95 protein-coding genes and 1 pseudogene (1 of these 96 cut by a window edge) are annotated in these 115343 nt (G+C 61.0%); 55 read left to right on the top strand and 41 right to left on the bottom strand.

Features of this window, described 5'->3' with window-relative positions:
• On the bottom strand, positions 1-451 hold the 5' portion of the coding sequence (locus tag BUE09_RS16375) for a sulfite exporter TauE/SafE family protein (RefSeq protein WP_073302438.1). It extends 332 nt beyond the left edge of the window; 451 of the gene's 783 nt are visible here — the first part of the coding sequence; the start codon lies at positions 449-451; the stop codon falls past the left edge of the window.
• A gap of 204 nt (positions 452-655) precedes the next feature.
• On the opposite strand from BUE09_RS16375, the gene BUE09_RS16380 reads away from it, so the two are divergent.
• Entirely contained in the window at positions 656-1666 is a 1011-nt protein-coding gene (locus BUE09_RS16380) for a ribonuclease Z (protein WP_073302440.1), read from the top strand.
• Between the two features lie 162 nt (positions 1667-1828).
• The gene (locus tag BUE09_RS16385) at positions 1829-3904 is read left to right on the top strand and encodes a TonB-dependent receptor (RefSeq protein WP_073302662.1); all 2076 of its coding nucleotides are present in this window, start codon (positions 1829-1831) and stop codon (positions 3902-3904) included.
• A gap of 168 nt (positions 3905-4072) precedes the next feature.
• Here the strand turns inward: BUE09_RS16385 and BUE09_RS16390 are convergent, their stop codons facing one another.
• Positions 4073-4417, bottom strand: a complete 345-nt coding sequence (locus BUE09_RS16390) for a hypothetical protein (RefSeq protein WP_417801219.1) — start codon at positions 4415-4417, stop codon at positions 4073-4075.
• 37 nt (positions 4418-4454) lie between these two features.
• On the opposite strand from BUE09_RS16390, the gene BUE09_RS16395 reads away from it, so the two are divergent.
• Both BUE09_RS16395 and BUE09_RS16400 read left to right on the top strand, forming a co-directional pair.
• Positions 4455-5021 (top strand): 2-hydroxychromene-2-carboxylate isomerase, encoded by a 567-nt coding sequence (locus BUE09_RS16395; protein WP_231975536.1) that lies wholly within the window; start codon positions 4455-4457, stop codon positions 5019-5021.
• A gap of 243 nt (positions 5022-5264) precedes the next feature.
• Entirely contained in the window at positions 5265-5744 is a 480-nt protein-coding gene (locus BUE09_RS16400; protein WP_073302445.1) for a VOC family protein, read from the top strand.
• Positions 5745-5933: 189 nt separating this feature from the next.
• On the opposite strand, the gene rarD is transcribed toward BUE09_RS16400, so the two are convergent.
• From rarD to fadD2, 6 genes are all read right to left on the bottom strand, one after another.
• Complete coding sequence (rarD, locus tag BUE09_RS16405; RefSeq protein WP_073302447.1) at positions 5934-6827, bottom strand: EamA family transporter RarD; 894 nt, start codon at positions 6825-6827, stop codon at positions 5934-5936.
• 60 nt (positions 6828-6887) lie between these two features.
• Positions 6888-11297 (bottom strand): ATP-dependent RNA helicase HrpA, encoded by a 4410-nt coding sequence (gene hrpA, locus BUE09_RS16410; RefSeq protein WP_073302449.1) that lies wholly within the window; start codon positions 11295-11297, stop codon positions 6888-6890.
• 116 nt (positions 11298-11413) lie between these two features.
• Positions 11414-13018: a M28 family metallopeptidase gene (locus tag BUE09_RS16415; protein ID WP_073302451.1), complete on the bottom strand. Its 1605-nt coding sequence runs from the start codon at positions 13016-13018 to the stop codon at positions 11414-11416.
• 374 nt (positions 13019-13392) lie between these two features.
• The gene (locus BUE09_RS16420; protein ID WP_073302453.1) at positions 13393-15078 is read right to left on the bottom strand and encodes a methyl-accepting chemotaxis protein; all 1686 of its coding nucleotides are present in this window, start codon (positions 15076-15078) and stop codon (positions 13393-13395) included.
• A 251-nt stretch (positions 15079-15329) separates the two neighbouring features.
• Positions 15330-17018: a long-chain-fatty-acid--CoA ligase FadD1 gene (gene fadD1, locus BUE09_RS16425; RefSeq protein WP_073302455.1), complete on the bottom strand. Its 1689-nt coding sequence runs from the start codon at positions 17016-17018 to the stop codon at positions 15330-15332.
• A gap of 211 nt (positions 17019-17229) precedes the next feature.
• Positions 17230-18918, bottom strand: coding sequence for a long-chain-fatty-acid--CoA ligase FadD2 (fadD2, locus tag BUE09_RS16430; protein ID WP_073302457.1), 1689 nt, complete (start codon positions 18916-18918; stop codon positions 17230-17232).
• A gap of 272 nt (positions 18919-19190) precedes the next feature.
• On the opposite strand from fadD2, the gene BUE09_RS16435 reads away from it, so the two are divergent.
• Complete coding sequence (locus BUE09_RS16435; protein ID WP_073302459.1) at positions 19191-19661, top strand: MaoC family dehydratase; 471 nt, start codon at positions 19191-19193, stop codon at positions 19659-19661.
• Positions 19662-19976: 315 nt separating this feature from the next.
• On the opposite strand, the gene ccoM is transcribed toward BUE09_RS16435, so the two are convergent.
• From ccoM to BUE09_RS16445, 4 genes are all read right to left on the bottom strand, one after another.
• Positions 19977-20087 carry a cytochrome c oxidase subunit CcoM gene (gene ccoM / locus BUE09_RS20795; protein ID WP_019341141.1) on the bottom strand — a complete coding sequence of 37 codons (111 nt, stop codon included), beginning with the start codon at positions 20085-20087 and terminating at the stop codon, positions 19977-19979.
• 223 nt (positions 20088-20310) lie between these two features.
• A complete protein-coding gene (locus BUE09_RS20425) occupies positions 20311-20472 on the bottom strand; it encodes a hypothetical protein (RefSeq protein ID WP_167369793.1) in 162 nt (53 codons plus the stop codon).
• Positions 20469-21074 carry an alpha-ketoglutarate-dependent dioxygenase AlkB family protein gene (locus BUE09_RS16440; protein ID WP_073302461.1) on the bottom strand — a complete coding sequence of 202 codons (606 nt, stop codon included), beginning with the start codon at positions 21072-21074 and terminating at the stop codon, positions 20469-20471. The genes BUE09_RS20425 and BUE09_RS16440 overlap by 4 nt, the downstream gene beginning before the upstream one ends.
• A gap of 7 nt (positions 21075-21081) precedes the next feature.
• A complete protein-coding gene (locus tag BUE09_RS16445) occupies positions 21082-21381 on the bottom strand; it encodes an aspartate-semialdehyde dehydrogenase (RefSeq protein WP_073302464.1) in 300 nt (99 codons plus the stop codon).
• 233 nt (positions 21382-21614) lie between these two features.
• Here BUE09_RS16445 and rapA point away from each other — a divergent pair, with 233 nt between their 5' ends.
• A complete protein-coding gene (gene rapA / locus BUE09_RS16450; protein WP_073302466.1) occupies positions 21615-24464 on the top strand; it encodes an RNA polymerase-associated protein RapA in 2850 nt (949 codons plus the stop codon).
• 216 nt (positions 24465-24680) lie between these two features.
• Here the strand turns inward: rapA and BUE09_RS16455 are convergent, their stop codons facing one another.
• Complete coding sequence (locus BUE09_RS16455; RefSeq protein ID WP_073302468.1) at positions 24681-29105, bottom strand: DEAD/DEAH box helicase; 4425 nt, start codon at positions 29103-29105, stop codon at positions 24681-24683.
• A 133-nt stretch (positions 29106-29238) separates the two neighbouring features.
• On the opposite strand from BUE09_RS16455, the gene BUE09_RS16460 reads away from it, so the two are divergent.
• The 6 genes from BUE09_RS16460 (at position 29239) to BUE09_RS16485 (ending at position 37112) form a co-directional block, all read left to right on the top strand.
• The gene (locus BUE09_RS16460) at positions 29239-29550 is read left to right on the top strand and encodes a hypothetical protein (RefSeq protein ID WP_073302470.1); all 312 of its coding nucleotides are present in this window, start codon (positions 29239-29241) and stop codon (positions 29548-29550) included.
• A gap of 24 nt (positions 29551-29574) precedes the next feature.
• Positions 29575-30270, top strand: a complete 696-nt coding sequence (locus BUE09_RS16465; RefSeq protein ID WP_073302472.1) for an SDR family oxidoreductase — start codon at positions 29575-29577, stop codon at positions 30268-30270.
• Between the two features lie 223 nt (positions 30271-30493).
• Positions 30494-31789 (top strand): ergothioneine biosynthesis protein EgtB, encoded by a 1296-nt coding sequence (gene egtB / locus BUE09_RS16470; RefSeq protein ID WP_073302474.1) that lies wholly within the window; start codon positions 30494-30496, stop codon positions 31787-31789.
• Between the two features lie 3 nt (positions 31790-31792).
• Complete coding sequence (egtD, locus tag BUE09_RS16475) at positions 31793-32758, top strand: L-histidine N(alpha)-methyltransferase (protein ID WP_073302476.1); 966 nt, start codon at positions 31793-31795, stop codon at positions 32756-32758.
• A complete protein-coding gene (locus BUE09_RS16480) occupies positions 32755-34506 on the top strand; it encodes a S8/S53 family peptidase (protein WP_073302478.1) in 1752 nt (583 codons plus the stop codon). The genes egtD and BUE09_RS16480 overlap by 4 nt, the downstream gene beginning before the upstream one ends.
• Before the next feature lie 494 nt (positions 34507-35000).
• Positions 35001-37112, top strand: coding sequence for a glycoside hydrolase family 5 protein (locus tag BUE09_RS16485; RefSeq protein WP_073302480.1), 2112 nt, complete (start codon positions 35001-35003; stop codon positions 37110-37112).
• 43 nt (positions 37113-37155) lie between these two features.
• Here the strand turns inward: BUE09_RS16485 and BUE09_RS16490 are convergent, their stop codons facing one another.
• A complete protein-coding gene (locus BUE09_RS16490) occupies positions 37156-37536 on the bottom strand; it encodes a transcriptional regulator (RefSeq protein WP_073302482.1) in 381 nt (126 codons plus the stop codon).
• Between the two features lie 155 nt (positions 37537-37691).
• Here BUE09_RS16490 and BUE09_RS16495 point away from each other — a divergent pair, with 155 nt between their 5' ends.
• Positions 37692-37988 carry a hypothetical protein gene (locus BUE09_RS16495; RefSeq protein ID WP_073302484.1) on the top strand — a complete coding sequence of 99 codons (297 nt, stop codon included), beginning with the start codon at positions 37692-37694 and terminating at the stop codon, positions 37986-37988.
• A gap of 46 nt (positions 37989-38034) precedes the next feature.
• Here the strand turns inward: BUE09_RS16495 and BUE09_RS16500 are convergent, their stop codons facing one another.
• Complete coding sequence (locus tag BUE09_RS16500; RefSeq protein WP_073302664.1) at positions 38035-39375, bottom strand: DEAD/DEAH box helicase; 1341 nt, start codon at positions 39373-39375, stop codon at positions 38035-38037.
• Positions 39376-39557: 182 nt separating this feature from the next.
• The gene (locus BUE09_RS16505) at positions 39558-39878 is read right to left on the bottom strand and encodes a 3-phosphoglycerate kinase (RefSeq protein ID WP_073302486.1); all 321 of its coding nucleotides are present in this window, start codon (positions 39876-39878) and stop codon (positions 39558-39560) included.
• A 67-nt stretch (positions 39879-39945) separates the two neighbouring features.
• Here BUE09_RS16505 and BUE09_RS16510 point away from each other — a divergent pair, with 67 nt between their 5' ends.
• The 3 genes from BUE09_RS16510 to BUE09_RS16520 all read left to right on the top strand — a co-directional run bounded on the left by BUE09_RS16510 (position 39946) and on the right by BUE09_RS16520 (position 41977).
• Positions 39946-40878, top strand: a complete 933-nt coding sequence (locus BUE09_RS16510) for a LysR family transcriptional regulator (RefSeq protein ID WP_073302488.1) — start codon at positions 39946-39948, stop codon at positions 40876-40878.
• Positions 40879-40942: 64 nt separating this feature from the next.
• Positions 40943-41494 carry a peptidylprolyl isomerase gene (locus tag BUE09_RS16515; RefSeq protein WP_073302490.1) on the top strand — a complete coding sequence of 184 codons (552 nt, stop codon included), beginning with the start codon at positions 40943-40945 and terminating at the stop codon, positions 41492-41494.
• A 69-nt stretch (positions 41495-41563) separates the two neighbouring features.
• The gene (locus BUE09_RS16520; RefSeq protein WP_073302492.1) at positions 41564-41977 is read left to right on the top strand and encodes a DUF6306 domain-containing protein; all 414 of its coding nucleotides are present in this window, start codon (positions 41564-41566) and stop codon (positions 41975-41977) included.
• Positions 41978-42005: 28 nt separating this feature from the next.
• On the opposite strand, the gene BUE09_RS16525 is transcribed toward BUE09_RS16520, so the two are convergent.
• From BUE09_RS16525 to BUE09_RS16570, 9 genes are all read right to left on the bottom strand, one after another.
• Positions 42006-42908 (bottom strand): CHAD domain-containing protein, encoded by a 903-nt coding sequence (locus BUE09_RS16525; protein WP_073302494.1) that lies wholly within the window; start codon positions 42906-42908, stop codon positions 42006-42008.
• Positions 42909-42963: 55 nt separating this feature from the next.
• The gene (locus BUE09_RS16530; RefSeq protein ID WP_073302666.1) at positions 42964-44229 is read right to left on the bottom strand and encodes an Hsp70 family protein; all 1266 of its coding nucleotides are present in this window, start codon (positions 44227-44229) and stop codon (positions 42964-42966) included.
• A 128-nt stretch (positions 44230-44357) separates the two neighbouring features.
• Positions 44358-45704: a spinster family MFS transporter gene (locus BUE09_RS16535; RefSeq protein ID WP_073302496.1), complete on the bottom strand. Its 1347-nt coding sequence runs from the start codon at positions 45702-45704 to the stop codon at positions 44358-44360.
• A gap of 125 nt (positions 45705-45829) precedes the next feature.
• Positions 45830-46612 (bottom strand): hydroxypyruvate isomerase family protein, encoded by a 783-nt coding sequence (locus tag BUE09_RS16540; protein ID WP_073302498.1) that lies wholly within the window; start codon positions 46610-46612, stop codon positions 45830-45832.
• The gene (locus BUE09_RS16545; protein WP_073302500.1) at positions 46609-47496 is read right to left on the bottom strand and encodes an NAD(P)-dependent oxidoreductase; all 888 of its coding nucleotides are present in this window, start codon (positions 47494-47496) and stop codon (positions 46609-46611) included. The genes BUE09_RS16540 and BUE09_RS16545 overlap by 4 nt, the downstream gene beginning before the upstream one ends.
• A gap of 67 nt (positions 47497-47563) precedes the next feature.
• Positions 47564-47887 carry a protealysin inhibitor emfourin gene (locus tag BUE09_RS16550; protein ID WP_073302502.1) on the bottom strand — a complete coding sequence of 108 codons (324 nt, stop codon included), beginning with the start codon at positions 47885-47887 and terminating at the stop codon, positions 47564-47566.
• A gap of 21 nt (positions 47888-47908) precedes the next feature.
• Positions 47909-48967, bottom strand: coding sequence for a M4 family metallopeptidase (locus BUE09_RS16555; RefSeq protein ID WP_073302504.1), 1059 nt, complete (start codon positions 48965-48967; stop codon positions 47909-47911).
• A gap of 171 nt (positions 48968-49138) precedes the next feature.
• Positions 49139-49471 carry a hypothetical protein gene (locus BUE09_RS16560; protein WP_073302506.1) on the bottom strand — a complete coding sequence of 111 codons (333 nt, stop codon included), beginning with the start codon at positions 49469-49471 and terminating at the stop codon, positions 49139-49141.
• 492 nt (positions 49472-49963) lie between these two features.
• Entirely contained in the window at positions 49964-50290 is a 327-nt protein-coding gene (locus tag BUE09_RS16570; protein WP_073302510.1) for a hypothetical protein, read from the bottom strand.
• Between the two features lie 317 nt (positions 50291-50607).
• On the opposite strand from BUE09_RS16570, the gene BUE09_RS16575 reads away from it, so the two are divergent.
• From BUE09_RS16575 to phnE, 4 genes are all read left to right on the top strand, one after another.
• Positions 50608-51459, top strand: coding sequence for a putative selenate ABC transporter substrate-binding protein (locus BUE09_RS16575; RefSeq protein ID WP_073302512.1), 852 nt, complete (start codon positions 50608-50610; stop codon positions 51457-51459).
• Positions 51460-51536: 77 nt separating this feature from the next.
• The gene (locus tag BUE09_RS16580) at positions 51537-52385 is read left to right on the top strand and encodes a phosphonate ABC transporter ATP-binding protein (RefSeq protein WP_073302514.1); all 849 of its coding nucleotides are present in this window, start codon (positions 51537-51539) and stop codon (positions 52383-52385) included.
• A complete protein-coding gene (locus tag BUE09_RS16585) occupies positions 52379-53212 on the top strand; it encodes a PhnE/PtxC family ABC transporter permease (protein WP_073302516.1) in 834 nt (277 codons plus the stop codon). Before BUE09_RS16580 ends, BUE09_RS16585 begins: the two co-directional genes overlap by 7 nt.
• On the top strand, positions 53209-53976 hold the full coding sequence (gene phnE / locus BUE09_RS16590) for a phosphonate ABC transporter, permease protein PhnE (protein ID WP_073302518.1): 768 nt from the start codon (positions 53209-53211) through the stop codon (positions 53974-53976). Before BUE09_RS16585 ends, phnE begins: the two co-directional genes overlap by 4 nt.
• Before the next feature lie 13 nt (positions 53977-53989).
• Here phnE and BUE09_RS16595 read toward each other — a convergent pair whose 3' ends face one another.
• Positions 53990-54307: a DUF2288 domain-containing protein gene (locus BUE09_RS16595; protein ID WP_073302520.1), complete on the bottom strand. Its 318-nt coding sequence runs from the start codon at positions 54305-54307 to the stop codon at positions 53990-53992.
• A gap of 200 nt (positions 54308-54507) precedes the next feature.
• Here BUE09_RS16595 and BUE09_RS16600 point away from each other — a divergent pair, with 200 nt between their 5' ends.
• The 6 genes from BUE09_RS16600 (at position 54508) to BUE09_RS16625 (ending at position 61279) form a co-directional block, all read left to right on the top strand.
• Positions 54508-55626 (top strand): branched-chain amino acid ABC transporter substrate-binding protein, encoded by a 1119-nt coding sequence (locus BUE09_RS16600; RefSeq protein ID WP_073302522.1) that lies wholly within the window; start codon positions 54508-54510, stop codon positions 55624-55626.
• Between the two features lie 411 nt (positions 55627-56037).
• Positions 56038-56961 carry a high-affinity branched-chain amino acid ABC transporter permease LivH gene (livH, locus tag BUE09_RS16605; RefSeq protein WP_073302524.1) on the top strand — a complete coding sequence of 308 codons (924 nt, stop codon included), beginning with the start codon at positions 56038-56040 and terminating at the stop codon, positions 56959-56961.
• Positions 56958-58214: a high-affinity branched-chain amino acid ABC transporter permease LivM gene (locus tag BUE09_RS16610; RefSeq protein WP_073302526.1), complete on the top strand. Its 1257-nt coding sequence runs from the start codon at positions 56958-56960 to the stop codon at positions 58212-58214. The genes livH and BUE09_RS16610 overlap by 4 nt, the downstream gene beginning before the upstream one ends.
• Positions 58211-58978 carry a high-affinity branched-chain amino acid ABC transporter ATP-binding protein LivG gene (gene livG, locus BUE09_RS16615; RefSeq protein WP_073302528.1) on the top strand — a complete coding sequence of 256 codons (768 nt, stop codon included), beginning with the start codon at positions 58211-58213 and terminating at the stop codon, positions 58976-58978. The genes BUE09_RS16610 and livG overlap by 4 nt, the downstream gene beginning before the upstream one ends.
• A gap of 2 nt (positions 58979-58980) precedes the next feature.
• Positions 58981-59682 carry an ABC transporter ATP-binding protein gene (locus tag BUE09_RS16620; protein ID WP_073302530.1) on the top strand — a complete coding sequence of 234 codons (702 nt, stop codon included), beginning with the start codon at positions 58981-58983 and terminating at the stop codon, positions 59680-59682.
• Positions 59683-59923: 241 nt separating this feature from the next.
• On the top strand, positions 59924-61279 hold the full coding sequence (locus tag BUE09_RS16625) for an 8-oxoguanine deaminase (RefSeq protein WP_073302532.1): 1356 nt from the start codon (positions 59924-59926) through the stop codon (positions 61277-61279).
• 184 nt (positions 61280-61463) lie between these two features.
• Here the strand turns inward: BUE09_RS16625 and BUE09_RS16630 are convergent, their stop codons facing one another.
• Positions 61464-61988, bottom strand: coding sequence for a nucleoside 2-deoxyribosyltransferase (locus BUE09_RS16630; protein ID WP_073302534.1), 525 nt, complete (start codon positions 61986-61988; stop codon positions 61464-61466).
• A 169-nt stretch (positions 61989-62157) separates the two neighbouring features.
• Positions 62158-62381 (bottom strand): annotated as a pseudogene (locus BUE09_RS16635) (calcium:proton antiporter); the annotation flags it as partial.
• 423 nt (positions 62382-62804) lie between these two features.
• On the opposite strand from BUE09_RS16635, the gene xdhA reads away from it, so the two are divergent.
• From xdhA to guaD, 4 genes are all read left to right on the top strand, one after another.
• Positions 62805-64244: a xanthine dehydrogenase small subunit gene (xdhA, locus tag BUE09_RS16640; protein WP_073302536.1), complete on the top strand. Its 1440-nt coding sequence runs from the start codon at positions 62805-62807 to the stop codon at positions 64242-64244.
• The gene (gene xdhB / locus BUE09_RS16645; protein ID WP_073302538.1) at positions 64237-66627 is read left to right on the top strand and encodes a xanthine dehydrogenase molybdopterin binding subunit; all 2391 of its coding nucleotides are present in this window, start codon (positions 64237-64239) and stop codon (positions 66625-66627) included. The genes xdhA and xdhB overlap by 8 nt, the downstream gene beginning before the upstream one ends.
• A gap of 187 nt (positions 66628-66814) precedes the next feature.
• The gene (gene xdhC, locus BUE09_RS16650) at positions 66815-67663 is read left to right on the top strand and encodes a xanthine dehydrogenase accessory protein XdhC (protein WP_073302540.1); all 849 of its coding nucleotides are present in this window, start codon (positions 66815-66817) and stop codon (positions 67661-67663) included.
• Positions 67664-67841: 178 nt separating this feature from the next.
• Positions 67842-69146: a guanine deaminase gene (guaD, locus tag BUE09_RS16655; protein ID WP_073302542.1), complete on the top strand. Its 1305-nt coding sequence runs from the start codon at positions 67842-67844 to the stop codon at positions 69144-69146.
• Positions 69147-69552: 406 nt separating this feature from the next.
• Here the strand turns inward: guaD and BUE09_RS16660 are convergent, their stop codons facing one another.
• Entirely contained in the window at positions 69553-70308 is a 756-nt protein-coding gene (locus tag BUE09_RS16660; RefSeq protein WP_073302544.1) for a GntR family transcriptional regulator, read from the bottom strand.
• A gap of 370 nt (positions 70309-70678) precedes the next feature.
• Here BUE09_RS16660 and BUE09_RS16665 point away from each other — a divergent pair, with 370 nt between their 5' ends.
• Both BUE09_RS16665 and BUE09_RS16670 read left to right on the top strand, forming a co-directional pair.
• Entirely contained in the window at positions 70679-72025 is a 1347-nt protein-coding gene (locus BUE09_RS16665) for an NCS2 family permease (protein WP_073302546.1), read from the top strand.
• Positions 72026-72185: 160 nt separating this feature from the next.
• Complete coding sequence (locus BUE09_RS16670) at positions 72186-72812, top strand: LysE family translocator (RefSeq protein ID WP_073302548.1); 627 nt, start codon at positions 72186-72188, stop codon at positions 72810-72812.
• A 593-nt stretch (positions 72813-73405) separates the two neighbouring features.
• Here the strand turns inward: BUE09_RS16670 and uraH are convergent.
• Entirely contained in the window at positions 73406-73759 is a 354-nt protein-coding gene (gene uraH, locus BUE09_RS16675; protein ID WP_073302668.1) for a hydroxyisourate hydrolase, read from the bottom strand.
• 357 nt (positions 73760-74116) lie between these two features.
• On the opposite strand from uraH, the gene puuE reads away from it, so the two are divergent.
• The 9 genes from puuE (at position 74117) to BUE09_RS16720 (ending at position 84843) form a co-directional block, all read left to right on the top strand.
• Positions 74117-75046: an allantoinase PuuE gene (gene puuE, locus BUE09_RS16680; protein ID WP_073302550.1), complete on the top strand. Its 930-nt coding sequence runs from the start codon at positions 74117-74119 to the stop codon at positions 75044-75046.
• Positions 75046-75561 carry a 2-oxo-4-hydroxy-4-carboxy-5-ureidoimidazoline decarboxylase gene (uraD, locus tag BUE09_RS16685; protein WP_073302552.1) on the top strand — a complete coding sequence of 172 codons (516 nt, stop codon included), beginning with the start codon at positions 75046-75048 and terminating at the stop codon, positions 75559-75561. The genes puuE and uraD overlap by 1 nt, the downstream gene beginning before the upstream one ends.
• 38 nt (positions 75562-75599) lie before the next feature.
• Complete coding sequence (alc, locus tag BUE09_RS16690; RefSeq protein WP_073302554.1) at positions 75600-76595, top strand: allantoicase; 996 nt, start codon at positions 75600-75602, stop codon at positions 76593-76595.
• A 248-nt stretch (positions 76596-76843) separates the two neighbouring features.
• Positions 76844-77368 carry an ureidoglycolate lyase gene (locus BUE09_RS16695; RefSeq protein WP_073302556.1) on the top strand — a complete coding sequence of 175 codons (525 nt, stop codon included), beginning with the start codon at positions 76844-76846 and terminating at the stop codon, positions 77366-77368.
• 137 nt (positions 77369-77505) lie between these two features.
• Positions 77506-78759, top strand: a complete 1254-nt coding sequence (locus tag BUE09_RS16700; RefSeq protein WP_073302558.1) for a urate hydroxylase PuuD — start codon at positions 77506-77508, stop codon at positions 78757-78759.
• 206 nt (positions 78760-78965) lie between these two features.
• Positions 78966-80312, top strand: coding sequence for a nucleobase:cation symporter-2 family protein (locus tag BUE09_RS16705; protein WP_073302560.1), 1347 nt, complete (start codon positions 78966-78968; stop codon positions 80310-80312).
• Positions 80313-80680: 368 nt separating this feature from the next.
• A complete protein-coding gene (locus tag BUE09_RS16710) occupies positions 80681-82231 on the top strand; it encodes a cation:proton antiporter family protein (RefSeq protein ID WP_073302562.1) in 1551 nt (516 codons plus the stop codon).
• A gap of 213 nt (positions 82232-82444) precedes the next feature.
• Positions 82445-83944, top strand: a complete 1500-nt coding sequence (locus tag BUE09_RS16715; protein ID WP_073302564.1) for a uracil-xanthine permease family protein — start codon at positions 82445-82447, stop codon at positions 83942-83944.
• A gap of 77 nt (positions 83945-84021) precedes the next feature.
• Positions 84022-84843: an outer membrane protein OmpK gene (locus BUE09_RS16720; RefSeq protein WP_073302566.1), complete on the top strand. Its 822-nt coding sequence runs from the start codon at positions 84022-84024 to the stop codon at positions 84841-84843.
• 216 nt (positions 84844-85059) lie between these two features.
• Here BUE09_RS16720 and BUE09_RS16725 read toward each other — a convergent pair whose 3' ends face one another.
• Positions 85060-86991, bottom strand: a complete 1932-nt coding sequence (locus BUE09_RS16725; protein WP_073302568.1) for a methyl-accepting chemotaxis protein — start codon at positions 86989-86991, stop codon at positions 85060-85062.
• A 342-nt stretch (positions 86992-87333) separates the two neighbouring features.
• Between BUE09_RS16725 and BUE09_RS16730 the strand changes: the two genes are divergently transcribed.
• The 4 genes from BUE09_RS16730 to BUE09_RS16745 all read left to right on the top strand — a co-directional run bounded on the left by BUE09_RS16730 (position 87334) and on the right by BUE09_RS16745 (position 92484).
• Positions 87334-87966 (top strand): TetR/AcrR family transcriptional regulator, encoded by a 633-nt coding sequence (locus BUE09_RS16730; protein WP_073302570.1) that lies wholly within the window; start codon positions 87334-87336, stop codon positions 87964-87966.
• A gap of 193 nt (positions 87967-88159) precedes the next feature.
• Positions 88160-90220 (top strand): putative bifunctional diguanylate cyclase/phosphodiesterase, encoded by a 2061-nt coding sequence (locus BUE09_RS16735; RefSeq protein WP_073302572.1) that lies wholly within the window; start codon positions 88160-88162, stop codon positions 90218-90220.
• A 61-nt stretch (positions 90221-90281) separates the two neighbouring features.
• On the top strand, positions 90282-90965 hold the full coding sequence (locus tag BUE09_RS16740; RefSeq protein WP_073302574.1) for a spermidine synthase: 684 nt from the start codon (positions 90282-90284) through the stop codon (positions 90963-90965).
• Positions 90966-91098: 133 nt separating this feature from the next.
• A complete protein-coding gene (locus tag BUE09_RS16745) occupies positions 91099-92484 on the top strand; it encodes a sensor domain-containing protein (RefSeq protein WP_073302576.1) in 1386 nt (461 codons plus the stop codon).
• A gap of 35 nt (positions 92485-92519) precedes the next feature.
• Here BUE09_RS16745 and BUE09_RS16750 read toward each other — a convergent pair whose 3' ends face one another.
• Positions 92520-93365 carry a GIDE domain-containing protein gene (locus tag BUE09_RS16750; RefSeq protein ID WP_073302670.1) on the bottom strand — a complete coding sequence of 282 codons (846 nt, stop codon included), beginning with the start codon at positions 93363-93365 and terminating at the stop codon, positions 92520-92522.
• A 39-nt stretch (positions 93366-93404) separates the two neighbouring features.
• The gene (locus BUE09_RS16755; protein WP_073302578.1) at positions 93405-93977 is read right to left on the bottom strand and encodes a LemA family protein; all 573 of its coding nucleotides are present in this window, start codon (positions 93975-93977) and stop codon (positions 93405-93407) included.
• 192 nt (positions 93978-94169) lie between these two features.
• Here BUE09_RS16755 and BUE09_RS16760 point away from each other — a divergent pair, with 192 nt between their 5' ends.
• The 7 genes from BUE09_RS16760 (at position 94170) to BUE09_RS16790 (ending at position 105580) form a co-directional block, all read left to right on the top strand.
• Entirely contained in the window at positions 94170-95513 is a 1344-nt protein-coding gene (locus BUE09_RS16760; RefSeq protein ID WP_073302580.1) for an imelysin family protein, read from the top strand.
• Positions 95514-95681: 168 nt separating this feature from the next.
• A complete protein-coding gene (locus tag BUE09_RS16765) occupies positions 95682-97097 on the top strand; it encodes a di-heme oxidoreductase family protein (protein WP_073302582.1) in 1416 nt (471 codons plus the stop codon).
• Positions 97098-97138: 41 nt separating this feature from the next.
• A complete protein-coding gene (locus tag BUE09_RS16770) occupies positions 97139-98212 on the top strand; it encodes an imelysin family protein (protein WP_073302584.1) in 1074 nt (357 codons plus the stop codon).
• A 2-nt stretch (positions 98213-98214) separates the two neighbouring features.
• Positions 98215-99309, top strand: coding sequence for a DUF1513 domain-containing protein (locus BUE09_RS16775; RefSeq protein WP_073302586.1), 1095 nt, complete (start codon positions 98215-98217; stop codon positions 99307-99309).
• Between the two features lie 114 nt (positions 99310-99423).
• Complete coding sequence (locus BUE09_RS16780) at positions 99424-101049, top strand: methyl-accepting chemotaxis protein (RefSeq protein ID WP_073302588.1); 1626 nt, start codon at positions 99424-99426, stop codon at positions 101047-101049.
• A 295-nt stretch (positions 101050-101344) separates the two neighbouring features.
• Positions 101345-102487 (top strand): efflux RND transporter periplasmic adaptor subunit, encoded by a 1143-nt coding sequence (locus BUE09_RS16785; protein ID WP_073302591.1) that lies wholly within the window; start codon positions 101345-101347, stop codon positions 102485-102487.
• A 27-nt stretch (positions 102488-102514) separates the two neighbouring features.
• The gene (locus BUE09_RS16790; protein WP_073302593.1) at positions 102515-105580 is read left to right on the top strand and encodes a multidrug efflux RND transporter permease subunit; all 3066 of its coding nucleotides are present in this window, start codon (positions 102515-102517) and stop codon (positions 105578-105580) included.
• A gap of 43 nt (positions 105581-105623) precedes the next feature.
• Here BUE09_RS16790 and BUE09_RS16795 read toward each other — a convergent pair whose 3' ends face one another.
• The 5 genes from BUE09_RS16795 to BUE09_RS16815 form a co-directional block, all read right to left on the bottom strand.
• Positions 105624-105854 carry a hypothetical protein gene (locus BUE09_RS16795; RefSeq protein WP_073302595.1) on the bottom strand — a complete coding sequence of 77 codons (231 nt, stop codon included), beginning with the start codon at positions 105852-105854 and terminating at the stop codon, positions 105624-105626.
• Between the two features lie 210 nt (positions 105855-106064).
• Complete coding sequence (gene groL / locus BUE09_RS16800) at positions 106065-107714, bottom strand: chaperonin GroEL (RefSeq protein ID WP_073302597.1); 1650 nt, start codon at positions 107712-107714, stop codon at positions 106065-106067.
• Between the two features lie 57 nt (positions 107715-107771).
• Positions 107772-108065 carry a co-chaperone GroES gene (locus tag BUE09_RS16805; RefSeq protein ID WP_019340746.1) on the bottom strand — a complete coding sequence of 98 codons (294 nt, stop codon included), beginning with the start codon at positions 108063-108065 and terminating at the stop codon, positions 107772-107774.
• Between the two features lie 250 nt (positions 108066-108315).
• Complete coding sequence (locus BUE09_RS16810; protein ID WP_073302599.1) at positions 108316-108780, bottom strand: FxsA family protein; 465 nt, start codon at positions 108778-108780, stop codon at positions 108316-108318.
• A 123-nt stretch (positions 108781-108903) separates the two neighbouring features.
• The gene (locus tag BUE09_RS16815) at positions 108904-109608 is read right to left on the bottom strand and encodes a HugZ family pyridoxamine 5'-phosphate oxidase (protein WP_073302601.1); all 705 of its coding nucleotides are present in this window, start codon (positions 109606-109608) and stop codon (positions 108904-108906) included.
• A 101-nt stretch (positions 109609-109709) separates the two neighbouring features.
• Between BUE09_RS16815 and BUE09_RS16820 the strand changes: the two genes are divergently transcribed.
• Positions 109710-110468: an SDR family oxidoreductase gene (locus BUE09_RS16820; protein ID WP_073302602.1), complete on the top strand. Its 759-nt coding sequence runs from the start codon at positions 109710-109712 to the stop codon at positions 110466-110468.
• Positions 110469-110523: 55 nt separating this feature from the next.
• Here the strand turns inward: BUE09_RS16820 and BUE09_RS16825 are convergent, their stop codons facing one another.
• Entirely contained in the window at positions 110524-111540 is a 1017-nt protein-coding gene (locus BUE09_RS16825; RefSeq protein ID WP_073302673.1) for a DUF481 domain-containing protein, read from the bottom strand.
• Positions 111541-111669: 129 nt separating this feature from the next.
• On the opposite strand from BUE09_RS16825, the gene BUE09_RS16830 reads away from it, so the two are divergent.
• Positions 111670-112041: an MGMT family protein gene (locus BUE09_RS16830; protein WP_073302604.1), complete on the top strand. Its 372-nt coding sequence runs from the start codon at positions 111670-111672 to the stop codon at positions 112039-112041.
• A 36-nt stretch (positions 112042-112077) separates the two neighbouring features.
• Complete coding sequence (locus tag BUE09_RS16835; protein ID WP_073302606.1) at positions 112078-113778, top strand: AmpG family muropeptide MFS transporter; 1701 nt, start codon at positions 112078-112080, stop codon at positions 113776-113778.
• An 80-nt stretch (positions 113779-113858) separates the two neighbouring features.
• Here BUE09_RS16835 and BUE09_RS16840 read toward each other — a convergent pair whose 3' ends face one another.
• Both BUE09_RS16840 and BUE09_RS16845 read right to left on the bottom strand, forming a co-directional pair.
• Entirely contained in the window at positions 113859-114683 is an 825-nt protein-coding gene (locus BUE09_RS16840) for a mechanosensitive ion channel family protein (RefSeq protein WP_073302616.1), read from the bottom strand.
• Positions 114684-114770: 87 nt separating this feature from the next.
• Complete coding sequence (locus BUE09_RS16845) at positions 114771-115250, bottom strand: YajQ family cyclic di-GMP-binding protein (RefSeq protein WP_073302618.1); 480 nt, start codon at positions 115248-115250, stop codon at positions 114771-114773.
• Positions 115251-115343 lie beyond the last annotated feature (93 nt).

Raw genomic sequence — 115343 nt, forward strand, 5'->3', positions numbered from 1 at the left:
CGGTCAACGCATTCAGGCCACGCGGTGACAAGCGCGGCGTTGGTCCGGACAGGCGAGCTGCGAATGCCAGCAGACGCTTCTTGAACAGCACTGCCAATGCGGTGAACACCAGGACGATGCCCAGCGATTGCTTGATGACCGCGTTGAGCGCGTCCTGATCGCCATGCAAGCCCTTCAGCACCCAGAGCATCAGCGCCGCCGCCGGCAGGCTTCCCAACGATAGCCAACCAGTAATGCGCCAGTCGATGTTGCGATTCTTCTGGTGGACCCAGACACCGCCTGCTTTGGTGATCGCCGCATAGAGCAGATCGGTGCCGACAGCCGCAGCCGGGCTGACGCCGAACCACAGCAGGATCGGCGTCATCAACGATCCGCCACCGACGCCCGTCATGCCGACGACGAAGCCGACCAGCAAGCCGGCAATCACAAAGCCAAGAACACCAAACTCCATCATTCAATCCCAAAGTGGGCCGGTCAGGCCGTGACGATGGCGGCCAGCATAAAGGTATTGTTTAGCGATTCTTAATATAAGTTTGTGCTTTCTTAGTAGCTGAAAAGCATAAGCAAGCAGACGACGGCGGCTCAGACGCCTGTGAACTTATCCGCGGCGATCGGACTTGCCATACTGACGTCACGAAAACCAAGGAGCCAACGCGTGGACCTACTATTTCTCGGCACCTCTTCCGGCGCTCCGACCCGGGCGCGCAACGTCAGCGGTCTGGGTTTGCTTGAGGACAGCGGAAAGGGTTGGTACCTGATCGACTGCGGCGAAGCCACCCAGCACCAGCTGCTGCGTACGCCACTGACGCTGCACGGTCTGCGAGCGATCTTCATTACCCACGTTCACGGCGACCACTGCTACGGATTACCCGGCCTGCTCGCCAGTGCCGGCATGGCAGGTCGTCAGGAGCCGCTGGATATCATCGCGCCGACGGCGATTGAAGGGTGGGTCCGCGCGACGCTCGAGATGAGCCAAAGCTGGCTGCCCTATGAATTGAATTTTCACCCCACTGAATCCCTCAAGGAATGGCACAGCCGCCTGCTGCGCGTCGAAGCCACTCGCCTTTCCCACCGCGTCCCAAGCTGGGCTTATACCTTCACCGAAACCCGCCCCGACCCGCGCTTGAATGTCGAGAAGCTCGACCACGATGGCGTACCCCGTGGACCTCTCTGGGGCGAGCTGATGCGCGGCCACAACGTCGAGCACGCAGGCCGTTTCCTGCGCAGCGAGGACTATCTACTGTTTACCCGTTCACCGCAGCGCATTGTCATCGGCGGCGATAACGATTGCCCCGAGCTGCTGCGCGACGCCTGCCAGAATGCGCAACTGTTGGTGCACGAAGCGACTTACACCCAAGCTGTCGCGGATGCTGGCAAGGCCAATTTCGGCCACAGCACCGCCGCCACGGTCGCCGCGTTCGCGGAATCGATTCAGATGCCGAATCTCGTACTGATGCACTTCAGCGCCCGCTACCAGAGCGCACCCAACCGAGGTCAGTCGATTGAGGATATTCGAGCAGAGGCGGGCCAACACTACAGCGGGCAACTCATACTGGCCGAGGACCTGATGCGGCTCAGGTTGAACAAGACGGGACAGGTGGAGCGAGTGGAACGCCACGTCCGATACGACGCGCGAGCCTCGAAGACAAACCAGCCAGACGGCTGATCACGTCTACGGAGCTAAAACCGGCTCACTCCCACCAATCGATAATAATAATTCTTATCATTTACAGTTAGCTTACATAACTCTATTGTCCATCTCCCTTTTTCGACTGGAGACGACATCGTGGCAACAACCGCAACCCGTCTAGTTCCACTTCTAACCGCTCTGGCAGCTCCCGCCGTTTACGCTCAGCCCGCGACACCGTTTGAGCTTCCGGCGACCGCGGTAACCAGCACCCGCGAGGAGGCAAGTTACAAACCGGCGGAGAGCAAGACCGCGCTGAAGATAGACGCGCCACTGCGCGACGTACCGCAATCGATCAACGTAGTGCCCCAAAGCGTGCTCCGTGATCAGGGCGCCGATTCGCTGGAGGACGCGTTGAAGAATGTCCCGGGCATCGGCTTGAGTAACGGCGACGGGCAGCGTGATCAGGTCACCATTCGCGGCTTCAACGCGATTGGCGACCAGTACATCGATGGCATCCGGGATGACGCGCTGTACTACCGGGACATGTCGAACATCGAGCGCGTGGAGGTGATAAAGGGGCCAGCGGCGGTGCTCTATGGTCGCGGTTCTTCAGGCGGCCTGATCAACAGCGTGACCAAAAAGCCGACATTTGCGCCAGAGCAGGAAGTGGGCGTCAGCTTCGACAGCGAAGGAAAGCGCCGCACCCAATTTGATGCTGGCTGGGCCGATCAGGAGCATAAAGACAAAGCCTTTCGCGTGACGGGGGCGCTGGAAGACAGCGAAACCTTCCGAGAAGACGGGTTTCTCGAGCGCAAGGCCATCGCACCGTCTGCCTACTTCCGGCTCTCGGATGATCTGGAAATCAATCTGGGTGCGTCGTATCTGTACGATGAGCGTCTGATCGACTTTGGGATTCCGTCTATCAACGGCCGCCCTGTCGATGTCGACCGCGACAAACGCTTCGGTTCTGCCGACGCGGATCAGGATTACACTCGTAGCGAAATGTTCTCGCTCACGGCGGGCATCGATTACCGCATCAACGACGTCTTTACCCTGAGCAATACCAGCCGCTACTACCATTACGATCTGGACCGCAACAACACGCTGGCGCACACCGATGCCAACCGTTTCGTCACCGCGCCCGACGGCACATTGCTGGTCAAGCTCAAGCGCGGCAATGTTCAGCGCAAAGAGGATGGCTGGTTCAACCAGACCGAGCTCAAGCAGAACGCGGTAATTGCCGGCATGAATCATCAATTGCTCTATGGCGTGGAGTTCGGCCGCCAGGAGAAGGACCAACAGTTCTATAACCAGGACGATGTCGCGCGGGTGCCGGTCTACGGCGATACCCTGCAGCCGGTGCCGTTCCAGGCCAACCGGAAGACCGGCGATGGGCTCAATACCCAGGAAACTACAGGTCTCTACATCCAGGATCTAATCGAACTGTCGCCACACTGGAAGGCCTTGCTAGGCGTGCGTTACGACGAATTCGACCAGGCCTACCGGGATGATCTCAAGGACAAGGCGGAACTGGAGCGCACCGATTACACGCTCAGCCCGCGCGCCGGTCTTGTCTGGCAGCCGGATGACAAGCAGTCCTACTACCTCTCGGTCAGCCAGTCCTATCAGCCTTCCGGTGAAATGTTTCAGGTCAGCGCGGCCAGCGCCGAACTGGAGCCGGAGGAAACCACCAACTATGAGATCGGCGCCAAATGGAACCTGCTGCAGGACCGGCTCACCCTGACCGCCGCGGTGTTCCGCCTGGAGCGCACCCAGATCAAGACGACCGACCCGGTCAATCCAGCCAAGCTGGTGCTGGCTGGCGAGCAGCGCACCGATGGTTTCGAGACCACCTTCATGGGGCAGGTCTCGGACAACTGGCAGCTGTATGGCGGCTACGCCTTTCTGGATGCGGAGATCACCAAGTCGAACAGCAAGACCAACGGTGTCGAAAACGAAGGGCAGGTGCCGACGCTGACACCGCGTCACAGCGCCAATCTGTGGGCGGTGCGCTCACTGACGCCTGAATGGCGCGTCGGCATGGGCGCCAACTACGTCGGCAGCCGATACACGTCGCTGGATAACGACACCGAGATGCCAGGCTATACCAAGGTCGATGCAGCGCTGTTCTATCAGCAACCGAAGTGGGATGGGGCACTGCGCCTGTTCAACGTCTTCGACAAGGAGTACTACGCTTCGGCCCACGGCTCGGTCGACCTGATCACCTCCGGCGCGCCGCGGACACTTGAGCTAAGCGCCAACTACCGGTTCTAATTAGAAACCGGCAAGCACAACGAAAGATACGAGGCGCTTACAAGAGCGCTTCGTCGTTCTGACTTGCCCGCCCACAGCGTCGTTGCGTGCCCATTATTCATAGCGATTGCTCGGTTGCGGTAACTCCCGTTGCTCCGAGGGGGATCAGCGGATCGACGCTCCGCTCTGCTATTTCTGGGATAGCTGTTCGCCCGGCGCCAACGCCGAATGGAGCATAGCCCTGCTCGCCGCGAGCACGTTGCGCTGCGTATCTTCGCTCACCAACATACGTGCCACCACCAACGCCCCGACACACTGTGCAATCAGCGCCCAGGCCAAATCGTTGTCGCCGAGCGCCTGAGCCCAGGCACCCTGAAGCGCGCAAAGCCAATGCTCGGCTTCCTCCCGCACTTGAGGGGCGGCGCGAGCAATCTCAGCGCCCAGCGCAGGAATCGCACAGCCAGCTTCCGGGTTATGCAGATGAGCCAAACTCAGATAGCTGTCGAGGCAGCGTTCCAGCCGGTCCGCCGTCAAGCAGCCGTCCTGCGCCAGAATCGGGCTTTGCGACAACGTGGGCAGCCCGGCCAGTTACCTCGGCTGGACTCAGCTGCCAGGGCTGTGCGAGCGCAACGGCGCCGAGTTGCTGTACCGGCCCATGCTGCTGGGCGGCGTATTTCAGGCCACCGGAAATGCCTCGCCGGTCAGCGTGCCGGCCAAGGGGCGTTACATGCTCTCGGACCTGCAGCGTTATGCCAGGCGCTATGGCGTACCGTTCACGTTCAACCCGCATTTCCCGATCAATACGCTCGGCCTGATGCGCGGCGCCGTCGCCTATCAGCTGCAGCAGCCGGAAAGCTTCCCACGCTACCTGACAGCGATCTATCGCGCGCTCTGGGCCGAACAGCGCAATCTGGGCGATGAGGCCGTGCTTGCCGCCACGCTGGAAGCGGCAGGGTTCGATGCCCGGCAGTACCGCACGATGATTGCAGAGGACGACGTCAAGGCCGCGCTCAAAGCCAACACTGAAGAAGCCGTGCGCCGCGGCGTATTTGGCGCACCGACGTTCTTTATCGGCGACGAGATGTTCTTTGGACAGGACCGGTTGGAATTCGTCGACGAGGCGCTGAAAGGCGCCTGATGTTCGTCCGCCGCACACGAAGGGCGGCTGCTCCGGCAGGTGAATCCATCGTGCGGAGCAGCCGGCTCGTGTGAAAGATCGTCGCGCCCTGGCACCGAAAGAACCTGTCGAAACCGCCCGGCTCTCCAATAGCTCCAGAAATCGAAGTGGGTCTACGCTTTGCAGAACGATGCGGGCAGTCCGAATGGGCTGGCTGCCTGCGTTGCCAAAGCCTTTACCCAGCCCTGTTTCGGGAGAGCCAGGATGAGCAGCAAAAACACGATTTGCCTCTGGTACGACGGCACCGCGCTGGAGGCAGCGACCTTCTACGCCGAGACGTTTCCCGACAGCGCCGTGGGCGCTGTCCTCCATGCACCGGGCGATTATCCGGCGGGTAATCAGGGTGACATCTTGACCGTCGAGTTCACGGTAATGGGTATCCCTTGTCTCGGGTTGAACGGAGGGCCGGCGTTCAAGCACAGCGAGGCGTTCTCGTTTCAGGTCGCGACTGACGATCAGGCCGAAACGGACCGTTTATGGAACGCCATCATCGACAATGGCGGCCAGGAAAGTGCCTGCGGCTGGTGCAAGGATAAATGGGGATTGTCGTGGCAGATAACGCCCCGCGTTCTGACGGCCGCCATGGCCCATCCTGACCGAGCGCTAGCCAAGCGTGCGTTCGAAGCCATGATGAAGATGACCAAGATCGATAGCGCAGCGATCGAAGCGGCTGTGAAGGGTTAAGCCACATGTAAGCCACGTATGCAGACTTCGATGCCCACGGGTACGTTATAGCCGCAGGGGCAGCCGGGGGCAACGGCCATGGAAATGCGCTTCCAGTCAGCACTACAGCGCCGGAAGATCGATTGCGCCATCGGGCTCCTGGCCAGTTTTGGCAGACGGCGTTTGGTCAAAGCCGCTCACCCCGAACCGCTACACCCGCCCCCTGCGCAACGCCCTCGCCCCTTCAGCCACCAGCACCACGATTGCCAGCCAGATGGCGCCGTAGGTCAGCCACTGATCCGGCGCGATGCTTTCGCCGAGCAGTAGCGCAACCACGACCAGCAGGACCGGCTCGACGTAGCTGAGCAGACCGAACACCGCCAGACTCAGGCGCTTGCCGGCAATGATCATCAATGCCAGTGCCAAAGCGCTGAGTGCGCCCAGTCCGAAGATCAGCAGGAGCAGTCGTGGACTCGCGCCAAGTTGCTGCAAAGCCTCTGGATCGGCCAGAGCCAAGGTGGCGGCTACCGGCAGGCTGATGGCGAGGTCGATCCACAAGCCACCGAGATTGGCGGTGCCGATCCAGCGGCGCAGGGCGAAGTAGCAGGGGTAGCCGAGGGCGACTGCCAGCACTGGCCAGGACGGTGACGAGGCCAGCAGCAGTTCGTTGCCGACGCCTACCGCCGCGAAAAGACAGGCCAGCCGTTGCAGGCGGCTGATCGCCTCGCCAAAGAGCAGACGGCCGGTCAGTACCAGGGTCAGCGGCAGCAGGAAATAGCCGAGGGAGACATCCAGACCATAGCCGTTGATGGGCGCCCACATGAATAGCCAGAGCTGCAGGCCGACCAGCACCGAGGACAGTGGCAGCGCCAGCCAGAGCCGCGGTTCGGCCGGCACCCGCACGAGGATCTGGCGAACCTCACTCCAGCGGCCGAGACCGAGCAGCAGCAAGGCCAGACACGGCGCGGTAAACAGAATGCGCCATCCGTAGATCTGCTGGCCGGTCAACGGTTCGAGAAGCGTGGTGTAGTAATACAGCGTGGCGAACAGCACCGATGCTCCAAGCGAACCGGCCACTCCCGGCAGACTGTTCCGGCCTTCCATATGACTTCCTGGGGTTCTGAGGCTTCGGTGACGCGGACATCGTGACGCCGTGCCCGACCGTCAGGGCTCGACCTGATTCCACTGCTTGTTCAGACGCTTATCCGACACCGCCATCTTCGTCCCAAGCTGCTGGGCCCACAGCGACACTCGGTATTCCTCCAGCATCCAGCGGTATAGAGACAGCTCGGAATCGCGCTTGCCTTCCTGCAGATGTTTCTTCTGCCGCGCCTGGTACTGCTCCCAGTAACCGGCCAACTCGCCGGACCAGACACGATCCCGCTGCAGCTGCGCGCCGATCCTTTCAAATCGCTGCTCGATCGCCTTGAGGTAGCGAGGATATTCCTTCAGCCACTCGGCCGGGGCTTCGCGAACGAAGCCGGGATATACGAGATTGCCAAGCTGCGCCTTGATGTCGTTTAACGCAACCGCCTGGGCCAGATCGATCTTGCCCTTGAAGCGCTTCTGCAGACCGTGCCAGAGCTTGAGAATCTCCAGTACCAGGCGCGCCAGGCGCTCGGCATGCGGCGTCCAGTCGGCGCGTTTGCGTTCCGCTAGCGCAGCCAATGCCGCGCCATCACGGGGTAGTTGGGCTTCACCCTCAAGCACGCAACTGTCGAGGCTGGCCAGCAGAATATCCTCGGCCAACGCGTCAATCTTGCCCATGTCCCGGTACAGCAACGCCATCTCGGTCAGGCCCGGTAGCTTGTTGCGCAGATACTTGGCCGGCTCGGCTAGCTGCTGCAGCAACAGCCGCTGTAGCGCCCGACGGTGCTGATAGTTGGCTTCGGCCTGAGTCGGGAAGCGCCCCTCCTTGACCACGCCGCCCTCTTCCACCAGCGCCGGATAAACCGTCATCGACAGCCCGGCCATCTTTGCCTGGGCCTTTTCCGCGACCTCAGCGAAGGCCTTGGCCTCCACCGGCTTCTGTTCGGTTTTCTGCCGCGGCGGCGCCAATGCGGCCTGGCTGGCCTCGTTGAAGCGCGCCGTGAGCTCGACGAGATCGCGGCCTTCGCCAAGGAATTTGCCGCGCGCGTCGACCACCTCGATGTTCATCTTCAGGTGGCTTTCCAACCCCACCGCCGCTTCCGCCCAGGCTTCGTCCGAGACGCGCGCGCCGGTCATGCGCAGCTGCTCGCGGCCCATTGCATCGGGCAGCGACCCATCGCCAAAGGTGATCTTGGATAGCGCCGCCTTGACGAAGTCCGGCACCGGTACGAAGTTCTTGCGGATCGCCTTGGGCAAGTTGCGCACCAGCGCCACCGCCTTGGCTTCGATCAAGCCCGGCACCAGCCAGTCGAGCCGTTCGCTTCGCAGCTGCGGTAGTAGAGGCGCAGGCACGCGCAAGGTCACGCCATCTCGCGGATGATTGGGTTCGAAATGGTATTCCAGCGGCAGTTGCAGCTCGCCGATGCGCAGATGGTCGGGATACTGAGCTGCGGTGACCTCGCTGGCGTCGCGGGCCAACACGTCTTGGTCGCGCATCATCAGCAACTGCGGATCTTTCGCGCTCTCGCGCTTGTACCAATTTTCGAAACTGGCGGTCTGGTAGATGTCCTGCGGCACGCGCGCGTCGTAATAGGCGAACAGCGTGTCTTCATCGGCAATGATGTCGCGCCGACGAGCCTTGGCTTCCAGCTCGTCGAACAGCTCCAGCAACTCCCGGTTGGCGCTCAGCGCCTTGGCACGGCTGTGCATCTCACCGCGCACCAGGCCCTCGCGGATGAACAGCTCACGCGCTGCCGCCGGGTCGATGGGACCAAAATTCACCGGCCGGCGGGCGACGATGATCATGCCGTACAGGGTGACCTGTTCGAACGCGACCACCTGGCCGCGCTTCTTCTCCCAGTGCGGCTCGAAGTGGTTGGTCTTGGTCAGGTGTTTGGCCAGTGGCTCGATCCAATCAGGCTCGATCTTCGCCACCATGCGCGCGAACAGCTTGGTGGTTTCGACCAGTTCCGCGGCCATGATCCAGTTGGGCTTCTTGCGCCCGATAACGCTGGACGGATGGACCCAGAAGCGCCGTTGCCGGGCACCGAGAAAATCGCCCTCCTCGGTCTTGTGACCAACCTGGCTGAGCAAACCGGAGAGGATCGCCTTATGCACCGCTGCGTAGCTCTTGGCCTTCTGCGCCGCTTCGCTGGCTTCGGCCTGCTGCGCCAGTTTGACGTTGACCTTCTTGTCCTTGGTCAGCACCGGCCCCTCGGCATGGGTGCGTTCCCGCTCCCGAGTGCCCGCCTTCGTTTCGGCGCGCGCCCCTTCGCGGTCAAGACCGCTCCCACGATGATTTGCAGGCTGCTGGTCCTGCCGCTGGGTCTTTTCCTGACCTTGGCTCTGGGCTAGGGCCTGGCTCTTATCCTTCTCCTTCTCCTTCTCCTTCTCCTGCTTCTGCTTCTGCTCCTGCTCCTGCTCCTGCTCCTGCTCCTGCTCCTGCTCCTGCTCCTGCTCCTGGTTCTGGTTCTGGTTCTGGTTCTGGTTCTGGTTCTGGTTTTGACCCTGGTTGAGATCGCTTCCACGCTGAGCTGAGGCACCATTATGGGAGCGGTCTTGACCGCGAGCTTTTGCCTCACCGTCGCCCCGATCACGATCAGCGCGAGTTTTGGTCTCAAGCTTCAACTCACGCACGATCAGCGTCAGCTGCCGGTGGGCGTCCCGCCACTCGCGTAGGCGCAGGTAGTTGAGAAAATTCTTCCGACACCAGGTGCGCAGCGCGTTGGAGCCCAGCGCCTGGCGCTGCTCCTCGAAGCCGCGCCAAAGATTGATCAGCGCGGCGAAATCCGAGTCCGGGTCCTTCCACTGCGCATGCGCCTGGTCGGCCTGCTGCTGGCGGTCCGCTGGGCGCTCGCGCACATCCTGCACGGAAAGCGCACTGGCAACGATCAGCACCTCGGCGATACTGCCCAGCTGTGCCGCCTCAAGCAGCATGCGTCCGAGCCGAGGGTCAATCGGCAGACGCGCCAGCTGCCGGCCCAAGGGCGTCAGCTGGTTCTCGCGGTTGACCGCCGAGAGCTCCTGCAACAGGTTGAAACCGTCGCTGATGGCCTTGCCATCCGGCGGCTCGATAAAGGGGAAGTCTTCGATCTGGCCGAGCCGCAGATGCAGCATCTGCAGGATCACCGCCGCGAGATTGGTACGCAGAATTTCCGGATCGGTGAACTCCGGGCGAGAGAGAAAATCCTCCTCGCTGTAGAGCCGAATGCAGATTCCCGGCTCGACGCGACCGCAACGGCCCTTGCGCTGGTTGGCGCTGGCCTGGGAAACGGCTTCGATCGGCAGCCGCTGGACCTTGGCACGGTAGCTGTAGCGACTGATGCGCGCGGTCCCCGAATCAATCACGTAGCGAATGCCGGGTACGGTCAGCGAGGTTTCCGCGACGTTGGTCGCCAGCACGATCTTGCGTCCGCCCGCAGGACGGAAAATCTTTTGCTGTTCGGCAGGTGTCAGCCGCGCGTACAGCGGCAGCACCTCGGTGAAGCGCAGATTCGCCTTGCGCAGCACCTCGGCCGCATCGCGGATTTCGCGTTCGCCCGGCAAGAACACCAGCACGTCGCCGGGGCGTTTGCCGATGCTCTTTTCATGAGCGTCAATTTCGTCCAGCGCGGCGAGGATGCCCTGGTCGACGGTCAGGTCATCCTCGACACGGTTACCGTCTTCGTCGACTTCTGCCGAAAGGGGCCGATACCAGGTTTCGACCGGATAGGTACGCCCGGAGACCTCGACGACGGGCGCGCCCGTACGGCCGGCCCCGCTGAAGTGTTCGGAGAAGCGCTCCAGGTCGATGGTTGCCGAGGTAATGATCACCTTCAGATCCGGACGGCGCGGCAACAGGGTCTTGAGGTACCCGAGCAGGAAATCGATGTTGAGGCTGCGTTCGTGCGCCTCGTCGACGATGATGGTGTCGTATTTTTCCAGGAAGCGATCATGCTGAGTCTCGGCCAGCAGAATGCCGTCGGTCATCAACTTGATCAGCGAGCTGTCCTTGCTCTGATCCTCAAAGCGCACCTGATAACCCACCAGCTCACCCAGCGGCGTGCCAATCTCGTCGGCGACCCGTGTGGCGACACTGCGCGCAGCCAATCGGCGAGGTTGGGTATGACCGATCAGCCCGTGCACGCCTCGTCCGATTTCCAGACAGATCTTCGGCAGCTGGGTGGTCTTGCCCGAGCCGGTCTCACCAGCAATCACCAGCACCTGATGCTTTTCCAGCGCGGCCTTGATCTCGTCGCGCTTGGCAGCGATCGGCAGGCTGTCGTCGTAGCGCATGACCGGTACACTCTGGCGCCGCGCCTCGACCTTGGCCGCCGAAGCCTGAAAGCGCTCAAGCCACTGAGCAAGACGTCCCTGTTCAATCGGCGAGTCGCCAGCCTTCTTGCGCAGGTCGTGCAATTGCCGACGCAAGCGATGGCGGTCGGCGTACATCGCCTGATCGAGGTTTTTCAGGAGTTGTTCAAAGGCGGGCGTTGCGTCGGTCATGGACAGCCGTAAGCGATTTCGTGAAGGGCGCGATTGTCGCAGATTTGCCCGGCCGGCCGTAGGGAAAGGGACTGATGGAAAGACCGCGCCGGCGAACCGGCGCGGTGTTCAGACGATCAACGGATCCAATGACCCCAGCGTGATTTCTCCTGAACCTGCTGGATGCGCATGGCGCCGATGCTCTGCTCGGCCGCTGCGGCTATCTCGTCGTCGATCATTTTAGTCGACAGGGACAGCCAACTGGTGGCGAAGGCCAGCGCATCACCGTGCAGCTCCAACGCCTCGGTGGAGATGTTGCTGAGGTCGTCGCACTCGGAGTGATAGCACGGATCGTACGCCAGCCCGGCGGTACCGCCATAGCGCTGTGCCTGCTCCTGGGTCTTGATGCCTTCGGCACCGGTGAACAAGCCACCAAAGGCGATGCCGTCATCAAAGAACTGCGCATAGTCGGAGCGGAAGTCGATCTCGGTGCCTTCAGTCGGCGCATTACGCAGTTGGAAGTAGGAGCGGAACAGACGCTCGATGGCACCGGAGCCGGGCGGACCTTGCAGGCCGAAATCGGAGCCGTCACCGTCATAGAGGAAGTTTGCGAAATTCGGCGAGCCAATCATGTCGACGTTCAGGTAGGCCTTGATCTGTTGCTTCTCTTCCTCCGGCAATTGGTTGACGTAGAAGGTGGAGCCGACCAGTCCCGATTCCTCCGCACCCCACCAGGCGAAGCGCACCTTGTTCAGCGGATAAGCCCGGCTCATAAGGGTTGCCATTTCCAGCAACGCGGCACTGCCGGAGCCGTTGTCGTTGATGCCCGCCCCTTCGAATACCGAATCCAGATGCGCACCGACCATCACCACGTTGTCGGGATTGCCCCGCCGGGTCTCGGCCAGCACGTTGTAGGTTTCGGTCTGCTCGCGCACCACGTCAACCTTCATGCTCAGCTGCAGCCCTTCGGTGCCAGCCCAGCTCTCGCCATTGTCATAAGTGGAAAACAGCACCGGGATGCCGCCTTCATAATCCTCACCCAACGTCGCAACGAGGAGCGCTTTGCGGTCCTCGGTATCGCCCTGATTGAAGATGATCGCGCCCGAAGCGCCAGCCGCTGCCGCATTGGTCGCCTTCTGGCCGAACGCGCAAGCACCGCGTTGCATCAGGGCAATGGCGCCGGCTGGGAAGCCTGCAAAATCTTCCGGTTCACATCCGCTGGTGGAGGTATTGCCCAGACCGAGGGCTAGATCGACCGGAACGACCGGAGCAGTCACGGTTCCGGGATCGGTCTGATCGGCGTAGGTGAAGTCCTCCTCCCAGGTGTACTGCACAGCCTGCGGTGCTACCGCAGCGAGTGAGCCAGGCCCCTCTGGATAGAACGCAAGGAAAGGGAAAGTCTGCACCCGCACACGGTAACCGGCGCGCTCGAGCGTCGTGCGCACGTAATCGACGGAAGCCTGATAACCCGCTTGACCGGACGCGCGATTGCCGTTGTTCAGGTCGGCGATGTCGTTCAGGTTCTGCAGGTGCGTCATGATGTTGCTGGCCTGCATACAGCGCGGCAGCCCGAGCGGGGTGCCGACCAGCAGCGGTGTACGACAAACTCTGGAGTCGGGCTTGTCCGGACTCCAGTAATCGTCGAATGCAGGAATTTCTGCAGTGGGTGCAGCCAAGGCTGCGGTGGAAGCCAGTAAAGCGAAAGAAGCAACTACCCGACGTGCATTGTTTTTCTTTTGCATGGGTAACTCATCCTTGCAACGAGATTGATGGGCAGGCCGCAAAATGGCATGCGCCATCGTCCCCTACGGCACAACCGGCCGTTGAAAACGAAGCGTGCGACAGAGATGGAGGCGAAGCCGGCTGCGATGCGCGTCGGCGCGTTGCAGTTGGACCCTCAAACGGCTTCAGCACGGCATAGCAGAGGCGCGCTGGCATTCAACAGCCGCTAGAGCGGACGCGGCCATAGGGTCCTAGACTGGGTGGCGTCGCTTCGGTTCGCACCGTTGTGCCAGACGGCAACACCACCGGTCGGGTTGATGGAACCCGACGGAAATTCCGCCGGGAGCCTTCGACTGGCCAAGGCGGACATTGCGCCCGCCTAATCAATCAGTGGTCAGATACGGAACTGCCCGACCAGCCGCTGCAGATTGTCGGCAAGACCGTTGAGTTCCCGGGCAGTCTGGGCGCCCTCGGCGGCTTCCTGCGCCACGCCGTCAACCGCATCGGCGATGTGATGAACGCTGCGATTGATCTCTTCGGCAACCGCAGTCTGCTCCTCGGCAGCGCTAGCGATCTGGGCGTTCATGGAATTGATGGTGCCGATCAGCGCGGCAATCGCATCCAGCGATTCCCCCGCCTGGTTGGACTGGGCCCGAGTGCTTTCGCCCTGCTGCCCGGCACGGCCCATCCCTGTCACGGTCGTCGCCGTGGTGTTCTGCAGGCGGTCGACCATGCTCTGAATTTCGACCGTGCTCTGCTGGGTACGGCTGGCGAGCGCTCGCACTTCGTCGGCGACCACTGCAAATCCGCGGCCGGCTTCGCCGGCGCGCGCCGCTTCGATGGCGGCGTTGAGCGCCAGCAGGTTGGTCTGCTCCGCGACTGCTCGAATCACATCGAGTACGCCGACGATGCCTTCCACGTCTTTCTGCAGTCCGCCCAGCGACTCGCCGCTGTCATGCAGTTCGCCGACCAGATCGTGAATCTGCTGAATGCTGCCGTCCACGATTCGCTTGGCGCTCTGGCCCTGCTGATCCGCTTCCTGAGCCGCTTCGGCGGCACGCTGTGCGCTCATTGCCACTTCCTGGGCAGCAGCCGACATCTCGTTGATTGCAGTCGCCACCTGATCGGTTTCATGGCGCTGCGCTGCCGTCGCCTGCTCGGAACGTTGCGCCTGGCTGGCGACGCTGGTAACCAGGGTAGTCAGCTGACCGGTGGTCTTCGAAACCTGTTGAACCAGGACATGGATCTTATCGACGAAGCGATTAAACGACGACGCCAGATCGCCCAGCTCGTCCTGGCTGGTAACCGGCAGGCGATGGGTCAGATCGCCCTCTCCGGACGCCATGTCATCGAGCTTGCCCTTTATCAGCATGAGTGGCCGTAGCAGTGTGCGGCTCGTGGCAGTCGCCAGCAGAGCGATCAGTACCAGCAGTCCTATGGCAGAGCCCACCATGATAATCAGCAATTCGTTGATATCGTCCTGAAACGCCGCTCGAGCTGCCTGCACATCTCGCTCTACCCCGTCCAGGTTGAGAGATGTACCAAAGACCATTTTCCATTTCGGCAAATACTCGGCGTAGCCGATTTTCGGGACCAGTGTCGTGCTGCTGCCCAGCACGAAGCTGTAGTCGACGTAATGGCTACCATCCAAGCCGGCCCGAACAAGCTCACGAATGGCGTACTTGCCGCTGGGGTCACGATAGTCTGAGAAACTCTGCCCAATCTTGTCTTTGGTGTTGCCTTGTAGAACCCGCACACTTTGTTCATCGTAGCCCCAGAAATAGCCGTCCTTGCCGTAGGTGAGCGTTTCCAGAATGGCCACGGCACGGTCCCGTGCGCCTTGGTCATCCGAGGCGGAGCCGTCGTAGATGGGGGCGATCATCTTTCGAGCAAGCTGCACGTAATTTTCCAGTTCCGCGCGGCGATCCCGAACGAGATTCTTACGCGTCTCTGCTTCCTGCTTCGCCGCCAACTCATGCAACGTGAGCACGGATATGCCGCTGAGAAGTATCGCCAGCAAGAGGATTGGACCTAACGCGAGGATAAGAAGCTTCGTTTTCAGACGCAATCTGGACAGCATGAGCGGAACCCCGAGCAGAACTTAAAGGCAGCGAAGGCGCCTTTTTTGCGGCGCCAAATTTATCGCACCAGCAAGGCTAACGGCTAGTCGACCAAATAATTAAAGGTGCGCCAGACAGAGCGACCCAGAAAACAGCCTTAGGTCTTACCAGCACGGAGGACGGAACCACCTCAGGCACAAGGCGAGCTCATCGTGATTGCACGCTGCACCAAAACGAAAAAGCCCCGCCGTAGCGGGGCTTTCAATGGCCGTTACTTCTTCCCGAGTTTTCGCAACTCTTCGTCACGCAGCTCACGACGCAGGATCTTGCCAACGTTAGTGGTTGGCAGGCTGTCGCGGAACTCGACGGTCTTGGGCCGCTTGTAGCCCGTGACGTTGTCATGCATGTGCTGCATAACCTGTTCCTTGGTCAGGCTTTCGCCCGGTTTAACCACCACAAACAGCTTGATCGCCTCCCCCGACTTTTCGTCCGGCACTCCGATGGCCGCACACTGCAGCACGCCAGGCAGGGTTGCGAGCACGTCTTCCAGTTCGTTGGGATAGACGTTGAATCCGGAGACCAGAATCATGTCCTTCTTGCGGTCGACGATGCGCATGTAGCCATCGTCCTGGATGATGCCGATGTCGCCGGTCTTCAACCAACCATCAGCGCTCAGGATTTCATCAGTGGCTTCCTGGCGCTGCCAGTAGCCCTTCATGACCTGAGGACCTTTGACGCAGAGTTCGCCGATAGCGCCCATGGGCAGGTCGTTGCCCTCGTCGTCGATGACTTTGCACAATGTCGAGGGCATCGGAATGCCGATGGTGCCGATCTGAATGCCACCGAACGGGTTGACCGAGACCACGGGACTGGTTTCGGTCATACCGAACCCTTCACAGATCTCGCACCCGGTGACCTGCTGCCAACGCTCGGCCGCTGCTAACTGCAGCGCCATACCGCCGGAGAAGGTCGCTTTCAGCGAAGAGAAATCCAGCTTGCGGAAGTCTTCGTTGTTGCACAACGCTACAAACAGGGTGTTGAGACCGACGAAACCGGTGAAACGGTGTTTGCCGAGGTCCTTGACGAAAGTCGGCAGGTCGCGCGGGTTGGTGATCAGCACGTTATGTGCACCGATCAGCATCATGGTCATGCAGTGAAAGGTAAACGCGTAGATGTGGTAAAGCGGCAGCGGCGCGACCATCGTTTCGCAGCCGTTGCCCAGCTCCGAGCCCATCAGGGCGCGGCATTGCAGCATGTTGGCGACGATGTTGCGGTGGGTCAGCATTGCCCCCTTGGCCACACCTGTCGTGCCGCCCGTATATTGCAGAACCGCCACATCATCACTGGCCGGGTTGGCTTCGCGCGCCACCTTGCCACGGCCCTGCGCCATGGCATCGGTGAACTTGACCGCTTTCGGCAAGTTGTACGCCGGCACCATCTTCTTCACATGCTTGACCACGGCGTTAACCAGCATGCGCTTGACGGTCGGCAGCATATCGCCAACTTCGGTCACTACGACGTGCCGGATGCCTGTCTTCGGCAGTACTTCTTCTGCCAGATGGGCCATATTGGCCAGGCACACCAGCGCCTTGGCGCCGGAATCGTTGAACTGGTGCTCCATTTCCCGCGAGGTGTATAGCGGGTTGGTGTTGACCACAATGAGGCCGGCACGCATGGCACCAAACACGACGATGGGGTACTGGATCAGGTTCGGCAGCTGGACCGCAATACGATCGCCTGGCTGCAGGTCGGTGTTCTGCTGGAGGTAGGCAGCAAATTCACCGGACAGCTTGTAGAGCTCGCCGTAGGTCAGGGTTTTGCCGAGATTACTGAAGGCAGGCTTGTCTGCGAATTGCTCACAGGACTGTTTGAGCACAGCCTGAATGTTCTGGTACTCATCGGGATTGATCTCGCTCTTGACCCCGACAGGATACTTATCCTTCCAGAAGTTATCGGTCATGTAACCCCACTCCTAAGCGACAGCTTCACTGCATATAGCAGCGGTTTTATTGTGTTTTGTTAATTTTTGTACGGAAGTACCGGCCAAAACAGAGTTCGAGGTTAGCAGCTTTGCAACTGGCCGAACAGTGTCCGGCGAGTCCGAAAAAGACACGAAGTGACTGATGACTAACGATCAGTCACTTCGAAGACAGCGGAAATGATCGCTCGATTCAAGCCTGTTCGCGCAGCTCGCGCCGCAGAATCTTGCCTACCGGCGTCATCGGCAGCGAATCACGGAACACCACGTGACGAGGGACCTTGTAGCCCGTGAAGTTCTCCCGGCAGTACGCCTTCAGCTCATCGACGGTCAGGCTGGGGTCGCTGCGCACGGCGAACAATTTCACGGCTTCACCTGACTTTTCGTCAGGCACGCCGATCACTGCGCAGGCGGCCACCTTCGGATGTGCCATGACCACATCTTCGATCTCGTTGGGGTAGACGTTGAAGCCGGACACGATGATCAGATCCTTCTTGCGATCGACGATGCGAACAAAGCCATCCGCATCGATTACCGCAACATCGCCGGTCTTGAGCCAGCCCTCGGCATCCAGCACTTCGGCGGTGGCATCGGGACGTTGCCAATAGCCCTTCATGACCTGAGGACCTTTGACGCACAGTTCACCGCGCTCACCGAGAGGGAGTTCGCTGCCGTCATCGTCGATCACTTTCAACGTCGTGCCCGGCACTGGCAGGCCAACGGTCCCCAACCGTGAGCCGTCACCGTGGGGGTTGGCGCAGACCACGGGTGAGGTTTCGGTCAAACCATAGCCTTCGGTCACAGTGACGCCAGTCATGTCCTTCCAGCGCTCGGCCACTGCCGAAACCAGTGCCGTACCGCCTGAGTTGGTGCCTTTGAGCGGTGCGAAGTTGATTTTCTTGAATTCGGGATGCGACATGAGCGCAACAAACAGCGTGTTCAGTCCGAGGAAGGCCGTGAACTGCCACTTCTGCAGTTCCTTGACGAAGCCATCGATGTCGCGAGGGTTGGTGATCAACACGTTATGGTTGCCGGTCACCATCATGCACATGCAGTTAACCGTGAAGGCATAGATGTGATACAGCGGCAGGGGCGCGATCATGATCTCCTGCCCTTCCTTGATGATCGTGTGCCCCTGCTCGTCCAGCTGCTGCATGTTGGCGTGGACCTGCTGCATATTGGCGACCAGATTGCCATGAGTCAGCATGGCGCCTTTGGCCACGCCAGTCGTCCCGCCGGTGTATTGCAGGACCGCAACATCGTCCAGCGTCAGCGAAACCGGTTTGAGCCCATGCCGCGCGCCATCACGCAGCACGTGCTTGAACGACACGGACTGCGGCAGGCTGTACGCCGGCACCATCTTTTTCACATGCTTGACTGCGGCGTTGACCAGCAGCCCCTTGAGCGACGGCAACATGTCGCCGATACGCGCCTCGATGAGGACCTTGATGTCTGTATCGGGCAGTACCTCCTGTACCAGCTTGCCGAAGGTATTCAGGTATACCAGCGCCCGCGCGCCGGAATCCTTGAACTGGTGACGCATCTCCCGCGCGGTATACAGCGGGTTGGTGTTGACCACGATCAGCCCGGCACGCAAGGCACCGAACACAGCAATAGGGTATTGCAGCAGGTTGGGCATCTGCACTGCGATGCGATCGCCGGGTTGCAGGTCAGTGTGATTCTGAAGCCAGGCCGCGAAAGCCTCCGAGTAACGATCCAGGTCCGCATAGAACAGCGTCACGCCCATGTTGCTGAATGCCGGACGGTCCGCGTGTGTCTTGCAGGAGCGCTCGAATACTTCCACAACCGAGCGAAAGCCGCCCATATCCACGTCGTTAGGCACACCGGCCGGGCGTTTGTCATTCCAGAAGTCAGGTTGCATTGTTATTGGCCTCTATACCTGAGAGTGTCTGACCCACTCGCGGCGGGCTGTGGCGAACTTAACAGCTCCGCTGTGCGGTGCAATAGCGAGGCGGGTGTAATCAGTGATGTGAATCTCCGACTACTGCTACAAACCACCAGGCACGGGACAACCCCATCGCAGATCTCTAGAATGCAGCCACTCGAGCGCCTTCTAGGGCGCATTTTTTTGCTACCTGCGGCGGACCTATCGCGGCGGGGGTCTGTCGTTTATTCGCATCCAGAGGTCTATGCATGAGCACGCTGAGCAACACTCCCTACGCTGATCTGGAAATCGGTCAAAAGGCCACCTACAGCAAAACCGTAGAAGAACGTGACATCCAGCTGTTCGCCGCCATGTCGGGGGATCACAACCCGGTTCACCTGGACGCTGAATTCGCCGCCTCGACAATCTTCCGTGAGCGCATCGCGCATGGCATGTTCAGTGGCGCCTTGATCAGCGCAGCCGTGGCATGCGAGCTGCCTGGGCCGGGCACCATCTATCTCGGGCAGACGATGCGCTTCGCCCTGCCGGTCAAGCTTGGCGACACCTTGACTGTGCGTTTGGAAATTCTCGAAAAGCTGCCCAAGTTTCGCGTTCGCATTGCCACCCAGGTGTTCAACCAGCGCGACGAGATGGTCGTGGACGGTGAGGCCGAAATTCTTGCCCCACGCAAGGCACAGACCGTCGAGATCAAAGCCTTGCCACCGGTCAGCATCGGCTGACTGAATGCGATAAACCCTTTCGGCCGGCACGCCGATGGTTCGGCAGCTGCGGAACGACAATGGGGTCACGCTCAAGTGCGCCTGATTGGCGCCTTTTGCGCTTGATTGATCCTCGCGAGATGAGCTGCATCGGACTGCGGGAGTTGGGATTCGAGCGACACACTCAGCGACCCAGCTGGGTTGCGAATGATATAGACGGTTTTTCCGCCCGCGCACCGTGCCTGCGTGATCCGCCTCCGTTGATAAAAACGCAGGCAAAAAAAAGGGCGACCTAAGTCGCCCAAATGCCTTGCGTGCTCTGTACCACCGGCCGGATCAACGCTTCTTGTGCGCGTCCCGCCAGATGAAATATCCGAAACCTCCGAGGAAGGCGACCATAAGGCCGACCGTGACCACCCCTGCGAGCACCACATTATCGAGGAACATGATTCCTTACCTCCAAGCTGTCTCGCTGTCTGATGGCTGCATAGTTACCCGTCTCACCGATTAAAAAATTGACCGACATCAACCCCACGAGACCTTTAGAAAAAGGCGCTGCGGGAGCTGATCCAGGTCAAGTATTCGGGGTATGAAGGCGAGTTGCCTTAGCGAGACGACAAGCTGCAGGCCATCGCGATGTCGCGGAGGGCGAAACGATGTGAGCGCGCTGTCAGCGTTTTTTCGGCTTGGTCTTGGGCTTCTTCTTCGGTTTGCTCAACGGCAGCACCTGCTCGAAGGCCTGGCGCATCTCGACAAGGCGCTTTTCCTTGATGTCGTGGATGCGTTTTTCACGTTCTGCACTGAAGTCGATCAGCTTTTCGTCACTGCTCATAAGCTCGGCTCGTCGATGATCTGGCGGAAAGTCAGGTTGAGGCGCGGTGCGCGAACCTGTCGTGTTCTGGCGATCTGATGTTGCCAATGATGCTGGGTGAGACCGCTCATGACCAGCAGCGATCCATGCTCGAGCGCGATGGAGTGCTCAATACGGCTGGTTCCCTTGCGGCGAAAATCAAAGCGCCGCGTGGCGCCAAGATTGAGCGAGACCACCAAGGGCTGTCGTCCCAGCTCGCGTTCGTCATCGCTGTGCCAGCCCATGGCGTCCTGTCCGTCGCGATAGTAGTTGAGCAAGACACCATTCAGGTGCTTGCCGACCTGCTGTTGTACCCGCTGGCGGATATCGGCCAGCAGTGGCGTCCAGGCAAGCGGTTCGTGAGTGAGACCTGAATACCGGTAGCGCGCATCAGGATCGCCATACCAGGCGACCAGTCGCGGCACGGCGATGCTGCGGCCATAGAGTTTGATCTGTGGCTGGGACCAAGGTGTCTGCGCGGAAAGCTGCGAAAGCCATTGTTCAGCAAGGCCTGCATCAACCCATCGCGGGAAGTAGCGCAGATCTGCATCAGGCAGATCGATCAGCTCGCTGTCGTCTGACATAGACGGATCAAACCTCGACATCCACCCACAGTCCCTGTCGCGGCAGTTCATCGAGGGCGGCCTGGTCCTCTTCGGCGGTTTCACCTTCGGCCAGCTCCTGGGCGGTGTAGCCACGACGACGTTGCCGCCTACGCTGCTCGTCGCGCAGCATCTGCTCAGCTTCCTGCGGGTGACGGCGATCAAGACCCACCGAACTTTCGTTGGCGCTAGGCTGCACGGGCGTCACCGGCGCGATATCGGGCCGCGGTTTGACCACGCCCTGTTGCGCGGTGACCTGGACGGTACCGGGTGGAATGACTGGCAGCATCTTCGCTCTCCCCTGGCAGGCCGATCGCTTTCCTATCCCGGCTGGCGGGCCTGTACCGGTTGATCGGCGGATCTGCCGACGACTTTAGCAGCAACGCTACACTGCCTGGGTGCGTTTCCGTGTAGTCACGGATGAACACGAGTGATGACAGGCTTGATCCAGTGCCATCTATCGTCGATCTATGGGCAGTGTTCCGTTAATATAGCGGGCTTTTTTACAGCGGGAGGCAGGGCATGGCGCAGCAGTATCTACCGGGGCAACGCTGGATCAGCGACAGCGAAGCGGAACTCGGTCTGGGAACCATCCTCATGCAGGACGGCCGCATGCTCACCGTGCTCTACCCCGCGACGGGTGAAACTCGCCAGTACGCCGCACGCAGCGCTCCGCTGACACGCGTGCGTTTCGTCCCGGGTGATGAAATCACTCACTTCGAAGGCTGGAAGATGACCGTGCGCGAAGTCGACGATGTCGACGGTCTGCTGGTCTATCACGGGCTGACCGCCCAGAGCGAAGCCCGCACCCTGCCGGAAACCCAGCTGTCCAATTTCATCCAGTTCCGCCTCGCCAGCGACCGTCTGTTCGCCGGCCAGATCGACCCGCTGAACTGGTTCAAGCTGCGCTACCACACCCTGGAAAACCAGAGCAAACAGCTCACCTCCTCGCTGTGGGGCCTGGGCGGCGTGCGTGCGCAACCCATCGCGCACCAGCTGCACATCGCCCGTGAAGTCGCCGACCGCATCGCCCCGCGCGTTTTGCTGGCGGACGAAGTGGGCCTGGGCAAGACCATCGAAGCCGGCCTGGTGATCCACCGCCAGCTGCTTTCCGGGCGCGCCAAGCGCGTACTGATCCTGGTGCCCGAAAACCTCCAGCACCAGTGGCTGGTGGAAATGCGCCGGCGTTTCAACCTGCAGGTTGCCCTGTTCGATGACGAGCGCTTCATCGAAAGCGATGCCAGCAACCCCTTCGAGGACACTCAACTAGCGCTGGTCTCGTTGGACTGGCTCAAGGATGACGAGCGCGCTCAGGACGCTGCCTTCGCTGCCGGCTGGGACCTGCTGGTGGTGGACGAAGCGCATCACCTGGTCTGGCACCCGGAAAACGCCAGCGCCGAATACAAGCTGGTCGAACAACTGGCCGAGGTCACCGCCGGCGTTCTGCTGTTGACTGCTACCCCCGAACAGCTCGGTCAGGAAAGCCACTTCGCACGCCTGCGTCTGCTGGACCCGAACCGTTTCCACGACCTCGAAGCCTTCCGCGCCGAGAGCGCCAGCTACCAGCCGGTGGCCCGCGCTGTGCAGGAGTTGCTCGACGAGGGACGGCTGTCGCAGGAAGCGCACCAGACCATCCATGATTTCCTCGGTGCCGAAGGCGAAGCCCTGCTCGCTGCGGCCACCGACGGCGACATCGAAGCCAGCAGCCGCCTGATTCGCGAACTGCTCGACCGACACGGCACAGGGCGCCTCCTGTTCCGCAACACCCGCGCCGCCGTGCGCGGTTTCCCTGAGCGCCAGCTGCATCCGTATCCGCTGCCCTGCCCCGCCGAGTACCTGGAATTGCCGCTGGGCGAGCATGCCGAGCTGTATCCGGAGGTCAGCTTCCAGAGTCAGCAGGAAGAACCGACTGCGCAGAATCGCTGGTGGAACTTTGATCCGCGCGTCGAGTGGCTAATCGACACCTTGAAAATGCTGAAGAAGTTCAAGGTGCTGGTCATCTGTGCTCACGCCGAGACCGCACTGGATCTGGAAGACGCACTGCGCGTGCGCTCCGGTATCCCGGCCACGGTGTTCCATGAAGGCATGAGCATTCTCGAGCGCGACCGCGCAGCCGCCTACTTTGCCGATGAAGAGTTTGGCGCGCAGGTGCTGATCTGTTCCGAGATCGGCAGTGAAGGCCGCAACTTCCAGTTTGCCCATCATCTGGTGCTGTTCGATCTGCCGGCGCACCCGGATTTGCTGGAGCAGCGCATCGGTCGTCTCGACCGGATCGGTCAGGCACATGTCATCCAGCTGCACGTGCCCTATCTCGAAACCAGCCCGCAGGAACGTCTGTTCAAGTGGTACCACGAAGCGCTCAATGCCTTCCTCAACACCTGCCCGACCGGCAACACCCTGCAGCATCAGTTCGGGCCGCGTCTGCTGAACCAACTGGAAGAAGGCGACGACGACGAGTTTCAGAAGCTTATTGAAGAAGCTCTCGCCGAACGCGTGCGCCTGGAAGCCGACCTGCATGCCGGCCGCGACCGCCTGCTGGAACTCAATTCCGGCGGCGGCGAACAGGGCAAGGCACTGGTCGAAGCCATCGAGGAGCAGGACGACCAGTTCGCCCTGCCGATCTACATGGAAGAGCTGTTCGACGCCTTTGGCATCGACAGCGAGGACCATTCCGAAAATGCGCTGATCCTGCGGCCCAGCGAGAAGATGCTGGACGCCAGCTTCCCGCTCGGCGATGACGAAGCCGTGACCATCACCTACGACCGCGAGCAGGCACTGGCGCGCGAAGACATGCAGTTCCTCACCTGGGAACACCCGATGGTTCAGGGCGGCATGGACCTGGTGCTATCCGGTTCCATGGGCAACACCGCGGTGGCGCTGATCAAGAACAAGGCACTCAAGCCCGGCACGGTTCTGCTCGAACTGCTCTATGTCAGCGAAGTGGTTGCGCCGCGTGCGCTGCAGCTTAACCGCTTCCTGCCACCCTTGGCGCTGCGCTGCCTGCTGGACTCGAACGGTAATGATCTGGCTCCTAAGGTGGCCTTCGAAACGCTCACCGATCAGTTGGAAAGCGTCCCGCGTGCCAGCGCCAACAAGTTCGTCCAGGCCCAACGCGACGTGCTGGCCAAGCAGATCGCCGATGCCGAAGCCAGGGTCGCTCCACGCCACACCGAGCGCGTCGCAGAAGCGCAGCGCAAGTTGAAGGCGAGCCTCGACGAAGAGCTGGCGCGCCTGACCGCACTGCAGGCGGTCAACCCGAGCGTGCGCGACAGCGAGATCGAAGCCGTGCGCAAGCAGCGTGAGGAAGGCCTGGCGATGCTGGAGAAGGCTGGGCTGAGACTGGAAGCGATCCGCGTGCTGGTTGCAGGCTGATCAACCGCGCAGGATAAAGAAGGCCGGCTGCGAGCGATCACAGCCGGCCTTTTTCATTCATATCAAGCAGATCTCCCATGCTCGTAGGATGGCATCGAGCGAAGCGATACCCATCGGTACCAACCACCACCACATGGGTCTGGCATGTTCGGTCCACCCTACGCGCTGTTCCCTTAAACCTGAAGTCTGAAGCCTGAAGAGCAGGCTGTGCGGTCTCTAACGCCGTGCCACCGCCAGCAACTGCCTGGCCTTGCGCTGGTCGTCCTCGTTCAGTTCCACCAGCAGCTCGGGCTTTCCGCCGATCAACAACGCCAGCGGCGCACCGTCGCGATAGAGAATGCGGTTGCCTGCAATGGCGGGCACGCGTTCGCCGGGTAGCAGCGTGCCGACCTGATTCAACGGGTCGACCGCCGAGACGGCGATCATCTCACCGCCCCGCGGTCGCTTGCGCACCTCACGCAACAGGCCAACCGCTTCGGGCAAGGCGAACTGTTCACCCGGCACGCCTGCTACGAAGCGTCCGCCGCGGATGTCGCCCCGCGCTTCGAGCCGATGGTAGACGCGCAGGAGCTCTCGCCAGGGCGGCAACCAATCCGCCTCGCGGTCCAGCAGGCGCCAGAACACCACGCCGTAGCGACGCAGCAAGGTCATCGCAATGTGTTCCAGCGCTTCGGGGTCCAGCGCTGGCCGGCGCACAGGTGTTTCGACCGGGACCGGCACGCCTTTGCGCACCAGCGCCCAGCGACCGGCATCCGCCATGCCACCGATAAATGCGCCGCCGCGGCTCTGTCGCGTGCTACGTGAACGCTTGGCGGCGGGCGCCAGTAGCGCCCGCAGACCGGCAAAGCTGTCCGCATTGACCAGCCCGACCGCGACCAGCTCACCCAGGGCATCCTCCAGTTCGCTGCGCAGCAGGCGGGCGTCCTGCTGCAGCTCGTCGAAGAACAGCGCACCCTGCCCTCGCAAGGTTTCGAACACCCGCTGCGCCCGCGATGAAAGTTCAGGCTGCGGCGCATCACTGGCCAGCGCATGCCAGGCCGCCAGTTGCCGGCGCGGCAGCAGCACGATGGGTGTGCCACGCACCGGCCCGCTGCTGGCTTTGATCCGTCCGGCCAGACGGGTCCAGACGATACGCCCGGAGCGGCACAGCTCATCCAGCCAGGGGCCGCCGTAATCCTTCAAACGGGCGGGCAACAGGTCGCTTTCCCAGGCGCCCGCAGCGGCCTGAAAACCTTCCAGTTGCTCGACTACAGTGCCGAGCGCCTCGCGGCCCTGCATCCGCGTGGCCTCGGACAGGTGCTGCCAGTCGAACAGAAACCGCATGAAATCGTCGCGCTCGACTGGTTCGATTTCGCGGCGCAGGCGCTTGACCGTGTAACGATGGATACGCGCCAGCAGATGCCGCTCGCACCACTCATCATCAGTTGCGCCAGGCATGAAGCGGCCGCGCAGCACGTAGCCCTCAGACTCCAAACGCGTGAGCGCCAGCGCGACCGCCGACGCCGGCAGGGCCAGCGGCCGGGCAATCAGCGGCACCGGCAAGGGGCCGAAGCCGGTCAGGCGCGCGCGAATCAGCTCGACCAACGCGTCGTCTTCACTCGACCGCTGATCGAAACCGGGCAGCGGCTTGAGTACCGGCTCGCAATCCGCTTTGGGATAGATCGACTGGAACAGCGCCAGACGCTCGACGGGCAACCAGAGCGCGCGATCCTGCGCGACCTGCATCCGCGTTGCGCGCCCGCCACGAGCCAGTTCGCTCAGCCAGGCAAGCCACTGGGGATCGGCCTGCGCTTCGGCTTCAGCGATGCAGCCCAATCCCGTCAGCGCTTCGTGCAACTCATCCGGGTTGCGTGCATGCGGCCAGGCTTCCTCACCCACTGCTTCGATCGCTGCGGCGTCCAGCGCGCCGAGGTCATCGGCCGATTCGCGGTCGGTCCAGCGGCGATTGAGCACGGCCTGGGTTCGGCGCTCTTCCAGTGGCGCGTCGTCAAGAAAGGCGTACGGCCGCGCGCCCAGCACTTCCATGGCCAGCGGTGACGGTGCCGGCAGATCGCGCGCCAGCAGCTCGATATCGCCCGACTCGATGCGCCGCAGCAGCGCCAGCCAGCCTTCACTGTCCATGGCCTCGTGCAGGCAGTCATCCAGCGTTTGCGCCACCAGCGGGTGATCCGGCACCTCACGCTCGCCGACGATGTTTTCCAGACAAGCGACCTGATCCGGGAAGACGGAGGCGAGCAGATCTTCGCTCTTCATCCTTTGCAGCTGCGGCGCGACCTTGCGCCCGCCGGCCATACGCGGCAGCGCCAGCGCTGTGGTTGCGTTCCAGCGCCAGCGTACCCCGAACAACGGTGCATCCAGCAGCGCCTGGATCAGCACCGCTTCGGCGCTGTTGGGGTGCAGATAGCGCCACACCTCGTCGAGCGGAAAGCTATGGCTGGTCGACAGCGAAAAGATGATCGCATCCTCGGTCGCCGCGGCCTGCAGCTCAAAATTGAAGGTGCGGCAGAAGCGCTTGCGCAGCGCCAGGCCCCAGGCTCGGTTGATCCGACTGCCGAACGGCGAATGGATGACCAGCTGAGTGCCGCCTGACTCGTCGAAGAAGCGCTCCATGATCAAGCGTTGCTGCGTCGGCAACGCGCCCAGCACGGAACGGGCACGCGCCAGGTACTCGACAATCTGGCGAGCTGCGGGGTCCGGCAGGCCAAGGGTGTCGGTGAGCCAGCCGATGGCAGTTTGCAGCCTCGACGAGCCATCAGAGGCATCGCCGCCTTCCGCCCATGTAGGCGCGGGCTTGCTCGCGAAAGGCGATACCTCGGTTGCGTCCGGTTCGCGAGCAAGCTCGCTCCTACCGGCTTCGGCGTCGGCCAGGCGCTCGTCAATTTCCCCTCGCAACCGCGCCACCGCGGCGGACAATTCATCGCTACGCCCGGGCGCTTCGCCTATCCAGAATGGGATGTTCGGCGGCTGGCCCTGCGCATCCTCGACCCGCACGCGACCAGACTCGATCTTGATGATGCGGTAGGCCGTATTGCCGAGCTGAAAGACATCCCCGGCCAGGCTCTCGACGGCAAAATCCTCGTTGACCGTGCCGATGTTGAAGCCCTGAGGTTCAAGCAGGACCGAATAGTCTGCGTTGTCGGCGATGGTGCCACCGGAGGTCAGCGCAGTCAGACGCCCGCCGCGTCGTCCGCGCAGGCTGCGGCTGACCAGATCGCGGTGCAGATAGGCGCCGCGCGCACCGTGACGGGTGGTGTAGCCCTCGGCGAGCGTCGCCAGCAAGGCCTGATAATCCGCCTCGCTCAAACCGGCGTAAGGCGTGGCCCGGTGGATCAACGCCAGCAATGCATCCTCCTGCCACTCCCGACACGACACCTCGGCCACGATCTGCTGCGCCAGCACGTCCAGCGGAGCCTTGGGGATTACCAGCGTGTCCAGCTCACCGCGGCGCACGCTGTCGAGCAAGGCGGCGCACTCGATCAGATCATCGCGGGAACTGGGGAACAAGCGACCCTTGGAGACACCACCGACCTGGTGACCGGCACGTCCGACGCGTTGCAGAAAGGCGGAAATCGAGCGTGGCGATCCCAGCTGGCAGACCAGTTCGACGTCGCCAATATCGATGCCCAGCTCCAGCGACGCGGTAGCCACCAGCACCCGCAGCTCGCCGCGCTTGAGGCGCTGCTCGGCATCTAGCCGCTGCTCGCGCGCCAAACTGCCGTGATGGGCCGCAACCACGGCGTTGCCAAGCCGATCGCTGAGATGCCGCGCCGCGCGTTCGGCGATGCGCCGGGTGTTGACGAAGATCAGCGTGGTTCGATGCTCGCCGGCCAGCACGGCCAGCCGGTCGTACACCAGCTCCCAGACAGCGTTACTCATCACCGCTTCCAGCGGGACCGGCGGCACTTCCAGCGCCAGGTCACGTGCGCGGCCATGGCCCACATCAATGATTTCGCAGTGGCGCCCGACACCCACCAAATAATCAGCCACCGCCTCGATGGGCTTCTGTGTTGCCGAGAGCCCGACGCGCACCAGTGGCCGCGCGCACAAGTCCTCCAACCGCTCCAAGGTCAGCGCCAGATGGCTGCCACGCTTGTTGCCGGCAATGGCATGGATCTCATCGACGATCACGCTGCGTACATTGGCCAGCATCTGCCGCCCCGATTCGGAGCCAAGCAGCACATAGAGCGACTCTGGCGTCGTGACCAGGATATGCGGCACACGCTTGCGCATCGCCGCGCGCTCGGCCTGTGGTGTATCGCCTGTGCGCACGGCGGTTCGGATCTGCAGCGGCGGCAGGCCGAGCATTTGCAGCTGCGCCGAGATGCCCGCCAGTGGCTGTTCCAGATTGACATGGATGTCGTTGGACAGCGCCTTGAGCGGCGAGACGTAGAGCACCGAGGTCTGGTCCGGCAGGCCGCCTTCGGCGACGCCCTCCTGCACCAGTTGGTCAATGGCGGCGAGAAAGGCCGTCAATGTTTTACCCGAGCCAGTGGGCGCCGCCACCAAGGTCGAGCGGCCGGCACGAATCAAGGGCCAGGCGCGGCTCTGTGCCGGGGTCGGTGCAGGGAAACTGCGGCCAAACCAGCCGGCGACCGCCGGATGGAAGGTCGCCAGTGGGTCGGGAAGGGTGGAGTCAGTCATGATCTGAATATGCTGCCGCCGCAGCGCATCTACAAGGCCGTCTCGCCGCAGCCCGTCGCATGCCCGTTACGTGAAAGGAAACGGCGCCGCCGCCTGGAGGTCCACTTGAGACAGCCTGACGATGGAGAACGCCATGAGTAACCAACCCCTGAACCTGGACGAAGCGATGCAGCTCGTCTCCGAAGCCTTTCTGCCGTGTGGCTGCGTGACAAGCGCCAATCCGGACGAAGACAGTTTTGGCTTTACCGTAATGTCCGGAAGCGGTGCGGAAATCCTGCGCGTGCCCAGCGTGTCGCGCGAGGAGTACACCAATCCGCAACGCCTTGGCGGCGTTATCGAGCAGGCCCGTTTGGACGTGGAGGAAAAGGATCAGCGGCTGGAGCCCTGGACCATGCCCGCACTTACCGACGACACCGGCATCCCCGAAACGCCACCGAACTATTGATCCATCAGGCAAGCGAGGAAAACCATGAGCGATCCGGTTCTCTTGATCACTGGCGCCTCCTCCGGGATTGGCGCCGCCACTGCGCGACTCGCCGCCGAGGCCGGCTATCGCGTCGCCCTGGCCGCCCGCTCCGAGCACAAGCTGGCGCAACTGGTCGACCAACTCGGTGGCCCCGACCGGGCGCTCGCCATTCGCTGTGATGTGAAGGAATACGCCGAGCAACAGGCCATGGTGCAGCGGGTGCTCGGCCACTTTGGTCAGCTCGATGCGGTCTACGCCAACGCCGGGATGCCTGGCAGTGAAGGCGGATTCAGCGGCGCGGACCCTGAAGTCTGGCGCGAGATGTTGCTGACAAACGTCTATGGCGTAGGCCTGACGCTGCGGTGCAGCCTCGAAGCACTAAAGGCCAGTCGAGGTCACGTCCTGCTGACCGGTTCCGCTGCGGGGCGCTTCGTCATCCCCGGCTCGATGTACAGCGCCAGCAAATGGGCCGTAACCGGCATGGGCCTTAGCGTACGCGAAGAGCTGCGCGGTACCGGCGTGCGGGTCACGCTGATTGAGCCCGGCATGGTCGACACTCCGCTGTTCGACAAGCCGCCCGCCTACGCGCTGGAACCCGAAGACATCGGGCGCGCGGTTGTCTATGCGCTGTCCCAGCCCAGGCATGTGGACCTCAACGAGATGCTGATTCGCCCCACGCCACCGGTCGAGGCCGACTAGCCAGCTATCTGACTCACTCGAAATCGCAAACCGTTCGACCTGGCCCCTTACGCTGACCGACTGGTAGTAGTCGGCCTGCCTTTGGCGACAAACCGCTGCGCTGGTTTTATTCAGGAGTGGATATGCCGGTCGAAACTTCACGCCCCGCTTCAGGTCGCTATAGAGGCGGTTTTCGGCCGTTGCGGGAGTCGACTGGTCACGTATCGAACACGGGGGAACGCCCATGGGCAATCTGGCGGAACAGCGGTCGCAACAACCAGCCCTGGCTGAACTGGACTATCTGTTAAAGCGCTTCCGGCAGGTGCGCGCCACCAGCGAAGCGATCTGCGCGCCATTGCAGATCGAGGACTACGTCATCCAGAGCATGCCTGACGTCAGCCCGCCGAAATGGCATCTGGCGCATATCAGTTGGTTCTTCGAAGCGTTCCTGCTCAAGCCCTACCTCGTCGGTTACAAGCCGCTGAATGACGCTTACGACCACCTGTTCAACTCTTATTACGAAACCCACAGCACGCCCTTTCTCCGGACCCAGCGCGGGCTGATCTCGCGCCCTGGCGTCGAGGACGTCTACCGGTTCCGCCAGCACATCGACCGGGCAATGGGTGAACTGCTGACCAACCCGCCACAACAGCACGCCGCCGAGATCATGCACCGGGTCGAGCTGGGCCTGCAGCACGAGCAACAGCATCAGGAATTGCTGTTGATGGACATCAAGCACATCCTGGCGCAGAACCCGCTGCATCCTGTCTATCGCAGCGACTTGAAGCCCGCGCCCGCACTGCATAACGACCGTGTTCGCTGGCACAGCTATGCCGGTGGCGTGCGTCATATCGGCCATGCTGGTAGTGGCTTCGCGTTTGATTGCGAGACGCCACGCCACCGCCAGTTCGTCGAAGATTTTCAGCTGGCCGACCGCTTGGTCAGCAATCGCGAATACTTGTCCTTCATCGCCGATGGCGGCTACGCGCGCAGCGAGCTCTGGCTATCTGACGGCTGGGCACACATCCGCCAGCATGGCTGGAACGCCCCGCTGTATTGGCATCGAGAGGACGGCGGCTGGTGCGAAATGACCCTCGCCGGCTTGCAGCCCCTGGACCTGGAAGCGCCCGTCTGCCACGTCAGCTTCTATGAAGCGGATGCCTATGCGCGGTGGGCCGGTGCCCGCCTGCCCACCGAAGCCGAATGGGAAGTGGCCGCCACCGACCAGCCACGGCGCGGCAACTTTCTGGAAAGCGATCATCTGCAACCTGTGCCTGCCAACGTGCCGCATGAGGGGCCGGCGCAGTTGTTCGGCGATGTCTGGGAATGGTCCTCCAGTGCCTACCGCCCTTACCCCGGTTTCCATCCGCTGGAAGGCAGCCTGGGCGAATACAACGGCAAGTTCATGTCCGGTCAGATGGTCTTGCGCGGCGGTTGTTGCGCCACGCCTGAAGCCCACATACGCGCCACCTACCGCAACTTCTTTCAGCCGGCGATGCGCTGGCAATTCGCCGGGCTGCGCCTGGCCAGGGAGCTCTGAAACATGGCACTCGCCGTACATTTTCATGACCAGACGCAGCCGACCCACGACAGCTCACTGCGCGACGAGGCACTGGAAGGTTTCGCCGCATCGCCGAAGCACATCTCACCAAAGTTTTTCTACGACCGACGTGGCTCGGAGCTGTTCGAGCAGATCTGTCTGCTGCCCGAGTACTATGTGACCCGCACCGAGGAAAAGATCCTCGCCAACGCGGCTAACGAGATATTGGAAATCGCCGGGCCACAGACCGACCTGATCGAACTGGGCAGCGGTGCCAGCCGCAAGGTGCGTCTGCTGCTCGAAGGCCTGCGGCCGGTCAGTTACCTGGGCATCGACATTTCCGAAGATTTCCTGCTGACCAGCACCCAGCGCCTCGCCGCTGACTATCCCTGGCTGGACGTGCATGCGGCCTGTGCGGATTTTTCAGACGAACTGAAGCTGCCTGACGACTTCACCCTGCACCACCCGCTGGTATTTTTCCCCGGTTCCAGCATTGGCAACTTCACCCCGCTGGAGGCTCGCAAGCTGCTTGGGCACCTGCGCGAAATTCTCCCGCCTGGCGGTGGCCTGCTGATCGGCGTCGACCTGGTCAAGGACCGCAGCGTCCTGGAAGCGGCTTACAACGATAGCGCCCATGTCACGGCCGCGTTCAACCTCAACCTCTTGCAGCGCATCCGCCAGGAGCTGGACAGCGACATCGACCCGTCGCGTTTCACCCACCGGGCGTTCTTCAACGAGCAGGATTCGCGGATTGAGATGCACCTGGTCAGCCGCGAAGCACAAGACCTGACCATCGAGGGGCAGCGCTTCCACTTCGATGCCGGCGAAAGCCTGCACACGGAGAACTCTTACAAATACACATTGGAATCTTTCGCCGATCTGGCTAACAGCGCCGGCTTCGACTGCAGCGGTCAATGGACCGACGCACAGAACCTGTTCAGCGTACATTACCTGCAACGTCGCCCATGAGGCCCATTGCTTGCTGCCTGACCGCGCTAACACTCGCGCTGGGCCTCGGCAGCGCCCTGGCCGAGGAGCAGCCGCTGCGACTTAAAGATCTGCAGCGCTGCGGCGATCTGTTTTCCACGGAGCACTTGACGTTTTGCCTGAGCAGCGAAGGCGCGGCCAACGCGAATTTAGAGGTGATGCTCCGTGGCAAGCCCATCGAGACGGCTCGGGGAAAAAACGGACGACTGCGCCTGACCCTCAACCGCAAGGAACATCAAAGTGGCCCGCTCTGGCTGGAACAAGGCGATCGCCGCAGCAATCCGGTCTGGCTCACACTCAATGGCAGCCACGTGATACCGGCAAGCCCGGACGAGGTGGCGAAGAACATGGACGGTCTGACCACCTACGTGGATCTGGTCAGCGTGATCATCGAAGAGGATCACGACGGGCTGGAGGCGTCGCGGCGCCTGGCCGAAAAGTATGGCGCCGAAGTGGTTGGCGTCATTGCCCCGCTCAATACCTATCAGCTGCGGCTGCCGGTGAACAACCTGACCGAGCGCGACGCAATGGTGCTGCGTCTGGGCAGCGAGACGAACGTGGATGCGGTGGTTATCGAAGAATCCGGGGCTGAAGAGCCACTGGAAGAAGATAAGCAAAGCAGGCCTCGCAACAGTGAATGGGTTGCCAACCGCTTTCTCGATGCGGTGGATTTCTATCGGCGCCGTTTGCCTGCGCGCAAAGCACCGATTGATACCCACCCCGTGCGGATCGGCATCATCGAGCGCGACGTCGACTTCGATTCGCCTGAATTTGCGGCCTATCTCAACCGCTGCGACCCTGCCAAACCTAAAACCTGCGTTTACGCACGCGATGCAGCATCTCCAGCGGACCACGGCACCAGCGTCACTGGCATCCTCGCCGCGCGCAGTGCCGAGCCGGGCGACAGTGGTTTTCTCAGCGCCCTTGAAGCGTCAAGTTCGGGCTTTGAAGTCATCGTCGAGCGCAATTCCGACGCCGGCATCACCGCCAATGTCGCGGCGTCTGTCAATCTGGTGGAAGACGGCGTACGGGTGCTGAATTGGAGCTGGGGCATTCATCGCGTCGGTACGCTCGATGTGGACGGGGAAGAGATCGACTCACTGGTGCGCTCCGGCGTGGCGATGAGCGGTTACGAAGAGCTACTCGAAGAATTCTTTCTCTGGTTGCGTCGCGAGCATCCAGACGTGGTGGTGGTGAACTCGGCGGGCAATGGCTCGGCGCATTCAGGCCAGGACGATTACCGCCTGCCCTCTTCCTTCATCACCGAACAACTCCTGGTAGTGGGCGCGCATCAGCGCGACTTCAGCAGGGATGTGCCGGTCGAACACCCGGACTACGTGACCAAGCGCCCCTCGTCCAATATCGATATGCGCGTCGACATCACCGCCTCGGCCTGTACCCGTGCGGCAACGCTCGAAACCGGCAAGCGCGGCGAGGTGCACTGCGGCACCTCGTACGCCACGCCGATGGTCACTGGAATAGTCGGCGCGATGCTGTCGATCAACCCTGCGCTGGCGCCGGAACAGCTGCGTGAACTGCTGCGCAGAAGCGCCCTGACGATAGGCCGCGATAGCGATTTCGAACCCGCCGAAGCCGATGACCTGACTGCACCGATCCTGCCATCGGAGCGCAGCTATCAATTGGACAATCAGGACATTGGGCGCTCTGCTCGCCTGGACATGCGCAAAGCGCTGGAACTGACTGTCGACAGTCTGCAGCACGTGCGCTGACAACCCATCACCGACGCCTCGTGCGCTCCGCCCAAACTCGACAGCCGAGCGCATCGCCGTGGGCAAACATCTTAGAAAAGCCGTCTCTGCAACAATCTGAAACAAGTCGGATATACCAAAGGCGCTGCACAAGCGAAACGGCAGAAGTGCCACTGCATTTATTCAAGTCTTACTTCGCGCGCACTCAAATTTAGCCATTTCAACTACTTAAACAATGACATCAATTTGATATTTAATTGCCATCCAATAGTGGCAATAGAGATTCTTATACTGGTTTGTTTGGGGTTATCACTTTTACTGGCGCCAATATAACTTCAACAATTAAACACACATCTATATAAAGCCCATGCACGCGGCGCCAGAGATTCACAGGCGTCTTCGCGTTGCTTGGTGGCGTCAACGGTCGGTGCTTCGTTCGATGCATGGGTCCTTGGATGCTTCCGCACTTTTTAAAGGGCCAAGGCCCTTTGTCGTATTAAGTTCCGGAGATTTCAATGCTCGTCAAAAAGACGGTCTGCACCCGTAACATGCTACTCAGTGCCGCGCTACTTGCTGCTGCCATCGGCTTGAGCCAAATCCAGGTTGCGCAAGCGGCTACTGCCAAGGCAACCGCCGCCGCCCAACAGACTATCGCCACCACCGCCAAGGTCAATGACTTCACCAGCCCCCAATGGCTCAAAGGCAGCTGGCGTCAGTCGGCCGGCCTGTCGATTCCAGCCACCGCAGCCAATAAAGCGGCGTTCAGGAAAGGCGCCCAGATCAGAACCGCTGACGGTCAGATTCGTACCATCAAAGTGATCTATTTCTCCGGGGCCCACATGAGTGTAATGCTCTCTGGCGCCACCTTGAACGCATCGAAAAACGGTCATCCGAAAACCATTTCCGCATTGGGCACGACGCCGGTGGCCGGCGTACCCCCCCCGGCTACCAGCGGCAACCAGGCCGCCAGCAGCTCCGCTCACAGCACCGCCATCAACAATTACACCAATAACGACTGGTTGAATGGCGTCTGGCGTAAGTCGGCAGGTTTTTCAATTCCCTCCAGCAGCGCGAACCGCTCGGCGTTCAAGGTTGGTTCCTCAGTGAAGCTGGCTGATGGTCAGGCGCGCAAGATCAACGCCGTGTATGTGTCTGGCAAAAACATGAGCGTGATGCTTTCAGGGGCGGCACTGAGCGGCAAACTTGGTTACCCGAACAAGTTGTTCTCGGCGACCAGCAGCAGTGCTCCGGTTGCGCCAGCGGCTCCAAGCAAGCCCGCGACTCCCGCGCCGGGCCCGGTCACCAGCCAGCCCGCGACCGGCTCGTCCATGACGACCGCGCTCAACGCCTTCAACGGCGGTGATTTCGTCAATGGTGTGTACAACACCAGTAAGTTCGTCGGCATCTCGGTCAAGGCGACGGCGGAGAACAAGGCGGCATTCCACAAAGGCGCGAAGATCCGTTTCTTCGGTGGCGAGGTGCGCACCATCAAACTGATCTACCATTCCGGCGGCAATATGACCGTCATGGTCGATGGCGGCGCCATTAACGGCAAGGCTGTAGGTTATCCCCGCACCGTCTCGGTCAGTAGCACCAGCTTCAGCAACACAAGCCCAAGCGTCGACAGCACGCCGGCTGCAGGAAATGCAGCACCGGCAAACCCGATCAATCTGGTGGGCATCAATCTTGCCGGGGCAGAATTCGGCACGGATGTCAGATTGCCCGGTGTCTACCTCAAGCAGTATATCTATCCCGGCGAGGCCGACTTCAAGCGTTACGCCGAGCGCAATCTGAAGCTGGTTCGCCTGCCGTTTCGCTGGGAGCGGATTCAGCCGAGGGTCAATGGCGAATTGAACAGCGCTGAGCTCCGCCGCATGCTGACCACGCTTGACCATGCAAAAAAATACAACATGCAGGTCATCCTCGACATGCATAACTACTATCGCTATTACGGCAAGATGATCGGGACTAACGAGGTGCCGGTAAGCGCATTTGCCGATGCCTGGCGGCGTATTGCCCAGCAGGTTGCCAACCATCCGGCAGTCTATGGCTACGGCTTGATGAACGAGCCACACACCACTAACGGCAAGTGGCCAGCCGCCGCGCTGGCTGCTGCAAAAAGCATCCGCAGCGTCGATGCCAAGAATTGGGTGGTGGTCGCCGGTGATCGCTGGTCCAGCGCTTTCCATTGGCAGTCCTATAACACCCAGTTGGTCAAGGACGCGTGGATGCGCGACCCGAGCAACAATCTGATGTTCGAAGCCCATCTGTACTTTGATAAGGACTACTCGGGCTACTACACCAACCGTTACGAACAGTACGATCCGATGATTGGCGTGGTGCGCGCGAAGCCCTTCGTCGAGTGGCTGAGCCGGTATCGCCTGCGCGGCTTCATCGGTGAGCACGGGGCGCCGGACTTCTCGCCCTCCGCCGTGGTTGCCATGGACAACCTGCTCAAGTACCTGGGCCAGAACTGCATTCCGAGCACTTATTGGGCGGCGGGTCCCTGGTGGGGCGATTATGCGCTGTCGCTGGACGTAAAAAGCGGCAAACCTCGCCCCCAGTTGCCGATATTGCAGAAGCATGCAGCGAACAAATCCTGCGGGGCCGTCGGTCCGCTGCGGTAATGCCCAAGCGGCGCCCCGTATCTGCGGGGCGCCTTTCCCGGCGCTAGCCTGCTGCCGCTAGGCTGTCGAATACTTCCGGGACCAACGCCGCCTCACCTTTTTCATCCAGACGGCGACGGTTCTCGGTTCGCCCCGCGCCGCCCTCGAGCATCTCCATCAGGCGCACGCCTCGATCAGTCAGCACGAAATTCTCACCATTGCCGCCTTGCTCCTCCGGCCGCGTCTCCATGTAGCCGCCTTCGTACAGCAGGCTTTCGTAGTTCTGCGCCTCGGCCTTCAAAGAGTCCAGGTTGGGCATCGGTTGACCGGCCTCCTCGGTTGCCAGGGCATGCTCATCTGCGTACTGGCGTGGCGCGAAGCTCTCGTTTCCGGGTTTCTGCGCTTCACGCAGCAGGCGTAGCATCAAGTCCCAGTCGTAGGTCATGTCCGTTCTCCTGTTGCGCCGCTTCGGGGAGGCGGCCATCGCTATTCGGACCCCAACCGTCGCGGCATGGTTCGATCCAGCGCAGCCGCGAACGGCTGAACTAAAGCGCGCCACGGGCGATCCACCAGATAGGTCGTTAATTAAAGGAGCGCGCCATGAAACGCTTGATCGTACCTTTCACCCTCGCCTTGCTCGCAAGCCAGCCAGTGTTCGCCGACCAATGCACCACCGACGAGATAAATGCCAAAGCCAAGGAGCTTGCCGATCGCGTCAATGCCCTGACAGAAAGCAACCCGAAGCGAGCAGAGGAGATCAACGAAGAACTACGAGATATGGAGGTCAAGCAGACTGCCGAGCAGTTAGGCAACGAATGTGAAGCCTACGAGAAGCGCATCAAGCATGTGGAAGCGGCCGAAAAGCAGGCTGACATCGCGCCGGCGAAGGAGCGCTAGGCGCGAAAACAAGCCGAGGCCGCGATGCCGCCCCGGCTATTGCAGATTACTCTGCGGCGGGCTTTTTACGCCGTAGCGGCGCGAGACCATCCTGACTGACGACCGATGACGCCGGCGCTTCGCGCTTGGCGTTTTTCGGCCGCTTGGCTACCGGTTTTACTGCGGCTTTCTTGTCCGCGGTTTTTTTCTTGTCGTCCTTTTTCTTTTTGGTACCGGCCGCTTTGCCCGACGCCTTGAGGTTCTTCGGGCCGCCATAGCTGCCTTTCAGCCCTTTGATCACACGGCGTTCAAAGCGCTGTTTGAGGTAGCGCTCGATGCTCGACATCAGGTTCCAGTCGTTGTGGCAGATCAACGAGATGGCCAGGCCTTCAGCTCCGGCGCGGCCGGTACGGCCAATCCGATGAACGTACTCGTCACCCGAACGCGGCATGTCGAAATTGATCACCAGATCAAGGCCTTCGATGTCCAGCCCACGCGCGGCCACATCGGTAGCCACCAGCACCTTGACTCCGCCTTCCTTGACCCGGTCGATGGCCAGCTTGCGGTCTTTCTGGTCCTTGTCGCCGTGTAGCACGAAGGCCTTCACGCCTTCGGCCACCAACCGTCCATATAGCCGGTCGGCCTGCACGCGGGTGTTGGTGAAGATCACGGCCTTCTTGTAGGTCTCGTTGGCCAGCAACCAGTGCACCAGCTTCTCTTTGTGCTCGGTGTTCTCGGCCGTGATGATCTGCTGACGCGTGCCTTCGTTCAGTTCGCTGACGCGGTTGAGCTGCAGGTGCAGCGGCTCGCGCAGCACGGCAGCACTCATCTCGCGCAACGCCGCGCCGCCGCTGGTGGCCGAGAACAGCAGCGTCTGCTGGCGCTTGGCGCATTCACCGACCAGGCGCTGCACGTCTTCGGCGAAGCCCATGTCGAGCATGCGGTCGGCTTCGTCGAGAATCAGCAATTCGACATCCTTGAGGATCAGGGTGCCGGCATTCAGGTGTTCGATCATCCGCCCCGGGGTGCCAATGAGGATGTCCGGCACCTTGCGCAGAATGGCGGCCTGTACCTTGAAGTCCTCGCCGCCAGTGATCATTGCCGACTTGATGAAGGTGAACTGCGAGAAGCGTTCGACTTCCTTGAGTGTTTGCTGAGCAAGCTCACGGGTCGGCAGCAGGATCAACGCACGCACATCGGTACGCACCACGGCATCGCCGATCAACCGATTGAGCATCGGCAGCACGAAAGCAGCGGTCTTGCCACTGCCGGTCTGGGCTGTCACCCGCAGGTCACGCCCTTCCAGCGCGGGGGGAATGGCTGCCACTTGCACCGGGGTCGGCTCGACGAATTTGAGTTCGGCGACCGCCTTGAGCAGGCGTTCGTGGAGGGCGAATTGGTCAAACAAGGGTGACACCTCAAACAAGTCGAAAAAACGTGGCATAGAGTAACCCGTTCGACGCACACAGAGTCGTCTTTGTGCAGCACGATGACAGGCTAGCCGGCAGGACGGAGCAGAAGATCGGTTAGCGAAAAATGCCGTCGAAAACTCATTGACCGCTATGGTAAATGGCGTGGGTCAGGCGGACTTCATTGAGGCTCGCAGGTCAGCTTGATGCGGAGGCGGATGACATCGCGTTTGAACTTTGCAGTCATCGGTTTGCTCTCCCCCGACGCCAGCGTGACACGTCGAGTACGCGGCATTTCCGGCCCGTTGCGAAACGAGGCCGTACACTCCACGGGGCGCTCACCAAAGTTCTGCAGCACCAGGCCGGCCATGTCGCGGTCGATAGTCTCGGTGCTCGCCAGCACCTCGGAACCGTTGAGTTCTTGTTCGAGCTCCACGGGGTAGCTGACGGCAGCTGCGCTCAGTGGGAAGATAACGAGCGCAGCGAAGCAGAGTCTTTTCATTTTTTTGTAGGCTCCTTCAATAGGCGATCGCCAGCGTACCAGACCGACGCAACAGGAAAACATTGGAATGAAAGTGCCACGTGTGACCCTCGATCAATGGCGAACCCTGCAAGCTGTGATCGACCACGGCGGCTTCGCCCAGGCCGCGGAAATCCTGCATCGTTCACAATCCTCGGTGAGCTATACGGTGGGGCGCATGCAGGAACAGCTGGGTGTGCCGCTGTTACGCATCGATGGTCGCAAGGCGGTACTCACCGATGCCGGCGAAGCGCTCTTGCGCCGCTCCCGGCAATTGGTCAACCAGGCCGGTCAGCTGGAAGAGTTGGCGCACAACATGGAGCAAGGCTGGGAAGCCGAGGTGCGGCTGGTGGTCGATGCTGCCTACCCCAACGCCAAATTGATCCGTGCACTGACCGCGTTCATGCCCCAAAGCCGCGGTTGCCGGGTGCGGTTACGTGAAGAAGTGCTGTCCGGTGTTGAAGAGGTGCTCAAGGACGGCACGGCGGATCTGGCTATCAGCGGTCTGGATATCACCGGCTATCTCGGCCAGGAACTCAGCACCGCCGAATTCATTGCCGTCGCTCACCCAGATCACTCGTTGCATCAACTGCAACGCAAACTCAGCGTCCAGGACCTGCAAAGCCAGATGCAGGTGGTGGTACGCGATTCCGGCCACCGTCAGCCCCGCGACAGCGGCTGGCTAGGTGCGGAACAGCGCTGGACGGTTGGCAGCCTGGCCACTTCGGTCGGCTTTGTCAGCAGCGGGCTGGGCTTTGCCTGGCTACCGCGCCATATGATCCATCGTGAACTGGCCGAAGGTGCCCTGAGGCCGCTGCCTCTGGTCCAAGGCAGTATTCGCCGGCCGCTTTTCTACCTCTACACTAACCCCAACAAACCGCTCGGGCCTGCCACACAGATTCTCATCGACTTGATCAGGACGTACGATGCGCAAGCGCAATCGCCTGTTCAGCCGATGGGCAACATCACGCACGACGGCTGAAGCACTTGTGCAACCGGCCTGCATGAACGGGCTGACCCAGGCTTACCCATACCAGGAATAGACCATGAAACGACTCGCACTCGCCGCCTGCTCACTGCTGCTCGCCGGCAATCTGCTCGCTGCGGACAATCCTCACGTATTGCTGAACACCAGCATGGGCGAAATCGAAATCGAACTGGAGGCCGAAAAGGCCCCGGTCAGCGTGAAGAATTTCCTCGAATATGTCGAAAGCGGCTTCTACGACGACACCGTCTTCCACCGCGTGATCCCGGGTTTCATGATCCAGGGTGGTGGCTTCGGCGAAGGTCTGAACCAGAAGAAGACCCGCGCGCCCATCAAGAACGAGGCCGACAACGGACTGCACAACGTACGTGGCACGCTGGCTATGGCGCGCACACAGAACGTCGATTCGGCCACCAGCCAGTTCTTCATCAACCACCGCGACAATGACTTCCTTGACCATGGCAGCCGCGACTTCGGCTATGCCGTATTTGCCAAGGTGGTGCGCGGCATGGACGTAGTCGACCAGATCGCCCAGGTGCCGACCGGCAACCGCAGCATGATGCAGAACGTACCGCTGAAGCCGGTGAAAATCGTCTCCGCGAAAAAACTCTGACCTTTAGATATCTGTCGGCTGTGCGCACGGCAGTAGCCGTGCACCGGCTTGCTGAACAGGAGAGCTGACATGAGCGAACAGAACCCGCTGAACACCACCGAAGGGGAAGCACAACTGCTCCAGGATCTGTTGAGCGCCGAGCGTGCCGGGGCCAAGGTCGCCGGTGAAAGCCTGCAGCAGTGCAACGATCCAGCCCAGCAAAAGCTCCTCGAGCAGATCCGCCAGGGCGAGGTCGACAGCTGCCGACTGGTGCTCAACTGCCTGAACCACCTGAACATCGCACCCAACCGCGAGACCGGCGCGTTTTATGGCAAGGCGATGGCCATCGAATCGCTGGATGAGCGCATGACCTTCGTCGACCGCGGCCAACAATGGGTGATCCGCAAGCTGCGCGAATACCTGCCCGGTTGCAACGATGATTTCATCCGCACCGAGCTGGAAAAAATGTTGAAGATTCACGAGATCAACAGCCAGGCGGCCTGATGCCTGGCTCGTTATGCAGGGCCAGCGCCTAGCTGTCGCTAGCGCTCGCCCAATAGCGCCGCCAGCGCACCACCAGCGCCTTCGGCGCCTCCGAATAGATGTCCGTTCCTTGCTTGAGCGCGGCGCTCTGTAACTCGCTGCGGCGTTCCGCAACGGCTATGCCGAGTCGCTCACGCAGGGCGGTGTCGCCAAACAACGCTGGCTGAGCCTGCATCAGCTCCGTCAGCACCGCCAGATCATGGTCATCGCCTAGCAGATCCGCCAGGCCCTTGAGCGAGTTGCTGCGTAGCTGCATCAATTTCGGCCAGCTGGGCGCCAGTAAGCGCGTCTGGTACCAGTGATCCTTGACCCGCTTGCGCCACTGGTGAAGTTGTTCATCGCTGAGATCATGTCTGGCTTTGGCCAACTCAGCGCAGCCGTCTGCGTAGGTACGCTTGATACCATCCGCCAGCAAGTCGAAGCCCTTGGCTTGGAGTGGCCAGCTTTCGACACAGCTGCGCGCATGGTTCAGCTCGGCAATTACCTCGCCGATACGCGTATCCAGGTCGGTCGTGTCGCCGTTTTCGGCCTGCTTCGCCCGCGCCTGCAAACGACGCCGGGCCTGCCTGAAGTCCACCTCGGCGAACAGCGCCGGGAAACGCTTCGCCAGCGCATCCCAGCTTTCCAGCATCGCCGTCGCATCACGCGATTCGGCCAACGCGCGCCCCAGATCTCGCAAGCGATGATTTTCGCGCTGAAACTCGTCACCCAGCGGCTTGCGTACCAGGCGCAGCAGCGCGCGCAATTCCTTGAAGCGTTTGCGCGCCTGATGCACGCCCTCGGCGCGCTCCTCGGGTGCAACGCTCAGTGCGTTGATGGCTTTGTCGATGCCCTGCCGAGCGACTTTTCGCACCTCGGCGGCAGGGTCTCGCGGACGCAGCTTGTAACCCATGACAGCTCCCGTTCAGGCCCGCTGCCGTGCTCGCACAGCAGGCATAACGGGCGATTCAACCGTAGCGCTTGCGCGCCTCGATGGCCAGGCCGCTGCCAATGCTGCCGAACCGATTACCTTCAACGTGCCGTGCCCGCGGCAGCAAGGTGGCGACGCCCTGGCGCAGCGCCGGGATCGCACTGGAACCGCCTGTGAAGAACACCGTGTCGATGTCCTCGTGCTTGAGCCCGGCACTCACCAGCAGTTGACTGACATTGGCGCGGATTCGTTCGAGCAGGGGCTCGATCGCCGTTTCGAATACAGGACGCGTGAGGGTGGCCTCGAGCCCGGGTTCGATTCGGGCGAAGTCGATCAGGAAGCGTTCATGATCGGTCAGCTCGATCTTGCCTTGCTCGATCTGCATCGCCAACCAATGCCCGGCGCGTTGTTCGATCAGGCTGAACAGCCGGTCGATTCCGGTCGGGTCGACGATGTCGTAGCGCATGCTCTGCAATGCACGCAGCGAAGCCGGGGCGTAAACCGCGTTGATCGTGTGCCAGGTGGCCAGGTTGAGATGGGTGCTGGTGGGCATCGGTGCATCGCTTTTCATCCGGCTGCCGTAGCCGAACAGCGGCATCACGCCCTGCAGACTGAGCTGCTTATCGAAATCGGTACCGCCGATGTGCACGCCCGAGGTGGCGAGGATGTCGTCCTGACGGTCGTCGATCTGGCGCCGCTCCGGTGCCAGCCGCACCAGCGAGAAGTCCGAGGTGCCGCCGCCGATGTCGACGATCAGCACGCGCTCTTCCCGCTCGATGCGTGACTCGTAGTCGAACGCTGCGGCGATGGGTTCGTACTGAAAGGAGACGTCCTTGAAGCCGATCTTCCGGGCAGCTGCTGCGAGGGTATCGGCGGCTTCCTTGTCTGCCTGCGGATCGTCGTCGACAAAAAAAACCGGACGGCCCAGCACCACCTCATCGAACGAGCGCCTGGCCTGCTCTTCAGCGCGCTGTTTGAGAGTCCCGAGAAACAGCCCGAGGATATCCTTGAACGGCATGGCGCTGCCCAGCACGGTGGTTTCGCTCTTCAGCAACTTTGAGCCCAGCAGGCTCTTGAGCGAGCGCATCAGGCGCCCTTCGTAACCTTCGAGGTATTCGGACAGGGCCAGTCGGCCATAGACCGGACGACGCTCTTCGGTGTTAAAGAACACCACCGAGGGCAATGTCTGCTGATCGCCTTCCAATACCAGCAGAGGCTCGGCGTCGGGTCGCCACCAGCCGACGGTGGAATTGGAGGTACCGAAGTCGATGCCGCAGGCGCGGGCGGGAGACGGGTTGTGCATGTGCGGTCCGGACTGCCAAAAACGGCCGCGCAGTTTATGCGAGCCGGCCAGCAAATGCAGGCCAATCGTCGGCGGTCTTAACCAAGCCAACCACTGCGACAGCCGAGTGCCATCGCAGTGGTGCGCCCTTAGGCGAGTGCCGGTTCGCCAGCAGCGGCGGAGTCGGTCATGCCGTCCGTCATGCGCTTGGCGTCATGGCAGAAGGTCCGCGATGCCTGGAACAGGAACATCATGGTCAATAGCAGCGAACCGGGGATCAGGTACATCGCACCGTGTAGGCCTTCGGCGCGGAACACTTCGCTCATCTCGTTGGCCCCTGCGGCAAGCATTGCCGACTCGGCAAAGTGGTCCGACAGCAGCCCGACCACCACCGTGCCCATGCCACCACCGAGCAGGTAGAGCCCGGCGAAGAACAGCGCCATGGCCGTGGCCCGCAGACGTGGTTCGACCACGTCCTGAATGGCGGTGTAGACGCAGGTGTAGAAGTTGTAGGAGAACAGCCAGCCGATGCTGAAGACCGCAACGAACACACCAACCTCGATCCGTCCGGCCAGCAACGCATACCCGGTCAGCGCGGTGGCGATGAGCATGCTCACGGCGGCAAAGATCAGCCGGCCACGGGCGAAGCGCTGATGAATCTTGTCCGCGACCCAACCGCCCAGGGTCAAACCAATCAAACCGGTCAAGCCGACGATCACCCCGGTGGCGATCGACGCCTCCACCAGCGGCACCGCGTGATAGCGCATCAGCAGCGGCACCATAAAGGCGTTGCAGGCGTAGGTGGCAAAGTTGAACGCCAGCCCCGCCAGCACCAGCCACCAGAAGGTGCGGATCGCGAACACTTTGCGAATCGGCTGTTCCACAGGCGTCTGCGACACCTTCACCGTTTCCGCCGCGCCACGTTGCGGCTCCTTGACGAAGAAGATGAACAGCGCCAGCACCAGCCCGGGCACCGCCGCAATGAAGAACGGCGCGCGCCAACTGCCGAAATACTCCACCATCGAGCCGATGGTAAAAAAGGCCAGCAACAGCCCCAGCGGCAGGCCCAGCATGAAGATGCCCATCGCCCGAGCCCGCTTGTGCGCCGGGAACAGATCGCCGATCAGCGAATTGGCCGCGGGCGCATAGCTGGCCTCACCGATGCCGATGCCCATGCGCACAAGCAGAAAGGTCCAGAAATTCCAGGCCAGACCGTTTACAGCGGTCAGCCCGCTCCAGACGGTCAAGCCCCAGCCCATGATCTTGCGCCGCGAGCCGATGTCCGCCATGCGCCCCAGCGGTACGCCGGCGATTGCATAGATGATGGTGAAAGCGGTGCCGATCAGGCCCAACTGGAAATCGTTGAGATCCCACTCCAGGCGGATCGGCTCGGCGATGATCGCCGGGATGGTGCGATCGAAGAAGTTGAACAGGTTGGCCAGAAACAGCAGGAACAGGACGCGCCAGGCGTTCGCGGCTTGGGTGGATGGCTGCATGACGTCGCTCTCGATTTATTGTTATGCACCGGCCGTGTGCCGACCGGTCTCGAAACTGACTCTAGGGTTCTCGCAGGCGTCTGTCTGTCACCATCACTTTCGCTGATGCCGCTCGATGCGACGGTTCAGCTCTTTTTCCAGGCCTCCAGCCAACCAACGCCGGTAGCGGTGTTCGAGCTGTCAGGGCGGTATTCGGCCGCCAGCCAGCCGGTGTAGCCCACCGCCAGCAAGGCTTCGAGCAAAGGCCCGAAAGCCACCGAACCCGTGCCGGGCGCCCCGCGGCCGGGACAGTCGGCAAACTGCACATGGCCGATCCGGGCGCCAAGCAGCTCTATCCCTGCGGCAATATCCAACCCCTGTCGGGCCATGTGGTAGAGATCTAGTTGTGCCTGGCAGTTGGGATGATCGACGCGCTCCAGCAGCGTTTGCAGATGCGCCGGGGTGTTGATCAGAAAACCCGGCATGTCCAGCGGATTGATCGCCTCGCACACCACTTGCACACCCAGCAATGCAAAGGCCTCTGCGCTTTTGCGCAGGTTGACAGCCAAGATTTCCAGCGCCTGCTCTCGCGTCACGCCTTCGGCCAGCCGGCCGGGCAGAACGTTCACGCACATCGGCCGCGCCATGGCCGCGTAGGTCAGGCCCTCCTGGAGAGCAGCGTCGAACTCAGCCTGACGTGACGGCACCGACGCCAGTCCGGCACCGCCCTGCATGAAGTCACCGGCCGGCAGATTGATCAGCACCAGCGGCAGCCCCGCACGCTCAAGCAGTTCATTCAAGCGAATCGCCGGAAGCTCATAGGGGAACTGAATTTCCACACCGTCGAAGCCGGCAATCCGCGCGGCCATGACCCGCTCGGCCAAGGGCAGCTCGTTGAACAATATGGACAGATTGGCCGCGATCTTCATTGCTTTTGCTCCCTGAACATCCTGACCAGCGTGGACGGATCATTTTCAAGTTCGCCACCACTGCCATGCAGGCGCATCAGCTGTGCGGCCAGACCGGTCATAGGTGTGGCTCCGCCTGCTTCGCGCGAGAGCTGCACCGCCGTGTCGAGGTCCTTGAGCAGGGTGCGAACGCGCCATTTCACCGGTTCGAACTCGCTGTTAGCCATCTGCGGCGCAAGGATCTGCAGTGGTTTGGAGTCGGCGAAACCACCGGCCAAGGCCGGCGCGATCAGGCTTGCATCGACACCGGAGCGTTCGGCCAACGCCACCACCTCGGCGATGACCAGCGCATTACAGGCAACGATCATCTGGTTACAGGCCTTGGTTACCTGGCCGGCGCCGACGTCGCCCATGTGAGTCAATCGCTGGCCAAGGTGCGCCAACACGGGTCGAACCCGCTCGATATCCTCGCTGCTTCCACCGGCCATGATCGCCAGACTGCCCGTCTCGGCGCCCGCCGTACCGCCGGACACCGGTGCGTCGACCCAGCGCATGCCGCTGCGGGATTCAAGTTCGGCGGCCATGGCGCGTGTAGCGGCTGGCTCCAGACTGGAATGGTCGACCAACAGTTGCCCGGCCTTCGCGCCTTCAACGATGCCGCCAGCGCCAAACACCACCTCTCGTACCACCGAGGTATCGGCCAGACAGAGCAACACGTTGTCTGCGTCGCGACACAGGTCGGCTGGATTACCGGCCTGTCTCGCTCCGGCCTCGATCAGCGGCGCACATTTTTGGGGGGAACGGTTCCAGACCGTCAATCGATAGCCGGCAGCGAGCAGCCGACGGCACATCGGCAGGCCCATCAGGCCGATGCCGGCAAAGGCGATAGAGGGCAATTCGGACATGCGGGTGGCTCCTTGAAAACCGGGGATGGAATTCTAGCGCCGCAATGGTGCTGGCAGCCAAACCCGGTCAGATGACGTTGCCCTTATCCCAGAGCCGCACCAACTCACCCGGTGCCAGCTCTTCGGGGACTTGTAGCACCATCTCACTGTCGCGCTCGTTTTCCCGGTAGCGGAGCTCGATCTGGTAATAGCGACGGTCGCCCTGCCCTGCGGTGGCACTCGCCAATGGCAGGCAGCCTTCCAGGATGGAACAAACCTGGCCACGTTGCTGCTCATCGCAGCTGGCGAAATCGATCTCACGCGGACGGGAGAGAGCCTGCAGCGCGGCAAACCCGCCCTGCCTGGAAAGGCGAACGGTGGCTTCCTCGCCCAGCGCTGGTAACTTTTTCATCACGTCTCCTCGTTGGCTTGTTTACGGCACAGGGACACCGACATCTGTCCATGCCTGCCTCACCGCCTGCACCTCGCCACTACCGGACCCGAAGCGGGTCGCCGCGTTATCGACGGTCAACCCGGCGAAGACGGCGAAATCCGCATCATTGGCCAAACGCCGATCACAGAGGGTGTCGTACCAAATGTGTCCAGCCTTGTCCCAGGCATAGCCGCCGATGGCCTGAGCGGCGAGATAGAAGGCGCGATTGGGGATGCCGGAGTTCAGGTGCACGCCGCCGTTGTCGTCACGGGTGTCAATGAAGTCGCGCATATGCGCCGGCTGCGGGTCCTTGCCCAGCAGTGGATCGTCATAGGCGCTGCCGGGATTGGCCATCGAACGCAGCGCCGTGCCATTCACCCTATCCGTCAGTAACTCTGCACCGATCAGCCAGTCAGCCTGTTGCGCCGTCTGGTTGAGGCTGAACTGTCGGACCAGCACGCCGAATACGTCGGATATGGATTCGTTCAGAGCGCCGGACTGGTTGAGGTACAGCAGCCCGGCTTCGCTCTCGATGATGCCATGGGCCAACTCGTGCGCCACGACGTCCAGCGACAGCGTGAAGCGATTGAATATCTCGCCATCACCATCACCAAAGACCATCTGCGCACCGTTCCAGAACGCATTCTCATAGCCAACGCCGTAATGCACCGTGCCGATCAGCGGAAAGCCATGATTGTCGATCGAGTCGCGCCCGAACACTTGCCAGAAACATGCGAGGGTCTTGCCGAGCGCATCGTAGGCTTCGTCGACCGCCGCATCGCCAACCAGTGGCTGACCCTCGATTCTGGCCAGTACCCCAGGCAACAGCATCTGCTGCGCGGCGTCGTGAATGCTGCGGCGCGGCTCGCCCGGCCGACCTCGCTCAGGCAACACACTGACGGCGGGTTGGCGGTTGGGTGGCCCTGGATTTGGCAGCAGAGCACGCACCTGCGCCAGCGTTTCCATCGCCCGCTCGCGCTGCCACGCCGAGCCGTTATTGATGATACGGTCAAGTATGTACGGCGGGATAAAGCCTTGGCGCATGGTCGAGTTGTGCATGGATTCCCCTTCAGCCAGGTCGCTTGCAGGCATCCATGCATTTGATGCTGTCAATGGCGCAATGTTGTCGTGCCGGCTGTTTTCCAAGTTCTCTATCAGCAGGCTAGAGCAAAAGCCGCGGTCGGCAAGCTGCGTATGGGTGCTTTGATTTCGAGAGCGCGGCGGGGAGATTCAGCCGCTGATCAAGCTGTTGTCGGCGACAAGGTGCGTCTCAGCCGTCGCATTGTCGCGGCTCAGCGCCTCGATCGTCTGATCAAGCTGCTTGATGCAGAGATCGACTGCCATTTGGCGCAAAGCCTCTGGCCACTCATGGTCCGCAACCGGCTCGATCATGTCGAGGATCTGGGAGAAGCCAACAAGCATGCCGTGCTTCACTTTCAGGGTTTCGCCAGCTGTAACAATCGTGAGCGGCTCTCGCGAGCTGATGACCGCACCCGCATTGAGCAATTCATCAATGTGTTCGCGAAGTGCATGAAGAACGCGCTTGTCCTGGGTCGACTTCATATCAACATGCCCTCATCCATGAGGGCCGCGGATTCTACTAAAAGGAGACGCACATCACAAAACTGCAGCTTCGAACCTGACGTAACAGCGTGCGCTGTGGACTGGGACTGGCTGGCTCAGCGCTTGCAAAGGCGATGCACAGACGAACTGCTCTTCGGCTTGCAGGAGGTACCTGAATCATCCTGGCAAATATCAAGCTGCCCCAGGCAAATCTCGACAGCCACCTGTTGTGATGCTTGGCAGGGCCAGACATGCATGGCGATGACGGAGACCAAACTCCGAAGGCCGTTTTCATTGAAAAGCGTTCCGTTGCGCACCGTGATCATGCATTCGTGAAACTCGATGGTGATCGGACTACGCCCGGCAAGGCTCGCTCCGGCGTTGAGCAGGCAATCGATGTGCCGGCGCAATCTGTGGTTTTCACGACGCTCGGAGAATAGGGCGGTCATCTTTCGATCCAGCGGTCGCTGGCCGCTTGCGGACCTTCAGCCATCAGTGCGCCTGGCCTTGCTTGAGCGAAGCGCTGCGCTGCGGATTATTTTCAAGTTCGGCTTCTATCGCGTCGTCGAGCTGACGGCAACAGAGGTCAGCAGCCATTTCCCGCAATGACTCCGGCCATTCACCGTCGGTAGTCGGCTCGATCAGAGCAAGGGATTTGTAATAAGCGATGAGCATGCCGTGCTTGACCCGCAGTACCTGACCGCCATCGAGCAGGGTTAGCGGATCCCGCTGGGTAATAACCGCACCGCTCGCCAGGAGCGCGTCGATATGCTTGCGCAACGCATGAAGCGTCCGCTTTTCTTCTCTCAGCTCACTCATGCTGTCCCCGTCCTTGAAGGCGCCGCAGTCTAGTCGAATCTTGACGTCAGTTAAATAGCACAATGCCACTACGCTTATTGCTTCCTGCTCGAATCTGAGCATCAGTTGATCCCTGTCATGCACACCGACGCCCACGCGAACGGGCCCATCGCAATACAGGTGAGTGCCGAGAGGACAGACAGCGCCAAACGCTGCAGTCTGGCGCCTGTCCTTATTTCACCAGACTGCAAAGCCATCTCGGCCAGCTACTTGCGTTGCCGCGGCCTTCTACCTCTATAATCCGCGCGCTTTTTCCGCTATTGAACCGGAGAACCACAATGCTGAAGCGCACTCTGGCAGCCGTCACCGGCCTTGCCCTTTCGTTGTCTATTGCCACCGCCCATGCCGCCGACGTGCTCCGCGTATCGGCCATTCCCGACGAAGCCCCGACCGAACTGATCCGCAAGTTCGAGCCGCTGGGCCAATACCTCGAAAAAGAACTGGGCATGCCGGTGAAGTTCACCCCGGTTTCCGATTACGCCGCCGTCGTTGAAGCCCTTGCTTCCGACCGCCTCGATCTCGCCTGGCTGGGCGGCTTCACCTTCGTTCAGACGCGCTTGAAGACGGGCGACGCCATTCCGCTGGTTCAGCGTGAGCAGGACGAGAAATTCACCAGCAAATTCATCACTGCCGATCCCGAGGTCAAGACGCTGCAGGACCTGAAGGACAAGACCTTTGCGTTTGGCTCCGTATCCTCGACCTCCGGCAGCCTGATGCCGCGCTACTTCATGATCAAGGATGGAATCGACCCCGAGCAGTTCTTCAAGCGCATTGCCTACTCCGGCGCGCATGACGCGACGGTCGCCTGGGTCGAAGCCGGCAAGGCAGACGGTGGCGTACTCAATGCCTCGGTGTGGGACAAACTCGTCGCGGCTGGCAAGGTCGATACCGACAAGGTGCAGGTTATCTCCACCACGCCGCCCTACTACGACTACAACTGGACCGTACGCGGCAACCTCGACCCGGCGCTGGTTCAGAAAATCCAAACTGCTTTCCTTGAACTCGACCCTGAGAATCCGGAACACAAGAAGATTCTCGATCTTCAGGCTGCCTCGCGTTTCATCGAGACCCGCCCAGAAAACTATGAGGGCATCGAGGAAGCCGCACGCGCTGCCGGCCTGTTGAAGTGAGTTCTGCCAGCCGGTCCGCTGCAACTCTGCGGGCCGCTCGGGCAGTACCAGGCGAGCACGCTTGAATGAGCGTGTCGATGCTGTCTTCGAGCCCGCGCACTTCGCTAACAAACCAGACCGAACCGGCCCTGAGCCTGTCCGGCGTAAGCTACTGCCATGCCAACGGTCACGTCGCGCTGCGTGACGTTACCCTGCAGCTCGCGCACGGTGAGCGAGTTGCGCTTATCGGACCTTCCGGCGCAGGCAAGACCACCTTGTTGCGTCTGTTGGCTACGCACCTGCAACCGAGCACCGGTGAGATCGAATTGCTTGGCTGCCAACCCTGGGCACTGTCTGGCGGTGCTCGACAGAAATTGCGCGGGCGCATCGGTCTGATTCATCAGGCGCCGCCGCTGCCGCCTCGACAGCGCGTAATCACCTCAGTACTGGCGGGGCGTCTGGGCCAATGGTCGCTGGGCCGCAGCCTGCTCAGTCTGGTCTATCCATCGGATAAGGACGGCGCAGCAGAAGTGCTGGAGAAACTCGACCTGGCCGACAAACTCTTCGAGCGCTGCGATCAGTTGTCCGGCGGCCAGTTACAGCGCGTCGGCATCGCCCGTGCGCTGTACCAGAACCCGACGCTAATGCTGGCCGATGAACCTGTTTCGGCTATGGACCCTGTCCTCGCGGCCTATTCGTTGAATGTGCTGAACCGCGAAGCGGTGGCTAGCCACGCCACGCTGGTTGCCAGCCTGCATGCGGTCGAGCTGGCGCTGGAACATTTCCCGCGAGTCATTGCTGTGCGCGATGGGCGAATCCTGTTCGATAAGCCATCAGATACCGTGACGTCGGCTGAGCTCGATGCACTCTATGCCAACGAGCAACTGGAAGGCATCGCACCCTTTCAGCAGACGTTGGGCCAGAGCCTGCATATCCCGCGATGCTGAAACCCGCCCTCACCCAGCGCGACCCTGCTGCTCGCTCTCGCCTGCTGCTGACGCTGATTGCATTGGCTTTGCTTTGGCCGGGATTGTCGTTGAGCGAGCTGGACCTTGGCGTGCTCATCGATGGCAGCAATGCCGATACCATGGGCGTCTTTCTTTTAGGTTTCTGGCCTCCGGCGCATGACACGGCGTTTCTGTATCTGTTGGGGCGTGCAACGCTGGAAACCCTCGCCATCGCGACAGCGGGAATGACGATGGCGCTTGCGCTAGCCGTCCCCTGCGCCCTGCTGGCAACCCGCGCGCTGTCGATTTCTGCGCTGAGCCGCGAAGGCCGCCCGCACTGGTGGGCACAAGCCGTTCGCTGGCCAGTGAGAGGCCTGCTGATCGTGCTGCGCAGCGTACCCGAGATCGTCTGGGCGCTGCTCTTCGTGCGGGCCGTCGGTCTTGGGCCAACCGCTGGCGTCCTAGCCATCGCCATCACCTATGCCGGCATGCTGGGCAAGGTTTACGCCGAGATCTTCGAGTCCGTTGATCCGCTACCGACGCGCGCGCTGATCGGCGCCGGCGGTTCACGATTGCAAGCCTTTGCCTACGGCGTGCTGCCGCAGGCAACGGGCGAGATGCTGTCTTACACCGTCTATCGCTGGGAATGCGCCATCCGCGCATCGGTCGTGATGGGCTTCGTCGGTGCGGGCGGTCTCGGACAGCAGATGGATCTGTCGATCCGCATGTTTGCCGGTGGTGAAGTAGCAAGCATGCTGCTGACCTTCCTCGTGCTGGTCCTGCTGGCCGACCTGCTCAGCCAGTTGCTGCGCCGGAGCTTTGTATGAAGCCACTTGCGCGCTATGCGCTGCCGCTGTTGTTACTCGTAGCGGTCATCGCTTCGTTCATCTATTTGCAGCTCGAAGCCAGCGCACTGCTGAGCCGGGAAGGCGCAGCGCAGATGGCTGAATACGCTATCGCTTTCTTCAGCCCTGACCTGTCGACGCCCCATCTGCGGGCAATTGCTTATGGTGCAATGGAAACGCTGGCGATGTCGGCCATCGGCACGCTTCTCGCGGCAGCACTCGGCCTCATGCTTGCGCTGCCAGCCGCGGGACGCTTCGGGCGAGTCGCCAAAGTTGCATCACGGTTCCTGCTCAATGCCCTTCGTGCGATTCCGGAACTCGTCTGGGCGGCACTGATGGTACTGGCGGCAGGCCTGGGGCCTAATGCCGGCACCCTTGCCCTGGCCTTGCACACAGCCGGTGTGCTTGGCCGCCTGTTCGCCGAAGCGCTGGAAAACACACCGAACGCGCCAAGCGAGGCGCTACGGATGGCAGGCTGCGGGCGGGTCAGCGCGTTCTGCTACGGCACCCTTCCGACCCTCTGGCCGCAAATCATGGCCTATACGCTGTACCGCTGGGAGAACAACATCCGCATGGCCAGCGTGCTCGGCTTCGTCGGCGCTGGCGGCCTGGGACAGATGCTCTACATGAGCTTGAGCCTGTTCCAGCAAGCCCAAGCCTCGACCATTATTCTGGCCATGCTGCTGATGGTGTTGCTGGTGGACGCACTCAGTGGCTGGGCTCGCCAGCGCTGGGTCCGCGGCTAGCGGCTGGCTTAATTCAGTGCAGGCTGGGCTTGGCTGCCCTTTCTTGCACCAGCACCCAGGGCGCAACGACAACGGCCCAGAGTGAAGGGTCACCTTCAAGCCAGTCCTGCGCTTCGTCCGCTCCCAGCTTGCCGATATGGCCGTTTGATAGCCATCGAGCTACTGTTTCCCGGTCATCCAGAGCAACAGCTTGAGCCGCTTCGATCAGATCGAACTCCGCTGCCACCCGCAACAGGGCACCACGCGCGAAGAACGGTTGCAGCTCCTGCCAGGTAATCGAGGCTGTTTCGCCCAGTAGCTTGGCATAGAGAGTGCTTGAATCGTCGCTCATGAGGTTCATCCAGTCTGGAAAGAACGCAATGATAGCGCTCGGATAAATCTCATCAACCGGAAGGAATTCCTGACTGTGCAAACAGGTGCTGACGCTTCTACACTGTGCCGGTACAGTTGCCGTACCGTTTGGGGACGTTGAGCCCTTAACGACACTGCAGCCCGCAGGATCCAAACAATAATGAAGCAAGTGGAGCGCATATGAAGACCAAGCAGCGTCTTTCGAAACTATTCATGGCTATCGCTTTGACGGGTGCAGCGAGCTACACGCTGGCCGCCGACAACATCAAGATCGGCTTGGCTGGCCCGGTAACGGGGGCTGTCGCGCAGTACGGGGACATGCAATTCATCGGTGCCCAAATGGCCATCGAGCAAATCAACAAGGAAGGCGGCGTCAACGGCCAACAGCTCGAAGGTGTCGTATATGACGACGCTTGCGACCCCAAGCAGGCCGTGGCGGTTGCCAACAAGATCGTTAACGACGAGGTCAGTTTCGTCGTAGGGCACCTGTGCTCCAGCTCCACCCAGCCGGCGTCCGACATTTACGAAGACGAAGGCATTCTGATGATTACCGCGGCGTCGACCAGCCCGGACATCACTTCCCGCGGCTACGAGCTGATCTTCCGTACCATCGGTCTGGATAGCCTGCAGGGCCCGACCGCCGGTAACTTTATCGCCGATACCGTCAAGCCGAAGAATGTGGCTGTCATCCATGACAAGCAGCAGTACGGCGAAGGAATCGCGACCGCAGTCAAGGAAACTCTGGAGAAGAAAGGCATCAAGGTTGGCCTGTTCGAGGGCATCAACGCTGGCGACAAGGACTTCTCCTCGATGATTTCCAAGCTCAAGCAGGAGAATGTCGACTTCGTCTACTACGGCGGTTATCACCCGGAGCTGGGCCTGCTGCTGCGCCAGGCTAAGGAAAAAGGCCTGAACGTCCGCTTCATGGGCCCAGAAGGCGTCGGCAACAAGGAAATCTCCGCCATTGCCGGCCCGGCATCCGAAGGCCTGCTGGTCACCCTGCCGAAGTCGTTCGACCAGGATCCGCGCAACCAGAAGCTGGTCGACGCGTTCAAGGCGAAGAAGCAGGACCCGAGCGGCCCGTTCGTGTTCCCAGCCTACGCCGCGGTCCAGGTCATCGCCGAAGGAATCGAGAAAGCAGGCAGCACCGACACCGACAAGGTGGCCGAAGCGCTGCGCAGCAACACTTTCGATACGCCGACCGGCAACCTCTCGTTCGACGAGAAGGGTGACCTGAAAGACTTCAATTTCGTGGTTTACGAATGGCACCAGGACGGCACCAAGACCGAAGCCAAGTGAACCGATAACTAACCGACCCAAAGCCCACGGCATTCGCTGTGGGCTTTGTTTTAGCTGATCGGGGCCAACCCGGCCACAAGCACGGGACGCCCCAGCAACACCTTCAACCAAGCGAGTGGCCTGCACCGCTGGCCCGCCTCGAACCTGGCGTGTGCGTGATCCGCACCAAGCCCTTGGCGCTGCATTTCTCCATGCTGCGTGTTCGAAGCAGGTCCGCATTGCGGTCGAGCAGACCGTTGGAAACTAGGCGAGACAGGCAAGACGCGTAGAACAACAGCCGAACAAGCGCCGCTCAGGTGTTCACGACGAACTCGCTGGCCGGGCCCAACTGACTGTTTTCAACGAAGTACGGCCAGCCGATAGCGTTTCAGCGGCACGCTAGCAAGGAGTGCGGGTGTTCAGGAGAACGTAATGCCTGAGCTTTACCACTACTTCCAACAGCTGATCAACGGCCTCACCGTTGGCAGCACCTATGCCTTGATTGCCATCGGATACACGATGGTCTACGGCATCATCGGCATGATCAACTTCGCCCATGGCGAGGTGTACATGATCGGCTCCTACGTCACCTTTATCGCCATCGTCGGCCTGACCATGATGGGGCTCGATTCATTGCCGATCCTCATGATCGGTGCGTTCGCCGCCGCGATGATCGTCACCAGCGCCTACGGCTACAGCATCGAGCGGGTCGCGTACCGACCGCTGCGCGGCAGCAACCGGCTGATCCCGCTGATCTCCGCCATCGGCATGTCGATCTTCCTGCAGAACGTCGTCCTGCTGTCTCAGGACTCCAAGGACAAGGCGATCCCCAACCTGATGCCTGGCAACTTCATCTTTGGTGAAAGCGCCATGAACGGCGTGGTGATTTCCTACATGCAGGTGCTGATCTTCGTGGTCACCATCGTGGCGATGATGGGCCTGACGTTCTTTATCTCCCGCTCTCGCCTGGGGCGCGCCTGCCGTGCCTGCGCCGAAGACCTGAAGATGGCCAACCTGTTGGGCATCAACACCAACAGCATCATTGCCCTGACCTTTGTTATTGGCGCCGCGCTTGCCGCAATCGCGGCAGTACTGATCAGCATGCAATACGGCGTGATCAATCCACACATCGGCTTCCTGGCCGGGATCAAGGCGTTTACCGCGGCGGTTCTTGGCGGTATCGGCAGCATCCCAGGCGCCATGCTCGGCGGCCTGGTATTGGGCGTCGCCGAAGCCTTCGGCGCCGATATCTTCGGTGATCAATACAAGGACGTGGTCGCGTTCAGCCTGCTAGTACTGGTGCTGCTGTTCCGTCCGACTGGGATTCTCGGCCGTCCGGAGGTTGAAAAGGTATGACTCGCAATCTTCGTACTGCCTTTTTCAGCGCTTTGCTGGTCATCGCCGTCGCGGTACCGGTTTTTGGCCTGAAGCTCACCACGGTTGGTATTCGTCTCGAAGTCCATGGCAGCGACGCGAAGACCTTCTGGATCATCGCCGCGTGTGCCGTTGCCATGTTCTTCTGGCAGCTGTTCCGTCACCACGCAGCGGCAGGCTGGGCCGCGAGCCCTAACCTGCCGAGAGTACCTGCCGGCGCAGGTAACTTCCTGACGCTGCCGTCAACCCAGCGCTACATCATCATTGGCCTGATTCTGCTCGCGCTGGTCTGGCCATTTTTCGGCTCTCGCGGCGCGGTGGATATCGCCACGCTGATCCTGATCTACGTGATGCTCGGCCTGGGCCTGAACATCGTGGTGGGTCTGGCCGGCCTGCTCGACCTCGGCTACGTCGGGTTCTATGCCGTTGGCGCTTACACCTACGGCATGCTCTCGCATTACTACGGGATCGGGTTCTGGGTCGCGCTGCCAATTGCCGGCGCGATGGCTGCACTCTTCGGCTTCTTGCTGGGCTTCCCGGTGCTACGTCTGCGTGGCGATTATCTGGCCATCGTGACCCTCGGCTTCGGTGAAATCATCCGTCTGTTGCTGCGTAACATGACCGATCTCACCGGCGGACCAAACGGCATCAGCGGCATCGACAAACCGACACTGTTCGGCCTCTCGTTCGACCGCCGCGCCGCAGAAGGCATGCAGACGTTCCACGAGTTCTTCGGGCTGGAATATCAATCCATCAACAAGGTGATCTTCCTGTACCTGATCGCCGTGCTGCTGGTCTTGCTGACGCTGTTCGTGATCAATCGGCTGCTGCGCATGCCTATCGGCCGCGCCTGGGAAGCCTTGCGTGAAGACGAAATTGCGTGCCGCGCGCTGGGCATGAACCCCACCGTGATCAAGCTTTCCGCGTTTACGCTCGGTGCGACGTTTGCGGGCTTCGCCGGCAGCTTCTTCGCGGCTCGCCAAGGGTTGGTGTCGCCGGAGTCGTTCACCTTCATCGAATCGGCCATCATCCTTGCCATCGTCGTACTGGGCGGCATGGGCTCGCAGCTGGGAGTGATTCTTGCCGCCATCGTGATGATCCTGTTGCCTGAACTGATGCGTGAATTCAGCGAGTACCGCATGCTGATGTTCGGCGCCTTGATGGTGCTGATGATGATCTGGCGTCCGCAGGGGCTGCTGCCCATGCAACGCCCACACCTGGAGCTGAAGCGATGAGCCGCCCGATTCTCGAAGTAAGCGGCTTGACCATGCGCTTCGGCGGCCTGTTGGCCGTCAACGGAGTGGGCCTGACCGTTCATGACAAACAAGTGGTCTCGATGATCGGCCCGAATGGCGCCGGCAAGACCACCGTTTTCAACTGCCTGACCGGCTTCTACCAGCCCACCGACGGCAAGATCCTGCTCGATGGCGAAGCGATCCAGGGCCTGCCCGGCCATAAGATCGCCCGCAAGGGCGTGGTTCGCACGTTCCAGAACGTCCGTCTGTTCAAGGACATGACGGCAATCGAGAACCTGCTGGTCGCTCAGCACCGGCATTTGAATACCGGTTTCCTGTCCGGCTTGCTAAAGACCAAGGCATTTCGCAAGAGCGAACACGAAGCCATGGATTTCGCCGCGCACTGGCTTGATCAGGTCAACCTGACCGACATCGCCAACCGCCCCGCCGGCACCCTCGCCTACGGCCAGCAACGCCGCCTGGAAATCGCCCGTTGCATGATGACGCGTCCGCGCATCCTCATGCTCGACGAGCCGGCAGCCGGTCTGAACCCAAGAGAAACCGAAGACCTGAAAGCGCTGATCGGCATGCTGCGCGACCAGCACAACGTCACGGTGCTGCTGATAGAACACGACATGAAGCTGGTCATGAGCATTTCCGACCATATTGTCGTGATCAATCAGGGCTGTCCGCTGGCAGACGGCACACCGGAGCAGATTCGTGACAATCCGGACGTGATCAAAGCCTATCTGGGAGAGGCGTAACCATGCTGTATTTTGAAAACGTCTCGACCTTTTACGGCAAGATCCAGGCACTGCACAACGTCAACGTCGAGGTCCGCAAGGGCGAAATCGTCACGCTGATCGGCGCCAACGGTGCCGGCAAGTCGACGCTGCTGATGACGCTGTGCGGCACACCTATGGCCTCCGAAGGCAGCATCCGTTTCGAGGGCGAGGAGCTGGTCGGCAAGCAGACCTGCGACATCATGCGCAAGGACATTGCCGTGGTGCCTGAGGGGCGGCGCATCTTTGCGCGGCTGACCGTTGAGGAAAACCTGGCCATGGGCGGGTTTTTCACCAACAAGGCGGACTTCCAAGAGCAGCTGGACAAGGTGCTGTCGCTATTCCCACGTTTGAAGGAGCGTTTCCAGCAGCGTGGCGGCACCATGTCAGGCGGTGAACAGCAGATGCTCGCCATTGCCCGCGCATTGATGAGCAAACCCAAGCTGCTGCTTCTCGACGAGCCGTCGCTGGGACTGGCACCAATCATCATCCAGCAGATCTTCGAGATCATCGAACAGCTGCGCGAAGACGGCGTGACCATCTTCCTGGTCGAGCAGAACGCTAACCAGGCGCTCAAGCTGGCCGACCGGGCCTACGTGCTGGAAAACGGCCACATCGTCATGCAGGGTAGCGGTGAAGAGCTGCTGGTCAACCCCAAGGTACGCGACGCCTACCTGGGCGGTTGACCAACTTTAGTTGAGCCATTACCCAGTCCTAGTAGGAGCGAGCTATGCAAGAAGCTTCGCCAGCAAGCTGGCTCCTGCGACGGACGTGGTCGGGAGGTCTCAAACCAAACCCGGTGACAATTTCCCCACCTACCGTTATGGTGCGTCCCGCATGTGTGTTGCGTAAGCGCATGCTCCTGGATCAGCAGACAGGGCATAACTGAGCTGGCTCATTTCTGAATCAACTCAGGAGAAGCCGGCCATGACTGCCAGCCGTATCTGGATCAAAAACCCTCTCGCTATTTTTACCGCCAACGATCAGAAGGCCCCAGGCGGGCTGGTGATCGAGCAAGGCGTGATTGCCGAACTGCTCGACGCCGGGCAAGCGCCATCGGCACCTGTCGACAGCACCTTCGACGCCCGCGAGCACGTCGTGCTGCCAGGGCTGATCAACACCCATCACCACTTCTACCAGACCCTCACCCGCGCCTGGGGGCCGGTGGTCAACGAGCCACTGTTCAACTGGCTGCTGACCCTCTACCCGGTCTGGGCGCGACTCACGCCACAGGCGCTGCAGCTAGCAAGCAAGGTGGCGCTGGCCGAGTTGCTGTTGTCCGGCTGCACCACGGCGGCGGATCACCACTACCTGTTTCCGGGCGGGCTCGAGGATGCCATCGACATTCAGGTCGAGGCCGTCCGCGAGCTGGGCATGCGCGCCATGCTCACCCGCGGTTCGATGAACCTGTCCAAGGAGAACGGCGGCCTGCCCTGCAAGAGCGTGGTGCAGGATGCCGAGACGATCCTCGCCGACAGCGAGCGGCTGATTGACCGCTACCACGAGCGCGGCGACGGCGCGCAGATCCAGATCGCCCTGGCGCCCTGCTCGCCCTTCTCGGTCACCACAGACATCATGCGTGCCTGTGCCGAGATAGCCGAAGCGCGCGACGTGCGACTGCATACGCATCTTGCGGAGACACTGGACGAGCAGGAGTTCTGTGCGAAGCGCTTCGGCATGCGCACGGTGGACTACCTGCAGAGCGTCGGCTGGCTCGGCCCGCGGACCTGGCTGGCTCATGGCATCCATTTCAATCAGGTTGAGATCCACCGCCTGGGTGCGGCCGGTGTCGGCATCTGCCATTGCCCAAGCTCCAACATGCGCCTGGCCTCCGGTATCTGCCACACGCTGGAGCTCGAAGACAAGGGCGCCATCATCGGCCTGGGTGTCGACGGCTCGGCCTCCAACGATGCCTCCAACATGATGCTCGAGGCGCGCCAGGCGCTGTTCATCCAGCGCCTGCGTTACGGCGCCGAGAAGATCACGCCAGAGAAGGTCCTCGGTTGGGCGACCCGCGGTTCTGCGCGCCTGCTCGGGCGCAGCGATATCGGCGAACTGGCGGTTGGCAAGCAGGCCGATCTCGCCTTGTTCAAGCTCGACGAACTACGTTTCTCCGGCAGCCACGATCCCATCGCCGCGCTGCTACTGTGCGCCGCCGACCGTGCTGACCGAGTGATGGTCGGTGGCAAGTGGCGCGTCATAGATGGTCAGGTCGAAGGCCTCGACGTGGCCGGACTGATTGCAGATCACAGCCAGGCTGCACGCCAACTGATCGCGGGCTAGTTTCGAGACAGAGGTTTCGCTCAAGGGCTGGCGAGCCGTATGAGCGGCTAGCAGCAACGTTCGCCAGCGTCAGGGCTGAATGGCCAGCTTCGCAGTTCTTCGATGCGCCAGTCCTTGAGCGCAAACACGCCCGTCAAAAGCAAACTGCCGGGCCATGTCCGACGGCCAGTTTGCTCAGGCGCGCCTAGCCAAGCGGCGCTGGGCGCAGCGCCTTGGCCATGCACTGCAGGGCCTCACGCGGACCACCGCAAATCAGCGTGGCGGGCACAGCCAGCATGAGGTTCACGGGCAGGTCGAACGCTTCCAGTTGCAGCCCGTCGCAATCGAGGCCGGGCATGCCACAAAGCTGCGGATGCTGGCGCTGCAGGCGCTCGGCATAGCTGCCCTGCCCGTCCAGATAGCCATAGATCGGCTTGCCCTGTGCTGCGGCATAACCAACCTCGAAACTGGTGCCGCTGTCCGGCTCGCCACCGCGAAAGAAGTTCAGATCGGCAAGCACCGCATCGGCTTGACCGAGCAATTCCAGATTGGCCCGGTAGATCCACGCCGCCAGCTCACGCGGCGCCTCGATCCCGTTCGGTACCTGCTTATCCAGCGGATACAAGCCGATGAAGCCAAACTCGGCACACAAGGCTTTGAGCCGCTGACCCTGCTCAATGGCGTCGTGCCGGAAGACACCGGGACCGGCAAGGTAGATGCGCAATGTCATTGAAGGTCCCTCCGGTTGGGCAGGGTTATAGCCCGATCAGCGAAAGCATGATGAAGGTGGCAAATAGCACGAAGTGGGCATGCCCTCGATCGCGTTGGTTTTTTCGCCGTCGTTCAGGTTGATAGCCGCGACTATAACGGTGATCAATGTAGGGTTGCTCACCATGTCACAACCCGCCCATCAGCGCTGCAACCCCGGGGATGCCGTTGAGGTCGAGCATCACCGCTGCGTAGACGGTATCCCGCACGAGGGTTGGTGACGGCTCGTGCGACATCATGATGCCGAGAATGACAACGCCACCAGAACGGCCGAAAGCGTGAGGATCATGGTTCCGTGGGGGTCACTGACCTTTTCGGCGAGCACTTCACCATGGTGAGCGACGCGCACCGAGCCGTGGCAAATATCCCCATCCATGCGCCTTACCGGATCGGCAGCGATCAATACGGCCTTATAAACCGCCAATTTACTGGGCAGTCTGGTAACTGTCTCGCTGGTCAGCTTTGCGTCCACTATGGCGATTGTTGAATCGGCAGACTACGTGGCGTAAGGGTGAGATCCGGAGTGCTGTCGGCCCCACTCAACACAGCACGCTCACGTTTTGCCGCCTCTCGCGCCCGTCGCCGCAGCCAGCAAGTGCAGCCTGCCTGAGCCACACTCAGGGGAATGTTCGAGCCGCCCCTGCGCCGTCGAACGCGATCATCCAGCGACTGCTCATCAGGCAGATTGACTTCCGGGTCAGTAATTTCTTGACCGAAAAGTCAGATAACGCTAATTTCACTGCCAGAGCCCAGAACAAAAACGCCCCGGAGGCCCGCCTTGATCCAGTTTCTTCTCAATCGAGAACTGCGCCGTGAGCAGACACTCGATCCGAATACCACGGTACTTGAATATCTGCGCGAATATCGCGGCAAACCCGGCACCAAGGAAGGCTGCGCCTCCGGTGACTGCGGTGCCTGCACCGTCGTGGTCGGTGAGCTGGACGGTGACCGCCTTCGCTATCGCACGCTCAATTCCTGCCTCACCTTCGTCTCCGCCCTGCACGGCAAACAGCTGATCACGGTCGAAGACCTCAAACATCAAGGTCAGCTGCACAGCGTTCAGCAAGCCATGGTCGACTGCCACGGCTCGCAGTGCGGGTTCTGCACACCGGGCTTCGTCATGAGCCTGTTCGCCCTGCAAAAATCGGCGGATGGTTTCGACAAGGCCGACACTCACGAAGCGCTGGCTGGCAACCTCTGCCGTTGCACCGGCTACCGCCCGATTCTGGACGCTGCCGAGCAGGCATGCTGCGGCAAACAGCCAGACCAGTTCGATGCGCGCGAAGCCGACACCATCGCTCAACTGAAAGCCATCGAACCACGCGAAACCGCCGAGCTGAACAGCGGCGACAAGCGCTGCCTGTCGCCACTGACTGTCGGCGATCTGGCCGAGATCTACAGCGCCAACCCCGACGCCCGCTTGCTCGCCGGTGGCACCGACCTGGCGCTTGAAGTCACCCAGTTCCATCGCCAGCTGCCGGTGATGATCTACGTCGGTCATATCGCCGAGATGAAGAAGGTCGAGGTGACCGACAGCAGCATCGAGATCGGCGCAGCCACGCCGTTGACCGATTGCTACGAAGCGTTGGCTAGTGAATATCCGGATTTCGGCGAGCTGCTGCACCGCTTCGCCTCCTTGCAGATCCGCAATCAGGGCACGTTGGGCGGCAACATCGGTAACGCCTCGCCCATCGGCGACTCCCCACCCCTGCTGATCGCGTTGGGCGCCGAGGTTGTGCTGCGCAAAGGCAGCAACAGCCGCACCTTGCTGCTGCAGGACTACTTCATCGACTACAAGGTCACCGCTCGCGAACAAGGCGAGTTCATCGAAAAGATCATCGTGCCGCGCGCCCAGCCGAATCGGGTGTTCCGCGCGTACAAGGTCTCCAAACGCCTGGACGACGATATCTCGGCCGTCTGCGCAGCATTCGATCTGAAAATCGAGAACGGCGTCATCGAAGATGCCCGCCTCGCCTTCGGCGGCATGGCAGCCATTCCCAAACGCGCGACCGCCTGCGAACGCGCACTGATTGGCGCGCCCTTTACCGAATCGGCCATCGAGCAAGCCTGTGAAGCGCTGAAAAAAGACTTCACACCGCTGACCGATTTCCGTGCCAGCCGCGAATACCGCCTGCTGGTTGCACAGAACCTGCTGCGCAAATGCTTCCACGAACAACAAGCGCCGGCGTACGAAACGAGGGTCACTTCCTATGCATAAGCCAACCAAGACTCAGGAAGAAATTGCTGCGCTGTTCACTCAGGATCTGGTGACCGGCGTGGGCCGAAGCGTCAAGCACGACAGCGCACCGAAGCATGTCACCGGCGAAGCGGTATATGTCGATGACCGTCTCGAATTCCCGAACCAGCTGCATGTCTACGCCCGCATGAGCGACCGCGCCCATGCCCGTATTATCAGCATCGACACCAGCCCGTGCTATGACGTGCCCGGTGTCGCCATCGCGATCACCGCGAAGGATGTGCCAGGGCAGCTGGATATCGGTGCGGTGATGCCCGGTGACCCATTGTTGGCTGATGGCGTAGTCGAATTCGTAGGCCAGCCGGTGATCGCTGTCGCCGCCGACAGCCTGGAAACCGCACGCAAAGCGGCCATGGCCGTGATCATCGAGTATGAAGACCTGGAGCCGGTGATCGACGTAGTCGATGCGCTGCGCAAGAAACATTTCGTGCTCGACAGCCACACCCACAAACGTGGCGATTCGACCAACGCGCTGGCCACCGCGCCGCGTCGCCTGCAGGGCAGCCTGCACATTGGCGGGCAGGAGCATTTCTACCTGGAAACTCAGGTGTCTTCGGTGATGCCCACCGAAGATGGCGGCATGATCGTCTACACCTCGACGCAGAACCCCACCGAGGTACAAAAGCTGGTCTCCGAAGTGCTGGGCGTCTCGATGAACAAGATCGTCATCGACATGCGCCGCATGGGTGGTGGCTTCGGCGGCAAGGAAACTCAAGCAGCCGGCCCGGCGTGTATGTGCGCGGTAATCGCGCACCTCACCGGTAGGCCGACCAAGATGCGCCTGCCGCGCATGGAAGACATGACCATGACCGGCAAGCGGCATCCGTTCTACGTCGAGTACGACGTCGGCTTCGATGATGATGGCTTGCTGCACGGCATCGAGATCGATCTGGCCGGTAACTGCGGCTACTCGCCAGACCTGTCCGGCTCCATCGTCGACCGCGCCATGTTCCACTCCGACAACGCCTATTACCTGGGCGATGCCACCATCAATGGCCATCGCTGCAAGACCAACCTGGCGTCGAACACCGCCTACCGCGGCTTCGGCGGCCCGCAGGGCATGGTTGCTATCGAAGAGATCATGGACGCGGTGGCTCGCGAGCTGGGCAAGGACCCGCTGGACGTGCGCAAGCGCAACTACTACGGCAAGACCGAGCGCAACGTCACGCCCTACTACCAGACCGTCGAGCACAACATGCTTGAGGAGATGACCGCAGAGCTTGAAGCCAGCAGCGAGTACGCCCGCCGCCGCGAGGAAATCCGCGCGTTCAACGCCAAGAGTCCGATTCTAAAGAAAGGCCTGGCGCTGACCCCGGTGAAATTCGGCATCAGCTTCACCGCCAGTTTCCTCAACCAGGCCGGCGCGCTGGTGCACGTCTACACCGACGGCAGTATCCACCTGAATCACGGCGGCACCGAGATGGGCCAGGGCCTCAACGTCAAAGTCGCGCAGGTGGTGGCCGAGGTGTTCCAGGTCGATATCGACCGCATCCAGATCACCGCCACCAATACTGACAAGGTGCCAAACACGTCTCCGACCGCGGCCTCCTCCGGCGCTGACCTCAACGGCAAGGCGGCGCAGAACGCGGCGCAGACCATCAAGCAGCGCCTGATCGAGTTCGCCGCCCGGCATTACCAGGTCACCGAAGAGGATGTTGAATTCAAGAATGGCCAGGTGCGCATCCGCGACGAGTACGTGTCCTTCGATGAGCTGATTCAGCAGGCCTATTTCGGTCAGGTGTCGCTGTCGTCCACCGGCTTCTACCGCACACCGAAGATCTACTACGACCGCAGCCTGGCGCGCGGTCGGCCGTTCTACTACTTCGCCTATGGCGCGGCCTGCTCGGAAGTGATCGTCGACACCCTGACCGGCGAGTACAAGATGCTGCGCAGCGACATCCTGCACGACGTTGGCGCCTCGCTGAACCCGGCCATCGACATCGGCCAGGTGGAAGGCGGCTTCGTCCAGGGCATGGGCTGGCTGACCATGGAAGAATTGGTCTGGAACGACAAAGGCAAGCTGATGACCAGCGGCCCGGCGAGCTACAAGGTGCCGGCCGTTGCCGATATGCCGCTGGATCTGCGGGTCAAGCTGGTGGAGAACCGCAAGAACCCCGAGGACACGGTGTTCCATTCTAAAGCCGTCGGCGAGCCGCCGTTCATGCTCGGGATTTCGGTCTGGTGCGCAATCAAGGATGCCGTGGCGAGCCTCGCGGATTACCAGGTTCAGCCCAAAATCGACGCGCCGGCGACGCCCGAGCGGGTGCTGTGGGGTGTGGAGCAGATGCGCACGTTGAAGCGGACTACTAATGCAGTCGCAACAGCGGAAACCACGCCGGCCTAATTTGTAGGGTGGGCTGGGCGGCGCTCCGCTTCAGTACACCAATAGGCAAAACCTCGTTGGTGGGCTAAAGCCCACCCTACGGGGGAAGCCGAGGCCAGGTGTAGGGTGGGCTTTAGCCCACCGGGTATTACATGATCGTTTCGGTAGAAGACGCGTGGTGCATCTTTCACCTTCGAGGGACAAAACCATGAGCAACACGGCCTGGATCGAAGCACTCGCCGACCTGCAGCAAAAAGGCGAACCCTGCGTACTGGTGACCATCATCGAGGAGCGTGGCTCAACGCCACGCAACGCCGGCTCGAAGATGGTGGTGAGCCGCGAGCGCCTGTATGACACCATTGGCGGCGGCCATCTGGAATATAAGGCACAAGCGATCGCCCGCGACATGCTGGAGAACCGCAGCCGCGACACCCGTCTCGAACGCTTTTCCCTGGGTGCTAGCCTGGGCCAATGCTGCGGCGGCGCCACGGTATTGCTATTCGAACCCATGGGCCAGCCACAGGCGCATATCGCCGTATTCGGGGCAGGCCATGTCGGTCGGGCGCTGGTGCCGTTGCTCGCCAGCCTGCCGTGCAAGGTGCGCTGGATCGATTCGCGTGAGAGCGAGTTCCCTGCGCATATCCCGGCAGGTGTCGAAAAGGTGGTCAACGACGAGGTGGTCGATGAAGTGGCCGAGATGCCTGCAGGCAGTTACTTCATCGTCATGACCCACAATCACCAGCTCGACCTCGAACTGACCGCGGCCATCCTCAAACGCAACGATTTCACCTATTACGGGCTGATCGGTTCGAAGAGCAAGCGCGCAAAGTTCGAACACCGTCTGCGCGACCGCGGCTTCCAGCCGGAAATCGTACAGCGCATGCGCTGCCCGATGGGCATCGCAGAAGTGAAGGGCAAACTGCCGATCGAGATAGCCGTGTCCATTGCCGGGGAAGTGATCGCCACCTACAACGCCAACTTCGGTGAAAACACCGTCGACGGTGAAAAGCCGTTGCCCATGCTGGTTCCAGCATCGCGCCGCTCGCAGGCGGGTTGAACTGCGTCAAGGCATCAGCTCGCGGCGCGCGACGGTGCTGTAGGCGCGAGCTCGCTCGCGAATGGACTCAAGCTAAAGCTTCGCCAGCAAGCTGGCTCCTATGAATAGAACCCAAGTCTTCGGAATCATCTCTTGATGCCGGGCGGACTACACATACACATCGATTCTGAGAACCACCATGTCCCAAGCCAAAGCCTACCGTGCCGCCCTGCTCCATTGCCTTGCCGACCCGCGCGAGGTTGGCATCGAGCAATCTCATGAGTATTTCGAAGACGGCCTGCTGGTTGTCGAGGATGGAAAAATCGCCCAGATCGGCAATGCTGCTGACCTGCTTGCAACCCTGAAAGCCGACACCGATCTAGTCGAGTACCCGGACGCACTGATCACCCCCGGTTTCATCGACACCCACATCCATTACCCGCAAACCGGCATGATCGCCTCTTATGGCGAACAACTGCTGGACTGGCTCGAGACCTACACCTTCCCCACCGAGCGCGCCTTCGCCGACAAGAACCACGCCGGTGAGGTGGCCGAGCTCTTTCTGAACGAGCTGCTGCGCAACGGCACGACCACCGCACTGGTATTCGGCAGTGTGCATAAAGCATCGGTGGACGCCTTCTTCGAGGCCTGCGAAAAACGCAACCTGCGAATGATCGCCGGCAAGGTGCTGATGGACCGCAACGCGCCGGATTATCTCACCGACACCGCCGAATCCGGCTACGCCGACAGCAAGGCGCTGATCGAACGCTGGCACGGTAAGGGCCGCCTGCACTACGCCGTCACCCCGCGTTTCGCGCCAACCAGCACACCCGAGCAGCTCGCCCTGGCCGGCCAGCTGTTCAAGGAGTACCCGGACCTCTATATGCACACTCACCTGTCCGAGAACCGTAAGGAAATCGAATGGGTGCGCGAGCTGTTCCCCGAGCGTAAGGGCTACCTGGACGTCTACGACCACCACGGCCTGATCGGCGCACGCTCGGTATTCGCCCACGGCGTGCATCTGTGTGATGACGAATGCCAGCGCCTGGGTGAGACCGGTTCGGCCGTTGCGTTCTGCCCGACCTCCAACTTGTTCCTCGGCAGCGGTCTGTTCGATCTGGAAAAGATCGAAGGCTTCGGCGTACGCGTCGGCCTGGGCACCGATGTTGGCGCCGGAACGAGCTTCTCCCAGCTGCAATCGCTGAACGAGGCGTACAAAGTGATGCAACTGCAGGGCAAGAAGCTCGACCCGTTCAAATCGCTGTATCTGGCCACGCTCGGCGGAGCGCGGGCGCTTTATCTGGACGACAAGATCGGCAACCTACAACCGGGCAAGGATGCCGACTTCGTCGTCCTCGACTACAAGGCGACCCCGCTGATCAGCTACCGCCTGAGCCAGGCGACCTCGCTGCAGGAAAAGCTCTTCGCCCTGACGATCCTCGGCGACGACCGCGCCGTAAAGGAAACCTATGCCGCCGGGGTTTCGGTGCACCGTAAAGCGTAGGCCGAATACCGCTGTGTGAGTGGGTTCAATGCCCCGAGCCTGAGGTCACATGAATCTGATGGGCTAAAGCCCACCCTACGCAGAGCCACGCAGGTGCGGACCGCGGACCTCGTCCCACTGTAGGGTGGGCTTCAGCCCACCCCGACGGAGCGGAAAACTCGCAGGGTGGAGGTCGCGTTTACATCCACCGCCGGGACGCTCGAGGCTTGATGAGGGCACGGATGGGTGGGCTGCGAGTCACCCCGAGGCTTGGAGCCCGCGCAGCCGTTCGTAGGGTGGACGTCGCTTTCTCTAATCCACCGCCACGTCGCACCGAGCTCAATCAACGAGCGCAAGAGAGCGGCGCCTTCAGCGGCTCGGGCGTTAAAGACGCACCGAGCCAATTCCACTTGAAGCTAGACGAAAGCTAGCGGGTGATGCGTGGTTTTTTCTTAGCCAGGGCCAGGTGCGAAAACACCGCATGCAGATCATCCGACGCGCTGTCTTCATCGAGGTTGAGCTTGCTGTCGATGTGATCCATGTGATGCATCATCAGGCGCACCGCCTTTTCGCTGTCACGTGCGGCGATGGCATCGATCAACTCGTTGTGTTCGTCAAATGAGCAATGCGAGCGGTTGCCGCTTTCATACTGCGCGATGATCAGCGAGGTCTGCGACACCAAGCTGCGCTGGAAGCTCACCAACGGCGCGTTCTTCGCCGCTTCGGCCAGCTTCAGATGAAACTCACCAGAAAGACGAATGCCGGCACCGCGATCGCCGCGGGCGAAACAATCCTGCTCATCAGTCACCATCTGCCGCAGCTCGCTCAGCTGGTCGGCGCTGGCATGTTGCACGGCCAGCTCGGTGATCGCGCGCTCCACCATGCGCCGGGCAAAGAAGATCTGCCGCGCTTCATCGACGCTCGGGCTGGCAACTACCGCGCCGCGATTAGGCCGCAACAGCACAACGCCTTCATGGGCGAGCCGTGACAAGGCGCGACGAATGATGGTGCGGCTTACGCCGAAGATCTCGCCCAAGGCTTCTTCGCTGAGCTTGGTGCCCGGCGCCAGGCGCTGCTCGAGGATTGCGTCAAAGATATGCGCGTAAACGATGTCGTCCTGAGTCCCGGTACGGGCCTTGCCGCTTCGTGTCGGCTTTTTCAAAGGCTGCAGCTGTTCGTTCATGGTGACTCGCGTCGGAGTTTTCGGCAGATCCGAACTTTACTGCGTTTCCACCTTCGGCTGGCAGTGGCTGAGGCTGAAAGAGCGAAATAAAGCGGAAATAATTGTGCACAATCAAAAATACTGGCGCGCGTAGACAATGCCAGCGGCGGATGTACCTTCAGCTCACCCCTTGTCCGATGCTAAGAGCGGTTTAACCGTTTAGGGCCACGATGCGCCGAAATCGTATTGCAATTTTTGTATACAAAAGCATAATCACGTCAAGCCTTTCTGACCTTTCGGTCAACAAACCGAATGAAAGCGCCCCACCATCACCTGCCCTCGAGAGCTCCGCCTCTAGGTGATAGACAACAAGAACGATGAGGAACACCTTGTGGAAACCACCAAGCAGGAACAGGCGGCCCTCGGGCTGCAGCCGAAAAACCTCGGCTTGCTCGACCGATTCTTCAAACTCAGCGCCCACCGAACCACCATCAAAACCGAGCTGCTTGCCGGCCTGACGACCTTCGTCACCATGGCCTACATCATCTTCGTCAACCCCAACATCATGGCGGACGCAGGTATCGATCACGGCGCCGCATTCGTCGCAACCTGCATTGGCGCTGCCCTCGGCTGTCTGCTGATGGGACTGTACGCCAACTGGCCGGTAGGGCTCGCGCCGGGCATGGGCCTCAACGCGTTCTTCACCTACACCGTGGTCGGCGAGATGGGCTATAGCTGGGAGATCGCGCTGGGCGCGGTGTTCCTCTCCGGCATCCTGTTCATGATCATGAGCCTCTCCCGCCTGCGCGAATGGTTGCTCAATAGCATTCCGATGAGCCTGCGCTTCGCCATGGGTGCCGGGGTCGGTTTGTTTCTCGGGCTGATCGGCCTGAAGACCGCCGGCATCGTCGTCGACAGCCCTGCCACACTGTTGACCATGGGCTCGTTCAGCGACCCCAACGCGCTGCTGGCGGCAATCTGCTTTTTGATGATCGCCGTGCTCAGCCACCGCAACGTCTTCGGCGCGATTCTGCTGAGCATGCTGGTGGTCACCGGTATCGGCTGGGCAATGGGCCTGATCGAGTACAACGGCCTGGTGTCGATGCCGCCCAGCCTGGCGCCGACCTGGCTGGCCATGGATATTGCCGGCGCGCTGAATGTCGCGATGGTCAGCGTGATCCTGGCGTTCCTCTTCGTGAACATGTTCGATACGGCCGGCACCCTGATGGGCGTCGCGCACCGTGCGCATCTGGTGGATGAAGACGGCAAGATCCAGAACCTCTCGCGCGCGCTCAAGGCAGACAGCACGTCCAGCGTCGTGGGTGCCTTTGTTGGCTGCCCACCGGTGACCAGCTATGTTGAAAGTGCTTCGGGCGTTGCCGCGGGCGGACGCACCGGCTTGACTGCTGTCACCGTCGGCGCGCTGTTTCTGATCGCGATGTTTTTCGCGCCGCTGGCCGGCATGATCCCTGCCTACGCAACGGCCGGCGCGCTGATCTACGTCGCCATGCTGATGATGAGCGGCCTGGCCAATATCGACTGGAAGGATCACACCGATACCATCCCGGCTATCGTCACCGTGGTGATGATGCCGCTGACCTTCTCCATCGCCAACGGCATCGCATTGGGCTTCCTGACCTATGCGACGCTGAAGTTGTTAACCGGGCAGCGCGACAAGGTGTCGATCAGCCTGTATGTGTTGTGTGTGATCTTCATCGCCAAGTTCGCCTTCCTGTAAGCCAGGCGAGCTCAAAGCCCCATCGCTTCGGCGGTGGGGCTTTTGCACGTTCTGCCCTGAGACAAACCTGCTGAGCGACGTTGTCGCCAGCCCTATGAACAGCGCGCCGCGGCCGTCTGCCGGCACGCAATACCTGCTATGCCATGAGAGGAGCACAGAGATGAGCCTGGAAACCTGGTTGTTGTTCGCGAGTGCTGCGTTGGTGGTCATCCTGATCCCTGGCCCGCTGTCGCTTCTGATGATCAGCAACAGCCTAAACTACGGGCTGCGACGTTCCTGGCCGGCTTTCGTCGGTGGGGTCAGCGCATCGATCTGCCTGCTCAGTGCTTCGGCGCTGGGGCTGGGCGCGCTGTTGCTGGCATCGGAGCGGGTATTCAGCGTGTTGAAGATCGTCGGCGCGCTCTATCTGTTCTACCTGGCCTGGCAGAGCTGGCAGGAATCACGCCGCCCCGCCAGCGGGCCTAGCGTAGCGACATCGGAAGTCAGCCCTCGCTTTCGCCAGCTGTTCTGGCGCGCGTTTGGCCTGGGTGCCAGCAATCCCAAGGACATTCTGTTCTTCGCTGCATTCCTGCCGCAGTTTCTCAGCGCGGATCGGCCCTTTATGCCGCAACTGCTGGTGATGATTCTGACTTGGGCGGTATTGGACCTGTGCTGCAAGCTCGCCTACGGATTGGGGGCGCATGGCGCGGCGCGTTACCTGCGTACGGGTAAGGGACAGGTTTGGTTCAACCGCACCAGCGCGGCGCTGTTTGGCGGCGCGGGGGCGGCTTCGTTGGTGAGTCGCTGAGGTTGCGAGGTAGGTTTCGTGGGAGTGACCTCGGTCGCGAATAGATGCGGCACTGCGGCTTTGACAGGTAGCGGTGAGCGGATTCCAATCGCGGTCGAGACCGCTCCCACGGGGTTATCTGCAACCTGTGGCCATGCGCGGCAGCTGTAGCTTTTGTGGGAGCGACCTTGGTCGCGAATGGGTGCGGCACGGCTGCTCTGTCGGGTAGTGGTGAGCGGATGCCATTCGCGGTCGAGACCGCTCCCACGGGTCAGATGCAGCCTGTGGTCATGCGCGGCAGCGGCAGCTTTTGTGGGAGCGACCTTGGTCGCGAATGGGTGCAGCACGACGCTTCGTCGGTTGGCGGTAAGTGAATTTCTTTCGCGGTCGAGACCGTTCCCACGGGTTAGGTGCTGACTGTGGCGTGTACCAAGTCTCGATCTTGATCGTGACTAATTCATCGTCAGTGAGGACTAGCCACCCCGCTAATGAATTACTCACCGTACCGAGTCCAAAAAAAAACCCGCCATCAAAGGCGGGCCGGGGACTCAGGGAGCCAAGGTTTCACGCATGGGAGAAATACTGCCGCGTCGCTGCAAACACGGCAGGCGCCATCAGCTACCCCGATAGGTCGAGTAGCTGTACGGCGAAATTAGCAGCGGCACGTGGTAATGATCCTGCTCGGCGCTGATGCCGAAGCGCAGCACCACTACATCCAGAAAGGCCGGCTCGGGAAGCGTCACGCCACGCCCGCGGTAGTAGTCGCCGGCTGCGAACTGCAATTGGTACACGCCAGAACGATAGTCGTTACCTTCCAGCAGAGGCGAGTCGCAACGGCCGTCGCTATTGGTCTGACTCGTCGTAACCAGCTCGAGGCGTTCGCCTTCGACACGATAGAGTTCGATGCGGATATTGCTGCCTGGGCAGCCGTGAGCGGCATCCAGTACATGAGTAGTCAAACGTCCCATAGATTCCAGCATCAGCGATCAATCGCCAATGCTCGCCTCCTCTTGGTGGTGAATGGTGGAGATGAATCGAGCATAGCATCCAACAGGGAAAAACAAAGACAGTTTTTGATAAAATTGTACACAGTTTATAAATCACTATTTTGGCCAGCTTCCTGCTGGTTGGTATTAGCTGGAGGCCGCTGGCTTGCAGGCCGGCGAGACAAGCCATAAGGGAAGAGGTGCTGCTTCCAGAGCATGACGCATAGATTTTCAGGTTTTTGATTTACAAACCGCAAAACGTTTTGTATACAATTGAGCCATAACGGTTGCCCGCACTTCACAGCGGCAACCCGCGGATCAAAACAAGGAATAACAACAGTGAGCGCAGACTACCCTCGCGACCTCATCGGCTATGCCGAGAACCCGCCCCATCCGCAATGGCCGGGCAATGCCCGTATCGCCCTGTCCTTCGTGCTCAATTACGAAGAAGGCGGCGAGCGCTGCGTGCTGCATGGCGACAAGGAATCTGAAGCCTTCCTGTCTGAGATGGTCTCCGCCCAGCCGTTGCAAGGCGTGCGTCATATGAGCATGGAGTCGCTCTATGAATACGGTAGCCGCGCCGGCATCTGGCGCCTGCTCAAGCTGTTCCGCAAATTCGATATACCGTTGACGATCTTCGCGGTGGCGATGGCTGCGCAACGTCACCCCGACGTGATCAAGGCGATGGTGTCCGACGGGCATGAGATCTGCAGCCACGGCTATCGCTGGATCGACTACCAGTACATGGACGAGGCTCAGGAACGCGAGCACATGCTCGAGGCCATCCGCATCCTCACCGATATCACTGGCGAACGTCCGCAGGGCTGGTACACCGGTCGTACCGGGCCCAACACTCGCAGGCTGGTGCGCGAGGACGGCGGCTTCCTCTATGACTCCGACACCTATGACGACGACCTGCCCTACTGGGACCCTGAATCGACACCGGACAAGCCGCATCTGGTGATCCCCTACACGCTGGACACCAACGACATGCGCTTCACCCAGGTGCAGGGCTTCAACACTGGTGACGACTTCTTCAATTACCTGAAGGACGCTTTCGACGTGCTCTATGCCGAAGGCTGTGAGGGCGCGCCGAAGATGCTGTCCATTGGCATGCATTGCCGCTTGCTGGGCCGTCCCGCACGTCTTGCCGCGCTGCAGCGCTTCATCGAGTACGCCAAGGGTCACGAGCAAGTGTGGTTCGCCCGCCGTGTCGACATCGCCCGCCATTGGCACTCGACTCATCCGCTTACTCAGGATCGCAGCTAATGACCCCGTTCAAGACCATCAAGCCGTCCACCCTGGACCGCGACGCCTTCATCTCGACCTTCGCCGATGTCTATGAGCACTCGCCATGGGTTGCCGACACTGTTTATCAGGCCGGCGTGGACGAGACGCTCGATTACGTCGAGGTGATGCACGAACGAATGTCGCAGGCCATGTTGTCGGCCCATCCCGACACCCAATTGGCATTGATCAACGCTCACCCGGACCTTGCCGGCAAGGCCGCGGTGCGCGGCGAACTGACCGCATCGAGCACCGCCGAACAGGCCGGCGCCGGCATTCATGAATGCACGCCGGAAGAGTTCGCCCGCTTTACCGAACTGAACGATGCCTACAAGGCCAAGTTCGGCTTCATCTTCATCATGGCCGTCAAAGGCAGTAACCGGCACCAGATCCTGGCGGCGTTCGAAGAGCGCATGCATAACTCGCAGGATCAGGAGTTCGCCCGCGCCCTGGCCGAAATCAACAAGATCGCCCTGTTCCGTCTGCAGGCGATGTAAGCAAGCACCATCAGACGACACGAAGAGAAGAACAACGTATGAAGAGCTACGCCGTACCTTTCGAAAAATACGTCAACCTGGCCGATGCCCGCCTGGGCACCAAGGTCATTTCCGTCACTGACGACTGGTTTGCCGACGTCAACCGGCTGTTCCAGCCGACGCCGGCCGTATGGAAGGAGGGCGTTTTCGATGACAACGGCAAGTGGATGGACGGCTGGGAGTCGCGCCGCAAGCGCTTCGAAGGCTACGACCACGCGGTCATTCGCCTCGGCGTACCCGGCTCGATCAAGGGCGTCGACATCGACACCAGCTTCTTCACCGGCAACTTCCCGCCGTCTGCCTCGCTGGAAGCCTGCTTCCTCGCTGAGGGCGATCCGGACGACAACACCCAGTGGACTGAAATCCTTCCTGCGGTAGAGCTGCAAGGCAACAGCCATCACTATCACGAGATCGCCTTCGACAAGCCGGTCAGCCACCTGCGCTTCAACATCTACCCGGACGGCGGCGTCGCCCGTCTGCGCGTGCACGGCATCCCGTACCGCGACTGGAGCACTGTCGGCGACAACGAGCAGCTCGACCTGGCCTCGGCGCTCAATGGCGGTCGCGCACTGGCCTGTTCCGACGAGCATTTCGGTCGCATGAGCAACATCCTCAACCCGGGCCGCGGCATCAACATGGGCGATGGCTGGGAAACCGCACGTCGCCGCACGCCGGGTAACGACTGGGTCATCGTCGCGCTGGGCGCCCCCGGCGAAATTGAACGCATCGTTGTCGACACCTTGCACTTCAAGGGTAACTACCCGGACAGCTGCAGCATTCAGGCGGCCTACGTTAAAGGCGGCACCGACAGCCAGATCGAGACCCAGAGCCTGTTCTGGCGTGAACTGCTGCCGAGCCAGAAGCTGGAAATGCACGCCGAGCACGAGTTCAGCGAGCAGATCGCCAAGCTCGGCCCCATCACCCACGTGCGCCTGAACATCTTCCCGGACGGTGGCGTCAGTCGCCTGCGGTTGTTTGGCAAGGCGGTGAAGTAAGAAGGCGACGCCATTTGGCGTAATAGCCGCCGAATCGGCCGTAGGGTGGGCTTTAGCCCACCAGCTCCGAAGGCTGGCTTAGCCCACATTAGCCACGGAGCCAAGGTGGGCTGAAGCCCACCCTACGGTCCTAACCGCCTCAACGGCACCGCCCCCACAAATCAGTTCTGTAGGGTGGGCTTCAGCCCACCGAAACCTGCCCCCAAGACGGTGGCTTACAAATCAGCAATACAGATAACGAGCACAGCATGCGCACACTCAAGATCGAACCGTTGACCAAGGAAGCCTTCGCCCCATTCGGTGATGTGATCGAAACCGAAGGCAGCGAGTACTTCATGATCAACAACGGTTCCACCCGCCGCTATCACAAGCTGGCGACGGTCAAGACCGCGCAGCCGGACGATCAGGCCATCATCAGCATTTTCGCCGCCGACGCGCTGGAGATGCCGCTGGTCATTCGCATGCTCGAACGACATCCGCAGGGCAGCCAGGCGTTTATTCCGCTGCTCGGCAATCCCTTTCTGGTCGTGGTCGCGCCACTTGGCGATGCACCTGTACCGGGTAACGTCCGCGCCTTCCGCAGCAACGGCAGGCAGGGCGTCAATTACCACCGCGGCGTCTGGCACCACCCGGTGCTGACGATCGAAAAGCGGGATGAATTCCTGGTGGTCGATCGCAGCGGCTCTGGCAACAACTGCGACGAGCATTTTTTCACCGAGGACGAGCAGCTTCTCCTCGACCCCCACCGGGACTCCGACCAGGCAACCGATTGATCAGCGCGGGCATGACCGGCGCGGCAGTGGCTTAGCCGACACCAGACATGCGTGCTTCAGAACAAGCGGAACACTTGCGACGAGTCGAATAAGAAGAAACAACGGTTGGCGTGCCAGCCGTGCAAGAGGTAATTATCGTGGAAGCACATCTGACCGAATGGCTGAACCTTACTGTTCGCTGGATACACATGATCGTCGGCATCGCCTGGATCGGTGCGTCGTTCTACTTCGTCTGGCTGGAAAACAACCTTAACCGGGCCAACCCCCGCGATGGCCTATCGGGTGATCTCTGGGCGATTCACGGCGGCGGCATTTACCACCTGGAAAAATACAAGCTGGCTCCGCCACAGATGCCGGACAACCTGCACTGGTTCAAGTGGGAGGCCTACACCACCTGGCTGTCGGGCGTGACCCTGCTGATGGTGGTCTACTACCTCAACCCCTCGCTCTACCTGATCGCACCTGGCAGTGATCTGGCGCCGGCCATGGCCATTGCCATCGGTTTCGGCTCGCTGATCGTCGGCTGGTTCGTCTATGACCTGCTCTGCGACTCGCCGCTTGGCAAGAAGCCCGCACTGCTCGGCCTGATCCTGTTCGTCCTGGTGATCTTCGCCGCCTGGGCCTATTCGCAAGTGTTCAGCGGTCGCGCGGCGTACATCCACACCGGCGCGCTGATCGGCACCATCATGGTCGGCAACGTGTTCCGCATCATCATGCCGGCACAGCGCGCGCTGGTTGCGGCCATCGAACAGAACCGCACGCCGGATCCGCTGCTGCCCGCCAAGGGCCTGCTGCGTTCGCGCCACAACAACTATTTCACCCTGCCTGTGCTGTTCATCATGATCAGCAACCATTTCCCGAGCACCTATGGCAGCCAGTACAACTGGCTGATCCTTGCTGGAATCTCGGTACTCGCGGTGCTGGTGCGGCACTACTTCAACACCCGTCATGACAGCAATCGCTTCGCCTGGGCCCTGCCCGCTGCCGCTGTCGGCATGATCTGTCTGGCGTTCGTCACTGCGCCGAATCGCCAGGGTGGCGTACCCAATGCGGTGCCAACCAGCCCGCGCGAGCAAAGCATCGAGGCGCAACAGGCCGCTGCCGCAGCGCCGGCCGAGCAAGCCGGTAACAGCGAATTTGCCGAGGTTCATCGGGTGATCAACGAGCGCTGCACCGTTTGCCACGCCGCGCAGCCGAGCAGCCCGCTGTTCAGCGCCGCACCGCTTGGTGTGATGTTCGATACGCCCCAGCAGATCCAGCAGCAGGCCGCAAAGATCTATGCGCAGGCCGTCGCCAGCCAGATCATGCCGCTGGGCAACATGACCAACATGACCCAGGAGGAGCGCGACCTGCTCGGCGCCTGGATCGACAAGGGCGCGCCGATCGACTGATCAGCGCCACCAGCCGCGCTCCCGGGCGCGGCTTTTTTTCACTGTTCGACGCTCAAGCCACGCAACACGAGGCGAGGCGTCAGCTCAACCCGAGATCAAACCCAGCGGACGGCGTTAGCCGATCCCCGAGCACCCTATACCCGGCCCCGCACGTTCAGCGGGGTCACCGCGACCATCCAATAACAAAAGCGTCCGAGGTGTATTGCATGAACGATGTGACCGAGCGGGAAACCGCCCCTGCGGAGCAGCGACTGCCCTTGCTGCAGATGCTGCTGGTGAGTTTCCAGCACGTGCTGCTGATGTACGGCGGCGCGGTTGCCGTCCCGCTGATCGTGGGCCAAGCAGCAGGACTTTCTCGTGAGGAGATCGCCTTCCTGATCAACGCCGATCTGCTGGTCGCCGGCATCGCCACGGTGGTGCAGTCGATGGGCATCGGACCCGTGGGCATCCGCATGCCGGTGATGATGGGCGCCAGCTTCGCGGCGGTCAGCAGTATGGTGGTGATGGCCGGCATGCCCGGCGTCGGCATGACCGGGATTTTCGGTGCGACCATCGCGGCCGGCTTCTTCGGCCTATTGATTGCGCCGTTCGTGTGCAAGATCGTGCGCCTGTTTCCGCCGCTGGTAACCGGCACCGTGATCACCGCAATTGGCCTCTCGCTGTTCCCGGTTGCAGTGAACTGGGCGGGCGGCGGCACTGGTACCGGCCAGTTCGGTGCTCTGCCCTACCTTGGCGTGGCGGCAGCCGTGCTGGCGGTGATCCTGCTGATCAACCAGTTTATGCGCGGCTTCTGGGTCAATGTGTCGGTGCTGGTCGGCATGGCGCTGGGCTATGTACTGGCCGGTAGCCTGGGCATGGTCGACCTGTCTGGCATCAGCGCTGCGCCCGCATTTCAGGTGGTCACGCCCAATCACTTCGGTGCGCCGCAGTTCCTGCTCGCGCCGATCCTGTCCATGTGCCTGGTGGTGGTGATCATCTTCGTCGAGTCAGCCGGCATGTTTCTCGCGCTGGGCAAGATCACCGGGCAGGACGTCGACCCGAAGCAGCTGCGCCGCGGCCTGCTGTGCGATGCCGGGGCAACCTTTCTGGCCGGCTTCATGAACACCTTCACCCACTCCTCCTTTGCCCAGAACATCGGTCTGGTGCAGATGACCGGCGTACGCAGCCGCTACGTCACCGCCATTGCCGGCCTGTTCCTGATCAGCCTGAGTCTGTTGCCGAAAGCTGCCTTCATGGTCGCTTCGATTCCGGCGGCGGTGCTCGGCGGTGCAGGGATCGCCATGTTTGGCATGGTTGCGGCCACTGGCATCAAGATTCTGCAGGAAGCCGACATCGGTGACCGTCGCAACCAACTGCTGGTGGCGGTGAGCATTGGCCTGGGGATGGTGCCAGTGGTTCGCCCGGAATTTTTCGCGCACCTGCCGCACTGGATGGAGCCGATCACCCACAGCGGCATCGCGGTGGCGACGCTCAGCGCGGTGACCCTCAACCTGCTGTTCAACGTGCTCGGTGGAACCGAACGCCAGGCGCTCACGGGCGCTGCGCATTACTGACGAAAGCGTTCCATATCTTCCTCTCAGGCCCGCCATGTGCGGGCCTGTTTCTTTCCAGCTTGCTTTTCCCGGCGACGGCCCGACACTCAACAAGCTCCCACGGGTCGGTATAGGCATAAGCACTTCCGTGGTGGTGCATCACTGTGTTTTTGTGGGAGCGGTCTCGACCGCGAATGAGGTTGCACGCCGCAGCGCGGAATGGCTTCGGCAATCCACCTGCGTGCTTGGAGCTCGACGTGCGGACGCTCGATGTAGAGGAAGCGCTTCGCGATCAAGACTGCCCCCACGGGTCGGTATGGGCATAGCGACATACCGTCGTTAAAATGCCCCGCCCGTCAATGCCGCCCCCGACCGAGATGAACTAAGCCATGATCGAAGCAACCTGGATCGCCTTCGCGTTCATCCTTGGCCTTGCAACACGCGCGATAGGGCTACCGCCACTGATCGGCTATTTGGGCGCCGGCTTTGCCCTCGCCGCTTTTGGTGAACACCTCGGCGTCGGCCCAACCGATAGCGTGATCCTCGCGCACCTCGCGCACCTGGGCGTGTTGCTGCTGCTGTTCACCGTGGGCCTGAAACTCAAGCTGAGCAACCTGGTACGGCGAGAAGTCATCGGCGGCAGCTTGCTGCACTTCGGCATTTCCAGCTTGGTGGTATTGCCGGCGATTCTGGTTTTTCTCGACGCCAGCTGGCGTGACAGCCTGCTGCTGGCAATCGCGCTGTCGTTCTCCAGCACCGTACTGGCGGCCAAGGTGCTGGAAGGCAAGCGTGAGCTGCGCGCCTTTCATGGTCGAGTTGCCATTGGCGTCCTGATCATTCAGGACCTGATCGCGCTGGTGGTGATGAGCATCGCCAGCGGCAAAGTGCCGTCGGCCTGGGCACTGCTGGTGTTCGGCCTGCCGCTGCTGCGCCCGTTGCTGTTCCGCCTGCTCGATCACAGTGGCCATGAAGAGCTGATGGTGCTGTTGGGATTGATGCTGGCGCTGGTGGCCGGCGGTCTCGGCTTCGAATATGTGGGCCTCAGTTCCGAGCTCGGCGCGCTGGCCTTCGGTGCGATGCTGGCCAAGCACAAGCGCGCCACCGAGCTATCCAACTCGCTCTGGACGATCAAAGAAGTCTTTCTGGTCGGCTTCTTTCTGCAGATCGGCATTGGCGGTCTGCCGGACATCAACGCCATGCTTTTTGCCGGCGCGGTGGCGTTGCTGCTACCCCTCAAGGGCGCGCTGTTCTTTTTCCTGTTCCTGCTGTTCCGCCTGCGCGCGCGCAGTGCCTTTCTCAGCGCCTCGAGCCTGACCAACTACAGCGAGTTCGGCCTGATTGTCGCAAGCGTGGTACTGCCGCAATGGCTCACGCCGCTCGCGATCACGGTGGCCTTGTCCTTCGTCATCTCGGCCCAGCTGAACCGCATTTCCCACCCCTTGTACGACCGGCTTGCCAGGCGGCTGATTCCGCTGGAGCGCAATACCCGCCATCCCGATGAGCAGCCTGTGTCGCTTGGCGACGCGCAGATCCTGATCATGGGAATGGGTCGCACCGGCCGCGCCGCCTACGATCATCTGCAGAACCGGGGCTGGCGATTGATCAGTCTCGATTCGGACCCGGTGACTGTCGAAAAAAGCAGCGAGCAGGGTCGCCACGTACTGTTCGCCGACGCCGAAGACCAGATGTTCTGGGAGAGCCTGGAGATGAACAAGGTCGAGGCGGTGATCCTGGCGATGAACGATGCCGAAGCGAAGATCATCTCCACCCGCAAGCTGCGCGGCAAAGGCTTCGAGGGGTTGATCGTCTCCCATGCGATGTACGAAGACATCGCCCAGCAGATCGAGGAAGCCGGGGCGGATCGCACCTACCTGACCATGAGCGAAGCCGGTGCGGGCCTCGCCGAGAACGTCGCGCGGGAGCTGAAGCCCAACCGCTGACCGGCACCACCTTCAGGCCACACCCTGTGCGCATTCGCTGCCGGCCATAAGAATTGTGCACAATCTGAAAATTAATTGTTTCAACAGCTGTTCACAGGTTGCTATAGTCGAGCCCAACCTGACCGAACGAACAGCTTTTCGACGGTCAGTCTACGAGGTCCGTGAAGCCTCGGAAGCCCATGACCGAACAATAACGAATGGCAGGCTTGACTCATGACCGCAACCGAATCCAGGAGCGGTGACGCTCCCAACCAGGACCTGATCTACCAGCTTGAAGATCGCCCGGGTCCGATCCCCGCTACATTCGCCGCGATACAGCACGTACTCGCGAGCTTCGTCGGTGTCATCACCCCCACCCTGATTATCGGCAGCGTGCTTGGCCTGGGTGACTATGTTCCCTATCTCGTCAGCATGGCGCTGTTCGTCTCGGGCCTCGGCACCTTTATCCAGGCCAAACGCATTGGGCCAATCGGCGCCGGAATGCTTTGCCTGCAGGGCACCAGCTTCGGCTTTCTCAGCGTGGTGCTGGCGGCCGGCTTTATCGTGAAGAATCGGGGCGGCAGCCCGGAAGACATCCTCGCCACACTGTTCGGCGTCGGCTTCTGCGCCGCCTTCGTCGAGATCGCCGTCAGCCGCTACATCGACAAACTGCGCCGAGTCATCACGCCTGTGGTCACTGGCACCATCATCTGCCTGATGGGCCTCTCGCTGATCAAGGTTTCGATGACAGATATCGCCGGCGGCTACGGTGCCGAGAATCCCGGCGCACTGCCCAATCTGGCGCTTGCCGGCCTGGTGCTCGGCACCATCATCGTGCTCAACCGTTTTGGTATCCCATTGCTGCGACTGTCAGCGGTGATCGTCGCACTGATGGTCGGCTACTTTGCCGCCTGGATGATGGGCATGGTGGATTTTTCCAGTCTCGCCACACTTCCGGCGATCAGTGTGCCGCAGCCATTCAAATTCGGCTTTGCTTTCGACTGGATGGCCTTCATTCCGATCGCAGTAATCTTCCTGATCACGCCGCTGGAAACCGCCGGTGATCTGACCGCCAACTCGATGATTTCGCGCGAGCCGGTCAAAGGACCGCTGTACATGAAGCGCATCAAGGGCGGCATTCTCGGTGATGGTTGCAGCTCGCTGCTGGCCGCCACCTTCAACAGCCTGCCGATGACAACCTTCAGCCAGAACAATGGCGTGATTCAGCTGACCGGTGTCGCGAGCCGTCACGTGGGCCTGTATATCGCCGGAATCCTGATTCTGCTGGCGCTGTTCCCTGTAGTGGGTGGCGTGTTGCAGCTGATGCCCAAGCCGGTGCTCGGTGGCGCCACGCTGATCATGTTCGGTACGGTCGCCATCGCAGGCATCAAGATCCTCGCCGAAGCAGGCCTCAACCGTCGCAATATGCTTATCGTCGCCATTTCACTGGGCCTTGGCCTGGGCGTGGCAGCGGTGCCGGATGTACTGACTAATCTGCCCGAAGTGCTGAAGAACATCTTTGGCTCACCGATCACCATCGGTGCGTTCAGCGCGATCCTGCTCAATTTCTTCCTGCCACGTGAGGCGGAAGAGCTGGACGAATACGATCCGGACAACCTGATCGAGGATGCGGTCGGCACCAACACGCTGGCAGTGAATATCCCCGATTACTCCAAGGTCCATCCGAAAGCCACCACCACCGACCCGTCCGCTCAGCTGACGCCCACGGGCTGATAGCCCTGACGCCCGGCCATACGGAGCCGGGCGCTGCGCCCGCATTCACCACAACAACAAAACCAAAGGGTATCAACATGACCTTCAAGCGCACTCATCTGTCGCTGGCGCTGGCCGGCTGCCTGCTCTCCGCCCCGGCTTTTGCCGATGGCATGCTGCACTGGCAGAACAACAGCCTCAGCTATCTTTATGGCAAGGACTTCAAGGTCGACGCCGGCGAGATCCAGCAGACCGTGACCTTCGAGCATGCCAGTGGCTGGAGCTGGGGCGACATGTTCCTGTTCGTCGATAACAAGTGGTACAACGGCCTGTCCGGCAATGACGGTCACACCTACTACGGCGAGTTCAGCCCCCGCCTGTCGCTCGGCAAACTGAGCGGACAAGACATGAGCTTCGGCCCGATCAAGGACGTGTTGCTCGCCGCAACCTACGAACGTGGCGAGAGCACCAATGGCGTACCGAACCAGAACTATCTCCTCGGTCCCGCGGTAGACCTCGATGTACCCGGCTTCGACCGTCTGGCGATCAACGTCTATTACCGCAAACCCGACGGAACCACCGGCAAGCCAGGCGGCCAATGGCAGGTCACGCCGACCTGGGCCATGACCTTCCCGGTGGGCAAATCGGACATCCTGTTCGACGGCTTTATCGACTGGGTCGTCAATGACGCCGGCTCGGAACGACGCGGAGACTTCATCTCGAAGAACCTGCACATCAACCCACAGATCAAATACGACCTGGGCAAGGCGCTGGATGGCGAGCCGGGCAAGCTCTACGTCGGCATCGAGTACGACTACTGGTCTGACAAGTACGGCATCGAAGACGGTGGCTTTGTCAGCGATCTGGTCGGTGGCACCAACCAGAACACCGCCAGTCTGTTGGTCAAAGCGCACTTCTAAGCCAGCTGGCGCAGGGACGCGGAACAAAAAAGCAGCCTGAAGGCTGCTTTTTTGTTGGTCTCAGTTTTTCAACCTGCGTCCTGTTGGTATGTTCCGTACCAAGCGTTTAATGAGCGCAGGCCGACAATGCGCTCATTGGACGACCGGCGACCAGATCGTTGACGGACTCCCGCCACACCACGCGCCGCCGCAGCAAGCAGGGGCACGCCGTTTAGGTCACAGTTTGAAACTACCCATCTGCCGGCTCAGATCATCTGCCAGACGGCTCAGTTGCTGACAATCTTCACGACAGACCTGCACGTCTGTGGCGGTGGCCTGGGCCAGATCAGCGATACCCTGCACGTTGCGGGTGATCTCCTCGGTCACGCTGCTCTGCTCCTCGGTCGCTGCCGCCACCTGGGTGTTCATGTCGCTGATCGCCTCGACCTGTTCGGTGATGGCACCGAGCGACTGCCCGGTGCGCTGGCTGGCCTGTACGCCGGTGCCGGTCGCAGCCTGCCCTGCATGCATCGAGCTGACCGCATTCTCGGCACCACTCTTGAGCCCCTGAATCATCTGCTGGATCTCGTCAGTGGATGCTTGCGTGCGGCTGGCCAGGGTGCGAACTTCATCGGCGACCACCGCAAAGCCTCGGCCCATTTCACCAGCGCGAGCAGCCTCGATGGCCGCATTGAGCGCCAGCAGGTTGGTCTGCTCGGAGATACTGCGGATCACGGCCAACACCTTGTCGATGGAGGCGACCTGCTGCGCGAGATCGGTAACCGACTCCGCGGCGTGGCCGATCTCGCCGGACATCTTCTCAATGTGCGCAATAGAATCGCTGACCACCTTGAGCGCTTCCACCGCCTCGCTGCGTGCACCTTGCGATGCCTGGGCAGCGCTGCTGGCATTCTGCGCGATCTCCTGCACAGTCAGGCCCATCTCGTGCACCGCGGTGGCAACCATATCGGTCATTTCATGCTGGCGGCCCGCCCGCGTCGCGGTGTTGTCGACGACCTGCGCCACCTGGCCAACGGCAGTGCGCAATTGCTGGCTGGTGTTCAGCACATCGCCGATCAATCCGCGCAGACTGCCGATGAATTGGTTGAAGCCGCGCGCCAGATCACCCAGTTCGTCGGCGCGGCTTTCGTCCAGACGGCGCGTGAGGTCGCCACCTCCGCCACCGATTTCCACGAGTGCGCTGGTCACCTGGCGGATAGGCTTCACCAGCCCGCGCGCCAGCAGCACCACCAGGCCGAGGAACGCCAGTGCGATGCAGGCACCAATCAGGCTGATGGTCCACATCGTGCGGCGCGCCTCGGCAAAGATTTCTGCTTCCGGCACTTCGCTGACCAGCACCCAACCCAGGCTTTCCAGAGGCTGAGCGATCGCCAGGAAGGCTTCGCCGTCACGCTCGAATCGCACCACGTCGGGTGCGCCATTGAGGAGCTTCTGCGCGGCATCGCTGCCGGTCAGCGCGCTAAGCTCGACTTGGTCGTTGTTCTCGGTTTTGGGGTGAACCTTGACGCGGCCATCCGCAGCGATGAGGTATACCTCACCGCGCTCGCCGAAGCGGAAATTGCTGATCAGCTCGGACATGCTTTTGAGGCTGAAGCCAAGACCAGCCACACCCACGGTTTTGCCATCTGCCTCGATGCGCTGGTTGATGAACAAGGTCGGCTGGCGAGACGCTTTGTCGATGTCGATTTCGAAGCGCCGTTCGATGCCGCTGTCGACCAGGCTGTAGAACCAGCCATCACCCGCAGCACTGCGACTGAGCGTTCGAGAGAGCCCTGTTTCGGAGTAGTAGTTGCCACTGTCGAGCACGGCGATCGAGGTAGTCAACGCGTTCTGCTGAGCCGTGACGCCCTCAAGGTAACGGCCCATCGCCTCCGCCTGGTCTGCGCCCTCGCCTTCACGCAGCCAGTCCTGAACCAGCGTATTGCCGGCAATCCCGGCCGTGGCGGTGATCGGCGCCGCCAATGTGCGCTCAATATCGTTGCGGATTGCCGATATATTGGCAGGCAACGCTTGCCCCACCAGATACCGCTCGGCGAGGCGATTGACCGCCGACGAATAAATCAGGATGACGATCAGGATGCTGGTAAGCAACGCCGCCCCCATGCTGACGATCAATTGCCATTGAATACTGCGTTGCATGAAAGGCATGTGCGTAACCTCTGTTGTTTTTTGTTAACGTACACAACTTTAATGCAGCTATGTATACATGCAGTAATATTTGACGTCAGTATTCTATCGGTCGAAATGAAGAAGGCTTGATGACCGTTTGGCGGACAACGCTGAAGCGGCGTCGACGCGCCGCTGTAGACGGGCACTCTTGGCTTGCGAGCTGTACAGGGGGTGATCGGGTGAAAGGTATACCGGGGCTGTCATTCAGCTCCCTGGTTCCCCTCATACCAAGGCTGCCGTTGCCTTGAGGCCGTTCGGAAGCCGGTGCTAGGATGCGGAGGCAGGCCACCAGGCTGGGTGGTCATGAATTGAACAGGCCCTATGTCCAGTATTCGCGAACGCAACAAAGAACTGATCCTTCGTGCTGCCAGCGAAGAATTCGCCGAGAAGGGCTTCGCCGCCTGCAAAACCAGCGATATTGCCGACCGCGCCGGACTGCCCAAGCCCAACGTCTACTACTACTTCAAAAGCAAGGAAAACCTCTATCGCGAGGTACTGGACAGCATCGTCGAGCCCCTGCTGCAGGCGTCTGCTCCGTTCAATCAACCCGGCGAACCAGCAGATGTGTTACGCGCCTACATCCGCACCAAAATTCGTATTTCCAGGGAACACGCTTGCGCCTCCAAGGTGTTTGCCAGCGAGATCATGCATGGCGCGCCACATCTACCAGCCGAGCGTGCCGCGCAGCTCAATGCTCAGGCCAGCCATAATGTGGCTCGCATCCGGGGCTGGATTGAAAAGGGACTGATGGCGACCGTCGACCCTCATCACCTGATGTTCAGCATCTGGGCGGCGACCCAGACCTACGCCGATTTCGACTGGCAAATTTCTACCGTCACCGGCAAGCCCGAACTCGATGATGCTGACTATGAAGCCGCCGCCGAAACAATCACCAGGATGGTCATCAAAGGCTGCGAGGTTAAGGAAGCGAATCCAGTTGACGAACCCCTGTAGTCAAATCGCAATGATGTCTGTGGTATCGCCGTGTGGCGCCGCTTTCCGATTCAATCAGAATCCGATCACAGACCCGGCAGGACATCGGGCGATCTGCTACGTTTTGCCTCGCGCGCATACCCGTCGTCTTTGACGCATCACCCACGACAACCAATACTTGCGTTGGCACCCGGCTCGGAAAAAGGAAATTCTATTGACCGCATTGCGTAACAGTCTGTCCCGGAAACTGCTCCGCATCGTTTTGCTGTCTGCGCTTGCCGTTGGCCTGGTACTGAGCTGCGCGCAAATCGTTTTCGATGCCTACAACACCCGCCAGCTGATCGACGCCGAAGCGCAGCGAATCCTGCGCATGACCCGTGACCCCTCCACACAGGCGATCTACAGCCTGGACCGGGAAATGGGCGCGCAGGTCATGGAAGGCCTGTTCCAGCATGAGTCGATTCGCAAGGCGTCGATCGGACTACCCGGGGAGCCGCCACTGGCTGAAAAGTCCCGCCCACTCATGCCACTATCCTCGCGCTGGTTGACGGACCCGATCCTAGGCCGCGATCAGGACTTCTCAATACCACTGATCGGCCGCCCGCCTTACAACGAATACTACGGCGACCTGCGCATCACACTCGATACGGCGCCCTATGGAGAGGCGTTCCTCAGCAGCTCGGTGGTGCTCTTTGTGGTCGGCATCCTGCGTGCGCTGGTGCTGGGTTTCCTGCTGTACCTGATCTATGAGTGGCTGCTGACGCGACCGCTGACCAAGCTCATCGAACACATGTCGCGCATCAACCCGGGTCGCCCCGGCGAGCACTCACTGCCGATGCCAAAAGGGCACGAGCGCAATGAACTGGGACTCTGGGTCGAAACGGCCAATGGCCTGCTCGCCTCGATTCAACACAACATGCAGTTGCGCCATACCGCCGAAAGCAACCTGCAACGCATGACCCAATACGACTCGCTCACCAACCTGCCGAACCGCCAGCAGTTGCAACAGCAACTGGACAACATCCTGAGCGAGGCCACCCGACTGCAACGCCGCGTGGCCGTACTCTGTCTCGGGCTGGATGATTTCAAGGGTCTGAACGAACAGTTCAGCTACCAGACTGGCGATCGCCTGCTGGTGGCCCTGGCCGATCGTTTACGCAATCAGAGCGGGCGTGTAGGGGCGCTTGCCCGGCTGGGAGGCGACCAATTCGTGCTAGTGCTGGTCGGCTTCGAACAACCCTACGAGGCAGCCGAATTGGCGCAGAAAGTCCTCGACGACCTGGAGCGCCCCGTCACCCTCGATGAGCAACACATACGCTTGCGCGCCACCATCGGTATCACCCTGTACCCCGAAGACGGTGACAACACTGAAAAGCTGCTGCAAAAAGCCGAACAGACCATGACGTTGGCCAAGAACCGGTCACGCAATCGCTACCAGTTCTATGTCGCCAGCATCGACAGCGAAATGAGGACGCGCCGGGAGTTGCAGAATGACCTGGCCGAAGCGCTTGCACGTGGCGAGTTCCATCTGGTCTATCAGCCGCAGATCGACTACCAGCTCAAACGCATCACCGGCGTTGAAGCCTTGCTGCGCTGGGCTCACCCGAGCGGCAAGATGGTTCCGCCCGACATCTTCATTCCCATCGCAGAACAGAATGGCAGCATCATCGCCATTGGCGAGTGGGTGCTCGACCAGGCCTGCCGCCAACTGAGCGAATGGCATCAACAGGGTTTCAGCGACCTGCGCATGGCGGTCAACCTGTCCACGGTGCAGCTGCACCACGCCGGGCTGCCAGGGGTGATCAGCAACCTGCTCAGCAGCCACAGACTGCCACCCGAGACGCTGGAGCTCGAGGTGACCGAAACGGGTTTGATGGAAGACATAGCCGCCGCCACCGATAATCTGCACAGCCTGCGTCGCTCCGGCGCGTTGATCGCCATCGACGATTTCGGAACCGGCTATTCATCGCTGAGCTATCTGAAAAGCCTGCCGCTGGACAAGATCAAGATCGACAAGAGCTTTGTGCGGGATATGGCGGCTTTCGAAGGCGATACCACCATCGTTCGCGCCATCATCCAGTTGGGCAAGAGCCTGGGTATGCTGGTGATCGCCGAGGGCGTGGAGACCGCCGAGCAGGAACGCTACCTGATCAACGAAGGTTGCAACGAAGGCCAGGGCTACTACTACAGCAAACCCGTGTCAGCGCCTGAACTGACCGCCTTGCTCAAGCAATCGCTGCGCTCCGAGCGCCGGCTCAATTCCGAACACCTATAAGCACTGTTTGCCCCGTCGCACATCAAATGCGCACCTCACCTTCAACTTAAGAGCGTCACCGATGAAGCGTTTTGTACTGATCGACACCGCCGAGATTCCGGATGGCGGCGGCGCCCTGTGCCTGTTCGAGTACGGTGACGACTTCGTCATCAAGATCCAAGGCGGCAACGGAAACCAGTTGATGAATACCCGGACACATGGGTCCGAAGATGCGCTGGCGGAGATACCCTGCCGAAAGATCGCGCAGCGGCCGCAACCACGGGTGCTGATTGGCGGCTTGGGTATGGGCTTCACGCTCGCGTCGGCGCTCAGGCACCTGGGCGACAATGCCGAAGTTCAGGTCGCCGAACTGGTACCCGGCGTGATCGACTGGAATCGTGGTCCGCTGGGAGAGAAATCCGGCATGCCGATCAACGATCCTCGAACCCGCGTGCTGCGCAGCGATGTCGCCGAGGTGCTGAAGAACGAGCCGCAGGGCTATGACGCCATCATGCTCGATGTCGACAACGGTCCCGAGGGACTGACCCGCAAGGGCAACAGCTGGCTGTACTCTTCCACCGGGCTCGACGCCTGCGCCAAGGCGCTGCGCCCCAAAGGTTTGCTTGCCGTTTGGTCGGCGAGTGCCGATCAGGCATTCTCGCAGCGCCTCGCCAAGTCAGGGTTTACCGCCGAAGAAGTCCAGGTGTTCGCGCACGGCAACCGCGGCACCCGGCACACCATCTGGATCGCGGAAAAGCGCGGATAAAAACGCGAGGCTCTAGAGGGAGATATCTCATCGCCATCAAAGTAGCTATCGGCCCCCTGGAGCGCTCCACTACACTCAAGGCTGTCCACACCGATCCGTCCCGATACCGCGCAGTACTGAAGTGGTACGTACGATGAAAACCGAGCCTCGCCCCGCGCTGGAAACTGTTCTGGATCTGATGCTCGATGCGGTCTGCGTCGTCGATGCCAACGGCCGCTTCGTCTATGTCAGCGCTGCCTGCGAGAGCATATTTGGCTATACGCAAGAGGAGATGATTGGTCGCCAGATGATGGACCTGGTAGCGCCCGAGGATCGCGAACGCACCTTGCTGGCGGCGCAGCAGGTGATGTCCGGCCAGCCCAGCCTGCATTTCGAGAACCGCTATATTCGTAGCGACGGGAGACGGGTAGATATCATGTGGTCGGCCCGCTGGTCCGAGGCCGATCAGTTGCGGGTCGGGGTGGCACGCGACATTACCAGGCGCAAGCGTTCCGAATCGCTGCAGGAAGCGGTCTATGCGATATCCGAGGCGGCTCACAACGCAGCCAATCTGACTTCGCTATTCGAGCAGGTCCACCAGATCACCGGCCGGCTTATCCCGGCGCCAAGTTTCTTTGTTGCCTTGAACGACCCTGATCAGGGCAACGCCACATTTCCTTACTGCAAGACCGCTGGCGATCCGGCCCAGCTTCCCCTCGACCCAGCCGCGGCGCTGTGTACAGAGGTCACCCGGACCGGACAGGCATTGCTGCTGACCGCACATAGCGAGAACGTTTGCGACAACCTCAAGCTATTGGCCGCCACGGACAACTTCTGCTGGCTGGCAGCGCCGCTCTCCACCCGTCAGGGTTGCATCGGCGCGCTGCTGCTCAACGATACGGCGGAAAATGCAACCTATTGCGAGCAGGACATAGACCTGCTGCAGTTCGTCGCCAACCAGGTCGCCACTGCCATTGAACGCAAACAGCTGCAAGCACGTCTCGAGCGGATGGCGCAGTACGATGAGTTAACCGGCCTGCCCAATCGAGCCTTCCTCTTCGACCGGCTGAAGACGGCGCTGGCGCGCGCACGGCGCAACAGCGAGCGGTTGTCACTGCTGTATCTGGATCTCGATGGTTTTAAACAGGTCAACGATGGCTATGGGCATGGTGTGGGTGACCTGCTGCTGCAAGCCTTCGCCCGCCGGCTTACGCAACACACTCGTGAGACCGACACGGTTGCGAGAATGGGCGGCGACGAGTTCGTCGTGTTGTTGGAAAGCAGCCCGACCGCAGCCGATACGGAGGTCGTGGTCACGCACATTCTCACCGCGATGCAAGCGCCGATAGAACTTGCAGGCCTGGCCCTGGCGATCCAACCAAGCATTGGCGTGGCCTATTTTCCAGAGCACGGCACCGACGAAGCATCGCTGCTCAGGCGAGCCGATGAGGCGATGTACCAATCCAAATCAGCAAGCGCGCAGCAGCGCCCAAACCTTCAACAGCCCGTTTTTGCCAAGTTCGACATAACTCCGCCATAAGCGACACGCGCGCGGTTCTGGATGCCCGCCGCGGCTCACCCAACCATCCGGGCAGCCAGCACCACCGCACCAAGCAGACAAAGTGCTGCCCCACCAGCGGCCTGCCAGCGAAAGCGTCGCGCGAGCACTTCCTCGCCGTGACTGGACAGTACGAAGGGCAAGCCCTCTTCTGGGCGCACCAGCTGATGCAGCGCTTGCCGGTCGCTGGCCAGACGATGACGCTGCTGCGCTTCAAGGCCGGCGGCGAGGCGCACGCGGCTCCACTCCGCCTGGTCGAGCTGGCCGTCGCGATTATTGTCGAAACGCTGCAGCAGCCCGGCATAGTCCTCCTTCCATTCCCGCACAACCTGGCCCTGGGCGACCAACAGGTCGAGGCCCTGCCGACCACCGCCGGTTGTACGAAAATCGCCAATCGCGTAAAGGGGCTCGTCGGCATGCAACCGCTCCTCGGTGTAGCGGTACTGCCGATGTCCAGTCAGCCAGGCCAGCACGCCAGCGGGGCGCGCGCTACGAGGGTGGCGCTGGTTACCGGTCCAACGGTCCCGCCGCGCGGGCAGCACTTCGGCGCCCCGCGGATCGATCAGGCAGTCTCCGGTCGCATCGAACAGCCGCAACAGCCCCTCGCTGCTGCCCTGCTCGAGTATCCGCCAGCTGCCGCGCTTGCCGCCGGAGCAATACTCCTCGATACGGTAGCGCCACCAGAGGCAGGGCGTGGCCGTCAGCGGCGCGAGCAATGGCGGCATCTCGGGAAGGCCTCGCAACACCCCAGCCAGCTCGACGTAACCTTGCGCTGCCGAGCGAATCCGCGACGTCGGTGTGTCCAGCAAGTGACGCAGTTTCGACCAGCGGCTGCTCCACAGCCAGCCGCCAATCAGACACATCGCCACGCCAGCAGCGCTCAGCAGCACCTTGGCCCCCGCTCAACCGAACAGCGGTTTGAGGTCGAGATCGGCCTTCTCCGCCTCGCTGAACTGCAACAAGGCGGCCTCGCGAAACCCGAACGCACGAGCCAGCAACACATCGGGAAACTGCTCGACGCGCACGTTATTCAGATTGACCGACTCGTTGTACAGCTCGCGGCGATCGGCGATGCCGCTTTCCAGCCCGCTGATGCGCTGCTGCAGATGACGAAAGCTCTCGTTCGCGCGCAGCTCCGGGTAGCTCTCAGCCAGGGCGAACAGACGCACTAACCCTGCACGGAGCCCGGTTTCCGCCTGGCCAAGTGCGCCGACATCGCCCTGCTCGCGGGCATCGGAGACCGCAGTGCGCGCCTTGATCACCCGCTCCAGGGTGCTGCGTTCGTGCTGCATGTACTGCTTGCAGGTTTCCACCAGCTTGGGCAATTCATCATGGCGCTGGCGCAACAACACATCAATGTTCGACCAGGCCTTGCTTACGCCGTGCTTGAGCCGCACCAGGCCGTTGTAGAGGACCACGGCGTAAGCCGCAGCGAGAAACAACAGGACGCACGCAATGGCGACACTCAGGCTCATCAGGGCGACTCCAGTAAGGTAACCAGCTTTTTAGAGGTGGCATTCTAGCGGTACCAGCAGACGCGATACGCGACCTGTTCCACGCATTTTCTTTGCACAAAATGCAAATCTTTCGCATTATGTTCTGCATCCATTTGTCGCAGCCCCTGCTGTCGACCAACTCCTACCACCCTGCAAGCAAAGGAACCCGCCATGCTACGCACTCCCGTCTGGGCTACCGCCAGCCTTCTGGCTGTCGCCATTTCACTCGCTGGTTGCGGCGAAGACAAAGCACCGGCAGAACAGGCCGCTGCCCCGCAAGCTGCCACCACCCAGAGCGAACCGGCACCGGCTGCCCAAGAGACCGTGAACAGCGAAGCCGCGCAGGCGGTGGTCAAGCACTACGCCGATATTGCACATGCGGTCTTCAGCGATGCGCACAGCGCCGCTCTGAAACTGCAGGATGCCGTGGACGCTCTCCTGGCCGATCCGACCGAAGAAACCCTGCAAGCGGCCAAAGCGGCATGGATCGCCGCTCGCGTTCCGTATATGCAGAGCGAAGTGTTCCGCTTCGGCAACCCGGTCGTCGACGAGTGGGAAGGTCAGCTCAACGCCTGGCCGTTGGACGAAGGCATGATCGACTACGTCAAGGGTGACTATCAGCACGCCCTGGGCAACCCTGGCGCCACTGCCAACATCATTGCCAACAAAGAGCTGCAGATTGGCGAAGACAAGATCGACGTCAGCGAGATCACCGGAGAGAAGCTTGCCAGCCTTAACGAACTGGCCGGCTCCGAAGCCAACGTCGCCACTGGCTACCATGCCATCGAGTTTCTGCTCTGGGGTCAGGACCTGAACGGCACCAACGCCGGCGCTGGCGAACGTCCGGTGAGTGACTTCATCGAAGGCGAAGGCTGCACCGGCGACAATTGCGACCGCCGTCGCGCCTTCCTAAAGGCCGCCACCGAACTGCTGATCAGCGACCTCGAAGAAATGGTCGGCGAGTGGAAAGCCGGCGTCGCCGACAACTACCGCGCCAGCCTGGAAAAAGAGTCGGCCGAAAACGGACTGCGCAAGATGTTCTTCGGCATGGGTAGCCTGTCGTTGGGCGAGCTGGCTGGTGAGCGCATGAAGGTCGCGTTGGAAGCCAACTCGCCGGAAGACGAACACGACTGCTTCAGCGACAACACGCACAACTCGCATTACTACAACGCTAAAGGCATTCGTAACGTCTACCTCGGCGAGTACGAACGCATCGACGGCAGCAAGATGACCGGCCCAAGCCTGGCATCGCTGGTGGAGGGCACTGCGCCTGAGGTCAACAGCACCCTGAAGACCGACCTGGAAACCACCGAAGCCAAACTGCGCGTGCTGGTCGAAAGCGCCGAAAATGGCGAGGCCTTTGACCAGTTGATCGGCCCGGACAACAGCGAAGGCCAGGAAAAGGTTCGTGCTGCAATCGCTGCGCTGGTCCAGCAGACCGGCTCGATCGAGAAGGCAGCTGGTGCTCTGGGCATCAGCGACCTGAACCCGGACACCGCTGACCACGAGTTCTGATACAGCGCCCTGGGAGCGGTGCAATGCCGCTCCCTCTGGCACCGATACACCCTCCCCCGGGCTTCGTTGCTCGATTGGCCAACCGGCCTACCGCTAAATGCAAATTGCTCTTATTCAAACACTCGTAGCCTGCTAAGATTGCCGACCTTTGAAAGGCTCAGGTTACCGATGCGTCCGTTTTACTTCCCTGTCGTTGCACTGCTGCTGGCCTTGGGCCTGAGCGCTTGCGACGAAAACCCGCCGCGCTTTGAACAGGCAGAATCAGGCGAGGCGCTTTCCGGTGGCAGCACCACGGTCATCAAGTCCGACCAGAATGCCTTCTCGATGCCATCCGCCAACCTGTCACCGATGCGCCGGCTGGACTTTAGCGTCGGCAACAGTTTCTTCCGCAACCCTTGGGTTATCGCGCCCTCCTCGACGACGGCACGAGACGGTCTTGGTCCGCTGATCAACACCAACGGCTGCCAGAACTGCCACATCAAGGACGGCCGTGGGCATCCGGCGGAAGCCGAGCGCGGCAACGCCGTGTCGATGCTGGTGCGCCTGTCGATCCCGGCAGGCGAGGCGCACGCCGAGGTGGTCCGTCAGCGAGGCATCGCGCCTGAGCCCACTTATGGCGGCCAACTACAGGACATGGCGATTCCTGGCGTCGCACCCGAAGGCAAGGTTCGTCTCAGCTACAGCACCCATACCGAACGCTTCGCTGATGGCTTCGAAGTCGAACTACGAACGCCGCAACTGAAAATTACCGACCTGGGCTACGGCCCGATGCATCCCGACACGCTGTTCTCGATCCGTGTGGCGCCGGCAATGGTCGGCCTCGGGCTGCTGGAAGCGATTCCGGAAGCGGCGATACTCGCCAACGCCGACCCGGACGACCGCAACGATGATGGCATCTCCGGGCGCCCGAACCGGGTATTCGATCAGATTACCCGTGAAACGGCGCTGGGCCGCTTCGGCTGGAAAGCCGGACAGCCGAATCTGAACCAGCAGAACGCTGACGCTTTCTTCAATGACATGGGCCTGACGACCAGCCTGCTGTCCGGCAGCAGCTGCACGCAAGCACAGACGGACTGCCTGGCGATGCCCGACGGCGGCAAGACCGAAGTCAGCGACCATATCCTGTCGCTGGTGCTGTTCTATTCGCGCAACCTTGGCGTGCCGGCTCGGCGTAATGTGGACGACCCGCAGGTCCTGGCGGGCAAGACGCTGTTCCATCGCGCGGGTTGCCAGAGCTGTCACGTCCCCAAATTCACCACCGGCGATGCCGCCGAGCCCGAACTCGCCAATCAGGTGATCCGCCCTTACACCGACCTGCTGCTGCATGACCTGGGCGAAGGGCTTGCCGATCATCGCCCGGAATTCGAGGCCACAGGGCGGGAATGGCGCACCCCGCCTCTCTGGGGCCTCGGCATGACCGAGACTGTCAGCGGGCATACCCAACTGCTGCATGACGGTCGCGCCCGCAATCCGCTCGAAGCCATACTCTGGCACGGCGGCGAAGCAGAGCGCGCCAAGCAGACCGTGCTTGGCTTCGACAGCGACGAGCGCAGCGCCCTGCTGGCTTTTCTCGGGTCCCTTTAATGCCGAGCCAGACGCACCCTTGCCCAGCCCTGAGGAGCACTATGTACCCCAACCGTATCTCCCGTGCCGCCACCGCCACTGCACTGGGCCTGCTACTAAGCGCCTGTGCGCCATCCGATCCGTACCAGGAGACAAGCCAGGCGCTGACCAACGAGGTCCTGCTACCGGCTTATACCGACTGGGCTGAAGCCAACCGCCGCATGGCAGCCAGCAGCATCGCCTTCTGCGCTGACAATGAGGAATTGGACGATGCGCGCCAGGCGTTCCTGCACGCGCAGCTCGCGTGGGCGGGCTTGCAGCCCTTGCTGATAGGACCGATGGGTGAAGGCAACCGGGCCTGGCAAGTGCAGTTCTGGCCAGACAAGAAGAACCTGGTCGGCCGGCAGGTCACCACACTGCTGAAAAGAAAGCCACAGCTGACCCAGGCCGACCTCGAAAATGGCAGTGTCGTCCTGCAGGGCTTGTCTGCTTATGAATATGTGCTCTACGACAAAGCCGTAGACCTGACCGATAGCGCGACCAAAGCGCGTTATTGCCCGCTACTGGAAGCCATCGGTGAGCATCAACAGAAGCTCGCCGCCGATATCGTGCAGGCCTGGGAAGCCGAGGACGGCATGGCCGCCCAGTTGAGTGAGTTTCCCAACGAGCGCTACGCAGAATCAGCCGAAGCGATTGCCGATTTGCTACGGGTCCAGGTCACCGCACTGGACGGTCTAAAGAAGAAGCTCGGCGCACCGCTTGGTCGTCAGAGCAAGGGCTTCCCGCAGCCATTCCAGGCCGAAGCTTGGCGCAGCGACGCTACGCTTCCCAGTATCGATGCCGCACTCGCCGGCGCCGAACGGCTCTGGCTGGGCACCGATGGAAACGGGTTGAAAGCGCTGGTGCCGGCCGAGCAGGCTGAGCTGGCCAAGCGCATCGACGTTGCCTACGAAACAACGCGCCAGCATCTGGTGGACATCATGCTGCCGTTCAGCGAGTTGATCGCTGACGAAGCCGGTCGGACGCGTCTCGATGCGCTGTATCAGGACATCGATGCCTTGCACCGCCTGCACCAGACCGAACTGGCGCGCGCTCTTGGGGTGCAGATCGGCTTCAACGCTCACGACGGAGACTGATCATGAAACGTCGTGCTTTCCTGGGTCTCGGCAGCGCACTGGTGGCCGCTTCAGCCGTCGGCGGCTGGACGTTGACGCATCAAACCGAACAACCGCTGCTGCTGTCGGCACGTAACGATGCCGATGGTCGTCACTATGCGGTCGGCTACCGCCTCGACGGTAGCCAGGTCTTTGCCACGCCCGTCGCCGAGCGCTGTCACGATGTCTACGCGCACCCGCACCTGCCGCTCGCCGTATTCGTCGGACGCCGCCCAAGCCGTGAAAGCTATCTGATCGATAGCCGTGACGGGGCGCTGCTGCAAGTACTGGCGTCACCACCTGATCGTCATTTCTATGGGCACGGTGTCTTCCACGCCAGTGGCGACTGGTTCTACACCACCGAGAACGACACCGCCGAAGCCGGCCGCGGTGTACTCGGGGTCTACCGTGTCGAGAACCGCCAATTGGTGCGTAGCGGTGAGCATTCCACCTACGGTATCGGCCCGCATCAACTGCTGTGGATGCCCGATGGCGAGACGCTGGTAGTCGCCAACGGCGGAATCCGCACCGAAGCCGACAGCCGTCAGATGATGAATCTGCACGCCATGGAGCCCAGTCTGGTGATGTTGCGCCGCGATGGCACCTTGATCAGCAAGGAACAGCTGCCCGAGCAGATGAACAGCGTGCGTCACCTGGCAGTCGCAGCCGACGGCACCGTGGTGTCCGGCCAGCAGTATGAAGGCGACCCAATGGATCGGGTGCCGTTGCTCGCAATCAAGCGCCCCGGCCAGGCATTCCAGGCGTTCCCGCTGGGCGAAGCGCAACGCCAAACCATGAACCAGTACACCGCCAGTCTGGCGATCAACGACACCCTTCGCTTGCTTGCCGTGACGGCTCCACGCGGCAACAAGGTATTCATTTGGGACCTGGACACAGCGGCGCTGCGCGAGGAAATCCATCTGCCGGATTGTGCCGGCGTCGCGGCAGTCAAAGAAGGCTTTGTGGTCAGCTCCGGTCAGGGCCGCTGCCGCCTTGTCGACTGCACCGGCAAGGTGTTCGTCAGCACCCCTCTGCTGCTACCCGCAGGGCTCTGGGACAATCATCTGCGCTTGGTCTGAAAGCGTTCAAGTATCGAAGAAAACGGCCGAAAAGCCGGCGAGCAAACAGTCTCCATGACTGTTTGTAAAACTTGCCAGTCGCGCAAGTGCATCCCCTCGATATGAGAACACCAGATGTTCCTGAAAAAATCCCTTCGTGCTCAGTTACTGGCGCTGATTGGCGCCAGTTTGCTGCTGATGCTGGTCATCGCGCTGGCCAGTTTTTCCTTTCTCTCCGACGAAATAGGCGCATACCAGCGTCTTCTCAAAGGGCCGATCGAAGCCTCACGTCTCATCGATCAATCCAACCTTGAGTTCAAAGTGCAGGTTCAAGAGTGGAAAAACGTATTGCTGCGCGGTCGATCGCCGGAGAGCCTGGACAAATACTGGCAAAGCTTCGAAAAACAGGAACGTGAAGTTCAGGCATTGTTGGGCAAGCTTGTACAGGCCAGCCAAGGTAACCCCGCCCTGGCCGCACAGATTCAGCGCCTGCGTGACGAACATCTGAAGCTCGGCACCGCCTATCGCACTGGTCGTGATGCGTTCATCGGGGCGGATGGTGACCCGGCTGCGGGCGACGCGGCTGTCAAAGGCATCGACCGTGAAACCAGCGAGCAGCTTAGTGCGCTAGTGGTACAACTTCGCGATTCGGCCCTCAGCCACTCGGCAACCATCAGTCAGGCCGCAGACCGGACCATTATCCTTGGATCGCTGATCATGCTTACCGCCGGTGTGTTGATTGGCCTGCTCAGCGCCTGGCTGGTCAATCGTAAACTGGTCAATCCGATCCGCCATCTGATCGATCATGTTGCGAATCTCAGCCAGGGCAATTTCAAAGAGCGTGTGGATGCCAGTCGCGCCGATGAACTGGGCCGCCTTGCGGGAGCCGCCAATGTGTTACGCGACTTCCTCGCGGATACCTTTGCCCGCCTGCAGCGCAGCACATCGGATCTGGACAGTGCCAGCGGGGAGCTCAATGCCATTGCGGTCCTGATGGGACAAGGTACTCGCGAGCAGTTTTCCCGAACCGATCAGGTGGCCACGGCAATGCACGAGATGTCCGCCACCGCGCAAGAAGTCGCACGCCATGCCGCCGATGCTGCGCGCGCCGCGGATGCAGCCGATCAGTCAGCGCAACAAGGCGAGACCATGATGCGCTCTACTATCCAGACGATTACCCACATGCGCGGCGAGATCAGTAACACCGCCAGCGTGATCCGCCGGCTGGAGGCCGACAGCGGGCGCATCGGCAAGGTGCTGGAAGTGATTCGCGGGATCGCCGACCAGACCAACCTGCTCGCGCTGAACGCCGCTATCGAAGCCGCCCGAGCCGGCGATGCAGGCCGCGGTTTTGCCGTGGTAGCGGATGAGGTGCGTACGCTGGCCAAACGTACCGCGGATTCCACAGCAGAAATCCATCAGATCATCGACACGGTACAGACGGGCGCGGTGGATGCCGTACGGGCGATCGAAAACGGTCAGGCCCGCAGCGATGAAGGTGTCGAACAAGTCACGGAAGCCGGTGGCATGCTGCAACGCATCACCCTGGAGGTCGAGGCGATCCGTGATATGAACCGACAGATCGCCACGGCTGCCGAGGAGCAAACGTCCGTGGCCGAAGACATTTCGCGCAACCTCACCGAAATCACCGCCATCGCCACGACCAACCAGGACAACGTCGAGCGCACCGAGAAGGCCAGCCAGAATCTGCATGGGCTCTCCGCTCAGCTCAGCGAAGTCACTCACCGCTTGGCGGGCTGACCTCAAACCAACTGAAAGGCCCTGCCCACGCGGGGCCGTAAGCGCATTCGACACAACTGCCTGGCGCGCAAAGAGCGCTGTGAACGCCACCGTTTCCTGACCCTCGGCAGAGCCTGATATCACGCTTTACTTGCATTCGGTTCGCAGCTAACGTCCATTCTCCCTCTACTGCAGGGCTTGAATCACAACGCCACGATTGGTGCATAACAGCGCTAGTGGTGGCTTGCGTATTCGATACGGCTGCGTCGTTCCATAGCCATGGTCAGCCGGCTCATTACTCCAAGGAATACGGAAAATGTTGCGCCGCATGCTGCTGATGCTTGGCGCGGTGATCGTCATGGTATTGATCCTAGCCGCCCTCAAGTTCAACTCGATCTACTCACAGATCCAACAATTCAAGGCGCCGAAGCCGCCGGTCAACGTCGAGGTCGTCACCTCCAGCACGGAGCCCTGGCAGAGCCGACTGCCGGCCGTTGGCACGCTTACCGCATCGCAGGGCATCGACCTTTCGGTGGAGATTGCCGGCACCATCAGCGACGTGCAGTTCCGCTCGGGCGAAAAAGTGCGGCAGGGGCAGCCCATCGTGCTGCTCGACAGCGAGATCGAACAGGCGAGCCTGGCCGCCGCGGAAGCGGATCTGCATCTGGCAAAGGTGGAATTTCAACGAGCACGCAGCCTGATCGAGGGAAAGGCTATTTCGCGCAGCGAGTTCGATCGGCTCAATGCCCAGTCGCAGAAAGCCGACGCCACGGTCGCGCAACTGAAGGCCAGCCTGGCGAAAAAGCGCATTCTGGCACCCTTCTCTGGGACCATCGGGATCCGTCAGGTTGACGTCGGTGACTATGTCGCAGCCGGCACGCCGATTGCCACGCTGCAAGACCTGTCGACGTTGTTCGTCGACTTCTACCTGGCCGAACAACACGTGCCCTTGCTCGCCATCGATCAACCCGTGCGCGTGCAGGTAGCCGCTTTCCCCGGTGAGCAGTTTGACGGCCGCATCGTCGCCCTGAACCCCAAGGTCGAGGTCACCACCCGCAACGTGCAGGTCCGCGCGGAGCTGGCCAACCCTGGCGAGCGCCTGCTGCCCGGCATGTTCGCCAATCTGCAGGTGCTGTTGCCCAGCGAGCAATCCCGGATCGTGGTACCGGAAACCGCGATCACCTACACCCTGTATGGCAATTCGGTATTGGTGGTGAAGGAAGCTCAGCCTCCCGAACCCGAGGAAGGCACCGCGGCGACCGAGAGCGACGAGCCCTATCTGGTTGTCGAGCGGCGCTTCGTCAAAACCGGAGAACGGCGCGACGGTCGTGTGGTAATCCTCGAGGGACTCGAAGCGGGCAAGCAGGTAGTCATCGCGGGGCAGCTCAAGCTGGACAGCGGCGCCCACGTTGCCATTGCCGAAAAGCGCACCCTCGAGCTCAAGCCCAAGGCCCGCTGAGACGCCTATTGAAGGGACATAGACCGCATGGCTTTTACCGATCCATTCATTCGCCGTCCGGTACTGGCCAGCGTGATCAGCTTGCTGCTGGTATTGCTTGGCTTCCAGGCCTTCAACAGCCTGGTGATCCGCCAGTATCCGCAAATGGAAAGCGCGCTGATCACGGTGACCACCGCCTATCCCAGCGCCAACGCAGAGACGATCCAGGGCTATATCACCCAGCCCCTGCAACAGAGCCTGGCCAGCGCCGAAGGCGTGGACTACATGACATCGGTCAGTCAGCAGAACGTCTCGATCATCTCTGTCTATGCGCGAATCGGCGCCGATACCGATCGCCTCTATACCGAGCTGCTCAGCCAGGCCAACTCGGTCAAGAACCAGCTGCCGCAGAACGCCGAAGACCCGGTACTGAACAAGCAGGCGGCCGACTCCACGGCGCTCATGTACATCAGTTTCTACAGCGAACAACTGAGCAACCCGCAGATCACCGATTACCTGTCGCGGGTTATCCAGCCAAAGCTGGCTACCCTGCCCGGCATGGCCGAGGCGGAGATTCTCGGCAATCAGGTGTTCGCCATGCGCCTCTGGCTGGACCCGCTCAAACTCGCCGCGTACGGCCTCTCTGCAAGTGACGTGAACGAGGCAGTGCGCAAGTACAACTTCCTGTCCGCCGCCGGTGAGGTGAAGGGCCAGTACGTCGTTACCAGCATCAACGCCGACACAGAGCTGCAGACCCCGGAGGCTTTCGCCGCCATCCCTCTGAAGACTCAAGGCGACAGCCGTGTGCTGCTCGGTGATGTGGCGCGCGTCGAGATGGGCGCAGAAAGCTATAACGCAATCAGCTCGTTCGACGGGATCCCTTCGGTCTATATCGGCGTCAAAGGCACGCCGAGCGCCAACCCGCTGGATGTCATCAGCGAAGTGCGAGCAGTAATGCCGCAGATCGAATCGCAATTGCCACCCGGCCTCAAAGTCACCATCGCCTATGACGCTACGCGGTTCATCCAGGCCTCCATCGATGAGGTAGTCAAGACGCTCGCCGAAGCGGTAGTGATCGTCATAGTCGTCATCTTCCTGTTCCTCGGCTCAGTACGCTCAGTACTGATCCCTGTGGTGACCATCCCGCTCTCGATGATCGGCGTGTTGTTCTTCATGCAGACCATGGGGTATTCGATCAACCTGCTGACGCTGCTGGCGATGGTGCTGGCGATCGGTCTGGTCGTGGATGACGCCATTGTCGTGGTCGAAAATATCCATCGGCATATCGAGGACGGCAAAACGCCCTTCCAGGCAGCGATCGACGGCGCCCGGGAAATCGCCATGCCTGTCGTGACCATGACCGTCACACTGGCCGCGGTTTATGCGCCGATCGGCTTTCTGCAAGGCCTGACCGGGGCTCTGTTTCAGGAATTCGCCCTGACACTGGCCGGTGCCGTGCTGATTTCCGGCGTGGTCGCGCTGACCTTGTCGCCGATGATGTGCTCGCGCCTGCTGCGCCACGAAGAGAACCCGACCGGCCTGGCACACCGCCTGGACCAACTCTTCGACCGGTTGAAGGCGCGTTATCAGCGTGCCTTGCACGGCACACTCAACACACGGCCGGTGGTACTGGTATTCGCATTGATCGTACTCGGGCTGATTCCGCTGCTGCTCAAGTTCACCGAAAGCGAACTGGCGCCAGAGGAGGACCAGGGCATCATTTTCATGATGGCCAGCGCGCCGCAAACGGCGAACCTTGACTATCTGAATGCCTACACCGATCAGTTTCTGGAAATCTTCAAGTCGTTTCCCGAGTACTACTCCTGGTTTCAGATCAATGGTTTCAACGGCGTACAAAGCGGGATTGGCGGCTTCCTGATGAAGCCCTGGGACGAACGGGAGCGCACCCAGATGGAGGTGCTCCCCGAGGTGCAGGCCAAGATCGACCAGATCCCGGGCCTGCAGGTCTTTGGCTTTAACCTGCCCTCGCTGCCCGGTACCGGTGAAGGTCTGCCGTTCCAATTCGTCATCAATACCGCTAACGACTACGAGTCGCTGTTACAGGTCACCGAGCGAATCAGAGAGAAGGCCCAGGCTTCCGGCAAGTTCGCCTTTCTCGATGTAGACCTGGCGTTCGACAAACCGGAAATCGTCGTCGATATCGACCGCGAAAAAGCCGCACAGATGGGCGTCACCATGGAGGATCTCGGTGTGACGCTGGCCACGTTGCTGGGTGAAAGCGAGATCAACCGCTTCACCATCGAAGGCCGCAGCTACAAGGTGATCGCCCAGGTGGAGCAGGCCTACCGGGACAATCCAGGCTGGCTGAGCAATTACTATGTGAAGAACGATCAGGGCGAGATGCTGCCCCTGTCCACCCTGATCACCGTTCATGACCGCGCCCGACCGACCCAGCTGACTCAGTTTCAGCAGCTTAACGCAGCGACCATCCAGGGCTTTCCGATCGTCAGCATGGGCGAGGCCATCGACACGCTGCGCAGCATTGCGCTGGAGCAGGCACCGCAGGGTTACACCTTTGATTACGCAGGCGCATCTCGCCAGTACATTCAGGAAGGCAACGCGTTGTACACGACCTTTGCGCTCGCGTTGGCGGTCATCTTTCTCGTGCTAGCAGCACAGTTCGAGAGCTTCCGCGATCCGCTGGTGATCCTGGTAACGGTGCCGCTCTCCGTCTGCGGTGCACTGGTTCCGCTGTTCCTCGGCCTGTCGAGCATGAACATCTACACCCAGGTGGGGCTGGTGACGCTGATTGGGTTGATCAGCAAGCACGGCATCATGATCGTCGAGTTCGCCAATCAGTTGCGTCGCGACCAAGGATTGAGCCGTCGTGAAGCGGTTGAGGAAGCCGCCGCGATCCGACTCAGACCGATCTTGATGACAACCGCGGCGACGGTGTTCGGCATGGTTCCTTTGATCCTGGCCAGCGGTGCAGGAGCGGTCAGTCGCTTTGACATCGGCCTGGTGATCGCCACAGGCATGACCGTGGGCACCCTGTTCACGCTGTTCGTGCTACCGGCTGTGTATACGGTACTGGCAAGCCCGGACCGGGCGACAGCCCCGGATACGAGCGCGCTTCCGTCACCCGGGCATTAAGCAAGGCATGGAATCGGAACTCGAATCAGCGCTAGCGCGTTGCTCAGCTGCGCCCTACCAGGCTCTGGGAAAGCCCATACATGAGCAACAGCAAGTCCTGATCGGGCCGCGACTCTGAAAGAGAGGCGCGGGCGACGCGCGGGACCGAACAATGGCTGCTGAGGTCGCTTCGCGCGACGACTTTGGCATTCGGCTCACTCCATGCGGCCGCACAGAGCGACGCGACACCCAGTGCACCGACCAGAAACACACCTCGTGCAATTTCAAGTTTCATTGCGCAAGCCCTTGTTATTTGGTGATTCGAGAAAAATCACCATAGTTCACCAATCGACCGGGCGCCGAAAAATATGACCGATGGCTGATGTTTAACAGAGGGCCGCGCTTATGCGCGCGCCAGCCTCTCACCCATTGGGGCTCGGCCCGGCGGCGTAACACGCATAAAAAAGCCCCGCACTAGGCGGGGCTCTTGAAGGGACAGGCTGGCTTACATCATGCCGCCCATGCCACCCATACCGCCCATGCCACCCATGTCCGGCATGGCTGGAGCAGCCTTGTCGTCGATGCTCTCGGCAACCATGGCTTCGGTGGTGACCATCAGACCGCCAATGGAGGCCGCAGCCTGCAGAGCAGAACGGGTAACCTTGGCCGGATCGAGGATGCCCATCTCGATCATGTCGCCGTAGGTGTCGGAAGCGGCGTTGAAGCCGTAGTTGCCTTCACCCTGCTTGACCTTGTCGACCACGACGCTTGGCTCGCCACCGGCGTTGGCAACGATCTGACGCAGCGGCGCTTCAACGGCACGACGCAGCAGCGCGATACCAACGTTCTGGTCTTCGTTCTCGCCCTTGAGCTCGGAGATAGCCTGCAGCGCACGTACCAGGGCGACACCGCCGCCAGGTACCACGCCTTCTTCAACGGCTGCACGGGTAGCGTGCAGGGCGTCTTCAACGCGGGCCTTCTTCTCTTTCATCTCAACTTCGGTACCGGCACCGACCTTGATCACGGCAACACCGCCAGCCAGCTTGGCCAGACGCTCTTGCAGCTTCTCTTTGTCATAGTCGGAAGTGGTGTCTTCGACCTGCTTGCGGATCTGCGCAACACGGGCTTCGATGTCGACCTGCTGGCCAGCGCCGTCGATGACGGTGGTGTTTTCCTTGTTCAGCACGACGCGCTTGGCGTTACCCAGGTGCTCCAGGGTAGCGGTTTCCAGGCTCAGGCCGACTTCTTCGGAAATCACGGTACCACCAGTCAGGATGGCGATGTCCTGCAGCATGGCCTTACGGCGATCGCCGAAACCAGGCGCCTTGACGGCGGCTACCTTGACGATACCGCGCATGTTGTTGACGACCAGGGTAGCCAGCGCTTCGCCTTCGACGTCTTCAGCCACGATCAGCAGCGGACGGCCAGCCTTGGCAACGGCTTCGAGAACCGGCAGCAGCTCACGGATGTTGGAGATCTTCTTGTCGACCAGCAGCAGCAGCGGGCTGTCGAGCTCGGCCACCATGGTGTCCGGCTTGTTGATGAAGTACGGGGACAAGTAGCCGCGGTCAAACTGCATGCCTTCTACAACAGACAGTTCGTTTTCCAGACCCGAACCTTCTTCAACGGTGATCACGCCTTCCTTGCCGACTTTTTCCATCGCTTCGGCGATGATCGCGCCGATGGAGCTGTCGGAGTTGGCGGAGATAGTGCCGACCTGAGCGATGGCCTTGAAATCGGTGCATGGCTTGGCCAGGTTCTTCAGCTCGGCGACAACGGCGATGGTCGCCTTGTCGATGCCGCGCTTGAGGTCCATCGGGTTCATGCCGGCAGCAACGGCCTTCAGGCCTTCGTTGACGATGGCCTGGGCCAGAACGGTTGCAGTGGTGGTGCCGTCACCGGCTTCGTCGTTGGCCTTGGACGCGACGTCCTTGACCAGCTGCGCGCCCATGTTTTCGAAACGGTCCTTGAGCTCGATTTCCTTGGCAACGGAAACGCCGTCCTTGGTGATGGTCGGAGCGCCAAAGCTCTTTTCCAGAACCACGTTGCGGCCTTTCGGACCGAGGGTCGCTTTTACCGCGTCGGCCAGGACGTTGACGCCTGCCAGCATTTTCTTGCGGGCGGAATCGCCGAATTTAACTTCTTTAGCAGCCATGTTGATTCTTCCTCAAATTCTGTTGATGGAACGCTGTTCGCTATAAGCGAGCGCTGATCAGGCTTCTACGACGGCGAGGATCTCGTTCTCGCTCATCACCAGCAGGTCTTCACCGTCAACCTTGACGGTGTTGCTGCCGGAGTAAGGGCCGAATACGACCTGGTCGCCAACCTTGACGGCCAGCTGACGGACTTCGCCGTTGTCCAGAACGCGGCCAGTGCCTACAGCGACAATTTCGCCACGGTTTGGCTTCTCGGCAGCGGAGCCCGGCAGCACGATGCCGCCTGCGGTTTTGGTTTCTTCTTCGCTGCGACGAATCACGACGCGGTCATGTAGAGGACGAAGCTTCATTGTCGATCTCTCCTAGTACAGTGGTTTCCATGCCGATGCATGTCATCGGCGGGTTGGGCAAATCCGGCGTTGCCGGTTGCGGCCCGCAATGCGAGCCGCAGAAGACGGACTGTCAAATCGCGACAGCGACCTTGCGGTGACCGCTACATGCGGGCGCGGAAAATGATTTCAAGGGCGGTGGCGAGGATTTTTTGCATTTGCCGACAATAAAAAGGCATGCCGAGGCATGCCTTCGCGACAGGAGCGATGATTATTTGTCGCGACGCTCCCACTCGCCTTCGATCACATTAGGACGTTGCGGTCCGCGTCGATCTTCTTGCTGCTGACGCAGGTCATCGGCAAAGGCTCGCTGACGCCGTGCCTGAGCTTCTACGCGACGCCCGACAAACCCGAGGAAGAGTTTGCGGGTCGGCGGAAAGAGCACCAGCAGCGCGACGACGTCGCTGAGAAATCCCGGCAGGAACAGCAGCCCCCCGGCAACAGCCATCATCAAGCCCTGGAGCATTTCCCGTTCCGGCAATTCGCCTCGGGCCAGGCGCTCGCGTGCGCGCCAGGCCGTGGCGAAACCGGCCAGGCGCATCAGCAGGATACCGGCCATGCCACTGATGACCAGCAGCAGGATGGTCGGCAGCACGCCGATGGAGCCGCCAACCTTGATCAGCAACGCCAGCTCGGCCAGCGGGAACAGGAGAAACAGCAGTAAGAAAATTCGCATCGATAATCCTTGGCGGAAGTACGGCTTCCGATTTTGTGTAGATGACGGCGGGCTGCAGCGAATTCAACCCATCGAGGGAACAGGCTGTAACCGGATTATTCACTCCTGCGCTTGCGCGATACGTCAGCGCCGCGCCATCGCCACCAGAGCCTGACGCACGGTGCCTGGGCTGGTACAGCTATCCGGAAATACCAGCCAGTGAATACTCTGACCGATGCTCAGGTGAAAGCCTTCGCTGTCGATGCCGACCATACGCGCCGTCGGGTCAGGCGGCAGGCCGGCCACCTGCGCGTAGTGAGCAATCGCCGCGCTATGGTCCTGGTTCATATGGTCGAGCATCTCACCCTCGCCTCCGCCAGCGCGCGCAAACGGATTGGCCAATGCCACCTGCTCCAGCCAATGAATCGCACCAAAGCCTCCGATGTAGCGCCAGCGCACCGGTTGCAACACCCAGAAGTCGAAATCGTGGACGCGGTGGTAATCGCGCGATTCGGGGAAATAGCGGTAGTAACGCTCGGCCGCGGCCTCGACCGCGGCTTCGTCCGTGAGCGGCACCGCCTCGGCCAGCATGGTGAGACGGCCGGTTGCTTGTACATCCTCGGCGCCACGTTCGGCGACCAACAACGAGCAGCGCGGGTCTGCCTGCAAATTTTGTGTGTGCTGGGCGATCCGGCTGATCAGGATCAGCGGCCAGCCCTCCTCGCTCAAGCAGTAAGGGACCGCTGAGCCAAAGGGAAATCCGGGCATGGCCTTGGAGTGAGTCGAGAGCACGCCGCGGTATTCCTTGAGCAGGAGTTGTCGGGCATGCTTGGCGGCTTGAACGCTCACGGGAGTTCCTCAAGAGGGGCAATTCGGCAGGGCATCAGCATAACGGTTTCGTCAGCGGACGTCGTTTATCGACGCCCGTTGGTATAGATGAGGAGATGGACATGCAGCTGAAAGACAAGGTCATCATCATTACTGGCGGTGGCCAAGGGCTCGGCCGCGCGATGGGCGAATACCTCGCCAGCAAGGGCGCCCGTCTGGCGCTGGTCGATCTCAACCAGGAACGACTGGACGAAGCGGTCGCAGCCTGCAAGAGCGCCGGCGGTGATGCACGCGCCTACCTGTGCAATGTCGCCAACGAAGAGCAGGTCGGCCATATGGTGAGCCAGGTCAGCGAAGATTTTGGCGGGCTGGACGGCTTGGTCAACAATGCCGGCATCCTCCGTGATGGGTTGACCATCAAACTCAAGGACGGCGAGCTTTCGAAGATGAGCCTGGCGCAGTGGCAGGCGGTAATCGACGTCAACCTCACCGGCGTGTTCCTCTGCACCCGCGAGGTTGCCGCGAAGATGATCGAGTTGAAGCGCCAGGGCGCGATCGTCAACATTTCCTCGATATCCCGCGCCGGCAACATGGGTCAGGCGAACTACTCGGCCGCCAAGGCTGGCGTCGCGGCAGATACCGTGGTGTGGGCGAAGGAGCTGGCGCGCTACGGCATTCGCGTCGCCGGTGTCGCGCCTGGTTTCATCGAGACCGAGATGGTCGCCAGCATGAAACCCGAAGCGCTGGAAAAAATGACTGCAGGGATCCCGCTCAAGCGCCTGGGCAAACCCCAGGAGATCGCCCATTCGGTGGCGTACATATTCGAGAACGACTACTACACCGGGCGCATCCTGGAGCTCGATGGCGGCTTGCGCCTGTAAGGACAGCAGAAACGTAACCGGGCGCACTCTGCGCCCGGTCAATTACGCACGAATCTTACCAGCCCACACCGAATCCGATGCTGTAACGGGTTTCGTCCAGATCGCTCTCTGCGCCGCTGACAATGTCTTTCTCGGCCTTCATGTTGAGCGATGCCCAGTCGGTCACCTTGTAGCGCAGCCCCATTTCAGCGTCTAACTGATAGTCGGCGACGTTTTCCAATGGTTTGCCGATCTCACCATTACTGAATATCTCGAAGGTCTTGCCCACCAGATAACGGTTGTAATTCCACTTCATCGCCAACGAATAGAATTCTTCCGTGTTACCGCTGGCGAACTCGTAGTCGCTGCGGTTGGCCAACGATGCCAGCGAGAAGGCGCCCAATTCGTTGTCCCAGAACTGGTAACCCGGACCGGTACCGATGGTGCGCTGGCGCCGTACGTCCTCGATTTTGTCACGCTTGTATTCCAGGCGACCCTGCCAGAACCAGTGCTCATCGAGGAAGCGATCCAGCGCATACTCCGCGTCCCAGTTATCCGTGGCCGTCACGCCGTCACGGTACTCACGGTTGTAGCCGCCGGAACCGTTGTGACGCCAGAGACCATGGCGCGCCGAGGTCTTGAATGAGATGTCGTAATCATCGGTATCGGTTTCGGCGCGCTTGTAGTCCAGCGCCATATCGACGTTGCCCTTCCAGGTCAGGTCCTGAATGATGGGCTTCGGATGGATGATCTGTGTGATCGACTTCAACGGGACCGTGCGCGGCGCGCCGCCGTTGCTGAGCGTGACCATGCCGTCGCCAGCCGCTTGCAACGATTTTGCGACCTCGCCGGTCACGTCGTCTTCCTTGACCAGCAGTTGCTGGTTGCTTTCCAGAGTCGCAACCTGGCTCCATTTCACCGGAATGGAGCCGCCATACTCGGTTTCGATGAGCAGCTTGCCGCCATCGAGCACACTGATTTTGCCGGTCAGGCGGTCACCGTTTTTCAGCCACACGGTATCGGCCAACGTCGGCAGAGCGAGCGTCGAAAGCATTACGCAAAGCAAGCTGCGAGAGAGCGGTCGGGAGAACATAGGCAATAAGATGTCTGTGGGGTAAACGAGAAAGGCAGGCATTATCCTTATGCCACCGAAGACAACAAGCGTTGGCCGCTAAACGGAGCCTCGCGTCATCCTCAATCTGATCACCAATGGAGCCCTTTCATGACGCCCCAGCCCGCTGACGCACTGCACAGCGACCTTCGCACCAGTGATGCTGAAGCCCGACGCGCGGCGCTGTATCTGACGTTGGCGCAGATCCCGGAAGGCAAGGTCACCAGCTACGGCGAACTTGCCGCCGTCGCTGGGCTAGGGCGCGCAGCACGTTGGGTCGGCCGGGTCTTGTCGCAGTTACCGGACGATACGCGCCTGCCCTGGCACCGGGTAATGGGTGCGGGCGGCCGCCTGAGCCTGGCCGCTGGTACCCTCTCTGGTGACGAGCAGCGTGCGCGACTTCGCGCCGAGGGTGTGCGGGTGATCAACGACCGCGTCGACATACGTCGGCACGGCTGGCATTCGGCGGAGCACAGCGGGTAGAGTGCGCGCTTCATGTTCTGTCCCTGATCTACCTTTATGTCCCGTGAAACCTGGCGCGCCGCGCTAGCCGCCTACGCCAGCCCAGCCTCACTGACTCTGCTGATCCTTGGCTTCGCTGCCGGGCTTCCTGCGATCCTGGTTTTTTCCACGCTCTCTGTATGGCTGCGCGAGGCTGGCGTGTCTCGCGAGACCATCGGTTTTGCCAGCTGGATCAGCCTCGCGTATGCATTCAAATGGGTCTGGTCGCCGATGCTCGACCAGTGGCGGTTACCCTGGATCGGCGGGCTCGGCCGGCGACGCTCGTGGCTGGTGTTATCGCAGGCGGTGATTGCCATCGGCCTGATCGGCATGGCCATGTGCAATCCACAACAGAACCTGACCATGTTGATCGCGCTCGCCGTAACGGTGGCTTTCGCCTCGGCGACGCAAGACATCGCCATCGATGCCTATCGGCTGGAAATCGCCGAGGACAAATTGCAGGCCACGCTGGCGGCGAGCTACATGACCGGTTATCGCATCGCCATGCTGCTGGCCAGCGCCGGGGCACTTTTTCTGGCCGAGTGGCTGGGCTCCAGCAACGTCGAATACAGCCAAGCCGCCTGGGCCACGACCTATATCGCCTTCGCCCTTCTGATCCTCCCGGGCCTTGTGACCAGCCTGTTGATCCCCGAGCCCCAAGGGGCCGCACCGCTGCCGCACGAGCCGTCCAAATTCAGTTTCAATCATCAGATGGCTGCAGTCGGCCTGTTGCTGGTACTGCTGATTTCCGTTCCGGCAATGATCAACGCCCTGATTGCCCACGCCTGGCCGCGGGCAACGCTGTACCTGCTGTTCATCATCGGCTCGCTGTCACCCTGGGGGCGGTCGCTGATGGTCCCGGTGCGCCAGATGCTCCACCAGGCTGGCCAACGCCAACGCCCGGCACGCTTCGATTTCGTCCATCAGGCCGTTTCGGTGATCGTGCTGATCATCCTCATGGTCTCAACCACGGGCATGTTCCAGTCCTATTGGGGCGGCTACTGGCCACGCGGCACCATGTATCTGCTGATCTGCTGGGGCTGCCTTTCAGGTCCCGGCCGGATTCTGATGGGCCCGGTGCTGACGCCCATCACGGATTTCATCATGCGCTACCGCTGGCAGGCGCTGTTGCTGCTTGGATTGATCGCCACCTACCGGATGTCGGATACGGTCATGGGGGTCATGGCCAACGTCTTTTACATCGACCAGGGCTTCAGCAAGGATCAGATCGCCAGCGTCAGCAAGCTGTTTGGCTTGATCATGACCTTGCTCGGCGCTGCCTTTGGCGGCTTGCTGATCGTGCGATTCAGCATTTTGCCGATTCTGTTTATCGGCGGTATCGCATCGGCTGCGACCAACCTCATGTTCATGTTGCTGGTGGAAATGGGCGCCAACCTCAACATGCTCATCGTTACGATTTCCTGCGACAACTTCAGTGGCGGGCTGGCCTCGACCGCATTCGTCGCCTACCTGTCGAGCCTGACCAACCTGAAGTTTTCTGCTACCCAGTACGCCCTGCTCAGCTCGCTGATGCTGTTGCTGCCAAGACTATTGGGCGGCTACTCAGGCGTGATGGTCGAGCAACTCGGTTACAGCAACTTCTTTTTTGTGACCGCGTTGCTCGGTATCCCGACACTGGTTCTGATTGTTTGGCAATGGACACGCAGCCGCCAGCAGCCAAGCAGCGCCGAGCCGATATCCTCAACCGAGCACAGCTAGCGAAAAGCCGGCGTCAGCCGGCGTCAGCCGGCTTTCTTATTTCGCTAGTCAGGTCGCAACGCATGTGGCAACACGGGTCTTCAGCGTTGGACCAAGTGCACCACGCGCTGCGGAAACGGAATGCCAATCCCGGCTGCGTCGAAGCGCTCCTTCACCAGTTCGGTAAAGCCAAAGGTCACTGGCCAGAAGTCGCCCGTAGCGACCCACACCCGCAGCGACAGATTCACTGAATTGTCGGCCAGTGCGACCACATGAACCACCGGCTCAGGGTCCCGCAGCACGCGTTCGTCCTCAGCGATCTCCAGCAAGATCTTGCGCGCGAGCTTGATATCGGCGCTGTAATCGATGCCTATATTGATGTCCGCGCGACGTTGCGGCTCGCGCGAATAGTTGGTGATATGGCCATTCGAAAGGCTGCCGTTGGGCACCACAATGGTTTTGTTGTCGGCAGACTTGAGAACCGTGTGGAAGATCTGAATCGAATGCACAGTGCCGGCCACACCCTGAGCTTCAATCCACTCGCCAACGCGGATCGGGCGAAAGATCAGGATCAGCACGCCTCCGGCGAAGTTGCCCAGGCTGCCCTGCAAAGCCAGACCGATCGCGAGACCCGCTGCACCGATCACAGCGATAAATGAGGTGGTCTCGACGCCGATCATCGACGCAACGCTGATCAGCAAAAGAACCTTGAGGATGATGCCGGCCAGGCTTTCGATGAAGCCATGCAGTGAAGGGTCGACCTGGCGGCGCTTCAATACGCTGCCCACTTTGCCGACGAGCTTGTTGATCAGCCACCAGCCGATGAGAAAGGTGAAAAGTGCCAGCGTGACTTGCGCGCCGTATTGAATGACAACAGGCAACCAGGCCTCGGAAAGCTCGACCAGATAATCGACACTGAAATCCATTGAAAGGAGTCTCCTTGGGACTCCGAGCGTCCCGGTTAGAGGCGCTCGGCTAATGCGGGAAGTGGCACGAAAACGTGCGCGGGGGGATCAATCGCGGAAGTTGTTGAATTGCAGCGGCATTCCAAAGTCCTTGGCGCGCAACAGCGCGATGGCTTCCTGCAGGTCGTCGCGCTTCTTGCCGGTCACACGCACCTGCTCGCCCTGAATAGCGGCCTGCACTTTGAGCTTGGCTTCCTTGATGTACGCGACGATCTTCTTTGCCAGCTCTTTGTCGATGCCCTCGCGCAGCACCACTTCCTGCTTGACGGTCTTGCCCGACGGATAGGGATCCTTCAGCTCCAGACACTGGATGTCGATCTTGCGTTTAACCAGGCTCAACTTGAGGATCTCCAGCATCTGCTCCAATTGGAAATCCGCGTCGGCGGTCAGATTGATGGTCAGTTCCTTGAATTCGAAACTGCCTTTGCCACGCAGGTCATAGCGACGGTCGAGCTCCTTGACAGCGTTATCTACCGCGTTGGTTACCTCGTGTTTATCCAGTTCGGACACCACGTCGAACGAGGGCATGGGCTTGCTCCTTTGGAAACGGCGCAGGGGTGTGACCCAGCGCGCTTAGCTTGACGGTTCAAATGCGCCATCATTATAACTGTTCGCGCTGCT

The sequence above is a fragment of the Stutzerimonas xanthomarina DSM 18231 genome, assembly GCF_900129835.1.
Classification (GTDB): domain Bacteria; phylum Pseudomonadota; class Gammaproteobacteria; order Pseudomonadales; family Pseudomonadaceae; genus Stutzerimonas; species Stutzerimonas xanthomarina.

Excerpts from the sequence above, each read along its gene's own strand:
- BUE09_RS16400 (WP_073302445.1), top strand. The coding sequence starts at position 5,265 with ATGAGCAGCAAAAACACGATTTGCCTCTGGTACGACGGCACCGCGCTG.
- rarD (WP_073302447.1), bottom strand. The coding sequence starts at position 6,827 with ATGGAAGGCCGGAACAGTCTGCCGGGAGTGGCCGGTTCGCTTGGAGCA.
- hrpA (WP_073302449.1), bottom strand. The coding sequence starts at position 11,297 with ATGACCGACGCAACGCCCGCCTTTGAACAACTCCTGAAAAACCTCGAT.
- BUE09_RS16415 (WP_073302451.1), bottom strand. The coding sequence starts at position 13,018 with ATGCAAAAGAAAAACAATGCACGTCGGGTAGTTGCTTCTTTCGCTTTA.
- BUE09_RS16420 (WP_073302453.1), bottom strand. The coding sequence starts at position 15,078 with ATGCTGTCCAGATTGCGTCTGAAAACGAAGCTTCTTATCCTCGCGTTA.
- fadD1 (WP_073302455.1), bottom strand. The coding sequence starts at position 17,018 with ATGACCGATAACTTCTGGAAGGATAAGTATCCTGTCGGGGTCAAGAGC.
- fadD2 (WP_073302457.1), bottom strand. The coding sequence starts at position 18,918 with ATGCAACCTGACTTCTGGAATGACAAACGCCCGGCCGGTGTGCCTAAC.
- BUE09_RS16435 (WP_073302459.1), top strand. The coding sequence starts at position 19,191 with ATGAGCACGCTGAGCAACACTCCCTACGCTGATCTGGAAATCGGTCAA.
- ccoM (WP_019341141.1), bottom strand. The coding sequence starts at position 20,087 with ATGTTCCTCGATAATGTGGTGCTCGCAGGGGTGGTCACGGTCGGCCTT.
- BUE09_RS20425 (WP_167369793.1), bottom strand. The coding sequence starts at position 20,472 with ATGAGCAGTGACGAAAAGCTGATCGACTTCAGTGCAGAACGTGAAAAA.
- BUE09_RS16440 (WP_073302461.1), bottom strand. The coding sequence starts at position 21,074 with ATGTCAGACGACAGCGAGCTGATCGATCTGCCTGATGCAGATCTGCGC.
- BUE09_RS16445 (WP_073302464.1), bottom strand. The coding sequence starts at position 21,381 with ATGCTGCCAGTCATTCCACCCGGTACCGTCCAGGTCACCGCGCAACAG.
- rapA (WP_073302466.1), top strand. The coding sequence starts at position 21,615 with ATGGCGCAGCAGTATCTACCGGGGCAACGCTGGATCAGCGACAGCGAA.
- BUE09_RS16455 (WP_073302468.1), bottom strand. The coding sequence starts at position 29,105 with ATGACTGACTCCACCCTTCCCGACCCACTGGCGACCTTCCATCCGGCG.
- BUE09_RS16460 (WP_073302470.1), top strand. The coding sequence starts at position 29,239 with ATGAGTAACCAACCCCTGAACCTGGACGAAGCGATGCAGCTCGTCTCC.
- BUE09_RS16465 (WP_073302472.1), top strand. The coding sequence starts at position 29,575 with ATGAGCGATCCGGTTCTCTTGATCACTGGCGCCTCCTCCGGGATTGGC.
- egtB (WP_073302474.1), top strand. The coding sequence starts at position 30,494 with ATGGGCAATCTGGCGGAACAGCGGTCGCAACAACCAGCCCTGGCTGAA.
- egtD (WP_073302476.1), top strand. The coding sequence starts at position 31,793 with ATGGCACTCGCCGTACATTTTCATGACCAGACGCAGCCGACCCACGAC.
- BUE09_RS16480 (WP_073302478.1), top strand. The coding sequence starts at position 32,755 with ATGAGGCCCATTGCTTGCTGCCTGACCGCGCTAACACTCGCGCTGGGC.
- BUE09_RS16485 (WP_073302480.1), top strand. The coding sequence starts at position 35,001 with ATGCTCGTCAAAAAGACGGTCTGCACCCGTAACATGCTACTCAGTGCC.
- BUE09_RS16490 (WP_073302482.1), bottom strand. The coding sequence starts at position 37,536 with ATGACCTACGACTGGGACTTGATGCTACGCCTGCTGCGTGAAGCGCAG.
- BUE09_RS16495 (WP_073302484.1), top strand. The coding sequence starts at position 37,692 with ATGAAACGCTTGATCGTACCTTTCACCCTCGCCTTGCTCGCAAGCCAG.
- BUE09_RS16505 (WP_073302486.1), bottom strand. The coding sequence starts at position 39,878 with ATGAAAAGACTCTGCTTCGCTGCGCTCGTTATCTTCCCACTGAGCGCA.
- BUE09_RS16510 (WP_073302488.1), top strand. The coding sequence starts at position 39,946 with ATGAAAGTGCCACGTGTGACCCTCGATCAATGGCGAACCCTGCAAGCT.
- BUE09_RS16515 (WP_073302490.1), top strand. The coding sequence starts at position 40,943 with ATGAAACGACTCGCACTCGCCGCCTGCTCACTGCTGCTCGCCGGCAAT.
- BUE09_RS16520 (WP_073302492.1), top strand. The coding sequence starts at position 41,564 with ATGAGCGAACAGAACCCGCTGAACACCACCGAAGGGGAAGCACAACTG.
- BUE09_RS16525 (WP_073302494.1), bottom strand. The coding sequence starts at position 42,908 with ATGGGTTACAAGCTGCGTCCGCGAGACCCTGCCGCCGAGGTGCGAAAA.
- BUE09_RS16530 (WP_073302666.1), bottom strand. The coding sequence starts at position 44,229 with ATGCACAACCCGTCTCCCGCCCGCGCCTGCGGCATCGACTTCGGTACC.
- BUE09_RS16535 (WP_073302496.1), bottom strand. The coding sequence starts at position 45,704 with ATGCAGCCATCCACCCAAGCCGCGAACGCCTGGCGCGTCCTGTTCCTG.
- BUE09_RS16540 (WP_073302498.1), bottom strand. The coding sequence starts at position 46,612 with ATGAAGATCGCGGCCAATCTGTCCATATTGTTCAACGAGCTGCCCTTG.
- BUE09_RS16545 (WP_073302500.1), bottom strand. The coding sequence starts at position 47,496 with ATGTCCGAATTGCCCTCTATCGCCTTTGCCGGCATCGGCCTGATGGGC.
- BUE09_RS16550 (WP_073302502.1), bottom strand. The coding sequence starts at position 47,887 with ATGAAAAAGTTACCAGCGCTGGGCGAGGAAGCCACCGTTCGCCTTTCC.
- BUE09_RS16555 (WP_073302504.1), bottom strand. The coding sequence starts at position 48,967 with ATGCACAACTCGACCATGCGCCAAGGCTTTATCCCGCCGTACATACTT.
- BUE09_RS16560 (WP_073302506.1), bottom strand. The coding sequence starts at position 49,471 with ATGAAGTCGACCCAGGACAAGCGCGTTCTTCATGCACTTCGCGAACAC.
- BUE09_RS16570 (WP_073302510.1), bottom strand. The coding sequence starts at position 50,290 with ATGAGTGAGCTGAGAGAAGAAAAGCGGACGCTTCATGCGTTGCGCAAG.
- BUE09_RS16575 (WP_073302512.1), top strand. The coding sequence starts at position 50,608 with ATGCTGAAGCGCACTCTGGCAGCCGTCACCGGCCTTGCCCTTTCGTTG.
- BUE09_RS16580 (WP_073302514.1), top strand. The coding sequence starts at position 51,537 with ATGCTGTCTTCGAGCCCGCGCACTTCGCTAACAAACCAGACCGAACCG.
- BUE09_RS16585 (WP_073302516.1), top strand. The coding sequence starts at position 52,379 with ATGCTGAAACCCGCCCTCACCCAGCGCGACCCTGCTGCTCGCTCTCGC.
- phnE (WP_073302518.1), top strand. The coding sequence starts at position 53,209 with ATGAAGCCACTTGCGCGCTATGCGCTGCCGCTGTTGTTACTCGTAGCG.
- BUE09_RS16595 (WP_073302520.1), bottom strand. The coding sequence starts at position 54,307 with ATGAGCGACGATTCAAGCACTCTCTATGCCAAGCTACTGGGCGAAACA.
- BUE09_RS16600 (WP_073302522.1), top strand. The coding sequence starts at position 54,508 with ATGAAGACCAAGCAGCGTCTTTCGAAACTATTCATGGCTATCGCTTTG.
- livH (WP_073302524.1), top strand. The coding sequence starts at position 56,038 with ATGCCTGAGCTTTACCACTACTTCCAACAGCTGATCAACGGCCTCACC.
- BUE09_RS16610 (WP_073302526.1), top strand. The coding sequence starts at position 56,958 with ATGACTCGCAATCTTCGTACTGCCTTTTTCAGCGCTTTGCTGGTCATC.
- livG (WP_073302528.1), top strand. The coding sequence starts at position 58,211 with ATGAGCCGCCCGATTCTCGAAGTAAGCGGCTTGACCATGCGCTTCGGC.
- BUE09_RS16620 (WP_073302530.1), top strand. The coding sequence starts at position 58,981 with ATGCTGTATTTTGAAAACGTCTCGACCTTTTACGGCAAGATCCAGGCA.
- BUE09_RS16625 (WP_073302532.1), top strand. The coding sequence starts at position 59,924 with ATGACTGCCAGCCGTATCTGGATCAAAAACCCTCTCGCTATTTTTACC.
- BUE09_RS16630 (WP_073302534.1), bottom strand. The coding sequence starts at position 61,988 with ATGACATTGCGCATCTACCTTGCCGGTCCCGGTGTCTTCCGGCACGAC.
- xdhB (WP_073302538.1), top strand. The coding sequence starts at position 64,237 with ATGCATAAGCCAACCAAGACTCAGGAAGAAATTGCTGCGCTGTTCACT.
- xdhC (WP_073302540.1), top strand. The coding sequence starts at position 66,815 with ATGAGCAACACGGCCTGGATCGAAGCACTCGCCGACCTGCAGCAAAAA.
- guaD (WP_073302542.1), top strand. The coding sequence starts at position 67,842 with ATGTCCCAAGCCAAAGCCTACCGTGCCGCCCTGCTCCATTGCCTTGCC.
- BUE09_RS16660 (WP_073302544.1), bottom strand. The coding sequence starts at position 70,308 with ATGAACGAACAGCTGCAGCCTTTGAAAAAGCCGACACGAAGCGGCAAG.
- BUE09_RS16670 (WP_073302548.1), top strand. The coding sequence starts at position 72,186 with ATGAGCCTGGAAACCTGGTTGTTGTTCGCGAGTGCTGCGTTGGTGGTC.
- uraH (WP_073302668.1), bottom strand. The coding sequence starts at position 73,759 with ATGGGACGTTTGACTACTCATGTACTGGATGCCGCTCACGGCTGCCCA.
- uraD (WP_073302552.1), top strand. The coding sequence starts at position 75,046 with ATGACCCCGTTCAAGACCATCAAGCCGTCCACCCTGGACCGCGACGCC.
- alc (WP_073302554.1), top strand. The coding sequence starts at position 75,600 with ATGAAGAGCTACGCCGTACCTTTCGAAAAATACGTCAACCTGGCCGAT.
- BUE09_RS16695 (WP_073302556.1), top strand. The coding sequence starts at position 76,844 with ATGCGCACACTCAAGATCGAACCGTTGACCAAGGAAGCCTTCGCCCCA.
- BUE09_RS16705 (WP_073302560.1), top strand. The coding sequence starts at position 78,966 with ATGAACGATGTGACCGAGCGGGAAACCGCCCCTGCGGAGCAGCGACTG.
- BUE09_RS16710 (WP_073302562.1), top strand. The coding sequence starts at position 80,681 with ATGATCGAAGCAACCTGGATCGCCTTCGCGTTCATCCTTGGCCTTGCA.
- BUE09_RS16715 (WP_073302564.1), top strand. The coding sequence starts at position 82,445 with ATGACCGCAACCGAATCCAGGAGCGGTGACGCTCCCAACCAGGACCTG.
- BUE09_RS16720 (WP_073302566.1), top strand. The coding sequence starts at position 84,022 with ATGACCTTCAAGCGCACTCATCTGTCGCTGGCGCTGGCCGGCTGCCTG.
- BUE09_RS16725 (WP_073302568.1), bottom strand. The coding sequence starts at position 86,991 with ATGCCTTTCATGCAACGCAGTATTCAATGGCAATTGATCGTCAGCATG.
- BUE09_RS16730 (WP_073302570.1), top strand. The coding sequence starts at position 87,334 with ATGTCCAGTATTCGCGAACGCAACAAAGAACTGATCCTTCGTGCTGCC.
- BUE09_RS16740 (WP_073302574.1), top strand. The coding sequence starts at position 90,282 with ATGAAGCGTTTTGTACTGATCGACACCGCCGAGATTCCGGATGGCGGC.
- BUE09_RS16745 (WP_073302576.1), top strand. The coding sequence starts at position 91,099 with ATGAAAACCGAGCCTCGCCCCGCGCTGGAAACTGTTCTGGATCTGATG.
- BUE09_RS16750 (WP_073302670.1), bottom strand. The coding sequence starts at position 93,365 with ATGTGTCTGATTGGCGGCTGGCTGTGGAGCAGCCGCTGGTCGAAACTG.
- BUE09_RS16755 (WP_073302578.1), bottom strand. The coding sequence starts at position 93,977 with ATGAGCCTGAGTGTCGCCATTGCGTGCGTCCTGTTGTTTCTCGCTGCG.
- BUE09_RS16760 (WP_073302580.1), top strand. The coding sequence starts at position 94,170 with ATGCTACGCACTCCCGTCTGGGCTACCGCCAGCCTTCTGGCTGTCGCC.
- BUE09_RS16765 (WP_073302582.1), top strand. The coding sequence starts at position 95,682 with ATGCGTCCGTTTTACTTCCCTGTCGTTGCACTGCTGCTGGCCTTGGGC.
- BUE09_RS16770 (WP_073302584.1), top strand. The coding sequence starts at position 97,139 with ATGTACCCCAACCGTATCTCCCGTGCCGCCACCGCCACTGCACTGGGC.
- BUE09_RS16775 (WP_073302586.1), top strand. The coding sequence starts at position 98,215 with ATGAAACGTCGTGCTTTCCTGGGTCTCGGCAGCGCACTGGTGGCCGCT.
- BUE09_RS16780 (WP_073302588.1), top strand. The coding sequence starts at position 99,424 with ATGTTCCTGAAAAAATCCCTTCGTGCTCAGTTACTGGCGCTGATTGGC.
- BUE09_RS16785 (WP_073302591.1), top strand. The coding sequence starts at position 101,345 with ATGTTGCGCCGCATGCTGCTGATGCTTGGCGCGGTGATCGTCATGGTA.
- BUE09_RS16790 (WP_073302593.1), top strand. The coding sequence starts at position 102,515 with ATGGCTTTTACCGATCCATTCATTCGCCGTCCGGTACTGGCCAGCGTG.
- BUE09_RS16795 (WP_073302595.1), bottom strand. The coding sequence starts at position 105,854 with ATGAAACTTGAAATTGCACGAGGTGTGTTTCTGGTCGGTGCACTGGGT.
- groL (WP_073302597.1), bottom strand. The coding sequence starts at position 107,714 with ATGGCTGCTAAAGAAGTTAAATTCGGCGATTCCGCCCGCAAGAAAATG.
- BUE09_RS16805 (WP_019340746.1), bottom strand. The coding sequence starts at position 108,065 with ATGAAGCTTCGTCCTCTACATGACCGCGTCGTGATTCGTCGCAGCGAA.
- BUE09_RS16810 (WP_073302599.1), bottom strand. The coding sequence starts at position 108,780 with ATGCGAATTTTCTTACTGCTGTTTCTCCTGTTCCCGCTGGCCGAGCTG.
- BUE09_RS16820 (WP_073302602.1), top strand. The coding sequence starts at position 109,710 with ATGCAGCTGAAAGACAAGGTCATCATCATTACTGGCGGTGGCCAAGGG.
- BUE09_RS16825 (WP_073302673.1), bottom strand. The coding sequence starts at position 111,540 with ATGTTCTCCCGACCGCTCTCTCGCAGCTTGCTTTGCGTAATGCTTTCG.
- BUE09_RS16830 (WP_073302604.1), top strand. The coding sequence starts at position 111,670 with ATGACGCCCCAGCCCGCTGACGCACTGCACAGCGACCTTCGCACCAGT.
- BUE09_RS16835 (WP_073302606.1), top strand. The coding sequence starts at position 112,078 with ATGTCCCGTGAAACCTGGCGCGCCGCGCTAGCCGCCTACGCCAGCCCA.
- BUE09_RS16840 (WP_073302616.1), bottom strand. The coding sequence starts at position 114,683 with ATGGATTTCAGTGTCGATTATCTGGTCGAGCTTTCCGAGGCCTGGTTG.
- BUE09_RS16845 (WP_073302618.1), bottom strand. The coding sequence starts at position 115,250 with ATGCCCTCGTTCGACGTGGTGTCCGAACTGGATAAACACGAGGTAACC.